The 115,343-nt window shown below is 70.1% G+C and carries 84 protein-coding genes and 1 riboswitch (1 of these 85 cut by a window edge); of the genes, 24 read left to right on the top strand and 60 right to left on the bottom strand.

The genetic code is table 11. From position 1 onward, the window contains the following. A protein-coding gene (locus IEY55_RS10910) for a type I polyketide synthase (protein WP_189056659.1) crosses the window boundary here: on the bottom strand, positions 1 to 2,919 show its 5' portion. It extends 1,608 nt beyond the left edge of the window; 2,919 of the gene's 4,527 nt are visible here — the first part of the coding sequence; its start codon is at positions 2,917 to 2,919; its stop codon lies beyond the left edge, outside the window. Positions 2,920 to 2,924: 5 nt separating this feature from the next. After that, entirely contained in the window at positions 2,925 to 9,884 is a 6,960-nt protein-coding gene (locus tag IEY55_RS10905; protein ID WP_189056657.1) for a type I polyketide synthase, read from the bottom strand. 475 nt (positions 9,885 to 10,359) lie between these two features. Here IEY55_RS10905 and IEY55_RS10900 point away from each other — a divergent pair, with 475 nt between their 5' ends. From IEY55_RS10900 to IEY55_RS31995, 3 genes are read left to right on the top strand one after another with little or no spacing between them, the layout of a single operon-like run. Next, on the top strand, positions 10,360 to 11,280 hold the full coding sequence (locus IEY55_RS10900; protein WP_189056655.1) for an ABC transporter ATP-binding protein: 921 nt from the start codon (positions 10,360 to 10,362) through the stop codon (positions 11,278 to 11,280). Continuing rightward, on the top strand, positions 11,277 to 12,593 hold the full coding sequence (locus IEY55_RS10895; protein WP_229686257.1) for an ABC transporter permease: 1,317 nt from the start codon (positions 11,277 to 11,279) through the stop codon (positions 12,591 to 12,593). The genes IEY55_RS10900 and IEY55_RS10895 overlap by 4 nt, the downstream gene beginning before the upstream one ends. Positions 12,594 to 12,653: 60 nt before the next feature. After that, on the top strand, positions 12,654 to 13,451 hold the full coding sequence (locus IEY55_RS31995; protein WP_229686256.1) for a hypothetical protein: 798 nt from the start codon (positions 12,654 to 12,656) through the stop codon (positions 13,449 to 13,451). A 43-nt stretch (positions 13,452 to 13,494) separates the two neighbouring features. Here the strand turns inward: IEY55_RS31995 and IEY55_RS10885 are convergent, their stop codons facing one another. The 11 genes from IEY55_RS10885 to IEY55_RS10835 form a co-directional block, all read right to left on the bottom strand. Beyond that, a complete protein-coding gene (locus tag IEY55_RS10885) occupies positions 13,495 to 14,883 on the bottom strand; it encodes an NADH-quinone oxidoreductase subunit N (RefSeq protein WP_189056653.1) in 1,389 nt (462 codons plus the stop codon). Further along, the gene (locus IEY55_RS10880) at positions 14,880 to 16,373 is read right to left on the bottom strand and encodes a complex I subunit 4 family protein (protein WP_189056650.1); all 1,494 of its coding nucleotides are present in this window, start codon (positions 16,371 to 16,373) and stop codon (positions 14,880 to 14,882) included. Before IEY55_RS10880 ends, IEY55_RS10885 begins: the two co-directional genes overlap by 4 nt. 12 nt (positions 16,374 to 16,385) lie before the next feature. After that, positions 16,386 to 18,194, bottom strand: coding sequence for an NADH-quinone oxidoreductase subunit 5 family protein (locus IEY55_RS10875; RefSeq protein WP_189056648.1), 1,809 nt, complete (start codon positions 18,192 to 18,194; stop codon positions 16,386 to 16,388). Then, positions 18,191 to 18,496: an NADH-quinone oxidoreductase subunit NuoK gene (nuoK, locus tag IEY55_RS10870; RefSeq protein WP_189056646.1), complete on the bottom strand. Its 306-nt coding sequence runs from the start codon at positions 18,494 to 18,496 to the stop codon at positions 18,191 to 18,193. The genes IEY55_RS10875 and nuoK overlap by 4 nt, the downstream gene beginning before the upstream one ends. After that, positions 18,493 to 19,068 carry an NADH-quinone oxidoreductase subunit J gene (locus IEY55_RS10865; RefSeq protein ID WP_189056644.1) on the bottom strand — a complete coding sequence of 192 codons (576 nt, stop codon included), beginning with the start codon at positions 19,066 to 19,068 and terminating at the stop codon, positions 18,493 to 18,495. Before IEY55_RS10865 ends, nuoK begins: the two co-directional genes overlap by 4 nt. A 10-nt stretch (positions 19,069 to 19,078) precedes the next feature. Continuing rightward, positions 19,079 to 20,008: an NADH-quinone oxidoreductase subunit H gene (locus tag IEY55_RS10860; RefSeq protein ID WP_189056643.1), complete on the bottom strand. Its 930-nt coding sequence runs from the start codon at positions 20,006 to 20,008 to the stop codon at positions 19,079 to 19,081. After that, positions 20,001 to 20,975 carry a hypothetical protein gene (locus tag IEY55_RS10855; RefSeq protein ID WP_189056641.1) on the bottom strand — a complete coding sequence of 325 codons (975 nt, stop codon included), beginning with the start codon at positions 20,973 to 20,975 and terminating at the stop codon, positions 20,001 to 20,003. Before IEY55_RS10855 ends, IEY55_RS10860 begins: the two co-directional genes overlap by 8 nt. Beyond that, the gene (locus IEY55_RS10850) at positions 20,966 to 21,295 is read right to left on the bottom strand and encodes an NADH-quinone oxidoreductase subunit A (protein ID WP_189056757.1); all 330 of its coding nucleotides are present in this window, start codon (positions 21,293 to 21,295) and stop codon (positions 20,966 to 20,968) included. The genes IEY55_RS10855 and IEY55_RS10850 overlap by 10 nt, the downstream gene beginning before the upstream one ends. Before the next feature lie 195 nt (positions 21,296 to 21,490). Next, positions 21,491 to 22,288 carry a class I SAM-dependent methyltransferase gene (locus tag IEY55_RS10845; protein ID WP_189056639.1) on the bottom strand — a complete coding sequence of 266 codons (798 nt, stop codon included), beginning with the start codon at positions 22,286 to 22,288 and terminating at the stop codon, positions 21,491 to 21,493. Beyond that, positions 22,285 to 23,955, bottom strand: coding sequence for a radical SAM protein (locus IEY55_RS10840; RefSeq protein ID WP_229686254.1), 1,671 nt, complete (start codon positions 23,953 to 23,955; stop codon positions 22,285 to 22,287). The genes IEY55_RS10845 and IEY55_RS10840 overlap by 4 nt, the downstream gene beginning before the upstream one ends. A 96-nt stretch (positions 23,956 to 24,051) precedes the next feature. Beyond that, positions 24,052 to 24,537, bottom strand: a complete 486-nt coding sequence (locus tag IEY55_RS10835) for an NUDIX hydrolase (protein WP_189056637.1) — start codon at positions 24,535 to 24,537, stop codon at positions 24,052 to 24,054. Positions 24,538 to 24,760: 223 nt separating this feature from the next. Here IEY55_RS10835 and IEY55_RS10830 point away from each other — a divergent pair, with 223 nt between their 5' ends. Further along, positions 24,761 to 25,996 (top strand): helix-turn-helix domain-containing protein, encoded by a 1,236-nt coding sequence (locus IEY55_RS10830; RefSeq protein ID WP_189056635.1) that lies wholly within the window; start codon positions 24,761 to 24,763, stop codon positions 25,994 to 25,996. A gap of 495 nt (positions 25,997 to 26,491) precedes the next feature. On the opposite strand, the gene IEY55_RS10825 is transcribed toward IEY55_RS10830, so the two are convergent. The 3 genes from IEY55_RS10825 to IEY55_RS10815 form a co-directional block, all read right to left on the bottom strand. Beyond that, positions 26,492 to 27,223 carry a YwaF family protein gene (locus IEY55_RS10825; RefSeq protein WP_229686253.1) on the bottom strand — a complete coding sequence of 244 codons (732 nt, stop codon included), beginning with the start codon at positions 27,221 to 27,223 and terminating at the stop codon, positions 26,492 to 26,494. A gap of 110 nt (positions 27,224 to 27,333) precedes the next feature. Then, positions 27,334 to 28,671, bottom strand: coding sequence for a glutamate-1-semialdehyde 2,1-aminomutase (locus IEY55_RS10820; protein WP_189056631.1), 1,338 nt, complete (start codon positions 28,669 to 28,671; stop codon positions 27,334 to 27,336). Next, positions 28,668 to 29,345 carry a GNAT family N-acetyltransferase gene (locus IEY55_RS10815; protein ID WP_189056629.1) on the bottom strand — a complete coding sequence of 226 codons (678 nt, stop codon included), beginning with the start codon at positions 29,343 to 29,345 and terminating at the stop codon, positions 28,668 to 28,670. The genes IEY55_RS10820 and IEY55_RS10815 overlap by 4 nt, the downstream gene beginning before the upstream one ends. A gap of 137 nt (positions 29,346 to 29,482) precedes the next feature. Between IEY55_RS10815 and IEY55_RS10810 the strand changes: the two genes are divergently transcribed. Next, positions 29,483 to 30,247 carry a WecB/TagA/CpsF family glycosyltransferase gene (locus IEY55_RS10810; protein WP_189056627.1) on the top strand — a complete coding sequence of 255 codons (765 nt, stop codon included), beginning with the start codon at positions 29,483 to 29,485 and terminating at the stop codon, positions 30,245 to 30,247. A gap of 18 nt (positions 30,248 to 30,265) precedes the next feature. Then, positions 30,266 to 31,378, top strand: coding sequence for a glycosyltransferase (locus tag IEY55_RS10805; RefSeq protein WP_189056625.1), 1,113 nt, complete (start codon positions 30,266 to 30,268; stop codon positions 31,376 to 31,378). Here IEY55_RS10805 and IEY55_RS10800 read toward each other — a convergent pair. From IEY55_RS10800 to IEY55_RS10730, 15 genes are all read right to left on the bottom strand, one after another. Beyond that, positions 31,357 to 32,316 (bottom strand): glycoside hydrolase family 6 protein, encoded by a 960-nt coding sequence (locus IEY55_RS10800; RefSeq protein WP_189056623.1) that lies wholly within the window; start codon positions 32,314 to 32,316, stop codon positions 31,357 to 31,359. The two genes, IEY55_RS10805 and IEY55_RS10800, sit on opposite strands and share 22 nt — an antisense overlap. Before the next feature lie 3 nt (positions 32,317 to 32,319). Then, a complete protein-coding gene (locus tag IEY55_RS10795; RefSeq protein WP_189056621.1) occupies positions 32,320 to 33,759 on the bottom strand; it encodes an oligosaccharide flippase family protein in 1,440 nt (479 codons plus the stop codon). Further along, positions 33,756 to 34,586: a glycosyltransferase family 2 protein gene (locus tag IEY55_RS10790; protein WP_189056619.1), complete on the bottom strand. Its 831-nt coding sequence runs from the start codon at positions 34,584 to 34,586 to the stop codon at positions 33,756 to 33,758. Before IEY55_RS10790 ends, IEY55_RS10795 begins: the two co-directional genes overlap by 4 nt. Further along, positions 34,583 to 35,542, bottom strand: coding sequence for a glycosyltransferase family 2 protein (locus IEY55_RS10785; RefSeq protein WP_189056617.1), 960 nt, complete (start codon positions 35,540 to 35,542; stop codon positions 34,583 to 34,585). The genes IEY55_RS10790 and IEY55_RS10785 overlap by 4 nt, the downstream gene beginning before the upstream one ends. Continuing rightward, on the bottom strand, positions 35,539 to 36,879 hold the full coding sequence (locus IEY55_RS10780) for an O-antigen ligase family protein (protein ID WP_189056615.1): 1,341 nt from the start codon (positions 36,877 to 36,879) through the stop codon (positions 35,539 to 35,541). Before IEY55_RS10780 ends, IEY55_RS10785 begins: the two co-directional genes overlap by 4 nt. Next, a complete protein-coding gene (locus IEY55_RS10775; protein ID WP_189056613.1) occupies positions 36,876 to 38,558 on the bottom strand; it encodes a hypothetical protein in 1,683 nt (560 codons plus the stop codon). The genes IEY55_RS10780 and IEY55_RS10775 overlap by 4 nt, the downstream gene beginning before the upstream one ends. Positions 38,559 to 38,567: 9 nt before the next feature. Then, the gene (locus IEY55_RS10770) at positions 38,568 to 40,607 is read right to left on the bottom strand and encodes a glycosyltransferase (RefSeq protein WP_189056611.1); all 2,040 of its coding nucleotides are present in this window, start codon (positions 40,605 to 40,607) and stop codon (positions 38,568 to 38,570) included. Further along, positions 40,604 to 41,152, bottom strand: coding sequence for a dTDP-4-dehydrorhamnose 3,5-epimerase family protein (locus tag IEY55_RS10765; RefSeq protein WP_189056609.1), 549 nt, complete (start codon positions 41,150 to 41,152; stop codon positions 40,604 to 40,606). The genes IEY55_RS10770 and IEY55_RS10765 overlap by 4 nt, the downstream gene beginning before the upstream one ends. Next, complete coding sequence (locus tag IEY55_RS10760) at positions 41,149 to 42,180, bottom strand: NAD-dependent epimerase/dehydratase family protein (protein ID WP_189056608.1); 1,032 nt, start codon at positions 42,178 to 42,180, stop codon at positions 41,149 to 41,151. The genes IEY55_RS10765 and IEY55_RS10760 overlap by 4 nt, the downstream gene beginning before the upstream one ends. A gap of 5 nt (positions 42,181 to 42,185) precedes the next feature. Continuing rightward, positions 42,186 to 42,848, bottom strand: a complete 663-nt coding sequence (locus IEY55_RS10755; RefSeq protein ID WP_373289991.1) for a PIG-L deacetylase family protein — start codon at positions 42,846 to 42,848, stop codon at positions 42,186 to 42,188. Beyond that, positions 42,845 to 43,627, bottom strand: a complete 783-nt coding sequence (locus IEY55_RS10750) for a glycosyltransferase family protein (RefSeq protein WP_189056604.1) — start codon at positions 43,625 to 43,627, stop codon at positions 42,845 to 42,847. Before IEY55_RS10750 ends, IEY55_RS10755 begins: the two co-directional genes overlap by 4 nt. Next, positions 43,624 to 44,859, bottom strand: a complete 1,236-nt coding sequence (locus tag IEY55_RS10745; RefSeq protein WP_189056602.1) for a class I SAM-dependent methyltransferase — start codon at positions 44,857 to 44,859, stop codon at positions 43,624 to 43,626. Before IEY55_RS10745 ends, IEY55_RS10750 begins: the two co-directional genes overlap by 4 nt. Beyond that, complete coding sequence (locus tag IEY55_RS10740) at positions 44,859 to 46,379, bottom strand: sugar transferase (RefSeq protein ID WP_229686252.1); 1,521 nt, start codon at positions 46,377 to 46,379, stop codon at positions 44,859 to 44,861. Before IEY55_RS10740 ends, IEY55_RS10745 begins: the two co-directional genes overlap by 1 nt. 653 nt (positions 46,380 to 47,032) lie before the next feature. Then, positions 47,033 to 48,745 (bottom strand): cholesterol oxidase substrate-binding domain-containing protein, encoded by a 1,713-nt coding sequence (locus IEY55_RS10735; RefSeq protein ID WP_189056600.1) that lies wholly within the window; start codon positions 48,743 to 48,745, stop codon positions 47,033 to 47,035. Positions 48,746 to 48,982: 237 nt separating this feature from the next. Then, the gene (locus IEY55_RS10730; RefSeq protein WP_189056598.1) at positions 48,983 to 50,692 is read right to left on the bottom strand and encodes a hypothetical protein; all 1,710 of its coding nucleotides are present in this window, start codon (positions 50,690 to 50,692) and stop codon (positions 48,983 to 48,985) included. Positions 50,693 to 51,080: 388 nt separating this feature from the next. Between IEY55_RS10730 and IEY55_RS10725 the strand changes: the two genes are divergently transcribed. Beyond that, positions 51,081 to 51,584, top strand: a complete 504-nt coding sequence (locus IEY55_RS10725; RefSeq protein ID WP_189056596.1) for an ATP-binding protein — start codon at positions 51,081 to 51,083, stop codon at positions 51,582 to 51,584. 131 nt (positions 51,585 to 51,715) lie between these two features. Here IEY55_RS10725 and mnhG read toward each other — a convergent pair whose 3' ends face one another. From mnhG to IEY55_RS10660, 13 genes are all read right to left on the bottom strand, one after another. Beyond that, entirely contained in the window at positions 51,716 to 52,069 is a 354-nt protein-coding gene (mnhG, locus tag IEY55_RS10720; protein WP_189056594.1) for a monovalent cation/H(+) antiporter subunit G, read from the bottom strand. Further along, a complete protein-coding gene (locus tag IEY55_RS10715; RefSeq protein ID WP_189056592.1) occupies positions 52,069 to 52,329 on the bottom strand; it encodes a monovalent cation/H+ antiporter complex subunit F in 261 nt (86 codons plus the stop codon). The genes mnhG and IEY55_RS10715 overlap by 1 nt, the downstream gene beginning before the upstream one ends. Next, positions 52,326 to 52,889 carry a Na+/H+ antiporter subunit E gene (locus IEY55_RS10710; protein ID WP_189056590.1) on the bottom strand — a complete coding sequence of 188 codons (564 nt, stop codon included), beginning with the start codon at positions 52,887 to 52,889 and terminating at the stop codon, positions 52,326 to 52,328. Before IEY55_RS10710 ends, IEY55_RS10715 begins: the two co-directional genes overlap by 4 nt. Next, positions 52,876 to 54,417, bottom strand: a complete 1,542-nt coding sequence (locus IEY55_RS10705) for a Na+/H+ antiporter subunit D (protein ID WP_189056588.1) — start codon at positions 54,415 to 54,417, stop codon at positions 52,876 to 52,878. The genes IEY55_RS10710 and IEY55_RS10705 overlap by 14 nt, the downstream gene beginning before the upstream one ends. Further along, complete coding sequence (locus IEY55_RS10700) at positions 54,414 to 54,803, bottom strand: Na(+)/H(+) antiporter subunit C (protein ID WP_189056586.1); 390 nt, start codon at positions 54,801 to 54,803, stop codon at positions 54,414 to 54,416. Before IEY55_RS10700 ends, IEY55_RS10705 begins: the two co-directional genes overlap by 4 nt. Further along, positions 54,800 to 55,339 carry an MnhB domain-containing protein gene (locus IEY55_RS10695; protein WP_189056584.1) on the bottom strand — a complete coding sequence of 180 codons (540 nt, stop codon included), beginning with the start codon at positions 55,337 to 55,339 and terminating at the stop codon, positions 54,800 to 54,802. The genes IEY55_RS10700 and IEY55_RS10695 overlap by 4 nt, the downstream gene beginning before the upstream one ends. Next, entirely contained in the window at positions 55,336 to 57,669 is a 2,334-nt protein-coding gene (gene mbhE, locus IEY55_RS10690) for a hydrogen gas-evolving membrane-bound hydrogenase subunit E (RefSeq protein ID WP_189056582.1), read from the bottom strand. Before mbhE ends, IEY55_RS10695 begins: the two co-directional genes overlap by 4 nt. Before the next feature lie 278 nt (positions 57,670 to 57,947). Next, entirely contained in the window at positions 57,948 to 58,166 is a 219-nt protein-coding gene (locus IEY55_RS10685; protein WP_189056581.1) for a hypothetical protein, read from the bottom strand. A 266-nt stretch (positions 58,167 to 58,432) separates the two neighbouring features. Beyond that, positions 58,433 to 59,641 (bottom strand): helix-turn-helix domain-containing protein, encoded by a 1,209-nt coding sequence (locus tag IEY55_RS10680; protein WP_189056579.1) that lies wholly within the window; start codon positions 59,639 to 59,641, stop codon positions 58,433 to 58,435. Between the two features lie 164 nt (positions 59,642 to 59,805). After that, positions 59,806 to 60,660, bottom strand: a complete 855-nt coding sequence (locus tag IEY55_RS10675; protein WP_189056577.1) for an ABC transporter ATP-binding protein — start codon at positions 60,658 to 60,660, stop codon at positions 59,806 to 59,808. Further along, positions 60,657 to 61,763, bottom strand: coding sequence for a FecCD family ABC transporter permease (locus IEY55_RS10670; protein ID WP_373289993.1), 1,107 nt, complete (start codon positions 61,761 to 61,763; stop codon positions 60,657 to 60,659). The genes IEY55_RS10675 and IEY55_RS10670 overlap by 4 nt, the downstream gene beginning before the upstream one ends. A 2-nt stretch (positions 61,764 to 61,765) precedes the next feature. Further along, entirely contained in the window at positions 61,766 to 62,842 is a 1,077-nt protein-coding gene (locus IEY55_RS10665) for a FecCD family ABC transporter permease (protein ID WP_189056752.1), read from the bottom strand. A gap of 88 nt (positions 62,843 to 62,930) precedes the next feature. Further along, complete coding sequence (locus tag IEY55_RS10660; protein ID WP_189056574.1) at positions 62,931 to 64,514, bottom strand: amidohydrolase; 1,584 nt, start codon at positions 64,512 to 64,514, stop codon at positions 62,931 to 62,933. A gap of 202 nt (positions 64,515 to 64,716) precedes the next feature. On the opposite strand from IEY55_RS10660, the gene IEY55_RS10655 reads away from it, so the two are divergent. From IEY55_RS10655 to IEY55_RS10645, 3 genes are all read left to right on the top strand, one after another. Continuing rightward, entirely contained in the window at positions 64,717 to 66,411 is a 1,695-nt protein-coding gene (locus IEY55_RS10655) for an ABC transporter ATP-binding protein (RefSeq protein ID WP_229686251.1), read from the top strand. A 26-nt stretch (positions 66,412 to 66,437) separates the two neighbouring features. Then, positions 66,438 to 68,213, top strand: coding sequence for an ABC transporter ATP-binding protein (locus tag IEY55_RS10650; protein ID WP_189056572.1), 1,776 nt, complete (start codon positions 66,438 to 66,440; stop codon positions 68,211 to 68,213). 220 nt (positions 68,214 to 68,433) lie between these two features. Beyond that, the gene (locus IEY55_RS10645; protein WP_189056570.1) at positions 68,434 to 69,582 is read left to right on the top strand and encodes an acyltransferase family protein; all 1,149 of its coding nucleotides are present in this window, start codon (positions 68,434 to 68,436) and stop codon (positions 69,580 to 69,582) included. Positions 69,583 to 69,686: 104 nt separating this feature from the next. Here IEY55_RS10645 and IEY55_RS10640 read toward each other — a convergent pair whose 3' ends face one another. The 5 genes from IEY55_RS10640 to IEY55_RS10620 form a co-directional block, all read right to left on the bottom strand. Beyond that, complete coding sequence (locus IEY55_RS10640; protein ID WP_229686250.1) at positions 69,687 to 70,511, bottom strand: S1 family peptidase; 825 nt, start codon at positions 70,509 to 70,511, stop codon at positions 69,687 to 69,689. A gap of 220 nt (positions 70,512 to 70,731) precedes the next feature. Beyond that, on the bottom strand, positions 70,732 to 70,941 hold the full coding sequence (locus IEY55_RS10635; protein ID WP_189056568.1) for an MbtH family protein: 210 nt from the start codon (positions 70,939 to 70,941) through the stop codon (positions 70,732 to 70,734). Next, positions 70,938 to 85,181, bottom strand: a complete 14,244-nt coding sequence (locus IEY55_RS10630; protein ID WP_189056566.1) for a non-ribosomal peptide synthetase — start codon at positions 85,179 to 85,181, stop codon at positions 70,938 to 70,940. Before IEY55_RS10630 ends, IEY55_RS10635 begins: the two co-directional genes overlap by 4 nt. A 42-nt stretch (positions 85,182 to 85,223) precedes the next feature. Further along, positions 85,224 to 86,243: an iron-siderophore ABC transporter substrate-binding protein gene (locus tag IEY55_RS10625; RefSeq protein WP_189056564.1), complete on the bottom strand. Its 1,020-nt coding sequence runs from the start codon at positions 86,241 to 86,243 to the stop codon at positions 85,224 to 85,226. A 90-nt stretch (positions 86,244 to 86,333) separates the two neighbouring features. Then, on the bottom strand, positions 86,334 to 87,716 hold the full coding sequence (locus tag IEY55_RS10620) for a lysine N(6)-hydroxylase/L-ornithine N(5)-oxygenase family protein (RefSeq protein WP_189056562.1): 1,383 nt from the start codon (positions 87,714 to 87,716) through the stop codon (positions 86,334 to 86,336). A gap of 297 nt (positions 87,717 to 88,013) precedes the next feature. Between IEY55_RS10620 and IEY55_RS10615 the strand changes: the two genes are divergently transcribed. Next, a complete protein-coding gene (locus tag IEY55_RS10615) occupies positions 88,014 to 88,976 on the top strand; it encodes a methionyl-tRNA formyltransferase (RefSeq protein ID WP_189056560.1) in 963 nt (320 codons plus the stop codon). Between the two features lie 429 nt (positions 88,977 to 89,405). On the opposite strand, the gene IEY55_RS10610 is transcribed toward IEY55_RS10615, so the two are convergent. Further along, complete coding sequence (locus tag IEY55_RS10610) at positions 89,406 to 90,101, bottom strand: TenA family protein (RefSeq protein ID WP_189056558.1); 696 nt, start codon at positions 90,099 to 90,101, stop codon at positions 89,406 to 89,408. A gap of 230 nt (positions 90,102 to 90,331) precedes the next feature. On the opposite strand from IEY55_RS10610, the gene IEY55_RS10605 reads away from it, so the two are divergent. Next, positions 90,332 to 91,045, top strand: coding sequence for a DUF4142 domain-containing protein (locus tag IEY55_RS10605; protein WP_189056556.1), 714 nt, complete (start codon positions 90,332 to 90,334; stop codon positions 91,043 to 91,045). A 204-nt stretch (positions 91,046 to 91,249) separates the two neighbouring features. Here IEY55_RS10605 and IEY55_RS10600 read toward each other — a convergent pair whose 3' ends face one another. Both IEY55_RS10600 and IEY55_RS10595 read right to left on the bottom strand, forming a co-directional pair. Then, a complete protein-coding gene (locus IEY55_RS10600) occupies positions 91,250 to 91,909 on the bottom strand; it encodes a response regulator (protein WP_189056554.1) in 660 nt (219 codons plus the stop codon). Between the two features lie 7 nt (positions 91,910 to 91,916). Next, a complete protein-coding gene (locus IEY55_RS10595; RefSeq protein ID WP_189056552.1) occupies positions 91,917 to 93,533 on the bottom strand; it encodes an ATP-binding protein in 1,617 nt (538 codons plus the stop codon). A 152-nt stretch (positions 93,534 to 93,685) separates the two neighbouring features. Here IEY55_RS10595 and IEY55_RS10590 point away from each other — a divergent pair, with 152 nt between their 5' ends. Genes IEY55_RS10590 through IEY55_RS10580 form a run of 3 tightly spaced genes read left to right on the top strand, consistent with a single transcriptional unit; the run spans position 93,686 to position 96,409 of the window. Beyond that, positions 93,686 to 94,495, top strand: a complete 810-nt coding sequence (locus IEY55_RS10590) for an ABC transporter ATP-binding protein (RefSeq protein WP_189056550.1) — start codon at positions 93,686 to 93,688, stop codon at positions 94,493 to 94,495. Then, a complete protein-coding gene (locus IEY55_RS10585; RefSeq protein ID WP_229686249.1) occupies positions 94,485 to 95,363 on the top strand; it encodes an ABC transporter permease in 879 nt (292 codons plus the stop codon). Before IEY55_RS10590 ends, IEY55_RS10585 begins: the two co-directional genes overlap by 11 nt. 20 nt (positions 95,364 to 95,383) lie before the next feature. Then, positions 95,384 to 96,409 carry an ABC transporter substrate-binding protein gene (locus IEY55_RS10580; protein ID WP_189056548.1) on the top strand — a complete coding sequence of 342 codons (1,026 nt, stop codon included), beginning with the start codon at positions 95,384 to 95,386 and terminating at the stop codon, positions 96,407 to 96,409. 191 nt (positions 96,410 to 96,600) lie between these two features. Here the strand turns inward: IEY55_RS10580 and IEY55_RS10575 are convergent, their stop codons facing one another. Beyond that, complete coding sequence (locus tag IEY55_RS10575; protein WP_229686248.1) at positions 96,601 to 97,086, bottom strand: Lrp/AsnC family transcriptional regulator; 486 nt, start codon at positions 97,084 to 97,086, stop codon at positions 96,601 to 96,603. Between the two features lie 122 nt (positions 97,087 to 97,208). Between IEY55_RS10575 and idi the strand changes: the two genes are divergently transcribed. The 5 genes from idi to IEY55_RS10550 all read left to right on the top strand — a co-directional run bounded on the left by idi (position 97,209) and on the right by IEY55_RS10550 (position 103,617). Next, a complete protein-coding gene (gene idi, locus IEY55_RS10570) occupies positions 97,209 to 97,754 on the top strand; it encodes an isopentenyl-diphosphate Delta-isomerase (RefSeq protein WP_189056546.1) in 546 nt (181 codons plus the stop codon). A gap of 292 nt (positions 97,755 to 98,046) precedes the next feature. Continuing rightward, positions 98,047 to 98,218, top strand: a riboswitch (cobalamin riboswitch). A 120-nt stretch (positions 98,219 to 98,338) separates the two neighbouring features. After that, entirely contained in the window at positions 98,339 to 99,943 is a 1,605-nt protein-coding gene (locus IEY55_RS10565; RefSeq protein ID WP_189056544.1) for an ABC transporter substrate-binding protein, read from the top strand. A 43-nt stretch (positions 99,944 to 99,986) separates the two neighbouring features. Further along, positions 99,987 to 100,943, top strand: coding sequence for an ABC transporter permease (locus IEY55_RS10560; protein WP_189056542.1), 957 nt, complete (start codon positions 99,987 to 99,989; stop codon positions 100,941 to 100,943). Between the two features lie 2 nt (positions 100,944 to 100,945). Next, positions 100,946 to 101,794 (top strand): ABC transporter permease, encoded by an 849-nt coding sequence (locus tag IEY55_RS10555; RefSeq protein ID WP_189056540.1) that lies wholly within the window; start codon positions 100,946 to 100,948, stop codon positions 101,792 to 101,794. After that, positions 101,791 to 103,617 (top strand): ABC transporter ATP-binding protein, encoded by a 1,827-nt coding sequence (locus IEY55_RS10550; RefSeq protein WP_189056538.1) that lies wholly within the window; start codon positions 101,791 to 101,793, stop codon positions 103,615 to 103,617. Before IEY55_RS10555 ends, IEY55_RS10550 begins: the two co-directional genes overlap by 4 nt. A gap of 47 nt (positions 103,618 to 103,664) precedes the next feature. Here IEY55_RS10550 and IEY55_RS10545 read toward each other — a convergent pair whose 3' ends face one another. Further along, on the bottom strand, positions 103,665 to 104,375 hold the full coding sequence (locus IEY55_RS10545) for a hypothetical protein (RefSeq protein WP_189056536.1): 711 nt from the start codon (positions 104,373 to 104,375) through the stop codon (positions 103,665 to 103,667). Positions 104,376 to 104,822: 447 nt separating this feature from the next. On the opposite strand from IEY55_RS10545, the gene IEY55_RS10540 reads away from it, so the two are divergent. Further along, positions 104,823 to 106,010, top strand: a complete 1,188-nt coding sequence (locus tag IEY55_RS10540) for an MAB_1171c family putative transporter (protein WP_189056534.1) — start codon at positions 104,823 to 104,825, stop codon at positions 106,008 to 106,010. Positions 106,011 to 106,043: 33 nt separating this feature from the next. Here IEY55_RS10540 and IEY55_RS10535 read toward each other — a convergent pair whose 3' ends face one another. Then, on the bottom strand, positions 106,044 to 107,162 hold the full coding sequence (locus IEY55_RS10535; protein ID WP_229686247.1) for a metal-dependent hydrolase family protein: 1,119 nt from the start codon (positions 107,160 to 107,162) through the stop codon (positions 106,044 to 106,046). Positions 107,163 to 107,642: 480 nt separating this feature from the next. On the opposite strand from IEY55_RS10535, the gene IEY55_RS10530 reads away from it, so the two are divergent. Next, a complete protein-coding gene (locus tag IEY55_RS10530) occupies positions 107,643 to 107,876 on the top strand; it encodes a hypothetical protein (protein WP_189056530.1) in 234 nt (77 codons plus the stop codon). Positions 107,877 to 107,909: 33 nt separating this feature from the next. Here IEY55_RS10530 and IEY55_RS10525 read toward each other — a convergent pair whose 3' ends face one another. Next, positions 107,910 to 109,655: an ABC-ATPase domain-containing protein gene (locus tag IEY55_RS10525; protein WP_229686246.1), complete on the bottom strand. Its 1,746-nt coding sequence runs from the start codon at positions 109,653 to 109,655 to the stop codon at positions 107,910 to 107,912. A gap of 284 nt (positions 109,656 to 109,939) precedes the next feature. Next, entirely contained in the window at positions 109,940 to 110,686 is a 747-nt protein-coding gene (locus IEY55_RS10520; RefSeq protein WP_189056526.1) for a S1 family peptidase, read from the bottom strand. A gap of 267 nt (positions 110,687 to 110,953) precedes the next feature. Here IEY55_RS10520 and IEY55_RS10515 point away from each other — a divergent pair, with 267 nt between their 5' ends. Further along, complete coding sequence (locus IEY55_RS10515; RefSeq protein WP_189056524.1) at positions 110,954 to 112,051, top strand: LacI family DNA-binding transcriptional regulator; 1,098 nt, start codon at positions 110,954 to 110,956, stop codon at positions 112,049 to 112,051. Positions 112,052 to 112,095: 44 nt separating this feature from the next. On the opposite strand, the gene IEY55_RS10510 is transcribed toward IEY55_RS10515, so the two are convergent. The 3 genes from IEY55_RS10510 to IEY55_RS10500 form a co-directional block, all read right to left on the bottom strand. Then, positions 112,096 to 112,602 (bottom strand): MFS transporter, encoded by a 507-nt coding sequence (locus IEY55_RS10510; RefSeq protein WP_229686245.1) that lies wholly within the window; start codon positions 112,600 to 112,602, stop codon positions 112,096 to 112,098. 63 nt (positions 112,603 to 112,665) lie between these two features. Continuing rightward, complete coding sequence (locus IEY55_RS10505; protein WP_189056522.1) at positions 112,666 to 113,061, bottom strand: MFS transporter; 396 nt, start codon at positions 113,059 to 113,061, stop codon at positions 112,666 to 112,668. Then, positions 113,058 to 113,294, bottom strand: coding sequence for a hypothetical protein (locus IEY55_RS10500; RefSeq protein WP_189056520.1), 237 nt, complete (start codon positions 113,292 to 113,294; stop codon positions 113,058 to 113,060). The genes IEY55_RS10505 and IEY55_RS10500 overlap by 4 nt, the downstream gene beginning before the upstream one ends. 197 nt (positions 113,295 to 113,491) lie before the next feature. Here IEY55_RS10500 and IEY55_RS10495 point away from each other — a divergent pair. After that, positions 113,492 to 115,343, top strand: a 1,852-nt coding sequence (locus tag IEY55_RS10495; protein WP_189056518.1) for a penicillin-binding transpeptidase domain-containing protein, incomplete at its 3' end; no start/stop codon positions are given.

The following is a 115,343-nucleotide window of genomic DNA, read 5'->3' as shown; positions in this document are numbered from 1 at the left end:
CGCGGCGGCGGTGTCGGCCGTCTCCTTCAGCAGTGCCTGCAGTTGTCCGGCAGCCGGAAACCGGTCGACAAAGCCGTCCAGTGTGGACAGATCGGCACCGCTTCCGCTCCCCTTGCCCGCGAACAGTGGTGCGAGTTCCTGGCGGGCCTCGTCCTCCAGCGAGATCAGCGTGCAGCCGAGGTCCAGCTTCGTCGGGCGGCGTCCGTTGTTCCGCTGCCTGGCCTGCGCCTGCTCGCCCGCGTGGCCGCGTCCGCTCACGGGTCGTTCTCCCAGCAGGCCGGTGTCCGGGGCACCGCCGTCGACCCACAGCGCGGTGGCAACCCGGCTCAGCTGGGCGAGGCCGTCGCGGTTCGCGGTGGCCGCCGAGATCGCCAGGTGTTCCTGCCCGTGCAGGACGTCGTCGACCAGCGCGCCGAGTTGCCCGAGGCCGACCTGGACGAACACCCGGAACCCGGCGTCGTACATGGCCGCGATCAACGGGCGGAAGCGGACCGGCTCCAGCAGGTGCCGGATGAACAGTCGACGCACCGCGGCATGGTCATCCGGGTACGGTGCGGCGGTCGTCCCCGACCAGATCGGCACGGTGGGCGTGTGGAACTCGAACTGTTCGGCGGACTCCCGGGCGGGCGCCAGGTACGGCTCCAGCATCGGGGTGTGGAAGCCGGACCGGAACGGCAGGGTCTGGCTGAGCACGTTGCGTGCCCGGAACCACCGCACGAACTCCTCGACCCGCTCGGCGGATCCGCAGACGACCGACTGGTTGGGCGCGTTGTCGTGGGACAGCACGATTCCGTCCCAGTCGGTGAGCGCCTCCAGTACCCGCTCGGCCGGTGCGCCGATGGCGGCAAAGACCAGGCTGGGGAAATGCAGCACGTCCGGGTCGACCGTATCCAGCAGCCCGGTCGCGGCATCCTCACCAAGCAGCCCGCTCGTCACCATCGCGATCCACTCGCCGATGCTGTGCCCGGCGACTGCGTCCGGCACGATTTTCATCTGGTGCAGGGCCGAGTCCAGCAAGCGCCCGAGGCCCAGTACGCCGAGCGCGTGCCGAGTGACGTCACCGGCCGCGATGGGATCGTCGGTGGGGCTGACGTAGGAGTGCAACCCGTCGGGCAACCCCACGAGGTCCACGATGTCGTCAGCGCGGGGCCGGAACTCCGCCTCCAGTCCGGGGAAGACGAACGCCACCTTCCCGGGGGCGTCTCCGCTCAGCAGCGGGGTGGGCGTGAACCAGATGTCGTTGCGGCCCCGCCAGGGGCGGCCCTTGCCGACGATCCGCCTGGCCAGGGAGAGCTTCCGCGCCGTGGGCTCCACGACGCCGAGCCGGGTTCGGCCCGGTTGCTCGGGGTTCCGGTCGGACCCGGCCGCGAGCACCGTGGTGTCGTCGGCGTCGAGCAGCTGCGCCAGCTGCTCCGGGCTGTCGGCGGTCAGGCGCAACACCCGCTCCGGCTCGCGGACCGAGACCCGCGGCGGCGGAACCAGAGCCGGACCGGACGGCGCCTGTTCGAGGATGACGTGCGCATTGATTCCGCCGAAGCCGAAGGCGTTGACCCCGGCACGGCGGACCCGCTGCCCGTCGGTCTCCCACGGCTCGGCCCTGGTGATGGGCCGGAACCGGGTCCGGGCCAGCGTCGGGTGCGGGTCGTCGCAGTGCAGGGTGGGCAGGAGCGTGCCGTGGTAGACGGCCAGCGCCGCCTTGACCAGCCCGGCCACCCCGGCGGCCGGCATGGCGTGCCCGATCATCGACTTCACCGAGCCGATGATCGGTCGAGCACCGTTGCGCGCACCATCACCCTGGTCCGGGCCGAAGACCGCGGCCACGGTGGACAGCTCGGCGGCGTCACCGGCGGGGGTGGCGGTTCCGTGCGCTTCCAGCAGCCCGAGCGCGTCCGGCGCGGTGGGGTCCAGGCCGGCCATCCGCCATGCCTGCCGGACCGCCCGCTCCTGTCCACCCGGGTCGGGGTTGAACAGGCTGGCGGCCCGTCCGTCGCTGGCGACGCCGGTGCCGCGGATGACGGCGTAGATCCGGTCACCGTCCCGCTCGGCGTCGGCCAACCGCTTCAGCAGCACCACCCCGGTGCCCTCACCGATCAGCACTCCGTCAGCCCTGCGGTCGAAGGGACGGATGGCCTCGGTCGGGGACAGCGCGCGCAGCTGGGAGAAGACGCTCCAGAACGAGATGTCGTGGCAGTGGTGTACCCCGCCGGCCAGCACCACGTCGCAGTGTCCGCTGGCCAGCTCGCGCACGGCGTGCTCGACCGCCACCAGTGAGGAGGCACAGGCCGCGTCCACCGTGTAGGCGGGGCCGCGCAGGTCGAGCCGGTTGGCGATCCGGGAGGCGGTCAGGTTGGGCACCAGGCCGATCGCCGACTCCGGGTGCTCGGGCCCCAGGTGGTCGGCGTAGGCGGCGCGCACCCGTTCCAGCTGTTCCGGGGTCAGTTCCGGCAGCAGCTGGCCCAGCGTGCGCACCAGCTGCGCGGCGGTGCTGACCCGTTGGGCCAGCCGGGCCTGGCCGGCGACCATGTACCCACCCCGGCCGAGGATGACGCCGATCCGGTCCCGGTCGGTGGGCAGCCGGTCCGCGCCACCGGCGTCGGTGATGGCGTCCGCGGCCACCTTCAACGCCAGGAACTGGTCGGGTTCGGTGCCGGGGATCGAGGCCGGCATGATCCCGAACTGGGTCACGTCGATCTCGGCGAACTCGTCCACGAACCCACCGCGCCGGCAGTAGATCTCGTGCGCCCGGGCCGGGCCCTGCGCCGCCTCCGGTCGGTAGAAGACCGGGTCCCACCGGTTGTCGGGCACCTGGGTGATCGCGTCGACGCCGTTGACCAGGTTGTGCCAGTAGGTCTGCAGGTCTCCGGCGCCGGGCAGGATCACCGCCATCCCGACGATCGCAACGGGCGTGTTCGGCTCCATGGGCATCACCAGCCAGGGGCTGCGTAGACGACCGAGTCGACGGTGTGCTCTCCCCAGGCCAGCTCGCGGAGCAGCGCCAGCGTCCCTTCCTCCGGGTCGATCAGCTCCACGCCGCGGCGGGCGTACTCGCGACCGAGCTCCGGGCTCACCATGCCGCCGTGCACACCGACCGGGGCCCACGGTCCCCAGTGGACGGTGAGCCCGCGGCCCCCGGTGCGGGCCGCCCACTGCGCGCCCAGGCTCTGCAACGCGTCGTTGGCCGCGGCGTAGTCGATCTGCCCGCGGTTGCCGAGCACCGCCGCGATGCTGCCGAACAACACGGCGAACCGCGGCGCGTCGGGCAGCTCCGCGACGGCGCCGAGCAGCTCGCGCGCGCCGGAGACCTTGGTGTCGAAGACCCGGCGGAAGGACTCCGGCTGCTTCTCCACGGCCAGCCTGTCCTCGATGACGCCGGCGGCGTAGACGATGCCGTCGAGGCGGCCGTGCTCGGCGTGCACCTCCTTGACGAGCTTGTGCACCGTCTCCGGGTCGCGGACGTCGACGGCCTGGTAACGGGCCTGGCTGCCCAGCTCGTGAAGTTCGGCGAGGGTCGCCGTCACCTCGCGCTGGGCGAGGATGCGGCCGACCGCCTGCTCGATCTCGGCGGGCGAGCGCAGGCCCTGGGCGACCAGCGCGGCCCGCAGCGCCGTGGCGTCGGTCGCGGCCGCGATGGCCGGGTCCGCGGGCTCCGCGGGCAGCGGGGTGCGTCCCACCAGCTCGATCCGGCACCGGCTGGCCGCGGCGAGCGTGGCCGCGAACCGGGCGGTGATCCCCCGCGCCCCACCGACCAGCAACACCACCGAGTCCCGGTCCAGGCCGAGGGCGTCGGCCTCGGCCGCACCCTCGCCGGCCGGGCCGGCCCCGTTGGTGGCCAGCGAGCCGAGGTCGGTCCGCACCAGCTCCAGCCCCACCCGGGGGCCGCCGGCCCGCGAGACGACCGGGGCCTCGTCGGGGGCCAGCAGTTCGGCGAGGACGTCGGAGGCCAGGTCCACCGCGGGTCGGGCGGGGTCGACCTCCACCAGCCGCGCGCGGATGTCCGGGTGCTCGCGGGAGATCGTGCGGAACAGGCCGGCCATGCCCACGCCCCGCTCGTGGTGACCGGACCCGGCCACCGCCCGGATACCGACCAGCCACCGCGGCTTGGCCAGCAGGGCGGCCCGGAAGGCGGGGAAGGAGTCCGGCAGCACCGGAACGTCCGACTCGGACAGTGCGGCGAGATGGAGGACGCCGTCCACGGTGCCGTCCGGCTCACCGATCTCGTGGGAGGCGTCGCAGACGACAACTTCCGCCCCGTGCTCCGCGAGCTTCTCCGCCAGGCGGGTCGCCAGGTCGGTGCCCTCCCCCAGCACAACGAATCGCTTGCCGCGCAGGTGGTCCGCCTGCTCTGCGGGAGTGGTCTCGGGCAGCGTCACCTCGCGCAACACCAACCGCTGCGGTGCCACCGCCTTGAGCGCGGGCTCCTTCGTGGGCTCTGCCACCGGCGCATCCGTTCCGGCGGGCGTTCCGGCAGCGTCCGCGGCGTCGGCGGTGGGGCTGTCGCCGCCCGCCAACAGGCGGTTCACCAGCCACTCGACGATGCTGGCGGCGGTACGGGTCTTGGCCAGCTCCTCCAGCTCGGTGTCGTCGATCTCGACCGCGCCGTCCGCGGGGCCGCCGAGCTTGGTCGCCAGCTCGCCAACGATCTCGGCCCGCTTGATCGAGTCGATGCTGAGGTCGGCCTCCAGGTCCAGGTCCGGCTCGATCATGTCCACCGGATAACCGGTGCGCTCGCTGATGATCCCGAGGACCGCGTCCAGCAGGTCCTGTTCGGACAGTTGCGCGCGTTCCGCGGGCTTGGCGGTGGGCTGCTCCGCGGTGGGCTGCTCCGCGGTGCTCGCCGCCGGTTCCGGCGCGAGGAGCTGGTCGGTCGGCGACGTGATCGCCGGCAGTTGCTGGGACACCTGCACCGGCGTGGGCAGGGTGGCCGGTGCGGGGACCCCGCCGAGGTAGCTGAGCAACACGTCCCGTTGCGCGGCCACCATCTCCCGACTGGCCTGCAGGAACTGTGCGACGAGTTCTTCTCGGTCGGTGACGCCGTGGGAGCTGCCGTTGGCCTGCACCAGGACTCCTTCCAGGGTGACCCGTCGCGGCGGGGTGTAGGCGTTGGGGAGTGGATCGCCGTTGACGGTCCGAACCAGCTGGCCGTTGACAACCCACCTGGGTTGCTCCACCGGCGCTTCCTGGTACGCGTCGACCGCGTCCCGGCCCTGGAAGAGCCAGCTGGTGTGGATGCGCACCCCGGCCGTGGCCAGTTGCGCGAGCGCCAGGAGGAAGCCGCGCAGCCCCTTGTCCCGGCCGGCCGCGCAGGTGACCGTCTTATGTGGACGGTCGACGAGGATCGCCGACACCAGCCGGGTCAGCGTGGAACCCGGGCCGGCCTCGACGAACACCCGCGCGCCGGCCTGGTACATCGCCTCGATCTCGTCGACGAACCGTACCGGGGAGCTGATCTGTGCCACCAGCTCGGCCCGTATCTGGTCCGGTTCCTCGCGATAACGGGCCGCGCTGCCGTTCGACCACACCGAAATCTCCGGGCGGTGCACCGGCTGTGCGGCCAGGGCCTCGGCGAAGCGGGGACCGGCCTGGGCGAGCTGCGGGCTGTGGAACGCGCAGGCGACCTTGATCCGCTTGGCCCCCAGGCCGGCCGCGCGCAACCGCTCCACGGCCTCTTCGATCGCCGGGGTTGGTCCGGAGATCACGGTCTGCTTCGGGGAGTTCATGTTGGCGGGAACGACCTGCTCGGCGAGCCCGGCCTCGGCCAGGGCCGCCACGACCGGCCCGGCCTCGGCGGACACCGCGGCCATCGCACCCGGATCGTCACCGGAGGCGGACAGGATCGCCTCCGCCCGGGCCTCGCTCAGGTCCAGCAGGGCGGGCGGGTCGAACGCGCCGGCCGCACACAACGCAACCAGCTCGCCGTAGCTGTGGCCGGCCATCATGTCCGGCCGCACACCGGCCTTCGCGAGTAGCTCGTAGGAGGCCAGGCCGACGATCCCCAGCGCCGGTTGGGCAACTCGCGTGTCGGTGAGCCGTTCCTGCTGTTCCCGTGCGGCGTCCGCGTCGAAGGCCGTCGGCGGGTAGATCACGTCGGCCCACCTGCTACCGAGCTGGAGATAACGTTGCAACTCGGGGAAGGCGACGAACAGGTCGGCAAGCATCCCCGGTTCCTGGCTTCCCTGGCCGGGGAACAGGAACGCCACCTTGCCGGCATCCGTGTCGTCGGTGGCCGGTTCGGCGCGGAACAGGCCCGCGGCCGGATCGTCCTCGCCGGCCAGCGCACGCTGCAGCAGGGTACGCAGTTGGTCCTCGTCGTCGGCCACGACCGCGATCTGCACCGGAAGGTCCCGGGACTCGGCACGACGTGCCGCGGCGAACGCGAGGTCGCGCAGCCGCCACCGCCCGTTCTCGCCGGCCAGCTTGACCAACCGTTCGACCTCGCGCAGCGCGGCCTCGTGGTCGGCGCCGCGGAAGGTGAACAGCTCGGCCGGCCACTCGTCGAGCCCGTGCGCCGGCGGGGGACCGTCGTCGTAGCCCTGCACGACGACGTGGAAGTTGGTGCCGCCGAAGCCGAACGCGCTGACGCCGGCGATCCGTTCCGCCACCGGGGTCGCCCACGGTCGCGCGACCGTGGAGAAGGTGAAGGGGCTGGACTCGGCGTCCCAGGCGGGGTTGGGCTTGGTGACGTGCAGGGTGGGCGGCCGGACCCCGGTGTACAGCGCCAGCACCACCTTGATCAGGCCGGCCAGTCCCGCCGCGCACTTGGTGTGTCCGATCTGCGATTTCACCGACCCCACGGCGCAGCTGGCGGGCTCGGCCCCGGATTCGCTGAACATCTCGCCGAGCACGGTCAACTCGGTGCGGTCACCGACAACCGTCCCGGTGCCGTGCGCCTCGACCATTCCCACCTGTGCGGGCGAGATGGCGGCGTTGCGGTAGGCGCGTTCCAGCGCGAGCCGCTGGCCCGCGGGCCGCGGTGCGGTGAGGCCGAGCGCCTTGCCGTCGCTGGACCGACCCACGCCCTTGATCACCGCGTAGATCTTGTCGCCGTCCCGTTCGGCGTCGGCCAACCGCTTGAGCACGACGCACGCCACGCCCTCGCCGAGCACGATGCCGTCCGCCGAGTTGTCGAACGTGCGGCACCGCCCGGTCGGCGACAACGCGTGCACCGAGGTGAAGAGCAGGTAGTCCTGGATTCCGTTGTGCAGGTCCGCACCGCCGCACAGCACCATCTCGCTGGTACCGTTCACCAGCTCCTTGCACGCCACGTCGAGGGCGGCCAGCGAGGACGCGCAGGCGGCGTCCACCGTGTAGTTGGCGCCACCAAGGTCGAGCCGGTTGGCGATCCGGCCGGAGATGACGTTGGCCAGCATCCCGGGGAAGGTGTCCTCGGTCAGCTCGGGCAGCTGCTCGCCCAGTGCGGCGGGCACCTCGCCGAGGTAGGCCGGCAGCGCGCCCCGCAACGCCAGGGCGCTGCCGAGGTCGCTACCCGACTCGGCGCCGAACACCACCGAGGTGCGTTGCCGGTTGAACTCCCGCTCGCCGTAGCCGGCGTTCACCAGCGCCCGCCACGCGGCCTCCAGCGCCAGCAGCTGGACCGGCTCGATGGCACTCAGCGTCGTCGGCGGGATGCCGTACCGCAGCGCGTCGAACGGGATGTCCGGGAGGAACCCGCCCCACTTGGACACGCTCCCGCCGGAACCGCCCTCGGGCGAGTAGTAGATCGTGGTGTCCCAACGCTCCGCTGGCACCTCACGGACCGCGTCGGCCCCGCCGACCACGTTCCGCCAGAAGCTGGCCAGATCGGGAGCGTCCGGGAACATGCAGGACATTCCCACGACGGCGATGTCCAGTGGCTCCGGCTCGGAGGGCTCGACCACGGTCACGTCGGTCAGGCCGAACTCGGCGCGCAGGCGGGCGGCGCGCGCGGTGAGGAAGTCCGCGGCCGCCGTGCTGACGGTCTCGTGCAGTGCGCCGATGGTGGTCACCCCGGACCGCAGGACCGCGACCTCGCCGGCCATGAACATGCCCTCGGCGTCCTGCCGGTCCCGGTCGGCCTGGACCAGGTCCGGACCGACCCGCTCGACCCCCTTGCTGGCCAGGCGCAGCTTGCCGAGGTTGAGGCCCTCCAGGGTCTGCCATGCCTCCCGCTCGGACACCCCGCGTTCGCGCAGCTCGTCCTTGACCGCCCGAAAGCTCTCGGTGAAGGAGCTGCGCACGCACCGGGTGGCGTGACCGGGTGCGGTCTCCAGCAACTCGGTCTCGCGCGCGGTCACCACGCGTTCCTGGAACAACGGCTGGATGGCGCCGCACTCGACGGCCTGCTCGGTGAACAGGTAGGCGGTGCCCATCAACACACCGACGGCGACGCCGCGCTCGGCCAGTGGCGCGGCGAGGGCGGCCACCATCGCCGCGGAACGCTCGTCGTGGATACCGCCGGCGAACAGCACTCGCAGTTCGTCGGCGGGTGATCTTTCCGCGCGGTCACCGACCCGGTCAAGGTACTCGGTGAGCACCTCGATCTGCGCCTCCCACAACGGGAAGCTGTTGCGCGGGCCGACGTGGCCGCCGCACTCGGCACCCTCGAACACGAACTTGCGGGCGCCGGACTCCAGGAACTGGGCGAGCAACCGGGCCGACGGCACGTGCAGGAAGGTCTCGATGCCCTCCTGCTCCAGCGCATCCGCCTGGCTGGGCCGGCCGCCCGCGATGATCGCGAACGGCGGCCGCACGTCGTGGATGACCTCGAGCTGGCCGGCGCGGATCTCCTCGGGGGCGAAGCCCAGCACGCCCACGCCCCACGGCCGGTCCCGAAGCCGTGCGCTGGTCTGTTCCAGCATCGCCCGGGTCTGATCGCGGTTGGCCAGCGCCAGCGCGAGGAACGGCAGCCCGCCGTCGGCGGCCACGGCGTCGGCGAACGGCGGCTGGTCGCTGACCCTGGTCATCGGTCCCTGCACGACCGGGAACCGGGTGCCCAGGGCGCGGCTCATCGGCGAACCGGGGCGGAGCGCCGCCGCGGCCCGGTCGTCGCGCACGGTGTCCTGGATGGCGCTGATCACCGCGCGCACCGCGGTGGCGGCGTCGCCCCACCGCCGGGCGAACCGGTCGGCAAGGAAGCCGTCCTGGCCGACGGGCACCAGCTGGGTACGGAGGTCGCGGGCGCCGAGCCGGTCGACGATCTCGCCGTCGGCCACGGGCTTCGTCGCGTCCGGCCCGCGCCGGGTCAGCACCCGGTACCCGGCCACCACGGTGGTCTCCGAGCCGTCCATGCCACGGATCACCGCGGCGACGTCCCCGGGTAGGTCGGACTCGGCCAGCAGGGCGAGCTGGGTGTCCAGCACCACACCGGCGGCGCCACCGACGACGGCCGCGGCCGCGGTACGCGGGCCGATACCACCCGCCGCCCACACGGGCACGTCCACGTCCCGTGCCGCCACGAGCTGCTGGAGCAGCACGAAGGTGCTCAGCTCACCGACGCGGCCACCGCACTCGTTGCCGCGGGCGACGAGGCCGTCCGCCCCGTCGCGCACCGCGCGGGCCGCCTCGTCGTGGCTGGTCACCTCGACGAGGACCCGGTAGTGCGGCTGGAGATCCGCCACCCGCCACGGCGTCCCGGCACCGAGCAGGACGGTGGTCACCCGGCCGTGCAGGTCGTCGGCCCGGGACAGGTCCGCCGGTTCGAGTGCACAGCCCGCGGCCACCCGGACCCCGAACGGGACCGGTGACCACCGGCCGGCACGGGCCAGCGCCTCCCTGCTCCGGCGGTCGCCGCGACCGAGGTCGAGCACGCCCAGCCCACCGGCACGGCCGACCGCGGCGACGAGTCTTGCGTTGGGCTCTCCGAACGGGCTGACGCCCAGCACGGCGTCGGCCACTGGCGAGTCGGTCATCCAGGCTCCCCGGCGATGAAATATCACTGCCCTCGACGGCAAGAATTGCGGGAAGGGGCGGCATGGGCAACCCGGTTAACGGCGCTTTCCCGTGAACGTCACAGCTAAATTACCCCATCGCGGACGAATCATCAAGTTCCCGACTACCGCAAGATGGGTAAGTTTCCTTGGTCACAGCTTTACCTTCACGTTATCCCACTTCCGCTACCAGGGCGGAACAACCGGACCGGAGCACGGATCCGGCCCAGCAAACGGGATCGACGGCCTGGAAGCGGTCGACAAAGATCATTGGAGAACCGGAAAAATCTACACACCATGAAAAGTCGGGTCAAGAGTTGACCGAGCACGGGTGGAACAATTCGCGGAGTCGCGATACGTCCGCCCGGGCGGACCCAATGAGCAGGGACGCGGCCGATCTGTGAGCCTGCCGGCGAATATCTGCCCAACCGATGGCGCGATGGGCTACCGTGCGCACATGTCTCGGCTCGGCGACGCCGGCACGGCGATCATCGTCCACGAGCTTCGGAAGCGATACGGAAACCATCAGGCTGTTGACGGGGTGTCGTTCACCGTGGCCGAGGGTGAGTTCTTCGGGATCCTGGGCCCGAACGGGGCCGGTAAGACCACGACCCTGGAAATCATCGAGGGTTTGCGGGAGCCGGACTCCGGCAGCGTCTGGCTGCTCGGGCACCGCCCGTGGCCGCGGAAGAAACACCTGCTCCGCCGGATCGGTGTGCAGCTGCAGGCATCGTCGTTCTTCGAGCGGCTGACCGTGAAGGAACAGTTGGAAACGGTTGCCTCGCTTTACGGGGTCGGTCGTGGGACCGCCGCCGACATGCTGGAGCTGGTCGGCCTGACGGAGAAGGCCGACACCCGGGAGAACAAGCTCTCCGGTGGCCAGCGGCAGCGGCTGTCGATCGCGTGCGCGCTGGCCCACGACCCGGACATCGTCTTTCTCGACGAACCCACCGCGGCGCTGGACCCGCAGGCCCGCCGCAACCTGTGGGACGTGCTACGCGCCATCCGGGAACGCGGGAAGACGATCGTGTACACGACGCACCACCTGGACGAGGCCGAGGAGCTGTGCGACCGGGTGGCGATCATGGACCACGGCCAGATCCTGGCCATGGCGCCGCCGGCCGACCTGGTCCGCGGGCTCGCCGCACCGACCAGGGTGCTGGTTCCGGCGGGTGCGGTGCCCTTGGAGCGGGTCCGTTCCGTGCCCGGGGTGGACGAGGTCGCCGAAGAGGCCGGAACACTGACGGTGTCCACCCGGACCCCGGCTCCGGTGCTCGCCACCCTGGCACAGCAAGGCGCGTTGGACGGCCTCCAGGTGCGCAGCGCCACCCTGGAGGACGTCTTCCTGCACCTGACCGGGCGGAGGTATCGCGCTTGAGCGCGCCACGACGCGACCGGCGCCGCGACGGCCCACCCGAGTACGTGTGGGTCCCGTCACCGCTGGTTCATGCCGCCAGCGATCAGCCAACCGTGCGGATGCGGCATCCGGCAGCCAGCTCCACGTCGAACGGCGTGGTGCCGGACGGGGTGCGCAGCCTCGAGCCGCCGGAAGCGCCACCCCCGTCCACCACCGACCTGTCGAGCAGGATCCAACAGCGGACACCGCCGCCCGAGGCCGAGGAGCAACCGGACAACGGTGCCTGGATCAACTCCTTCCGCAGTCTCTCGGCCGCGATGGCCAAGGGCTTCGCGCGGGACAAGGTCGGTGTCTTCTTCACGTTCCTCTTCCCGTTGATGTTCCTGGTCGTATTCGGGTTGCTCTTCCGGGACGACAGCGCGACCAAGACCCGGATCGCGGTGGTCGGCGACGGGCCCGTCGTGGCCGCTCTCCAGCGCGCCGGGGCCGTCGACCTGGAGCGGATGGGCTCGGCCACCGAGGCCGTCGCCAAGGTGCAACGGGGAGATGTCCCGGCCGCGCTGGTGGTGAACGGGAACGCGGTCCAGCTGCGCTTCGCGGCCAGCAACCAGACCGAGGCCACAACGGTGCAGGGCCTGGTGGGTGGCGTGGTCGACAAGGTGAACCTGGCAAGCTCGGGACGGCCGCCGGCGGTGAAGTTGGACAGCCGGCAGGTCGAGGATTCCTCGCTCAAGGCGATCCAGTTCATCACCCCGGGCACGCTGTCCCTGGCGGTGTCCAGCTCGGCGATCCTCGGGGCGACCCTGACCCTGGTGTCCTGGCGCCGCAAACAGGTGCTGCGCCGGCTCCGGCTCGCCCCGGTGTCGGTGGCCACGGTGCTCACCTCCCGGTTGCTGCTCAGTATCGGGATCGCGGTGGTTCAGGCGGCGTTGTTCATCGGCGTCGCCTCGGCCCCCGTCTTCGGGCTGCGGCTGTCCGGCCAGTGGTACCTCGCGCTACCGATGCTGGTTGTCGGCACCCTGGCCTTCTTCTCGATCGGGATGCTGATCGGCTCGTTCGCCAAGACCGAGGAGTCGGCCGGCGCGCTGGCCAACCTGCTCGTGTTGACCATGGGGTTTCTATCCGGAACGTTCTTTCCGATCGAGAAGGCCCCGGAGTGGCTGCAGACGGTGTCCAAGCTGCTTCCGCTGCGCTACCTGGTGGATGGTCTTCTCGGGGTGATGGTGCGGGGCCAGGGTGTGGAGGCGCTGACTGTCCCCGTCGTGGCGTTGCTCCTCTTCGCCATTGTCGTCGCGCTGATCGCCTCGCAACTGTTCGTCTGGGACGACGCCTGATCACGTTCCCCGTCCGGTCCCGCGTCTCCCCTGGACGCCGGTGTCGCTACGACATCCGTGGTGGTCGAGGACCAGATGTACTTCTCTCGCTGGTCCGTGCGGGCGATTCGTACCCCGATCCGCCTCCATGTCGGTCTCCGCTCGGTGACGATCTCCTCCTTTGTTCGCGAAGGAGGGACGTCCGACGTGCCGGATTTCTTCACCGACCCGCAGGGCAGGGTCCGACCGATCACCGGCAAATCCGGGAAGAGTGGGAAGGTGGTCGCCGCGACCGTGCTGGCCGTCTCCGTCGCGGCCGGCGGGGGCGCGCTGGGTGGTGGTGCGGCGTCGATCGGTGGTGCCACCGAATCGGCGGTAGCGCAGGGCCTACGGGCGAAGACCGCCAAGAGCCGGAAGGCTGCTCACAGGGGGAAGCACGACGAGGCGTGGCGGCACATGGGGTTGCGGCGCATCAAGAGAGTTGCACGACGTGAGCTGAGGTGTGTCCCACACTCCTTCGGAGACACGCAGAAGTTCTTCATGCAGACGCCCTGCCGTTCGCTGCAACGTTCTCTGCTCGCCGTCAGCGATGCGCACGACAACATCATTGCCGTGTCCGTGGCGTGGGTCCGGATGCGCAACGCCGGTGACGCCACGAGGTTGCGTGGGTTGGTGGACACCTACGGCACAGGCAACATCACTCCGATAGCTGGGAATGCGCTGGAACTTCAGGGGATTCGCTTCATCGGCAAGCATTACGACTCGCGTCAGGACGGTGCGCTGTTCGTCATGGCCGAGGCGACGCCCGTCGCCGGGCAACCGGATCCCGAGCTGATGGACGCGGTGGCCGCAGTCGCCATGGAGTTCCCGCCACCGTGACCCCGATCCCAGCCGTGTCGCCGGTGCAACCAATGGACGCGCATCAGGGAAGTAGGGCGAGCAGCACCCCGCCACCAACACCAACAAGAAGCGACAGGCCGGCCGCGGCGTAGGCGACATATCCTCCCCAACGGTTGCCCGCACCGGCCTGTCCGTGTTCGGTGTTCTGGAACAGCGGGCTGATCCAGCGTAGGTAGTAGAAGACGCTGGCGACGGTGTTGATGGCCGCGAGCACGACCAACCAGGCGAGCCCGGCGTCCAGGCCGGCGACGAACACGGTGAGCTTGCCGACGAAGACCGCGGTGGGTGGGGTGCCCACCAGACCCAGCAGGCACACCACCAGGCTCAGGGCGAGCGCGGGCGAACGCCGGAACAGGCCGGTGTAGTCGGTGAGCCGCTCGGCACCGGGGCGAGCGGCGACCACCGCGAAGGCACCGAGGTTGGTGACCGCGTAGCCGGCGAGGTAGTAGAGCAGCGCGGGCCGGGCCAGCGTGGCGCCGGCGGCAGCTGGGGCGAGCAGGAGGTATCCGACCTGGCTGACGGCTGAGTAAGCGAGCAGGCGACGGACATTGTCCTGCCAGAACGCCGCGAGGTTGCCCAAGGTCATGGAGGCGGCGGCCAGGATGGCAAGGATCAACGCCGCGTCGGCGTGGGTCGGTAGCGTCACGGTGACCAGCCGGAAGATTGCGGCAAGGCCCCCGATCTTGGGCACTGTGGTCAGAAATGCCGCCACCGCGATCCCGGTGCCTTCGGTGGCGTCCGGGACCCAGAAGTGCCCGGGTACCGCGCCCGCCTTGAAGATCAGTCCGGCCAGTACGGCGACCACGGCGGCCGCAACGGCGGCCGGGGGTGCGTCGGCCAGGCCGGAACGGAGCACCTCGTAGCTGGTTCCGCCGCCGAGACCGTAGAGAACGGTCGCTCCGGCAAGCATGGTGATACCGAGGAACGCTCCGAACAACACCAGTTTGAGTGCGGCCTCGGTACCCGTGGCGTCCTTGCCGAAACCGGCCAACGCGTACAGCGGAACGCTGGCCAGTAGGTAAGCGGCGATCAGCACCAGGAGGTCGCTGGAACCGGCAAGCAGGACCGCGCCGAGGGTGGTGAGGAGGAGAAGAGTGGCGAACTCCGTTTCCCGGTGATGGTTGTGGACGGAAGGGCGTGCGATCGCCAGGACGAGCAACGTCGCTGTGGGCGCGACCACCCGCACGGTGTGCAGCGTGGCATCAAGCGTGTAGGTGCCGGTGAACACCGCTCGATCCGGACCAGTGGCCGCGGCGATCGCGTACCCGATTGCCAGCAGCAGCGCGACGGCGGCTACCACGTGCACGACCCACTGTCGGTTTCGCGGTAGCCACAGGCCGAGCAACAACCCGCCGATCGCACCGGCGAGGAGCCACAGCTCCGGTAGCAGGGCGAGAACGTTGCGTATCACCGGGCCACCAGCTCCACCACGGCTCCGGCGCCACGCTCGATCGTGTCGAGCAGGAACCTCGGCAGCACACCGATCAGCAGGGCGAGCGACAGCAACGGCGCCACCGCGACGAACTCCGCCACCCGGAGGTCACCGAACGTGGGCACGTACGCCGGAAGCCGCTGCTGGCCGAGGAAGACTCGTTGCAGGGCGAGCAGGAACAGCGCGGCAGTGACAAGAATCCCCAGTACCGCCAGCGCTGTTGCGACCGGCTGCGCCCCGAGGCTCCCGGTGAAGATCTGGAACTCCGCGATGAACCCGGAGAACCCTGGCAGCCCCAGTGAGGCGAAGGCACCGACGGCGGTCAGCCCCGCGAAGCGGGGAGCCGTCCCGGCCAGGCCGCTGTAGGAGGACATGTCGTAGGTCCGCGCCCGGTCGTAGAAGACACCGGCGAGCAGGAACAGGGCGCCGGTGATGAGGCCGTGGCTCACCATCTGGGTCACCGCCCCGGTGACGGCGAGTTGCCGGGCCTGCGCGTCGTTTCCGGCGATGATGCCCGCGGTGCCGATCGCCAACGCGATGTAGCCCATGTGATTGACCGAGGTGTAGGCGATCATCCGCTTGAAGTCGGTCTGGGCGAGTGCGACCAGTGCGCCGTAGAGCACACTGACCACGCCTACCACGACGAAGACCACGGTGTACTGCCGCCAGGCCGCCGGTAGTACGGGCATGGCGATCCGCACGAACCCGTAGGTGCCCATCTTCAGCAGCACACCGGCCAGGAGCGCGGAACCGGCCGCAGGGGCTTCGGTGTGTGCCGGGGGCAGCCAGGTGTGGAACGGCACCAGCGGGGTCTTGATCGCCAGCCCCACGGTCACCGCCAGCAGGACCAGCGCACCCGCCAGCGGCGCGCCGTCGAGCGGCCGGCTCGCGGTGAGGTCGGCGATGTCGAAGGTGTGCGGGTCGGCCGCGAGGTACAGCCCGATGAAGCCGAGAAGCAGCGCGAGCGAGCCGATGAAGGTGTAGAGGAAGAACTGCAACGCCGCGCGCCGGTGGTCGCGGTGCCCCCAGCCGGCGATGACGAAGTACATCCCCACGATGGACAGGTCGAAGAACAGGAAGAACAGGATGAGGTCGAGCGCTGCGAACAGGCCGACCGCGGTGGTCTCCAGGAACAGCAACAGGGCGACGTAGGCGCGAACCCGACGGGTCTCCCGAAGGGAGTACACCGCGCAGGCCAGGAACAGCACCGCGGTCATCGCCACCAGTGGCAGCGCCAGTCCGTCCAGGCCGACGTGGTAGGAGACGCCGATGCTCGGCATCCACGGCACTCTCGCCTCGAAGCGGTAGCCCGCAGCTCCGGGAAAGTCGGCCCACAGCACCATGACCAGGACGAGCTCGACGGCGGTGACCGCCACGAGGCACCACCGCAGCACCGCGTCCGGCAACCGTGGCGTTGCGAGCAGCAGCACGCCCGCCACAACCGGGAGGAACACCACCACCGTCAGCACATTCGATCCCCTTCACACCACCAGGACGATCAACACCGCGACCAACACCAACGCCACGGCTGCCTGGGCGTAGTACTGATGTAGCTGGCCTGTCTGCGGCCGCCGTGCCGCCCTTCCCAGCTTTCGCGCGCCATACCCAACCGCGTCGACCAGGCCGCGCACGGCACGCTCCGCTCCGCCGTCGAACGCCGAAGCGGCCTGCCGCCCGCCGCGGCCCAGGGCCGATACGGCTCCGGCGACGACACGGTCGTCGAACACGGCCAGTGCTCGGGCCAGGGCGTGGGTCGGCCTGGCCACGAACCGCTCGGCGAGGGCCCGCAGCCCGAGCCACCGTTCACCCCAGGTGGCCGCCGCGGTGGGCAACGGCGCGCCCTGTCGCGTCCACGCCCAGGCAGCGAGCAACGCGGCCGGGGCCACCACCACCGAGGCGAGGATTTCGAAGCCCTGGACATCGGCAGGCAGGTCCGGCACCACGAGCGCGGCCACACCGAGCCCGGCGGACGGCACGGCCAACACCACCAGCACCGCCACGGCCAACCGGGTGGGATGGCCTACTGTTGTGCGGTTTTCGTTCCATGCCTGGCCAACCACACCGAACAGTGCTCGCCCGGCATACACGGCGCTGAGTGCTGCGGCGGCGAGTGCGACGGTCCACAGTCCCGGGTCCGCGTTGGCGAGGGCGAGATCCTTGCTGACCCACATCGCCAGCGGCGGTATGCCCGCCAGGGACAACGCCCCCACGGCGAAGGCGGCACCGACCAGTGGCCAGCGGCGGGCCGCGCCGGCGAGCCGAGCCAGGTCCTGGGAGCCGAGCGACACCAGCCAAACCCCTGCTGTCAGGAAGAGCAGGCTCTTGACCGCGGCATGCGTGGCCAGGTGCAGCGCTCCCCCGCTGACCGCGCCGGTTCCCGCCGCGAGCACCATGAGACCCACCTGGGCCGAGGTCGAGGCGGCCAGCAGCTGCTTGAGATCCCGTTGCACACACGCCACAGCGCCCAGGACGAGGGCGGTGAGCGCGCCGAGCCATGCGGTCGTGCCAGCTCCCCAACCGGAGGAGTGCAGCAGGGGTGAGAGCCGAAGCAGAAGATAGGCGCCGGCCGCGACCATGGTGGCCGAGTGCAACAACGCGCTCACCGGGCTCGGGCCGGCCATCGCACCGGACAACCAGAACGAGAACGGCAGTTGCGCCGATTTTCCCGCGGCCGCCAGCAGCACGCCGCCGGCCACGACATGGAGCCACGGCGCGGGCACCGTTGCCAGTGCACCGAGGTCGAGCGAGCCGACGGCGGCAAAGGCGGCACCAGCCGCTACGTAGAGCCCCAGATCGGCGGCCCGGGTGGTGAGAAAGGCTGTCGTGGCCGTCCGGACACGCCAGGTGTCCCGCCACCAGAACGCGATCAGGGCGTATGAGGTCGCGCCCATCACTTCCCACGCCATCAGCAGCGGCAGCAGGCTGGTGGCGCTGACCGTCAGCAGCATCGCCCCGGCGAAGAGGAGCACGAGCCCGAAGAACCGTGCGCTCGCCTCATCGGCGGCGAATTCGGCGACCGAGTACAGCAGGACCAGCAGGGTTACCGCGGCCACCGTCACGATCATCAGCGCGGACAGGTCATCCACAGCCAGCCTGAGCGGAAGACCGACCATGAAGGGGACGCGGGCCGAAGGCCGCACGACAGCCGCCCACGCCGCCAGCCCGAGGGTCGCGGCCAGGACAGCGACGGCCACCGGTGCCGCTGCTCGGTTTCCGCGGCGGCCGACGACGCACAACACTCCGCCGGCCAGCAGCGGCAGGCCCGGAAGCAGCCACAGGACGGCGCTCATCCCTTGAGGTCCGCGGCCAGGTCGGTCATGTCCACGTCCCTGGCGCGAAAAATGGCGATCGTGGCGGCGAAGCCCATGGCCATCTCGATCGCCATCACCACCATCGCCAGCAGCACCAGGAACTGGCCGTCGGCCTGCTGCGGCCAGGCGTAGTACCAGAAAGCCACCGCACCGACGAGTACGGCGTTGATCATCAGCTCCAGGCCCATCATGATCATGACAATGGACTGCTGGGACAGTGCACCGTAGAGGCCGGCCGCGAAGAGCGCGGCCGCGAGCACCAGGAACACCTGCAGGTTCATCGGTCTCCCCCGGCGTGATGGTGGTGTGCGTGGGCGTGGGGCGACGGTTCGGGCCGGGAGGGTGCGGCGTGCTCGCCGTAGCGGCCGCGGGCCGTGGCGAGCAGGGTCGCGGCGACCATCGTGGCGAACAGGCCGACACCGACCACCATCATCACCAGCATCTTGTCGCGCATGATCGCCTCGCCGAGCTGGTGCGTGGCGTCCGACGGGTGCGGCGCGGCCCGTTCGGGCCAGGGCACCACCAGGGCGGCCGCGGTGAGGGCGACGAACACGGCCACGGAGATGACCAGTGCCCCGCGCTTGTTGTGCACCATCTCCATGGGTTCGAGGCCGGCGGGGTTCATCATGAACATGATCATGAAGACGGCCATGATGGCCATCTCCGCCGTCATCATCAGCACGGTGAGCGCGCCCAGGTAGTGCAGTTCGAGCACCAGCATCTCGCCGGCCACGAAAAGGAAGGACGCCAGCAGCAGGAAGGTCGCCCGGGCCATCGAGTCGACCCGGAACACGGCAATCCCGCTGGCCACCGCCAGCACCGCGAGCACCCAGAACGCGATGACCTCCCACATGGTTCTCCCCCTACCCGCGCAGCAACACCACGACACCGACCACGAGCACCTGCAGCAGGACGACCGGCAGCAACACCAGCCAGCCCCACGACATCAGGCGCTCGGCCCGGACCAGGGAGAACCGGCGCAGCCACACCAGCACCGCGAGGACGGCAGCCATCTTCAACAGCGACCACAGCCACGCCGGAAGCAACGGCCCCTGTCCGCCACCGAGGAACAGCGGCACCGCGAACGCGGCGCCGGCGGCCAGCATCAGGTAGCGACCGGCCAGGAACACCAGCCGGTCCGCACCGGACAGCTCCGCCGTCACGCCCCCGGCCACATCGGCCGCGGCAGGTGGGGACAGCGGACCCCAGAAGGCCACTCCGACGATGCCGATGAGGTAGACGAGGAAGGCGAGCGGCATCCACAGCGCGAACCAGACATCCTGCTGGGCTTGGACGATCGCACCTACCCGCAACGAGTCGGCGGCCAGTGGGGGTGCGGTGAGCGCGAACATCAGCGGAAGCTCGTAGGCCAGTGCCTGCGCGAGGAACCGGTATCCACCCACCAGCGAGAAGGCCGAGTTACCGCCCCAGCCGGTCAGCCACACCAGCGCCCACAGCAGGATCTCCATCGCGTTGAACCAGACGACCCCGACCGGGAGATCGGCGACCGCCACGCCTCCCAACGGGGTGGGCACGGACGCGAGTAGGGCGGCAACAACGATTCCGGCGATGCCGACGCGACGTAACACGACGTCCGCGCGGAACGTGGTTCGCCGCTGTCGCACCAGAAGGCGAGCGCTCGCGCGAAGCGGCTCGGCCCACTCTGCGAGCGTGGCTCTGCGGCCGGACGCGACGGCAGTCAGCACGCCGTTGAGGGACGCCGCAAACAACGCCAGGCCACCCAGGACGATCGGCAGCACCAGAACAGTCCACATTGGAGCTGGTTCAGCCATGGGAAATCCCACCGTGGCTCGGTTCTGTGATCTCGGCGATGTCGAGGTCGAGGCTCGCCACGATGAGCCGAACCACGCTCAGCTCCGCACCGAATACCACATCGGGCAGGACGTTGAGGAGTTCCGCAACGGGCGGTCCAGCTTCGTCAGCCGTCGAGGCACGCGCTACCTCGGCCAGCCAGTTGCTCAGGCGCTCGTGGGCATCACCGAGGCCAGGAAGGGGAGCAAGCCCGCGGAGCATGGCACCGAGTAGCGGGCTGCGCCGCACCCGTCTTGCCAGTCTGTCGACTTCCGTGGCTACGAACGTGCCCGTTCCACCGGCGAGCAACCGGTCGCGCAGGATCTGGCACCGAGTGCTCATCGCCGTCCAACCCGCCACACCCAGTAAGCGGGCGGCCGCATCCAAACGACGCGCGGCGGAGCGCGTTTCACCGGTCCAGTACGGGCGTGTCCGACCCGTGACGCCCAGCAGCTCCACTTCAGCGAACTGTACGACGTCGCCCTGCATGTCCACGACGAGCCGCAGTCCTGCGGGCCAGTACGGCAACACGGGTCCGAGTGGGACTCGCAGCACGTCGAGCCGCAGACCATCCCGGTCCGGGGCCCGGTCCGCCATGGGTGGCTCTGGCCACTCCTCCGACGGCTCGTCCGTCGGCCGCCACGACCGGAGCCGCTCGGGGAGCCTCGCCAGGGCCTCCCCGACGCCGACCTCGTCCCCCAACGACAGGCGCACCGCTGGCCGAGGAAGCTGCCGCCACAGCACCTCGGCTACTGCGGTCAACGGCTCGTCGAGTTCGCCGATCTCGACGAGAGCATCGGCGTCCGCCGCCGTGTCCGCCAGCGACCAGCCGTGTTCTCGGGTGAACCGTTCCATCGCCAGCCGTGGGCCCGTGGCGCCGGGCGCCACCACGAGAAGCAGATTCGGGCGGGTGAACGCGGCACGGCGTAGGGCACTGATCAGGTCCACCGGAGCCCACCCTCGCGCCACACGTAGACGACGCCGGCGAGGAGCACGGCGAGGAACGTGAACATCTCCACCACGGCCTCGACGCCGACCTCGGCGACCACCACCGCCCACGGGTACATGAAGACCATCTCCATGTCGAAGGCCAGGAACAGCAGCGTTACCACGTACCAGCGCACGTGGAACCGGGACACCGCGTGCTCTCGGGGCAAGCCGCCGGCGAGGAATGGCGGCGTGACCAGGGGGCGGCGCTGCACCGTCACCAAGAGGCCGATTGCGTAGGTGGCGCCGACCAGGGCCAGGCCGAGCGCGGCCAAGGCCATGACCGGCACGTACCACCCCACAGGCACCTCCCGCAGCTCGCCAGCCCGGGTACCCGGACGGCGGCCGCCGTACGCCGTCCTGATCGGCTCGCCGATGATGTTGGCGCGAGGTGCGGGCGCGGATCGGCAGTTCGACCCGCGCGCCGTGGTCTCACTAAACCATCGAATGACGGCGTGGGTGTGCTGCCGGCGGGATCAAACTTTCTCCGCGATGAGGAGGGAGTAGCCGATGAGCCCGTCCGCCACGGCCTGGCGAGCGAGCCCGGTGTGTTTCAGGACCGCGTCGACATCGACTCCGGCCTCGGTGAGGCGATTGGCGGACGTCATGCGCAGGACCCGGAGCCTCGCGTCAATCTGGTCGATCATCCGCGCGATCGCGTCGTTGTGCGTCTCGGTGCGCAATGTCTGCAACCCGGCGTCGGCCAGGATCCGAAGGTAGTCCTGAAGGGGGCGGGCGTCCGCGATGCAGGCCACCCACCCGGCAAGCGTGCTGAGTTCTTCGGGCAACTCCTGCTCGGCGATGGTCACATCGGTGATGCCGGCTCGGCCGCCGGGGCGCAGGACCCGGGCGAACTCGGCGGCCGCCGCCTCCTTGTTGGGAAAGGTGCAGAACGCGCACTCGCAGACCAGTGCGTCAGCGACGTTGTCAGGAAGGGGAAGGCATTCAGCGTCACCGTGGTGAAACCGGACCTGGTCACCCAGGCCGGCTTTCTCGGTCGTGGAACGGGCGTTGGCCACCGTGGACTCACCGAGATCGACCCCGTCCACGGTGACGTGGTGCTCGGTGGCGAGCAGCCGGGCGGTCGCGCCCGGGCCCGAGGCCACGTCCACCACCCGCTGGTTCGGACGCAGTCGCAGGGCCTCGGCCACGCGCCGGGTGAGGACCAAGCCGCCGGGGTGGTAGGACTCGCCGAGGACGAGCGCCACAGCATCGTTGCCGTACGCGGCCGCGCAACAGGACTTGATACGCTCCGTGTCCTCGGGGACCGTCACCGTTCCACCGCCTTGCGCCCGACGTTGGTCGTGTCCGGGGCGATCGCCGGCCGATGCCCGTTGCCATCGCTGCTCGTGGAACGGGCGACCTTCGAACCGTAGGGCGAATCTGCCAACACGGGTTGGAGTTCGACGGCATTGGGGACGACATCGGCTACCCGCACTCCGGACATCTGCTCACGGACCTGTTCCCGGTAACCGACGGAGTTGTAGGCGCAGAAAGGAATGATGCGACCGTCCGGGGTGATCTCCTCCACGCAGCACTTCATCAGTTGCTTGACGTTGAGGGTGTAGGGGTCCTGGAAGTCCTGCACCACGATCATGAACGCCCGCTCGTCGAGCTCCTTCACCGCCTGCGGTAGATCAATCCCGCATGCGACGCAGTCCAGTTCCCCGGCAGTGGTCTCCAGGCTGCGGGCGGTGGTCTCCGCACCCATGAACGCCGAGGCGCTCCACAGTTTCTCCAGTGCCGCCCGCACGGCGGCGTCGGGCATCACTCGGTTGGTCACGTAGTCCAGATATTCGTCGATGTTGATCAACCGAGGGATCGGCACGACATCGGTGCGGTTCGCTCGGCGGTCCACCAGCAAATAGGTCACGGACCGGCAGGTCGGAAAGCAGCACGGCACCGGGAAGAAGTCGTCCTTGCCGAACCAGTCCGGGCACTGGGCCGCGAGCAGCTCGATGACGTCGGAGTTGGTCAGCCGGGTCAGGGGGTCGAACTCGACGTGCCGCCCGGAGTGGGTCACCGGTTGGAAGACCACCGAGCGCACCGCCGGATGCTCGATGCCGAACCGGACGATGTCGCCGATCTCGTGCTCGTTGAGCCCACGCTCGATCGCCGCCGCCAGGCTGACAGTCAGGCCGGCATCGGCGCAGTTGTCCAACGCGCCTCGCTTGCGCTCGCGCAGGTCCTTGCCTCGGATCTCGCGGTGGGTGCGCTCGTCGAACCCGTCGAACTGCAGGTAGATGTTCACCGGACGATCGGGCCGGTTGCGTTCGGCCAGCGCGGCGACGAACCGCTTGTCCGTGGCCAGGCGGATGCCGTTGGTGTTGAGGTTGACGACCTTGATCGGCCGGGCCCGCGCCAGGTCGATGAAGTCGAGGATGTGCTTGTGGATGGTGGGTTCCCCGCCGGAGAACATCACCACCTCGGGCTCGCCCTCGGCCGCGACGAAGGTGTCCAGCATCCGCTCGCACTGCTCGAGGGAGATCGAGTAGCCGTCGGGCTGGTGCCCGGAGTCGGCGAAGCAGATCGGGCAGTCCAGGTTGCAGTTGGTGTTGACCTCGATGATGCCCAGGCAGGCGTGTTGCTTGTGTTCCGGGCACAGCCCGCAGTCCGACGGGCAGCCGTCCTTGACGTCCGTCTGGAACGTCAGGGGGATCGTCCCCGGCTTGTTGAACCGCGTCGAGGCCAGGTACGCCTGGGCGTCACCGTAGACCAGCGCCTCGAACCAGCCGTGCTCCCGGCAGCGTTTCCGCAGGTAGACCTTGTTGTCGCGGATGTTGACCTGCGCGTCCACCACGACCTTGCACACCGGGCAGATGCTTTTCGTGTACTCGACGAAGACCTCGTCCCGGTCCCGCTTGGCTCCTGCCACGTGCAGCACGCCTCCATTCGGTCCCTGATCGCCGACCACCTCACCATTGATCGTGGTGGACCGCACCGGGGAGTGTCACCCGCCAGACAATCGCCCGTCCGGCTGCTGGCCACCCAGCACCGGCACCGGGGTTCATCACGGGGGTGCTGTCGGGGCTGATCTTTACTCGCTCGGTTCGCCACGGGCATCGAGCTGGTCGGCCAGCCGGTCGAGGAAGGGCCGCTGGCCGGCCACCACCTTGTCGCGGGCCGCCGCGAGGCCGAACCAGTCGACCAGGTCGACCTCGGGAAACTCGCGGAGCTGACCGGAGCCCTTGGGCCATTCCATGCGGAAGGTGCCGGGAACCACCTTCGCCGGGTCGAGGTCGCCCTGCACCGCCCACACCGTCACGACCTTGCCACCGGGTTGCCGCACGCTGCCCAGGTCCACCCACGTCCCGTCGGGCACCGGAAGGCCGAGTTCCTCCACGAACTCCCGGCCCGCCGCGGCTTGGGGTTCCTCGTCCGGCTCGTACTCGCCCTTGGGAATCGACCACGCGCCGGCGTCCCGCCGCGCCCAGAACGGTCCGCCCATGTGCCCGAGCAGCACCTCGATCTCGTTCCCGGCCCGCCGGAACACCAGGATTCCCGCGCTGCGTTTTCTCGCCACAATCTCCAGTCTGGCCGTACCCACGTCATTCGACCACGGGGCGCGACCACAGGCGGCGCACCGGCCACGGCCCGTGATGGGCACCCGCACTCTTTCAGGTCAGTCACCGCGTCGGTACGGTCGGTGACGCCTCTCTGCCGAGAGGAACGCCCCGGGACGGTCGTCCGGACAACCGCCGTCCCGGGGCCCGGGCGGAGAGGGCTCGGCAGATGAGGAGCACCGCATGCCCAAGACCAGCAGGCCGAAGTTGCCGCCCGCCGACATCGGTGAGCGGGCACGCATGATCCGACGACGCCGTGGCATGAGCCTGGCAGTCACCGCGGGTCTCGCCGGCATCTCCAAGTCCTACCTGTCCATGCTCGAAAGCGGAGAACGACGCTTCGAGCGCCGCAGCCTGATCAACAACCTCGCGGCCGCGCTCGGCTGTTCGGTTGTCGATCTCACGGGCGAGCCTTATGGCCCGGCGGATCGGCGAGGGGCAGAGGCGTTACAGGCGGTTCCCGAGATCCAGCTCGCGCTACATGACTGCACGTTGGACGACGTCCCAGACCTGCCGGCACGGCCAGCGACGATGCTCGCGGACGCCGTGCATGACCGGATGACCGCCTACCTGGACCAATGTCGCTATGATCTGGCGGGGCGGGGTCTTGGCGCGCTGCTCACCGAACTGCAGATCATCGTCGCGACGCGCGGAGGCGAGGAACGGCAGACCGCCTTGGCACTGTTGGTCGAGGCGTGTCTGGTGGCCTTCGGGGTGACCAAGAACCTGGGGCATCCGGACCTCGCGCTGGAGGCGGCACGCCGTGGCTACGAAGCCGCACGGTTGTCCGATGATCCCGCACTGCTCGGATGGGCGAGCCAACGGCGAGCACAGGCGCTCCAGCGGGTCGGTGCAGACCGGCGAGCTGCCGCGGTGCTGGAGAAGGCGATCGATGCCCTCGAACCCATCGCTGACCCCTCCTCGGAACACACCGACGCCGCGGAGGCTTACGGCCTGCTCCACCTAACCGCCGCGATGAACGCGGCGCGGCTCGACGACGCAGACCAAGCGGACAGCCACCTCGACGAAGCGACCAGGCTTGCCGCGCGATCGGGCGAGCGCAACGGCATGGGCCAGCATTTCGGGCCCGCCAACGTCGCGGTGTGGAAGATCTCGGTCGGTGTCGAGTTGGGGCGTGGCGCCGCAGTGGAGCAGAACGCCGTCGATGTTGATTTCGGGATACTCGGCAGCGCGGACCGGCTCGGCATGCTGCATGTCGACCTGGCTCGAGCTCTCGCTCAGGAAGGCGGAATCCGGGACTGGGAGGCCGTCCAGCATCTGGATCGAGCCGACCGCCTTGCACCGCTCCGCATCCGGCAGGACCCGGTCGCACGAGAGGTACTGGTTGAGCTGGAGAACCGGGCACGTATCCGCACCTGGGAACTGGGCTCGCTGCGTAACCGGTTTGGCCTGAACTGAGGGTTCACAGTTTGTGAACCCGCGGCCACCGGCCTACCCATAGCGTCGCCTGCCTCGACAGACGAGGGAGGTAGACGCGGTGATCGTGCGCGGGTGGCGTCGGTTGACGCCGGACGAAGTCCAGGAATCCCACGAGTGGGACCGGAAGATGGCCCCATTGCGTGCCCGCCGGGTTCGGGTCCGGCTCAACACCGTGGTGCCCGGCCGTGACCTTCTCTGCATCCGGAGGCGGCCCTGACCACACTCGAGTTCTGGCTGGTGCACGTACCCGGCAGTCAATCCCGCACCCACGTACATGCCTTTCCCGAACCGGACCACGACCCACCTGTCACCCTGTGCGGTCGCCAGGTCGACCGAACCCTGGTGGAGAAGACGAACGAGGGCGCCATCTGCGAGAGGTGCCTGCTCAAGTACGCGAACGGGCTCGCCGCGGCCGGGACACTGCCGGCGCCTCCACACGACCCCGCGCTGCCCGGATTCGAGGACTACATCCACTCACTCCCGCCCGCGTCGGGGAGCCTCCCGCCTGGACCGCCTCGTCCACGGCAGGGTCATGACCACCGCCCATACCCCGAGGACGAGCGTGGACTCGACCAGCACGTACCACGGCCAGTCGCCCATCAGCTCCAGTACGGACCACGTGTCCGGCTTGGCGTTGAGATAGCCGTAGTTGGTGCCGGCGACGGCGTTGAACACCAGGACGGTCACCGCCCAGGTCACCGTCACCACGGCCGCGATCCAGTAGCTGCGCCAGCTGGGTCGCATACGCCGCCCCCAGGTGAGGTAGATCGCGGCCCACACGACGAACAGGTGCCACGCCCAGAACAACACGAACTCCCAGTACGGGAAGTCCGGCCCCCGGTACACGGGGGTGATCAGGGCCTGCGTACTCAGCGTCAACCCCCAGTAATAGGTGAGGGAGAAGGCCCAGTACCGGTGGGACCACAGGGCGTAGGCGGTGACGAGCCCAGCGAGGTCGGAGAGCTGCAGCGGTAGCGACTCCTGGAGACTCCACTGTCCCGGCAACATGTAGTAGACGAACGATCCCAGCTGCAGCGCCAGCGCGAAGACCGCAAGCCCGCGGGCACAACGCCGCACCGCGTCCGCGGTCGCCGGCCTTCGCGCCAGCACGACGAGCACGACCGCGCCCACCGCGAAGAGCGCGAGCGTCGCCCAGTGCGAGGGGCCGTACAGGGCGAACTGCCGCTCCACCGCCTGCGGGTGCACAACTCGCAAGGCTACTTCCGGGCAACATTCTCCGCAGCCCGAATGGCATCTTCGTCAGCGCCCGGAAACCGCTGCTCAAGAAGGGGAGCCGCGGCAGAAACGGCTCGGAGTCAGGGCAGGCGGCGGGGTGCGGCGTGACCACGAAGGGCGGGGGCCACCGGACGGCCGTGCAGGAAGCCGGAAACGCTCCCCGCTTCCAGCGCCTTGCGGTAAACCAGGAGTGCCTCCCGGCACGCGTCGATCGTCTGTGCCACATCCCGCTCGGTGTGGGCGGCGGAGATCACGAACGACTGGCCCAGCACCCCGCGACGCAACAGCTCCTGCAGGAACAGCGTGCGGTACTCCTGGGACGGCCGGCCCTCGGCGTCGCGGGTGACGAAGACTTCGCAGGAGGGACGGCCCACGACCGCGACGGCGTCGGCCACCCCCAGCTCGCGGGCACACTCGTTGACCCCGTCAGCCAGGAGCCGCCCGCGTTGTTCCATGGTCGCCACCGGGTCCTCCTCCCGGTAGACCTGAGCGACGGCGCGGAACGCGGCCAGCGAGACGGTCTCCGGCCCATGCGTGGTGGACAGCAGGAACACCCGGGGCCGGTCGGTGCGCAGCCCGCCGAGTTCCATCAGATCCCGCCGACCGGCCAGTGCCGCGACCGGGAAGCCGTTGCCCATTGCCTTGCCCCAGCAGGAAAGGTCGGGTCGGACCCCGTAGACCTGCTGCGCACCACCGGCCGCCCAGCGGAAGCCGGTGATCATCTCGTCGAAGATCAGGACGGTTCCAGTCCGGTCGCACAACTCCCGGACGCCTTCCAGGAAACCGGGTTCCGGCTCGGCAAGGGCAGTTGCCGCCTCGAGAACGACACAGGAGATCCGGTCGGTGTGACGGTCGAAGAGCTCCCGCAGTGACTCCAGATCGTTGTAGCGGAAGGATACCGTGAGTTCGCGAGTGGCCTCGGGGATACCGGCGTTCATCCCCACCGTACCGATGAACCAGTCATCAACCGAGAAGAACGGATGGTCGGCACAGATCGCCACCAGGTCGCGTCCGGTGGCGGCACGGGCCAGCCGCACCGCGGCGGTCGTCACGTCGGAGCCGTTCTTGGCGAACTTGACCATCTCTGCCCCGGGTACGGTGGCAAGAAAATCCTCCGCGGCGGCCACCTCGTGCACCGTCGGGCGGGTGAAGCTCACGCCGTCCGCCAACACCGCCTGCACCGCCTGGGTCACCGCCGGGTGGTTGTGGCCGAGCGTCACCGCCCGCAGCCCCATCCCGTACTCGACGAAGCAGTTTCCGTCGACATCCCAGACCCGCGCGCCCTGCCCACGAACCAGCACCGGCGCCATGTCCTCCGGGTACTGGTCGCTCCCGCGCGCGTAGGTGTGCGCCCCGCCGGGCACGAGGTGGTGCAGGCGCCCCTGCAACTCGTTGCTACGTCCGAAATCTGCTGTCACGACGTGAAGTCCTCCCGCAGGATCGCCCAGAGCACGTGATCCCGACGCTGACCGCCGACGTCGAGGTAACCACGCATCACCCCTTCCCGCCGGAACCCGACGCGGGCCGCGGCCGCCGCGGCCGGTCGGTTGTCCACATCGATCGGTGCGACGACCCGGTACAGGCCGAGCGCACCAAAGGCGTGTTGCAGCAACAGCCGCATCGCCGTGACCACCACGACGCCGTCCCGGTAGTCGCGTGCCACCCACACGCCGACCTCGGCGGCTCCGTGTGCCCGGTCGATCCGGTCCAACGTGAACTGGCCGGCGAACCGGCCGTCCACGACGAGCGCGAACGGGAGGGCGTACCCCCGGCGGGCGGCCCGCAGCAGCCCCTCGCACTGCGCCCGCCACTCCCGGGTGGTGATCCGCTCGTGCCACGGTCGCGGATCAGTGCGCCACCAGCGTTCCAGGCTCGCCCGATCCTCCCGCACGGCCGCGACCCATGCGGCGGCGTCATCCATCTGCGCCGGTCTGAGTGCGATCCGACGCTGCCGTACCTGGACCGGGCCCAGAACGGCCGGCCAGCCCGGATGGTCGGGGTACATCCGGCTCCGAATCGCGTGGCTGACGCGCCGCACGCGCGCCAGCCGACCGCCGATACCGAGCGCGACTCGCTCACGGATCCCGTTCACGCCAGGTGTCCTTCTCGTGCTCGTGGTGATTCCGGCCATACGGCGAACCGCTTTCCTTCCACGTATGGTCGTCGACGTCCAACTCGCCCCACACGGCATACGACCAATGCCGGTCGGTGACGGGATACGGTGAACCCGTGCGGAAAAACGTCCCAACCTTGACCTTGCTCGGGGTACCCGTGGCGAGGACGAACCGCGACGACGCGTTGCGGGAGATCGAGTTCCTGCTCGACCGCGACGAACCGGACACGGTCGCGTTCGTCAACGCACACTCGCTCAACCTCGCCGTCCGTGACCACGCCTACCGGTCCGCGTTGCACGACTGTTCCCTGGTGCTCAACGACGGCGTGGGCCTGGCGATCGCGGCGCGCCTGTGGGGATCGTCCTTTCCGGACAATCTGAATGGGACCGACCTGAGCCCCGCGGTGCTGCGCATGGTCGTCGACCGCGGTCTGACCGTGTTCCTGCTCGGGGGCCGGCCGGGCGTGGCCGAACGGGACGCCGAGCGGCTGCCCCGCTCGTTCCCGGGACTGCGGATCGTGGGCACGCACCACGGGTACTTCGGGCCGGGTGAGACGGAGCAGGTGGTCCGCCGGATCCGCGACAGCGGCGCCCAGGTTCTCTTCGCCGCCCTGGGCAACCCGCGCCAGGAGCTGTTCCTGCACCGCCATCTTCCGGACACCGGAGCGCGGCTGGGTGTGAGCGTCGGTGCGTTCTTCGACATCTTCTTCGGCCGCTTTCCGCGTGCGCCACAATGGATGCGGCGCCTGCGCCTGGAGTGGCTGCACCGGCTCCGGCTGGAGCCACGCCGGCTGTTCGGCCGCTACGTGATCGGCAACCCGCTGTTCCTGGCCCGCGTGGTGGGCGAGCGGGTGCGTACGCTTTCCGCCTGGAAAGGCTGAGTGATGAAGGTCTGCTTCGTGACCACCTACCCGCTGGACCGCCGCGAACTCGGCGGCAGTAGCTGGGTGGACCGGCGGTTGCTCACCGCGCTGGGTGAGCGGCACGACGTCGCGGTGGTCTCCGTGACGGGGCCGGAAGGCGCCCGGACGGAGTGTGGCTTCACGGTGCGCTCGGCCGGCTCGGTGCCGCTGGAGATCCGCTCCGACCCGGCACGGCTCGCCCGCGTCGCCGGCTCGATGCTGTTCTCCGCACAGCCCTACCAGGCACGGAAGTTCAGCGCGTTTCCGGGGTGGCGGGGGGCCGCCGCGCTGCTCCGCCAGAGCGCGGCCGGCCGCGTGGTGATCGCCAGCGGCTGGCCGGGCCTGCTGCTGGCCTCGGCTGCCGGCGTCCCGGTGCGGGCCTACGTGGCGCACAACGTCGAGAGCACGATCGCCACCGCGCACGCACCGTGGCCGCTGCGACTGCTCGGCGAGACCTGGCGCATGCCGCGGGCGGAACGCGCGTTGCTGCGGTACCCGCGCCGCGTGTTCACCCTGTCCCGCACCGACGCCACCGTCCTGCAGGGCTGGGGTGTGCCGGCCGAGCAGCTGCCCGTCCCGCTGGTACCGCGGGCGCAGCACCCGACCGGCGACGCGGTCGGCTTCATCGGCAAGGCGAGCTGGCCGCCGAACGAGCAGGCCCTGGCAGTGCTGCTGGGCCCGGTCCACGAGCAGCTGGAGCGCTGGGGCGTGCCGGTGCGTCTCGTGCTGGCGGGAACGGGCACCGAGGCCCACGCCGGGCACCCGCGGGTCACCGCCCTGGGCCGGGTGGCCGACGAGGCCGACTTCTACCGCCGGGTGGGTCTGGTGGTGGTACCGCGGTTCGGGGCGAGCACCGGCATCAGCGTGAAGATGCTGGAGGCGGCCGAGTTCGGCCTGCCCTCGGTGGTGCCACCGGAGCTGGCCGCCGCGGTCGACCCGGACGGGCCGTGGCTGGCCGCCGCCGATCCCGACCGGACCGCCGCCGTGGTGCGGCGCTGGGTCGCCGGTGAGCTGGCCGTCCCGGTGTCGGACTGGGTGCGGCGGCAGGAGGCGGCCAGCGCGGCGGAGCTGCTGGTTTCCGATCCGCATCAGCCCACCGCCATCCGGTAGGCGAGATCCGGCGCGAACGTGCCGGCGGTCGTTCCGGGTGCGGTGCCGCAGTCCCCGTCGGACTCCCCCGGTGGCTTCACCCAGAGCCGCGCGTCCAGGCCGTCCTGGCCGCCCACCACGGGCGGGTCGCCCAGCCGCCGGTCGGGCGGGTTGCACCAGTCCTTGCCGTCGTAGTCGGGGTTGCCGTTGCGGCCGGTGTCGAGGACGAAGTGGGTGTTGATGCCGTACCGGTCCGACAGCAGCTCGCGCAGCTCCTTCGCGACGCCGATCAGGTCCAGTGTGGGGTTGTAGTTCGCGACGTTGAGCGCGAAGCCACGCGCACCGGCGATCCCGGCCGCCGCCAGCAGGGGCGCCATCGTCTCGGGCGAGTTCCAGCGGCCGTCCCCGGCGTCGAGGTAGACCAGTGCCCGGGGGGCGCGCTCGCGCAACGTGTCGACCAGCGTCGTGAGCAGCCGGGCGCGCTCCCGGCGGCCCTGCTCGGACAGGCAGTCCAGGTGGATGAGGGCGTCCGGCTCGGCGATCACGATGGCCGGCCGGCGCCCGATGCCCGCCGCGAGATCGGCCGCCCACTGCCGGTAGTCCCCACCGCTGCGGGCACCGCCCGCCGCCTCCTGGTTGCAGTCGCGGACGGGGATGTTGTAGGCGACCAGCACCGGTGTCTGGCGCTTCCGCGCCGCGGCCAGCGTGTAGCCCTCGACGTTCTCCCGCACGTTGTCCGGCCCGATCCAGCGGGCCACCGCGTGGCTGGCCAGCCGGTCGCGGATCACGGCCGCCCTGGGGTCGTCGGGGTTCGCCTCGACCCACCGCGCCGCGCTGGACCGGGGATCGACGTACAGGGCGCCGGGCACATCGGGCGCGGAGTCGTCCGACTCGCGCGCCGAACATCCGGCCGCGAGGAGCACTCCCAGCACGAGCACGACCGCTGCGCGTCGGTGCATCACTCACCCCCGTTCCAGGGTCCCGTCCAGCGTGGTGGCCACCTGGCGGCGCAGGGACAGCCAGCCCCCGACGGCGATGGCCGCGGTGATGCCGCCACCGGTCACCAGCTCGGTCACCGGGTCGTCCAGCAGGCGTACGGCCAGCAGCAGGGTGACCGAGACCGCGGTGACCAGCAGCGGCCGGCCCAGACCGAGCAGCAGCGGGGTCACCCGCAGCCCGGCGCGGCGCATTCCCCACAGGTGCACCGGGAACCCGACCAGCAGGGCCACCGCACCCTGCGCCCAGCCGACCCCGGGCAGCCCCCACAGCCAGGCCGCCACCACGGTGCCGGGTACCAGCGCCGCCAGCCACACAACCTGGACGACCACCGACGACAGCGGGGCACCGGCCGCGACGAGGACGTGCACGACGAGCGAGACCAGCACCAGCACGGTCGAGCCGACGGCGAGCCCGGACAGCGCGTCCGCCGACGGCAGCCAGTCCGAGCCGTAGAGCACCCGCACCAGGGGTTCGGCGAGCAGGGCGAGCGCCGCGCCACCGGGGAGCACGGCGACCCCGACCAGGCCGGTCACCCCGGCGACCGCCCTGTCCAGGTCCACGTCGGCGTCCCGGGCGCGGGAGAACGTGGCCAGTGCGATGCGCTCGACCGCCGAGGACACCGTGGACACCGGCCAGTTGGCGACGTTGTTCGCCAGGTAGAAGTAGCCGGCGGCGGTGCCACCCAGCACGGTGCCGGTCACCGCCTGCGGTGCCAGGGATCCCAGCGCCAGCACGAGCGAGGTGGCGACGACGGCCGCGCCGTAGCGGCCCACCTCGCGCAGGCACGTGCGGTCGATGCCGAACCGGGGCAGCTCCTTGGTCACCGCCATGAGCAACACCACGACCAGCGCGGTGCCGGTCACGTGGCCGATCCCCAGGGACCATGGTCCGGCGCCGGCCAGCGCGAGCACGACGGTCAGGGTCACCGTCGTCACCGTGCCGGCCAGGTCGACGACGAGTCGCCGGACCTGTTGGAGTTCCCGGGTCAGTAGCGCCCCGGGTACGGCCGCGAAGCCGTCCAGGAGCACGTTGCTGGACAGCAGCTGGATCACGCCGGTTCCTTCGGGACTGCCCATCAGCCGCGCCAGCGTCGGCGCCGCGAGCAGGCTGGCGAGGAACGCGAGCGCCCCGCCCACCACCGCCACCGTCCACGCGGTGGGCAGTATGGAGCGGACCTCGCCCTCGCGGCGCACCACCGCCGAGGCCACCCCGAAGTCGTTGAAGGTGAGCAGCACCGTCTGCACGACCAGTGCCGTGGCGTAGACACCGAAGTCCTGCGGGACCAGCAGCCGGGCGAGCAGGACACCCATCGCGAACGTGCCCACGCGCGACAGCAGCGTGTTGAGCAGGCTCAGCCACAGGCCGCGCTGGAACCGTCCGGAGAGCGTCGCGGCGGTACTCATCCACGGCCCTTCCGGCCGGGGTCGGTCGGGGGGCGCGACCAGTCACTGAAGAAGCTGCCGTCGTGTGCCAGGTAGTCGACGGTGACATCCGGGACGTGCGTCACCCGCAGCCGGGCGGACAACCGGTAGACCAGTTCCCAGTCCTCCTTGGGATGCACCCATCTCGGCCGGGGCCAGGGGGAGAACCGCACCCCCGAGCCACGCCGTACCACCACCGAGTTGGCGTCCACGAAGTTGTCGTCGGCCAGCGCCCGGCGGTCGAACGGCTGGCTGAGCACGTCCAGTTCCGTCCCGTCGCCACGCACGCGCCGCACGCCGGTGTAGACGAGGCCGGCACCGTCGGCCAGAGCGGCAAGTGCGCGCTCCAGATGGTCCGGACGCCAGGTGTTGTCGTCGTCGAGGAAGGCGGCGTACGGCGAGCGGGACACCCGCAGGCCCACGTTCCGGGACAGGCCGGGACTGCGGCGGGTCCTCGACAGCCGCACGACGGTCAGCCGCGGATCCGCGGGCAGTGTGCCCACCTCTCCCCCGTTGTCGTCGACGACGACAACCGCGACGTCGGAGATGGTTTGCGCGAGGGCGCTCTCAACGGCGGCCCGCAGTGGGCCCGGGCGGCGGTAGGTCGGGATCACGACGGCCACGTGTGCCGTGGGCAGTTCGGTCAGTTTTCCCGTCGCCAGTGCGACCTCGACCCCTTCGGCGCGCTCCGCGGCCCTGAACTCGGCGGCGTACCGAAGTCGCCACCACTTCTCGGCCACCACGTGCCGGCCGACCGTCCGGCGCAGGAAGTCCTTGGCCGGACGCGGAAGCAGTTGGTAGTCCCTCACCTACGACCTCCCCCCACGGTCGAGACCCCGACGGCGGCGCGGAAGGACGCCGGTGCCGCCGGGTTCGTCGGTTCCCCGGCGAGCAGCCGGCGGCGACCCCGCCACAGCGCGGCCAGGGCCGCGCGGTGGGTCCCCCGGCGCAGCGGCAGGCGCAGCAGTTGCGCGACCACGAAGGCGGCCCACGTACCCCATGCCGCCCGCGTGCCGTCCCAGCGCGCGGCGTGCACGACCCGGTTGGTCACCATCTGGGCCCACAGCGCGGGGTTGCGGGTGACGGCACCGCCGCGGTGCACCACCGATGCGCCGGGAACCTGCCGGATCTGCCAGCCGGCGTCCTGAACCCGCCGGCAGTAGTCGACCTCCTCGGAGTACAGGAACAAGTCCTCCCGCCAGGGTCCGATGACGCGCCGCACCGTCGGGGCGATGAGCAGCACGGCGCCGTTGGCCCAGTCCACGTCGCGCTGCCCCGCGTCGACTGGCATCCGCTCGCTCAGCGCCGGGAAGCGTTGCGCGCGGGAGCCCAGCAACGCCTCTCCCCAGGCACGGGCCACCGACGGGCGACGACGCAACGTCGGTTCGGGCGTACCGTCGGGTCTGGTGACCTCCGGGACGGCGACCCCGACCGCCTCGTCGTCGAGCGCCGACAGCAACGTCCGCACCGAGCCGGGCGCGAGCCGCACGTCCGGGTTGAGCACGAGGACCGTCTCGTCCGGCTCGGCCGTGGCCATGGCCGCGTTGATGCCCGCCGCGTAGCCGAGATTCCCCCCGGTTGCCACGACCGTCGCCTCGGGCAGGGCCCTGGCGGCCCACTCCGGCCCGCCGTCGGTGGAGGCGTTGTCCGCGATCACCACCCGCCACCGGTCGATCCCGCGCAGCGCCTCCGGCAGGCCGGAGAACAGGCCGGGGAGCTCGGCCATGGACTGGTGGGTCACCACGGCGACGAGCACCGGGGTCACGAGGGCACCTCCTCGTCGGGCGACGACCGGGGCCGGGCCAGCGCCGCCAAGGCGCCGGCGACCCCGACCAGGAGCAGGAAGAACGTCCGCATCTGCGGGAAGGCCAGCGCGTCGAAGGTGGCGAAGCTGACCGCACACACCAGCAGGGCGGTGCCGATCGCCCAGCCGGCGTCACGGGCCGCGAGCCGCTCGCGCCGCGGCACCGCGGTGGTCCCGGCCCGCCAGACCCGGAACGCCACCGAGATCGGGACCAGCAGCAACATCGCCAGGACCAGCGCGCCTACCAGGCCGGACTCCACGGTGGTCAGCAGGTACTGGTTGTCGAGGAAGGGCTGCTCGGGTGGCGAGTAGGTGCCGTACCCCTGGCCGGCGATGGGGTGTTCGCCGATCCGTTCCGCCACGTAGTCCCAGACCGCCACGCGGTGCAGCACCGCGTTGTCCTTGCTCGCGCCGGTCACGGTTTCGCTCAGGACTTCGGTGAGCTGCCCGGCGTTACCGAGGCTGAGCAGGCCCAGGATGCCGGCCGCGGTCATGCCGATGGCCCACCGGGTCAGCCCCTGTCGCAGCGCCAGGGAGAGCGCGATCACCGCCAGCGCGACGATGCCGGTACGGGAGATGCTCACCAGCACGCCGCCGGCCAGGATTCCCGCGCAGGACAGCCACCACAGCCGCCAGCGACCGAACTGCGCCAGGTGCAGCGCGAGCGGGATGACCGCGGCGGAGACCGCGGCCAGCTCGATGGGGTGGTTGGCAAAACCCAGCGAACGCACCAGGCCACCGCGGTCGAGGTCGATGGGCCCCACGCTCTGCAGGGTCAGGCCGGGTAAGACCAGCGCCTTGCGGATGTCGACCGAGGCGGCGAACTGCAGGATCGCGGCAAGTGCCGAGAGGGTGCCGCCAACGACCAACGCCCCGAGCACGACGCGCAGCGCGGCCAGGTCGGCCAACCCGTCCGCAGCCAGCAACGTCGCCCCGCAGCACAGCAGGAACAGCATCGCGGCGGTGTCGGAAGGGGCCAGCCGGACGTCGGGGACACCGGAAATCAGGGCGAGAGCGTGTGCCACGCCGAGCCCCAGCAGGACGAGCAGCACCGTGCCACGCACCGGGTTCGGGCCGGCCCGCAGGCCCAGGCCACCGCCGGTGCGGGCGGCCAGCCACAGCAGCAGGCACACGCCGGTCATCAGCCGGGCGGGAGTGACCGAGGCGCCGATCCCGGCGACCACCAGGGTCTGCGGCAGCATCAGCGACACGGCCAGGACCGCGAGCACGGCCTGCGGCGGCACCCGGAGCCGGAGCCGGGCGACCGGTTCCGGGCGGTCGAGGGCGGTCACCGTCATGCGGTGCCGCTCCCGTTGTTCGAGCCCGGCCGCGGTGTGGCGGGAACCTTGTTCTCCCGCACCGGTTCGGCGGCCGGCTCGGGCTCGACGTCGGGCTTGGCCTGCGACCGTGGCTCCGCCGGCTTCTTCCCGTTGTCCACGGCGGCTGCGGGCTCCGGCTCCTGCCGACCGTTCGGCTCAGCGCCGTGCTTCGCCGCGGGCTGGGCATCGGGCGCGGCCTTCGGGCCGGGCTTGGCGGCCGGCGCACCGTTCGGTGCCGGGTTCGGGCCCTGGTTCGGGCCCGGCTTGGCCGGCTGCACCGGCTGCGGACCCGTCTTCGGACCCGGCCGACCCGCCGGCGGCGGACCGCCGACCGGCTTCATCGCCGGAACCGTCGGTGGCTCCACGGCCGGACGCCGCGGCCCCTGCTTCCCCGCCTTCTCCCGGGCCGCCTCCGGCGGGGCCGGCCGCTCGGCGTCCTGGTTCGGCTTGGCCATCGGCTCCGCGGGGGGCTTGCCGGGGTGTGCGGCCCCCGGGCCCGTCCGCGCCGCCTGGTCGCCGGCCGACTCCGGCGCCGGTGCGCCGTTGGGCGTGTGGTTCGGGCCGGGCTTGGCGGCCGGCGCACCGTTCGGTGCCGGGTTCGGGCCCTGGTTCGGGCCCGGCTTGGCCGGCTGCACCGGCTGCGGACCCGTCTTCGGACCCGGCCGACCCGCCGGCGGCGGACCCGGGACGGGCTTCATCGCCGGCAGTGTCGGTGCCTCCGCGAAGGGGCGCTGCGGGACCGGCTTGTCGACCGGATCGCGCGACGGCTCGGAGGGGCGGTCCTGGGCGGGGTTCGGCTTGGCCATCGGCTCCCGACGCGGATCCGCCGAGGGCCGCCCGGGTGGCTGGCCGGCCGGGTCGGCCGGGGGCTTTGACACTGGCGGCAGCACCGGGACCGGGTAGGCCATCGGCCCGCCGGACGGGCCGGACCCCGGTGCCGGATCAGGCACCGGGGTAGTCCGTAGGACCGGTTCGGCGGGCAGCACCACAGCGGACTCGGACCCCGCGACGTCGGGCCCGGACCGATCCCCGTCACCGCTGTCGGATTTCGCCTGTGCGCGGCGTTGTACCTGCCGGTCCAGGAACAATACGGTCAGCACCAGGAGCACCAGCCCGACCGCGGCCACGATTCCCGCGGCGCGGAACTGCGCGGCCCGGGTGCTGGTGGTGGTCTTCGGGGCGAGCACCTCGTCCAGGATGATGCGCTGGTTCTCCGGAACCTTGGCCGCGTCCTGGCGCCGCTTGAGCTCGTCCTTGGCCCGCTTCAGGTACAGCTCGGCGGTGCGCAGCACCTGGTCCGCCTGCGACCCGGTCACGTCGATGGTGACGAACGGGCTCGCCGGGTCGACCGTGCTGCCCTCGTTGGACACCTTCACCGTGCCCACGGCGCCGGCCGCCTTGAGCTCGTCCTGCGTCTGCGGCGAGTTCAGCGTGGTCGTGATGAGCGTGGCCGCCTGGGCCAACGCCTTGTCCGAGACCAGCAGCGGGTTCTCCTGCTTGGCCGACGGCGTGGTGCTCACCTGCTCCACGGCGGTGGTGTGGTGTTGCGGTGGCACGACGACCAGCACGGCGGCCACCAGCACGGCCAGCACCGCCGCCAGCTTGAGGGTCAGCTGCCAGCGATGTCGAAGGATCCGCAGGATGTCCAGTGCGTCCACGTGTCGTTCCTATCCGCGTCGGGTCTGGCCGAGTCCGGCCCGCTCGATCACCAGCCGCGCGACGTTGCGCGCCATGGGCCTGGCCCTGCGCCGGAACCACGGCCGCAGCGCGAGCATCGCCCGCGCCCGGTCCCGGGCCGGCAACGGCGAGCGCACGACGGCCCGCAGGTACCAGAGGGCCTCCTCGACGTCGGGCAGCACGACCCGCGGTGGCGGGCCGGAACGCTGCTCGAGGTACCACTGGCGGGCCGTGGTGCGCTGGGTGAGCCGGCGGTCGTGCAACCGGTGCCACAACAGGTCCTCGTCGACCTCGGCGAACCGGCCGTGCAGCGCCAGCTCGGCAACGAGGATACGGTCGTTGTTCTTCACCGGGGGTAGCAACGAGGTCCGCAGGAGCGCCTCCCGGCGCACCAGCCCGTAGCAGTGGTAGTTCTCATGTTCCAACGCGATCAGGTCCGTTATGCGGACGATTGGGTCGGGATGGTCGGTTCGGCACGGGTTCCGCCACTCGCCGATGGCTTGGCCCTCCGCGTCGATCTGTCGTGCCGCGGTGAAACTGAGCACGGCGGACGGATCGGCCCGAAGGGCTTCCAGCAGGCGGGTGAGCCGGTCGGGATGGTAGGCATCGTCTGATGCGGCCCACGTGAAGTATGGGCTGCGGGCGTCACGCACGAGCCGGTTGTGGTTGTCCGTCACGCCGACGTTACGTTCCCGACGGTGATATCGGACACGTTCGTCCTTTTCCGCGTAGGCGCGGCAGATCTCCTCGGTCGCGTCGTCCGAGCAGTTGTCCGCGATGTGCAGCTCGAAGTCGGCATCCTGCTGTGCCAGCAGGGTGTCCAACGCTTCGTACAGGTAGGGCTCGCCGTTGCGGACCGGCAGCCCGACGGTGATCGGCGGTGCGGCCCGCCCGACCAGCGCCGGTGCCGCCTGTTCCGGCCGGGGAACCTCCACCACCCGCGGCTCGGCCACCGCCCACCGCACGTCCGGACGATCCAGTTCGGACAAGCTCGCCCGGATCTCCGGGAGCAGATCGGCGAGCAGCACCAGGACGACGTCGGGCTGGGCACTCACCAGATCTTCCGGCGAGATCACCGGAATGCTGGTTCCCGGCAACCGGCAGCCCTGCTTGCCGGGTGCGGCGTCGGCGATCGCCGGTAACAGGTCCACGTCGACACCGGCGCAGTTGAGCAGCGCCACGACCCGGGACGCGGCACCATAGCCGATGACCTTCCGGCCCGCCGCCCGGTTCTGCTCCAACCACCCCCGGAGCTGCTCGACCGTGTCATCCGCGAAATGCTGGAGTCGGGACACCGACGCCGGGTTGGTGATCCGATGGGTGCGTTCCTGTTGCAGCAAGCCGGAAACACTCATGTGCGGCTCGCCGTGCCGTCCTGCGGTCAGCAGCACGGTGCCGCCGTAGAGATCGAAATGCCAAGCCTGCAGCGGAACCAGGCCGACCTCCCGCAGCAAGGCGACCAGGGCGTGTGCCGAGTAGTAGGCGAAGTGGCCATGACGCAACACGTTCCACTGCCGACCGCGCACGATGGACTGCAGGGAGTGGAACTGGAGGGCCAGCACGCCGTCGTCGGTCAGGCTTTCCGCGCGCTGAGCGACGGCGGCGGCCTGGTCGGGCTCGTGCATCATCCCGAACGAGTCGACCACCAGCTCGGCACGCTGCCCGGGCCACACCGGCCGCATCCCGTGGCGTACCAGGTGTTCCGTCCATGCTCCCCCATGCGGGCTGCGGTACTCGGCGACCGTCGTGTCCGGTCGCACAAGGCCCGCGGCCAGGAGTTGGTCGACCGCCTGCGCGGCCTGGTCGCGGAGTGCGGCCGGTTCGATGCCGGCCGCGCTCTCCGGCAGTCCCGGGTCGGCGACGAGCTGCGCCAGCCCGCAGCTCCCGCACAACCACATCCGCAGCTCGTGCGTGCGGTCCGGGCCGGTGTCGGCCACCGCCGGGAACTCGGTGCAGACCGGCTGCTCCCCGAGGTCCAGCACCACGCTTCCGGACGGGCTCGAACAGCCGCGGCAGGCCACCCGGCTCACCGCCCCACCTCCAGACACAGCTCGAACCAGGAAGCCGCCCCGCGGTCCCGCTCACTCATCATGGTCACCGGCAATGGCCACCGGATCCCCAGGCTGGGGTCGTCGTGGCGCACGGCGATGTCCTCGGACGGGTCGTGCGGCCGGTCGATCCGGTAGCAGACGTCCGCCCACACCGTCAGGACCTGGAAGCCGTGCAACATCCCGGGTGGGATGTACAGGTGCCGGAACTCCCTGTCGTCCAACACGAAGACCTCGTGCCGGCCGAACATCGGGGACTCGGGACGGGCATCCACGACGACGTCGTGCACGGCGCCGCTGGAGCACCGCACGAGCTTGCCCTCCCCACGGCCCCGCCGGCCGTGCAACCCACGCACCACGCCCTGGTTGGACCGGGACTGCGAGTCCTGGATGAACGCGGCCGGGTCGAGCCCGTGTTCCGCCGCGGCCACGGCATCGAACGTCCTGGTGAAGAAACCACGATCGTCCCGGACTGGATCCGGGACGAACATCAGGACGCCGGGCAGGGAGGTCGTCTGCACCCTCATCTCCGGGCTCGCACCACCCTCATGTCCGCGGCGACCTCGCCGGCCGCCGTGCGTTCGGACAACACCGCGAGCCGGACGAAACGCCGGGTGAACGCCTCCTCGGTCAGGCCGTGTTGCGCGTAGTGGTCCACCAGCTCGACGACGCCGTCCGGGACCGTCCACCGCGGCTGGTAGTCCGGCAGCAGGCGATGGATCCTGTCGAACGCGACCCGGTAGGACCGCTTGTCCGGACCGGTCTCCCCGGTGATCCGCAGCGTCGCCCCGGGCACCGCGTCGACCACGTACTTGGCGATGTCGGCAATGGTCAGGTTGTTGACCTCCCAGCCCACGTTGAAGGCTTGCCCGTGGATGACCTCCCGCGGCGCCGAGAGCGCCGCCACGAACGCCTGGGCGATGTCGGCGGCATGGACCAGCGGCCGCCACGGGGTGCCGTCGGAGAGGACCCGGACCTCGCCGGTCAGCAGGGCCACACCGACGAGGTTGTTGACCACGATGTCGGCACGCGGCCGGGGTGAGGCACCGAACGCGGTGGCATTGCGCAGGAACACCGGCGAGAAGTTCTCGTCCGCCAGGCCGAGGAGATCCTCCTCGGCCTGGATCTTGCTCTCCGCATAGGGAGTGACCGGTCGCAGCGGCGCGTCCTCGGCCACCAGTTCGTCCCCGGCGGCACCGTAGACCGAGCACGTCGAGGCGTACAGGAACCGGGGCACGCCGGCGTGCTTCGCCAGTCGTGCCAGGTGGGTCGTGGCGGTGTGGTTGATCGCGTGGGTAACCTCCGGCGCGATCGAACCCAGCGGGTCGTTGGACAGTGCGGCAAGGTGGATCACCGCGTCGATCCCGGACATCACGTCGCCGGTCGCGTCCCGGATGTCGACCGCGAAGCCGGGCGGGTCGGTGGGAGCCGGACCCAGCACGCAGTGGGCGAACAGCCCGGAGTCCAGTCCGACCACCTCGTGCCCGGCCGCGACGAGCGCGGGAGCCATGACACTGCCCAGGTAACCCTGGTGCCCGGTGAGCAGAACGCGCAAAGACCTCACCCTTCCTCGGCCCGGTCGTCGGGCCGCAGCACGAGCTTGTCGGCGAAGAACGCCTCGGCGTAGCGGGAGCGGCACTGCATGCCCCGCAGCCGGGCGAGGCCCAGGAAGGTTTCGTCGTCGAACCAGTCCCGGCCGTGTTGTGACGGGTAGTGCTTGTGCAGCAACGTGCACTTGTCGTGGGCGGCCTCGTCGGACAGTGGGACGAAGACACCCGGTTGCCGCATGTCACCGTCCCACTTGGGAATCTCGAACCCGAGAATGAGGTGGTTGCGGAACTCGGTCGGGACGAGCCGGGCGATGGTGCGGTGGTCCTGGTGCGCGTCGTGCGTCGGAGAGGCGAGCACCAGATCGGGATCGAATGCGGCGCGCACCTCGCGCAGCGTGCGCTTGACCTCGCCCCACCGCTCGGGGAGAAGCCCGTCGGGCAGCCCGAGAACGGTCACGTCGACCTGCGCGTCCGGGCAGAAGGCGCGCAGGGCGGACTGTTCCTCCTCGGCCCGCTCGGTCCCGGCACCGGTGAACACCACGGCGCGCACCCGCATCCCCGGATTGGCCGCGGCAAGGGTCAGCAGCGTGCCGCCGGCTCCGATGGCGATGTCGTCGCAGTGGGCGCCCAGCAGCAGCAGTCGCTCGACCGAGGTCATGCGCAACGAGGTCACCGGGCGCCTCCGTGGACCCATGGCATCCAGGGGCGGTCCCCGCTGCGGTACCGGGCCTCCAGGGCGGAGCGTTCCTTGAGGGTGTCCACCGCGTGCCAGAAACCCCGGTACGGGTAGGCCATCAGCTGGCCCCGCTTGGCCAGCTCGGCGCAACCGTCCTCGACCAGGCACCCGTCCTCCGGGATGTGCTCGAAGACCTCCGGGCGCAGCACGAAGAAGCCGCCGTTCTCCCAGATCGGCATGGTGCTGACCGGGGTGATGCTGGCGGCCATACCGTCCTCGGCCAGCTCGACGCAGTGGAACGACTCCTGCGGCGGCACGGCCATCATCGCGGCGACGGCGTCGCTCGCCGCGAACCTGTCGATCATCTTGTCCAGGGGAGCGTCGGTCAGCACGTCCGCGTAGTTGGCCAGGAACATCTCCTCGCCCTCCACGAGGTGGCGCACGCGGCGGAGCCGTTCCCCGATGCTGGACTCCACACCGGTGTGGGCGAAGGTGATCGTCCAGTCGCTGATGTCGGAGGACAACAGCTCGACTTTTCCGCCACGCAAAACGAAGTCGTTGGACTCCGTCTCGTTGTAGTTGAGGAAGAAGTCGGTGATGTGCTTCGCTCCATGTCCAAGGCACAACACGAAGTCGCGGTGTCCGAAGTGGGCGTAGTAGCGCATCACGTGCCACAGCAGCGGACGGGGGCCAAGTCGCTGCATCGGCTTGGGCAGATCGTCCGGGCCACCGCGCATGCGCATGCCGTAGCCGCCGCAGAAGAGCACGACCTTCACAGTTTCGCCTCCACTACATCGACGCAGGGAATCGGGAACACCAGCCGACCGCCCCAGTCGGCGACGTAGGAGAGCTGCGCGGTCAGCTCGACCCGTAGGTTCCAGGGCAGCACCAGGACGTAGTCCGGCTTGTCCTCGGCGATCCGTTCCACCGGGTGGATTGGGATCCGCGTGCCGGGCGTGAAACGCCCGTGCTTGTACGGGTTGCGGTCCACCGTGTACGGAAGCAGGTCCGTACGGATACCCGCGTGGTTCAGCAGGGTGTTGGCCTTGCCGGGGGCTCCGTAGCCGACGACGGTGTGCCCTTCCTCCTTGACACGCAGCAGGAAGTCGAGGAGGGCGAGCCGGACCGTGCCGACCCGATCGGCGAAACCGGCGTAGCCCTCGGGTTCGTGCAGGCCCGCGATCCGCTCCTCCTCGAGGATCTGTGCCACTCGTGGCGTCGGGGTTGGTGCGTGGACGTCGGGCCTCGCCCACAGTCGGATCGAGCCGCCGTGTGTCGGCAGTGTCTCCACGTCGACGACGGTCAGCCCGGCGGTGGCGAGCGCGCGTTGCGCGGTTCCCACCGTGTAGTACTGGAAGTGCTCGTGATAGATGGTGTCGTACTGGCAGAGCCGCATCAGCGGCAGCAGGTGCTGGACCTCGATCGCGACCCAGCCGTCGTCGGCGACCAACCCGCGCAGCCCCTCGGTGAAACCGAGGACGTCGGGCACGTGGGCGTAGACGTTGTTGGCCACCACCAGGTCGGCGGGACCGTGCTCGGCTCGCACCTCGGCCGCGGTGTGCGGGTCGAGGAACGCCGTCCTGGTGGGTACACCGCGTCCACGCGCCGCCTCGCCCACGTTGACCGCGGGCTCGATCCCCAGGCACGGAATCCGTTGCTGGGCCACGTGTTGGAGTAGGTAGCCGTCGTTGCTGGCGACCTCGACGACGAACGAGTCCTCGTTGAGTCCCAGGGAACGCACCGCGTCGTCGACGAAGCGGCGAGCGTGCTCGACCCAGGACGTCGAGTAGGAGGAGAAGTAGGCGTAGTCGGTGAAGGTGTCCTCGGGCGTGATGAGCGGGGGCAGCTGGGCGAGCAGGCAGTCCTGGCACACCCGCAGGTGCAGCGGGTAGGTGGGTTCCGGCTCGTCGAGCTGGTGCACGGTGAGGAAACGTTCGCACGGCGGGGTCGCGCCGAGGTCGACGACGCTGGTGAGTGCGGAGCCCCCGCACAGCCGGCACTGGAGCATCAGTAGGCCCCCCGTGCCCGCACCACGGCGAAGACGGTCTTCCACAGGATGACCAGGTCCAGCGACAACGACCAGTTCTCCACGTATCGCAGGTCCAACCGGACCGACTCCTCCCAGCTCAAGTCACTGCGGCCGCTGATCTGCCAGAGCCCGGTGATCCCCGGCTTCACCAGCAGGCGGCGGAAGGTCGCACCCTCGTACTGTCGGACCTCCTCCGGCAGCGGCGGTCGTGGCCCCACCAGGGACATCGACCCGGTGAGGACGTTGAGCAGCTGCGGCAGCTCGTCGATGGAAAACCGCCGCAACACCGCGCCGACCCGGGTGACGCGGGGATCGCAGCGCACCTTGAAGAGCGGTCCGGCGCCCTCGTTCGCCGCGGCCAGCTCGTGCCGGCGGGCATCGGCGTCCACGCTCATCGACCGGAACTTCAGGATCTCGAACTGGCGTCCGTCCCGGCCGAGCCGTTGTTGCCGGTAGAGCACGGGCCCGGAGTCGTCGAGCCGGATCGCGGCCGCCACGAGCAACATCAGCGGAGACAGCAACACCAGCAGGGCGAGGGCGCCGACGCGGTCGACGATCTCCTTGAGCACCCGCTGCGGTCCGGTGAAGACGGGCTTGCTGGCATGCAGCATGGGCAACCCGAACGCCGGGGTCATGCGCAGCCGCGGGCCGGTCACCTCCATCAGCACCGGTGCCACCACGAGATCGACCGGCGCGCCCTCGAGCTCCCAGACCAGCAGCTGCATCCGGCTCGGCGTCCAGTACGGATCCGGCACCAGGGCGACCACCTCGTAGCCGCCGGAGCGGGCCACCGCGGCGACCTCGTCGAGGCCGCCGACGACCGGGGCCCCGACGTCGGCACCGGAATCACCGGTGCAGACCGCGGAAACCCGCCAGCCGTGGTAGGACCCCCGGCGCACCATGGCAACGAAGTCGGCCAGCGCATGGCCCGATCCGGCCACCAGGATGTTGCGCAGGCACTCGCCACGACGCCGGCGCGCGTGCAGCACGCGACGCAGGAGGTAGCGGCCGGTGGACGCGAGCGGGGCGAAGGCCGCGACGCCGAGCAGGGTGGCCGAGTTGACCTGCGGCAGCTCCAGCGTCACGTTGGCGATGGCCAGGACCGCGATGGCGAGCACGGTGGCGCGGCCGAGCCGGCGATACTCCTCGAACCCCTGCCCCAGTGCCCTGCCCTCCCAGGCCCGGCTGATGAGCAGGGCGGCGGCCAGGACCGGAGAGATGATCGCGAAGGTCGACCACGGCTTCGGGGCACCGGACAGTACGGCGCTGGCCCACAGACCGACGAACCCGCTGACGAGTAAGAGAAGCAGGTCGCTGGCGAGAACGGCGAGCTGGTAGCGGCGTTCCCATGCCGGCGCCGAGCGCCGGGGCGGCTCCGACCTCCCCACCAGGGTCAGGTGCCGACCGCCGGGCCTCCCTCCCGGCTGTCCCGCGGCGGTGCCCGCGCCGAGATGATCCCCGGGTACTCGCGTGCCGGTGGCTTGCCCCCCTCCGGTCACCGCGTCACCTCCTCCTACGAACCGATCATCACCGTGTCCACCCGTGCGATAGATGGATTGCGGCGGCGGCTATGACGCGAAGGGAGAAAAAAGACGCCACATCACCCAGCGAAGTCATCGATTACCGAACGAAGTCGAATCGGTCCAGCACAACACGCTCTCCACTGGCTGCCCCAGTGACGAAGGAGCACGGTTCGGACGCCCCTACCGGGTCCGGGCTGGCGGCGACTTCGGCTGAGGAACGGGGTGACGCCGCAGTTCCGCAGGCGACAGCCAACACGGGAAGGGTGGACACCCGTCAACACGGGTTTGCCCCCTACCGGAAAACAGACGAACGTGCGCATCGTCACGGTAACGCGCGCTACTTGACCAACGATAAAGCTCCGCTACCCGATTCGAACAGCTTGACCACCCGGACCGAGCCCGTTTCTCACCGAGCGACAATTCGGACAAACCGCCCGTCTCCATTTGTCAAAACCCGAACCAACCGTTTCACCGGGCCTGAACACACTGACCGGCGCGCGTCGACTTCGACACGCGCCGGCGCAAGCTGGTCACAGCGCACGAGGACGCGGTGTCAGTACCGTCCACGCCGCGCCGGGATCCCCGGTGGCCGGGTTGGCAACCGGGTGACGGTTCTTCGCTGTCGCCTGCTACGCCCGGCGGAAGAGCTTCTGATGCATACCCCCCGCGAACACACCATGAGGGTCGAGCTTGCCGTAGTGCCCGGCAGCGCGGTCCCAGTGGGCACGTCCGTCGGTGCCACCACCGAACGCCGTGGGAATCTTCTTGCTGATGAACTCGTGGTCCGTCCAGGCGCCATCGGTACCGTAGGCCCACCCCTTCGACCACTCCGGGCGCACCAGGGCGTAGTCGCCCGAGTAGTGGTCCAGCACCCAGCCCTCGATCTCGCGGAAGAACTCGTTGCTCGCCGCGGTTCCGGGAATGGTGAGGACGTCGAACCAGACCGCCACATCGAAGTCGGGATGCTTCGCGGACGGCTTGATGGCCGAGAGCAACGGAGTCACCGCACTCGGCACGCCCGACTTGCTCGGGTCGTCGAGCTCGGTCACCCGCACCTCGAGCGGGCCGTTCATCGGGTACGCGCCACGACCCCGATAACGCTCCAGCTTGTCCTGCAGCATCCGGTAGAAGTCGCTGACCACGCGCTGGATGTCCCGGCGCCTGGTGAGTACCGCATACCCGTTGGCCGTCACCCGCAGGGTCGTGGGACGGACATAGAGCAGGACATCCTTCGACCATCCCCAGATGTCCTGCGTGCCGGTGACGAAAAGACCGGTCGACACCAGCGACATCATCGCGTTCATCAGTGTCGGGGTGAGGAACCAGGCCCCGGCGGTGATCCGGCCGATGATGCTGGTGATCGGTTCCGGAAGGTTGTCGGAGAAACCGTAGTTGTAGGGCGAGCGGACCTGCCGGGAACCGGCCGGCTTGCGTTCCTGGGCCGACCAGACCTTGAGCCACGGGTTGACCGTGTACGGGAACCAGATGACCTCGGCCATGCCGTCGGAGTCCAGGATCCGGGCCAGCGAGTTCTTCCCCGCCCGCTCCGGCCGGGCGAAGATCTCCTCGGCCGAGATGTTGGCGAAGCTCTGGCACCGCAGCCGGCGGTTCTGCCCGACCCGTAGCGTGGCCTCGGTGATGACGACCCGGCCGAGGTGGACCAGCAGGGGGGCGATCGCCGGGTCCTGCCGGTGGAACTGCCTTTCCTCGTAGGAGTTCCGCTCGGCGTTCCACACGATCGCCTTCAGCGAGACGATGAGGTTGCTCAGGGATCCGTACCGCTCGTTGCCGGATTTGCCTGCGGCTTCGGTGGAGATCCCGGTGCCGTGCGCGCCGATGGCGAGGGCACCGCCGACGGTGACGTCTCCCGGCGCGGGACCGGCGTCCACCCCCAGGCCGGAGTCCTGAAGGTGGGTGAGCAAATCGTCGAGCAGCATCCCGGCCTGCACGGTCACGCTCGCCGGCGGTCCGGGATCGATGCGGTGTCCGGTGAAGTGCTTGCGCAGATCCACCAGGACCACCTTTTCGCGCTGGTCGTGCTCGAACGCCAGTGGCGACCAGCCATGCGCCTGGCCACGTGGGCGAATCGTCCATCCGGACCCGCGCGCCCAGTTCGCGATGCGCACCAGGTCCTCGGAGTTCCTGGGCGAACACGTCCATACGTCGTCGGCCTTGAACTCGCCCGACCAGTTCTCGAACGCCTGCCGGTAGAGTTCCACGGCGTCCGGAAAGCCCGGAGGACGCGGGTGTCCGGGGGCGGCCTCGGCGATCCGTGCCACCGGCCGCCACTGCGGCAATGTCCCGGCCGCCGAGACCACCGCGGTAGCCGCGGCGATCCGCATGACGGATCGACGGGACAGGACCGTCCGATCCCCTTCGTCTGCTCCGAACTGCCCGCTACGCACGCTTCCACTCCCGGTCCAGGCTCGGGCTGCGCCTGGTGGGGGAGGCGTGGCACCTCCCCCACCGGGGCAGCATGAATCGACCCGTGCGTCGAATCCGTTGCTCAACCACGGGAATCAACCATGAGGGGTGACGCTGGAGCGTCGTCTGGAAGACGTGCTCCTCTTACGTACGTTTCAGTTGTGCCCGTGCTCGCTCTCCGGAGCAGGTTTCCCCGAGTCGCCGCAGTAACCCTTGAACGAGTGGACGTACGCGCTGCGCACGAACTTGGTGTACTGCTCGGCGTCGGGGCCCAGCGTCGTCAGGTACGAAGTGTAGATCGGGTCCAGCAGGTTCACGATGGTCGCGTGGACCGGGTGCAGGGTCCCGATCGCCGCGGTGAACGGGCCGGCGGTGCCTCGGGCGGCCTCCTCCAGCGGCTGCAGGATGTTGCCGGCGGCCTTCGTGCCCTCCGGCCCCAGCGCGGCGACCATCGCCGGCTTGGCGTTGTTCATCACGGTGGAGACGAACGGCTGGGTGATCGGCCGGACCATGGAGTCGTAGACCGGGATCAGCGGGGCGGCCAGGTGACCGGCCGGGCTGAGCAGTCCGGCCAGCAGCTCGCCGGCGGGCTTGGTCACGTTGCCGGCGGCGTCGCTGAGGATCTTCGCCAGCGGGGTGAGGGCGCCGTTGAGCGCGCTGGTGGCCGGGTTGGTGGCCTTGGCAACCGCCTCGGTGAACGGCTGCAGCTGCTGCGCGAGCTGGGCGCCGGGGCCGGACAGCTCGCCCGACGTGGTCGCGGCGAAGGTGCCGGTGAGGTCGCCGAGTGCCACGGCCAGCGGGCGGCCCGGGGCCAGCAGTTCGTTCACCAGGTCGGCGGTGGTCATACCGGCCCGCGCGGCCTCCTTGTTGGGGCCGTCGAGGACCTGCTTGAGCGTGGCGTACAGCGGGCCCATCAGCGGGTCGAGCACGCTGTTGCAGACCGGGCTGGAACCGCCACCCATGACGAACTCGCCCGGGTCCGGCGGGGTGTCCCCACCGCCGCAGCCCTCGGTGCCGGTCATGTCGCCGGAACGCGCGGTCAGGGCGACGCAGTCCCAGTCGACCGTGCCGCCCGAGTCGCGGCGCCCCTCCTTGGCGATCTGCGTCACCGCACGGAGCTGGTAGGTCTCACCGATCTTCAGCGCCGAAGCGGGCACCGAGAACCTGGTCGCCTTCCAGTCCTTGCCCGGGATCAGCTCCCGGCCGGAGTTCTCCGCGACGACGTTGCCGGCGGCGTCGACCACCTGCACCTTGAAGTTGCCGTTGGCCAACTCGGACTCGGCGAACCGGTCGGTGGCCGCCCGGAACCGGTACTGGACAACGTTCTCCTCCGGCGCCTTGCCGTCGTTGCCCCGGTAGGTGAACTTCGGCGAGGACCAGGTGTGGGTGAGCGTGCCGCCGGCCTCCTTGGAGCCGCTGACCTGCGTGCGCAGCATGCCGTTGGTGCCCTGGAAGAACCAGAAACCGTCGGAGGTCGCGCACGAGACCACCAGTGCGCAGACCTTGTTGCCGCGCTGCTGGGTCCACTCGCCGTCGTAGCGGTCGAAGGTGCGGCCGTCCACCGGGTCCGGGTACACCTTGCCGCTGCCCGTGCCCAGGAGCTTGCCCTTGGCGGACTTGTCGCCGTCGTTGGCGGCCTTCGGCGCGGCGCCCATGTCGTGCCCGCTCTGCGCCGCGGCCACTTTCTGCTTCGCGTGCTCCTGCGTGGCCCGGGCGGTGCTGGTGTTCTCGACGGTCTCGGCCGACTTGGCGGCAGCCGGGTCCACCTCCACCTGCCCCATGGGTGCCTTGATCACCAGCGTCGCGCCCAGCGCGATCGTGACGAACACGCCGCCCGCCACGGCTAGCAGCTTCTTTCTCGCCATCTGATCATCCCGATCTGTGCTCGGTCTTGCCCGTTGTTCCGCGCTTGCGGGCCCGCCGCGGCCCCGCCGGATCGACGGCCACGCAGGTTCTAGATGGACGGCGGCGACCGAGAATTACGACAAAAGGCGGTTCAATTTCGTGACGAACAACACTGCCCCGCATGGGGTAACCACCGCGGCAGGGTGACCACCTGCGATCGGGAGGCCGGTTGTTCCAGCATGCGGTAGCCGGCTTCGAGCCGGCTCGGACGGTTTTCCCTGGTGGCAGCGGAGATCAACGGCCGATGCCCCGGGCCGGACGTGTCGATCTTGCCCGAATGGTGGCGTAGATACTGCTTCCGGGTGATACTCCCTGCCTAGCCCACGTGGGTGAAGGAAGGATCCCCAGGTGAACGCGCATACCGTGCAGGTCGACGACCTTCGGCTCGCTACACTACCCACCGCGGTGAACTGTGCGGACCTGTTCGTGCAATTCACGCTCGCGGAGTGGTCGCTGCGTCCGCTGTTGGACGAGGCTATGACCGCGGCCCGCCAGTTGGTGTCCGACGCGGTGGACAGAGCCGACCCGGCGGTGCCCGACTTCCTCACGGTGCGCCTTCGGCTGCGTGGCGACTGCCTGACCGTTGAGGTCGAACAGGCCGGCGGAGCGCGGTCGGGTGCCCCTGCGGCAGCCGTGGAGGGCCGGCGCGGTGGTGCGAGGCCACTGGCGGGTGGGGGCACGCTCGTGTGGTGCGAGCTACCGCTGCCGGGCGGCGTCAACGCCTCATCGGTGCCGCTGCCCCGGCGGGAGCCGAAGCGGTCGGCGAGCAACGAGCCGGTGACCGACGATGCCGACGTGACCCCGGAGGTCATCCAACGCATCCTGGACGCGCTCGGCAGGCACGCGAAGTAGGTCCTCGCCGCTCGGGTCGCGGGCGCCGCTGACAACGGAGGAGACGGCAACCCCGTCGTTCCACACGAGCGCGTGCTCGTTGTGAACGAGCACTGTCGGGAACGTGTGCTCTGCCGGCCAACGGAAAACCGTTACCTGGTGCTTGGCGGAGCCGGGGGTTGGTCCCGCGTGCCGAGTTCGTCCAGGACGACGTTCGGGCGCTTCATCGCCTTGATCCGGTGCGCGGCGCGCCCGACGATCTGGGCGGTGACCGGTGTGGTTGTCAACTGCAGCAGTGCGACGAGCAGCAGCGCCATGACGGTGTCGGCTGGTACCCGGATCGCGGTGCCCAGCAGGATCAGCAGCAAGCCGAGGGTTTGCGGCTTGGCTGCCGCGTGGAGTCGGGCGGCGGTGTCCGGGAACCGCACCACACCGATCGCGCCCAGCAGGCAGAACGTCGCGCCGGCGAGCAACGTCACGGCGGAGACGATGTCCGGGGCGGTCATCACAGCTCCTGGATGGTGGCCAATCGCGCGGCCGACGCCGAACCCACGAATCCGAGCAGGGCCACCGCGACCAACAGCGGAACGTAGGCGCCGTGCCCTTCCATCGCGGTGGCCACCGCGACACCGGCGACGAGCAGGACGACAAGCAGGTCCACCGCGATGATCCGGTCCAGCGCACCGGGCCCGCGGAGCAACCGGACCATCACCACGAACGCGGAGATAGCCAGCAGCCCGTATACGGCTACAAAGACGACATTCATGTTCTCTCCCGTCTCCGTCGTGCCTCCAGCACCACGCGTACCTGCTCGTCAGTGCCGACAGCCCGGGTGATCCGCTCCTCCACCGCCCACACCTCGCGGCGTTGGCGCTCGGCGTCGGATCGCCCGTGCAGGGGAAGGGTGTGCACGTAGCAGACGCGGTGCCGGCGGTCGATCTCGAGTACGTAGCTCCCGGGTGTCAGTGACGTGACGTTGGCGGTGAGCGCGATGAGCAGGTCGGAGTCGACGTGCAGCGGTACCGCCACGATCCCGGTCCTTGTCCGGCTGCCGTACCGGACGGCCTGCCATCCCACCGTCACGGCCGAGACGACGAGGTCGACCAGCAACCGGGCGAACAGCACGAGAATCCACAATGGACGAAGGTGGAACCGGTGCTCGAGTGCGGGTAGCGGGAACACCCCGATCACCAGGATCGCCACCAGCACCCCGCCCAGCAGGACGATCGGGGACAACGACCCCCACAGCAGGACCCAGACGACCACGAGCCCGACAGCGCCGAGGCGTCGGCACCTCACCTGGCGCAGTACCTCACGGACCGCCATCGCGTTCCCCTCCGAGTACGGCCGACCGGTACTGCTGTGGGTTGGCCAGGTCTGCCGCGGCACGCTGGCTCAGCCCGGTCAGCGGTCCGGCAAGCACCGCCACCAGCACGCCGGACGCCACCAGGACCGCGGTGGCACCGGGCAGTAGCGGCGACGACATCCAGGTGCGCGCCTTCAGCTTGTCGGGTGCTTCCCGACCGGCAGATGCCCCGCGCGGTTCTCCCCAGAAGATTCGGGACCAGGCGCGCCCCAGCGCGTAGAGCGTGAGCAGGCTGGTGAGCACGGCGGCGACCGCGAGCGTGTAGGTCAGCACCGCGGCGGCGTCGACGCTCGCCCGCAGCAGGGCGAACTTGGCCACGAACCCGGACAGCGGCGGAAGCCCGGCCAGGCTCATCGCAGGTAGCGAGAACAACGCGGCCAGGCCCGGGTCGGTCCGCACCAGCCCGCCCATCTCGCGCATCGCCGAAGTGCCGGCCCGCCACACGATGAGTGCGCTGACCAGGAACATGGCGGCCAGCGCCGTGATGTGGTGGATCATGTACAGGATCGCGCCGGTCAACCCGGCCACGTTGAACAACGCGAGCCCGAGCAGCAGGAAACCGATGTGGCTGACCAGAATGAACGACAGCATCCGGTTGATGTCGTCCTGCGCGATGGCGCCCATGATGCCGACGGCCATGGTGGCCAGTGCGAGAACCAGTAACAGCGGCCAGAAATCGGGTCTGGGGAAGAGCAACGTCTGCGTGCGCAGCATGGCATAGACGCCGACCTTGGTGAGCAGCGCGGCGAGTACGGCGGTGATCGGGGCAGGTGCGGTCGGATAACTGTCGGGCAGCCAGAAGTGCAGCGGCACCATCGCGGCCTTGATGCCGAACACCACGAGCAACAGCAGTGCGAGCGCCGCGCGGAGGCCGACGGGAAGTGCTGCCAGCTTCGCGCTGAGGTCCGCCAGGTTGACGGTCCCGGTCGCCGCGTAGACCAGGCCGATCGCGGTGAGGAACAACAGCGAGGACGTGAGGCTGCTGACCGTGTAGGTCATGCCCGCGATCACCCGAACCGTCGTGGGGTCGAGCGTGATCAGCACGTAGGAGGCGGCGAGCATCATCTCGATGGCGACGAACAGGTTGAACAGGTCGCCGGCGAGGAAGGCGAGGTTGATCCCGGCAACCAGCAGCAGGTAGGAGGGGTGGAAGACCGGGACGAAGACGCGGTACCTGGTTTCGGTGACCCGCTGGCCGAGTGCGAACAGCAGCACCGCCAGTGTCACGACCGTCGAGACCACGAGCAGCAGCGCCGACAGCCGGTCGGCGACCAGGGTGATGCCGATCGGGACGGGCCAGTCACCGACCTGAACCACGAGGGGACCGTGTTGGTCGGCCAGTACCAGCAACGCGATGGCGGTGCCCAACACCGCGAGCAGGATCACCGGGCCGAGCAACAGGCTGGTCAGCCGGAAGCGGGCCAGCACCATGGCGCTGCCGGCCGCGAGGACCGGTAGCAGCACGGGGACCGCCAGCAGGACGTTCACGCCAGCTCCCGTTCACGTTGCCGGCGGTGCTCGGCCGACTCGAGCCGGCGGTCCTCGATGTCGTCGCGAACCTCGTCGTGACCGGTGAAGGTCCAGGACCGGTAGGCCAGTGCCAGCAGGAAGGTGGTCAGGCCGAAGGTGATCACGATGGCGGTCAGTGCCATCGCCTGCGGCAGCGGGTCGGCCATGGCCGCCGGCTCGGCCAGGCCGAGGATCGGCACGGCGCCCGGCGGCCCACCGGCGACCAGCAACAGCAGGTTCGTGCCGTGCCCCAGCACGATGAAGCCGAGCACGACGCGCATCAGGGAACGTTCCAGCAGGAGCAGGAAGCCGACGGCGTAGAGCCCGGCCACGGCGACGGCCATCGTCAGGTCGAGGTAGCTCATGTGCCCGCCCTCCCGTCCTGCACCGCCTCGTACTCGATGGTCACGCCCAGGCTGCGCAACAACTCCAGCACCATCCCGACGACCAGGAGGTAGACGCCGATCTCGAACAGCAGGCTGGTGGCCAGCTCGACCTCGCCCAGCACCGGCACCTCGGCGTGCAGCACCGCGCTGGTGAGCAGCGGCTCGCCGAACACGAGCGGGACCGCGCCGACCGTGGCGGCCAGCATCAGTCCCAGGCCGAACAGCAGCCAGGGCGGGACCGGTGTGGCCGCGCGCAGGTCCGCGCGTCCGCCGGCGAAGTACCGCAGTACGAATGCCTGACCGGCGACCAGACCGCCGGCGAACCCGCTGCCGGTGCCGCTGTGTCCGGCGAACAGCAGGTACAACGACAGCACCAGCACCGGGGGGAACAGCAGCCTGGCCACGACCTCCAACAACACGGATCGCCGCTCGGGTGGCAGTTGGTCCGCCCCGGGCAGCCAGCGCTCCGCGGGTTGGCTCCACCCGGGAGGGCGTCGACGTCGTGGCCGGGTCATCGTCGGTCCTCCTCGGTCCGCCGGTTGTGCGCCGCGTGCTGGCGCACTCGCCGGGGCTTGATGGCGGACAGCCGGGTCACCAGCACGAGGCTGGCCACTCCGACGGCCGTCACCGCCAGCACGGAGATCTCCCCGAGGGTGTCCAGGGCACGGAAGTCGACCAGGATCGCGTTGACCACGTTTCGTGCCCCGGCTTCCTCGCTGCGGTCCGCGTACTCCCGAGACACCGCGGGTACGGTCCGTGCCGCGGTTGCGGTGACGGCGAACGTGCCGACGAACAGTCCGACGCCGAGCGCGGCGATCCATCGCGGCCACCGCAGGCGCCAACTCCGTTCCAGCGGGGTGAAGCGGACCGGCATGCGGCGCAACACCAGCACCACGACGACGAGGGTCAGTGTCTCCACCAGGAACTGGGTCAACGCGAGGTCCGGCGCACCGTGTACGACGAACAGGCCGGCCACCCCGTAACCGACGACGCCCACCATAAGCACCGCGCTGAGCCGGTTCCGTGCCCGCAGCACACCCAGCGCCGCCCCGAGCACCAGCACGGCGAGCGGGAGCTGCACCGCGACCAAATCCGGCGGTGCCGGGCTGGCCAATGTGGTGCCGAACAGGAGCATCGTTCCAGGACCGACCAGCACCACCAGGAGGATCGTGGTCAGGTAGAGCGGCAGTGAGCCGGCCTGCGTGTAGCGGGTCGCCCCGACGGCGATCTGGTTGACTCCCCGCACTGTCCGTTCGAATGCCCGTTCGGCGTCGGGCAGTGCCGGTAGTCGCTGACGAACGGCCGTGATCCGGTCGAGGCCGGCGTAAACCACGAGGCCCAACACGATCACGAGCGCGGAGAGCACGAGCGTGGGGGTCAGCCCTTGCCACAACGCAAGGTGGTAGCGCTCGACTGGCGACGGGTAGTGGTCGGCGTAGGGGGTGGCGAGCACGTTGGATGCGTGTGGCCACAGTCCGAACAGCAGACCGGCCACCCCGAGTACCCCCGCCGGTAACACGAATCCGGTGGCGGGGAGGGTGACTTTGGTGGCTGCCACGCCTGGTTTGTGTGCGAAGGCGCCCCACAGGAACCGTGCGCTGTAGGCGACGGTGAGCACGAACCCGACAGCCAGGGCGACGAGCACGAGGTGGTCGGGTGTGTCGCCGTGCCAGAAAGCTTCGTAGGTGGCCTCCTTTCCCAGGTAGCCGAGGAAGGGCGGTAGTCCGGCCATCGACGCCGCCGCGAGAACGGCCACCGCCGACAGCGCGGGAAGCCGCTGCCCGACGCCGGACAGCTCCCGCAGGTCGCGGCTCCCGGCCTGATGGTCGACGATGCCGGTGACCAGGAACAAGGTGGCCTTGAACAGGCCGTGCGCGAGCAGCATGACCGCACCGGCCAGCGCCGCGGTGTGGGTGGCCGCGCCGAACAGGGCGGTGAGGAGGCCCAGCTCGCTGACCGTGCCGTAGGCGAGCAGCTTCTTCAGGTCGGTCTCCCGCAGGGCGCGCCACGCCGCCACGATGAGGGTGAGGAGGCCGACGGTCAGCGCGACCGGCCGCCAGAACGGGACGTCGGCGAGCCCGGGGGTGAGCCGGGCGATGAGGTAGACCCCGGCCTTGACCATCGCGGCGGCGTGCAGGTAGGCGCTGACCGGGGTGGGAGCCACCATGGCCGCGGGAAGCCATGGGTGGAACGGCAGTTGGGCGGACTTGGTGAACGCACCGAGCAGGATCAGCGCCGCCGCGGCCGGGACCGTTCCGCCATGCGGTGGCGCGGCCAGGATCTCGGAAAGGCGGTAGGTGCCGGCTGCCTCCCCGAGTAGCACGAAGCCGAGCAGCATGAGCAGACCGCCCAGCATGGTCACCAGCGCGGCCTGTATTGCCGCTCTTCGGCTTTGCTCCTTGATGCCCTGCTCGCCGATGAGTAGGAAGGAGCAGACCGTGGTCAGCTCCCAGAACACGTAAAGCGTCACCAGGTGGTCGGCGGTGACCAGGCCGGCCATCGCCCCGGCGAAGACGAGCAGGAGGGCGCCCACCCGACCGGCATCGCCGCCGAGGTAGTAGGCGCTGTAGGCGAGGACCGCGGCGCCGACACCGCTGACCAGCAGGAGCATCAGCAGGGCCAACGCGTCCAGCCGGAAGTCGAACCGCAGGTCGAGCCCGGCGGACCAGGTCAACGTTTCCTGGTGGATCGCGCCCCGCTCCAGCCCGGGAACCTGGGTGAGCGCCCAGCCGAAGGTGATCGCGGGGACCAGCGCGACGCCGAGGAGACCGCGCGGACCGAGCCGACGCACGAGGAGCGGGACCACCGCGGCCAGCGCCAGGTGCACGGCGATCAGGAACAGCACGATCACACCTGCCCCGGTGGCCGGACCGGCGCAACGCCGCGGGACATGGATCCTCCAGCGAAACGGGGACTGCTCTGTCCGTACCCGGCTTCCGACGACAGTAACGGCCTCACTGCCCGGCCCCGCGGTAGCTGAGGAGCGCGACACGCCGGATCACCCGATGGCGAACGGAAAAGCGGGGGAGCCGACGAATGGGTGACCCGGTACCAACCCGATGACAACGTGAGAAGTGATCGCATTTATTGGGGGAGCACGCTTCGCCCCCCGGCGTGCTCCCCTCACCCCGGTAGGGAGCCGGCCGTGGCGAGGCCGTCGGCGACCTTCAGCAGGCAGGGAACACACGGCATGCCCTCGCTCGTCCTCTCGATGTCGGCCCGGTTGATTTCGAGCCCGCAGATGGTGATGGGCGGGTCCTGGTCCGGCTCCGGGAAGGCGTGCACCTGGGTACGGGAGAGCGAACCGGGGACGCGCACCAACCAGAACTCGAGCGTCGTCACGACACACCGGGCCTGCTCGCTGGCCGGTGCGGCGTCCCCGGAACGGAGGTCGCCAGCCGGACGCGCACACGGCGGGCGCGCAGCGGTTCCATCCGACGGTCCCATTCTTCGGCTTCCTCCGGCGTCAATGGCTGCATGCACCGCAAGGCCGGCATCTGGACGGGCCGCCCCATAGAAAAGTCGCCTCCACTCTCGCTGAGTGGAGGCGACGCTAGGAATGATCAGTTATGGCTGGGTAGGACAGAATGTCCCACTACACAGAGAGGCTAAACGGTCACACCCAAACGGCGTGCGAGAGTGCGCAGGGGTGTTGTGACACGTCGCTCGCGCTCGACCAGTTCGGCGACCACCTGCCGCGGCAGGGCCTGATGCTTGATCCAATCGGGCGCCATGCTCTCGGCTGTCAACACTGCCTGCAGGGCCTTCTCATCATGTCCGAGCCGGGCGTGTGCGAATGCGCGGTCGGCGAGGTGCCGGGCGCGCGAGGCCAGCGGCAACCCGTTGTCACGGGGCATGTCCTTGGCTTCCTTCAGCGCCTCGGGGTAGTGCTCCGTGACGACGTGCACGTCCACCGTCTGCATCGTGACTTGCGACGGGCCGAACGCCGTTTCGTAGTCGTTGCGGTCGGTACCGATCCGCCGAGCGACCGCGTCAGCCTCGCCGAGCAGCTCGCGGGCCTGCCCGACGCGTTGGTTCCGCCCCGCCGCGGTGGCCGCGGTGATCACCAGGCTGCCGTAACACGACAGGTGGGGAGGCGAGACATCGCCGTGTGGTTCGAGCGTCGACGCCGCGCGGAGTGCGATTCGAGCCGACTCGTCAAAGCGGCCCTGGACAAGGAGTTGCCACGCCACTGAGCCGCGCAGCGTGGCCGCCAGGAAGGGGTCACCTCCCAACTCCGCGGCGGTCAGCGCATGCCGGATGGAGAGGAATGCCGAGTCCTGTTGACCGAGGTGTACGAGCGTGCATCCGGTGACCCAGTAGCCGCGGGCCAAGAGTTCGTGAGCCTCGACGCATTGGTCACTCTCCACCGCGTGCGTGGTCGCGCGGAGCTGCTCCAGCGCCGCCGGCAGAAGTGAGCCCAAGGCCTCATAGTGGCCAGACCAGTAGGTGCCCCAGCAGTATTCGACGGTTCGCCGTGCTTCGTCGATGCCGAGTGGCTCGCCGGTGGCCAGATCTTCGCCGAGGAGGTCATCGACCGGTGTGAGGGCGCGCCGGATGGCTGTCACGCCCTCGTCGGGACTACTCGGGGGAAGGGAGCCGCGCTTGCCCACGAGCACAGCGATGTCGACGTCGAGCGCGCGGGCGATGCGTTGCAGGCTACCGATCGAGGCCGTGTGGCGGCGCCCCTGTTCCAACTTGCGGATCAGAGCGACACTGACCTGCGCCATGTCAGCAAGCTGCTGCTGAGTCAGCAGCTTGCCACGGAGAGTCCGGATGCGTTCGCCGATCGTCTTGTCGGCAAGGTCACTACGCACGACCTTCTCCTGTCTCGCCGTAGGTGGCCCCTCGCCGGCCCCGGGATGAGCCCTCGATGAGAAGTCGCCACCGAGAGTAGTGGCGCAGCCACTGCCCGACCAGGACAGAGGTAGCTTGTCTGTCTCAGATCCGACGCTGTTTCATGGTAGGTGCGAGAGGGGCGTTATCCCGCCTGGGAATCAGCCGTCGCCGCGGCGGGGGTTGGGGTGCGGCGGCCGCGGGCGACGGGGACGACCATGGGCGTGCCGGTCTCGGGATCCTCGATAACCCGGCTGGGCAGGCCGAAGACGTCCGCGACCAGCCCGGCGGTCATGATCTCCGCCGGGTCACCCTCCGCCGCGATCTCACCGCCGGGCCGCATCACCACGAGGTGGGTGGCGTAGCGGCATGCCTGGTTGAGATCGTGTAGCACCGCGACGATGGTGTGCCCCTTGTGCTCGTGCAGATCCGCACACAGGTCCAACACCTCGACCTGATGCGCGATGTCGAGGAACGTGGTCGGCTCGTCCAGCAACAACAGCGGCGTCTGCTGGGCCAGCACCATGGCCAGCCACACGCGCTGCCGCTGGCCACCGGACAGGTCGTCGACGGGACGCTCAGCCAGATCGAGCACGCCGGTCAGCCGCATCGCGTCGAGCACGGCGTCCTCGTCCTCCACCGACCACTGCCGCAACATCCGCTGGTGCGGGTACCGGCCGCGGACCACGAGGTCCCGCACGCTGATCCCGTTGGGCGCGATGGAGGTCTGCGGCAGGAGTCCAAGCCTGCGGGCAACCTCGCGGGAACGGTAGGCCGAGATGAGCCGGCCATCCAGGTGAACAGTTCCGGTGCGCGGCTTGATGATGCGGGCCAGCGCCTTGAGCAGTGTCGACTTCCCCGATGCGTTCGGCCCGACGATGACGGTGAAGGAGCGGTCGGGAATCGCGACACTGAGGTCTGTAGCCACGGTGCGCTGGTCGTAGGCGAGCGTGAGGTGCTCCGCCCGCAGCCGCGGCGTCCGATCGCCCGTTCCGTTCACAGCCTGCTCCGTCGTGCTTCGGTGGCCAGCAGCCACACCAGGTACAGCCCGCCGATGATGCCGGTCGCGGTGCCCACCGGCAGGTGGGCGGACGGCAGGATCCGCTGCACCGCGAGGTCGCTGGCGGCTAGGAGCACGGCCCCCAGGAACGCGGCCGGCAGCAGCCCGGGCCCGGACGAGCGGGTCAGCCGCCGCGCCAGTTGTGGGGCCGCGAGCGCGATGAACCAGATCGGCCCGGTGGCCGCGGTGGCGATCGCGGCGAGCGTGACGCTGACGAGCAACAGCACGAACCGGGTGCGTTCCACGTTCACCCCCAGCGCCTTCGCGGCGTCGTCGCCCATCTCCAGCAGCGACAGCCGGCGCGCGAAGCGCAGGCCGAGCGGGAGCAGGATGGCCAGCCCGATGCCGACCGCCGCCGCCTGGTTCGGGCCACGATCGTGCAGGCTGCCGATCAGCCACGACTGCGCGGCCAGCGCCTCCTGCAACCTGGCCCGGGTGATCAGGTAGGAGTTGGCGGCGAGCAGCATCGCGCTCACGCCGATGCCGACGACGACGAGCCGGAATCCCTGCACACCGCGGGTGTAGGCGAGCAGGTAGACCGCGACCGCGGTGACCAGCCCGCCGGCCAGCGCGCCGAGCGCGATCTGGGTCATGCTGCCCTGGAGCACGATGATCACGAGCAACGCGCCCGTGGCCGAGCCGTTGGTGAACCCGATGATGTCCGGGCTGCCCAGCGGATTCCTCGTCAGGGTCTGCAGGATCGCGCCGCTGGCCGCCAGGGCCGCGCCGACGAACACCGCGGTGAGCAGCCGGGGCAGCCGCAGCGTGTAGATGATGAAGTCCGCGCCCGGCGATCCCTCGCCGACCAGGGATCGCAGCACGTCCCCGAGGGGGAGCGGGAAGTCGCCGCTGGTCAGGGTGATCCCCATGACCACAGCCAGCGCGACCAGCAGCACCACCGAGACCGCGAGCGCGCGGCCGTCGAGGCGCAACGAGAGGCGCCCACCATGGGTGCGCAGGACCAGCCCGTCCAGCACCCGACCGGCCTCCGGTGTCTTCGGGGGCCTCTCGGCGCTCCGCGCCGGATCTGCTTCGCGCACCACGCTCACAGGGCGACCAACTTCCGGCGGCGGCACAACGCGATGAACACCGGTGCCCCGAGGAACGCGGTGACGATGCCGACCTGCACCTCGCCCGGGGCGCCGAGCACCCGGCCGAGGATGTCGGCGCCCAGCAACAGGATCGGCGCGAGCACCATCGAGTACGGCAGCACCCAGCGCTGGTCCGGGCCGACGACGAACCGGGCCACGTGCGGCACCGCGAGGCCGATGAAGCCGATCGGGCCGCACGCGGCGGTGGCGGCACCACACAGCATCATCACCGCGACGGCGCCCAGCGCCCTGGTCCGGCCCACCCGCGCGCCCAGCGCGCGGCCCACCTGGTCCCCCATCGCCAGCACGTTCAGCGGCCGCGCCAGCGCCACCGCGATCACCGCGCCCACCAGGACGAAGGGCAGGATCGCGAGCACGACGTTCAGGTAGCGGCCGGCGAGCGCGCCCACGGTCCAGAACCGGAACTCGTTGAACGCCCCGGGGTTGACCAGCAGGACCGCCGTGTTGAAGGCGTACAGCACGGCGGTGAGCGCGGCGCCGGCGAGCACGAGCCGTTCCGGGGTCGCCATCCCCCGCCCGGACGAGCCGAGCAGGTAGACGACCAGTGATGCGACCGCCGCGCCGGCGAAGGCGAACCAGACGTAGCCGAGGATCGTCCCCACGCCGAGGAAAGCGATGGCCACGACGACCCCGGTCGAGGCCCCCAGGTTCACCCCGAGCAGCCCGGGGTCGGCCAGCGGGTTGCGGGTGAGCGCCTGCATGAGCGCCCCGGACAGCCCCAGGGAGACGCCCACCAGCAGGCCGAGCAGGGTCCGCGGGATGCGGTAGTCGTGGATGATGACCGCGTCGTGCGAGCCGTCGGGGTGCCACAGCACGGTCCAGGTCCCGAGGAAGGAGATGTCCCGCGTGCCCAGCCAGATGCTGGCGAGGGCGACCACCGCGAGCACGCCGAGCCCGACGAGCAGGCCGAGCCCGCGCAGCGTCGCGGTCCGGGCGTGGTGCGCGGGTGGCGCGGGTGCGGCCGGCGACGAGGTACCGCCGCCGGTCCCGGCCGGCGCCTGGACAGCCACCGACAACGCGAAGACCTCCCCGGACGAGCGACACTACACGGGTGACGCGTGAGCTTTAGGTGAGGCTAACCAACGGGGTCGTGGTGGATCAACGCGCCAGGATGTCCTCCCCGTGGGCCACCTCACCCCCCACCAGGGTGGCTACCAGGTCGATCCGGCTGATCCGGTCGGTCGGCACCCGCCTCGGGTCGGCGCCGAGCACCACCAGGTCCGCCAACTTGCCCGGGGCGATCGAACCCTGCTCGTGCTCCCGGTGGCAGGCGTGCGCGGCGTTGACCGTGTAGGCGCGCAGGGCGTCGTCGACCCCGATGGCCTCGTCCGGGCCGATCTTGCGGCCGCCCTCGGACACCCGCTCGACCAGGAACTGGATCGCGCGCAGCGGTGCCCCGGCCGTGACCGGGCGGTCCGAGCTGCCCACCAGCGGGACGCCGTGGTGGAGGAAGCCCTTGCCCCGGTAGAGCCAGGGGGCCCGCTCCTCCCCCATGATCTCGGCGTAGTCGTCGCCGAGGTACCACAGGAAGCTCGGTTGTACGACCGCCGCCGCGCCGAGCTCGGCGAACCGGGGAAGCTGGTCGGGGCGGACCAGCCCGGCGTGCTCGATGCGGTGCCGTGCCGCGGCCCGGGGGTGCGCCCGCTGGGCCGCCTCCAGGGAGTCCAGCGCCAGGTCCACCGCGCGGTCGCCGATGGCGTGGATCGCCAGCTGCCATCCTGCTCGGTGCCCGTCGACGATGACCGACCGCAGCTCCGCGGGGTCGCCAAAGAGCTGCCCGCCATGGTCGAGCCCGACGTACGGGCTGGTCAGGGCGGCGGTGCGGGGCATCATGCCGCCGTCGAGGAACACCTTCAGCGCGCCGATCGAGAGACGCTCCCCACCCAGGCCGGTGCGCAGCCCGAGGTCGATCGCCCGCGGGATGCCGTCGGTCGGGTGTGCCGCAGCCTGGCGCAGCGCGGTCGCGGCGACCATGAGCTGGACGCGGATCGGCAGCCGGCCGGCGTCCAGGGCGCGCTGGTAGGCGGCGAGCTCGACCGGGCTGTGGCTGATCAGCCCGCCGCCGATGCCGGCCTCGGCGCAGGCGGTGACGCCCTCGGCCAGGCAGGTACGGGCGGCGTGCTCGATCGCGTCGACCAGCTCGTCGAGCGAGTACGGCTGGCGCAGCTCCCGGACGGCGGCCATACCGCTCTCGGCCAGCACCCCGTTGTCGTGGTGCACGCCGGCCGGCAGCATGCCGAGCACGGCGCTGTTGACCACGCAGGCGTGCCCGGAGTCGTGTACGACGAACACCTTGCGGTCGCCGGCGACCTCGTCCAGCTCCGCCGCGGTGAGGTGTCGTCCCAGCGGACGCTGGTCGTAGCCGACCACGTCGACCCACTCGCCGGGTTGTTTCTGGGCGGCGGCCCGCCGGATGACCTCCAGCACGTCGGCGACCCGGCGGCTCGGCGCGACGCTGGCGCTGCGCGCTCGCAGGCCCGCCCAGGCGAGGTGGACGTGGGCGTCGACGAAGCCGGGCAACACCGTGGCGCCCTCGAGATCCACCTCCGCGCGTGCGGGCAGGCTGGCCACGGCGTCGTCGACGCCGACGATGCGGCCGCGCCAGATGCCGACCTCCCGGGCAACGGGACGGCCCGGATCCATGGTGAGGATGTTGGCGTTCACCAGCCGCACGTCGAGCATTGCCGCTCCCGCCTGTCGGAGACCTTTTTCCAAGATCTATCGCGGATCCCGATGGCTGTCGCGAGACCTGTCTCAAGCCTCGCCGGGACCTGGCCGTAAACCCCTTGGGTTGGGTCGGTTCGGGTCGGTTTGGGGGTCCGGCCGAGGCCCTAGTTAGAGTAGCCTTACCTATCAAGTTGCGGCGTCTGTGGAGGTAGGTCGAGTGGTCGCGGGAGGACCGACGGGGCGGGACGTCCTCCGGGCGGCGATCGGAGGCCAACGGCGCCACCTCGTCGCGGCATCGGTGCTGGGCATCGCGCACCAGGGGTGCGAGGCGCTGGTCCCCGTCGTCATCGGCGTGGTGATCGACCAGGCGGTGGCCACCGGTTCGCTCGACGTGTTACTGCGCTGGCTGCTCGTGCTCTGCGTGCTCTTCTTCGTGCTCTCCACCTGCTACCGGACCGGTGCCCGGGCCGCGGAGCGCGCCGGCGAGCAGGCCGCGCACCGGCTTCGGCTGGATCTCGGCGCGCGGGTGCTCGACCCTCGGGGCGGTGCGGAGGCGGGCCGGCTGCCGGGCGCGCTGGTCAACATCGCCACCGGCGACGCCAAGCGGGTGGGCGCCGTCGCCACCGTGCTGGCCTACGGGATGTCGGCGGTCGCCGGCCTGGCGATCAGCGCGGTGGCGTTGCTGCGGATCTCGGTGCCGCTCGGCCTGCTCGTGCTGCTGGGCATCCCGCCGCTGCTGTGGCTGGGGCACCGGATCAGCCAGCCCCTGGAACGGCGGAGCGGGGTCGAGCAGGAGCGGGCCGCGCAGGCCTCCGGCGTTGCCGCGGATCTGGTCGCGGGGCTCCGGGTACTCAAGGGCATCGGTGCCGAGGCGGCGGCGGTGTCCCGGTACCGGCGGACCAGCCAGGACTCGCTCGCGGCCGCGCTGCGTGCGGCCCGCAGCCGGGCCGGGCACGACGGCGCCGTGCTGGCGCTGACCGGAATCTTCATCGTGATCATCGCGCTGGTCGGCGCGCATCTGGCGATGCGGGACGTGATCAGCGTCGGCGAGTTGGTGGCGGCGGTGGGCCTCGCCCAGTTCCTGCTCGGGCCGTTCCAGCTCCTCACCTTCGTCAACGCCGAGTTCGCCCAGGGACGTGCCTCGGCCGACCGGATCGCTTCGGTTCTCGCGGCACCGCCCGCGGTGCCGGTGGGTTCGGCGGCGCTGCCCGAGCCGGTCGGCGGTGCGGTGCGGTTGCGTGGTGTTTCTTACGGCGCGTTGCGCGGCGTCGACCTGGATATTGCCGCCGGGAGCCTGGTCGGGGTCGTGGCCAGGGATCCGGCGGCCGCGACCGATCTGCTGGCGTGCCTGGGTCGGGAGGCCGACCCCACGGGCGGAACGATCGAGCTGGACGGTGCGGGACTGGCCGGGCTGGACCCCGCCGAGGTGCGCCGCGCCATCCTGGTGGCCCAGCACGATGCCGACCTGTTCGAGGGCACCCTGCTGGAGAACGTCCTGGCCGGAACCGCCCCGGGCACCGACGCCGGCCGGGCGATGGCGGCCGCGGCGGCGGACGAGGTCGCCGGGACCCTGCCGCACGGTGTGGACACCGTGCTCGCCGAGCGTGGGCGGTCGCTGTCCGGCGGGCAGCGGCAACGCGTGGCGCTCGCCCGCGCCCTCGCGGCGGATCCTCCGGTGCTCGTGGTGCACGACCCCACCACCGCGGTCGACACGGTGACCGAGGTGCGAATCGCCGCCGGAATCCGACAGGTGCGGCGAGATCGCACCACGATTCTGGTGACCACCAGCCCTGCGCTGCTTGCGGTGACCGATCGCGTGGTGGTAGTCGACGGAGGCACCGTGACCGCGGACGGCCCGCACCCCGACCTGGTCGCAGCGCGCGAGGACTACCGCTCGGTGGTGCTGACATGACGCCCGCGACGAACGAAGGACACGCGATGAGCGGGACTGGCAGATGCGAGCGGGAACTCCTGCCGACCGCCACCGGTGCGCAGACCGCCGCCGCCGTAGGTGCGTTGCTGCGCGGCCACCGGATGTTGGCGGTGGCGGCGGTGACCGTGATGGTTGTCGGGACGGGCATCGGCCTGCTCACCGCTCCCCTGCTCGGTCACATCGTCGACCTCGTGGTGGAACGCCGGGGCGCGGCCGCCCTGACCGTGCCGATGGTTCTGCTCGTGGTGGTCGCCGTGGGCCGGGGGGTGGCCACAGCCTACGGCAGCTCGCTGATCGCCAGGCTCGGCGAGACGATGCTGGCAGGTCTGCGGGAACGGTTCGTGGAACGCGCGTTGCGGCTTCCACTGGAACGGGTCGAGCAGGCGGGGTCGGGGGATCTGACCTCCAGGGTCACCAGCGACGTCACGTTGATCGCCAAGTCGGTGCGGCAGGCGTTGCCGGAGTTCAGCCGGTCCGCGCTCACCATCGTGCTGACGCTGGTGGGGCTTGCCGTGCTGGACTGGCGTTTCCTGCTCGCCGCGCTGGTCGCCGCCCCGATCCAGGTGTTGACCGTGCGCTGGTACGTGCGGCGCGCGATCCCGGTGTATGCCGCGCATCGGGTTGCCACGGGCGCGTTGCAGCACCAGCTCCTCGACAGTGTTGACGGGGCGCGGACCGTTCGTGCTTTCCGGTTGTCCGGCAAGCATGTGGACCTGGTCGCGGGACGCTCGGAGTCGACCGTTGACCTTGCGCTGCGCGGAATCCGGCTGATGACCGGGTTCTTCTCCCGACTCAACCTCGCCGAGCTCGTCGGCCTGGGGTCCGTTCTGGTCGCCGGTTTCGTGTTGGTGCGCAACGGTTCGGCCACCATCGGCACCGCGACCGCGGCGGCGTTGTACTTCCACAGCCTGTTCAACCCGATCAACGCGGCGCTCGTGCTGATCGACGACGCACAGTCCGCCGCCGCCAGCCTGGCCCGGCTGGTGGGGGTGTCCACCCTCCCGACGGAGCAGGAGCCGTCGCGGCCGGCACGCCCCATGGACGGCTCGGTTAAGGTCGCCGGGCTCAGCCACGCCTACGTTGCCGGCCATTCCGTGTTGCGGGACGTGGACCTGGAGGTCCGTTCCGGGGAGCGGGTCGCGTTGGTGGGGGCCAGCGGCGCCGGGAAGACGACGCTGGCGAAGCTGATCGCGGGCATCCACCAGCCGTCCGCGGGGTCGGTGGCCCTGGGCGGGGTGGACATCGCCGACCTCGGCCCGGCGGGTACCCGGCGCACGGTGACGTTGATCAGCCAGGAGGTGCACGTGTTCGCCGGGACGCTGGCCGACGACCTGCGGCTGGCGCGCCCGGAGGCCGGCGACGCCGAGCTGCGCGAGGCGCTGGCGCGAGTCGGTGCGTTGTCCTGGGTGGAGGCGTTGCCGGAGGGGCTGGCCACCGTGGTCGGCGAGGGTGGGCACCGGCTCACCGTGGCCCAGTCGCAGCAGTTGGCGTTGGCGCGGCTCGTGCTGGCCGACCCGCCGATCGCGATCCTCGACGAGGCGACGGCGGATGCGGGCAGTGCGGGCGCCCGCATCCTGGAGGAGGCGGCCGGGCGGGCCCTTCAGGGGCGAACCGGCCTGGTGGTGGCGCATCGACTCACGCAGGCGGCCACCGCGGATCGGGTCGTGGTCCTGGACCACGGCCGGGTCGTGGAGGCCGGGACGCATGAGGAACTCATCGCCGCCGGCGGCCGCTACGCCACGCTCTGGGCGGCGTGGTCGGACAGTCGGAACTCGGTGTAGGCCACCTACCGGGGTCCAGCCGAATCCCGAACCGGGTGCCGACGAGTGATTCGGACAGCCGGGTTCATCCCGGCCGGCGATGAATTTGTCCATGGATCGGCCGATGTCTACAACTGCCGCGAACAGTGCACTGCTGTGACACAGGTCTCTACGGACTGCCGTCACTGGTAGCGCTCATCCCACTCAATGCATACGAGATCTATCCATTGGGGAGGTCCGTGTGCGGCTGATTCCGGAGCTTCGGTTCGGCGCTGCCGAGGGCGAGCTGGTGCCCTCCGTTTCGCGCAGCCGGTTGCCGTCGCTCACGGGCTTGCGGTTCGTCGCCGCTTTTGTCGTGTTTCTGACCCATCTCGACATCTCGTGGATGCTCATGCCCGTGGCCATGGCCGCGGTGTCGTTCTTCTTCGTGCTCAGCGGCTTCGTGCTCACCTGGTCAGCCCGGGAATCCGAGCCGTATCAGGCGTTCTGGCGCCACCGATTCTGGAAAATCTTCCCCAATCACGCCGTGACCTGGGTGACCATGATGGGGTTGCTCGCGGCCACGGGGATCTCCGCGGAACCGGGCCGTGTGCCGCCCGGGCCGACACCGGCTGGGCCGGCGTTGGCCAACCTGTTCCTTGTCCATACCTGGCTTCCCGCACCTACCCTGATGTTCAGCGTGAACCCGGTGAGCTGGACCCTCGCCGCCGAAGCAGCGTTCTACCTGCTGTTCCCGCTGATCCTGCCATTGGTGATGCGGGTGCGGCCAGAGCGTCTCCTGGTCGCCGCCGGCATCGCCGTCGCGGCGATCTGGCTTGTCCCAACACTTTCCTTCGTCCTGCATGGTCCCGCGGTGCTGCCGGGCGAGTTCGACCTTCCGCTCGTCCGGCTGTGGTTCGCCGACTATCTGCCGCTCAGCCGGCTCCCCGAGTTCGTGTTGGGGATGCTGCTGGCGCGGATGGTACGGCGCGGTGTCATGCCTCGGATCGGTGTGGTGCTACCGGGAATCGCGCTGCTGACCGCGGTCGCCGTAGCCGGGAAGTTCCTCCCGATCCCGTTCTGGTTCGCGGCGGCGACCATCGGTCCGGTCGCGCTGATGATTGTCGGTGCGGCGTCGATGGACCTCCGTGGCGCGCGGTCACTGTGGGCGACGCGGTCCCCGGTGTTCCTGGGGCAGCTCTCGTTCGCCTTCTACCTGATCCACTACCAGGTGATCACGTTGTTCGAGCACGTGTTCGGCGACTGGCCGCGCGGCACCCTCGGGACGCTCGGCGTGGGGGTCCTCCTCTGCGGGGTGTCGGTGTTCCTGGCCTGGCTGCTGTACCGGTTCGTGGAGCAGCCGTTGATGCAACGATTCAGCCATCGCTCCCCTGCCGGGCCCCGGGCCTGATCGCCACGACGGCTTCCCAGCGGCGGGCCGTACCGGGCGTACCAACGGACCCGGCCCGGGATCTGGGGATCCCGGGCCGGGTGTTCAGCAGGCGTCAGTTGGTGTCAGTGGATCGTCTGGGCGATCCAGGAAGAGAGGTGGTCGATGCGGGCGACCGTCTCCAGCTGGTCGTGCGGGCAATCCGGACCGTCGCTCTCCACCCCGACGAGCCGGTAGCCCTCCCAGTCGGGCACGAAGTAGGGGGCACCGGAGTCGTACGGGCAGGCGCTGGTCGTACTCTGCGGTGCGACGGCCTTGGCGAGTAGGGTGCGCTCCTGAACCTGCTGCACCTCCCAGAGGCCGGTCTGCAGCCGGTTGAGGCGGTCGTGCGGACCACTGACCCACGCCTTCGCCGCACCGAAACCGGTCATCCGCACCTTGGTGCCCACCCCCGCGGGGGTGCTGCTGACGCTCAGCGGTCGGACGTCCTTCACCGGGCGCGCCAGCTTGGCGATCGCCACGTCGTTGGCCTGGTCCGGTGCCTGCTCGACCCAGACGACCTCGATGTCATGACCGCCGGTTCCATCCAGTGTGGCCCGGCCCACGGTCGCGATGGTGGAGTCGTACCGGGGCTTGCCACTGACGCGGACCCGGTTGCCGTCGTGGAAGCAGTGGCCGGCGGTGGCGATCCACTGTGGCGCGATGAGCGCACCGGAACACGCGCTGTTGTACTTGGTTCCGTCCGGACGCGTGATGCCCTTCATGGTCAGCGCCACGGAGAACTGGTACTGCCCGTCCGGCACGTCCGCACCGTTGGCGACCGCGCCGGCAGTGCCCGGCAACAGCAGCGACGCCACAGCGGCGACGAACGTGAGGGCGCCCGATCTCTTGAGTGCCCTCCAGCGGCCTGGTCTGTTCGTCATCGCCCGGCCGAAGAACGACGTGCGCATGCCACTCCTCGAGAAGCTCGGTGCACGCGACGGACCGCCCGCCGCGGCTTCCGGGGCAGCCTAGGGCAAATACCGCATCGAGGGCTCTCGGCCTGACAGACCAACAAGGAAGAGGTATGGATCACTCCGCATCAGATTCGGCAATCTTCCGGACAGGTTTGCCGCGGCCCGGGATCCCCCCGAGATCCCGGGCCGGGTGTGACGGCGTGATGACGCCTCGTCAGGACTGCTGCTCGACGAGGCTCTTCGGGCGCAGGTCCGTCCAGTTGGCCTCGACGTAGGCGAGGCAGGCGTCCCTGGTGTCCTCACCGAAGACGACCCGCCAGCCCGCGGGCACCGCCACGAAGGACGGCCACAGCGAATGCTGGTTCTCCTCGTTGACCAGGACCAGGAATCGGCCCTCGGGATCCTCGAACGGGTTGGTCGTCATGCGTCGCTCCTCTTCGGAATAGGCGTGAACAGTTCGGAAAGCGGTCGCTCCGGGTCGGCCACGGCGAAGCACAGTATGGCCTGCAACTGGTCGGCAAGCCGCCGCACGGTATCCCTATCGAACAGCTCGGTCGCGTAGACCAGTGCGCAGTGCACCGGCCCGTGACCGCGGGGCTCGTAGAAGCTGAGCGTCAGCTCCGCCCGTGCCGATCCGGTCGGCACCGCGTCCAGGGCACCCACGCCGCCCTCGAGCTCCTCGAGGCGTGCCTGCTCGTGATGCACCACCATGACCTGCGGTCCTGCCGGTTCGAGCCCGGTCGAGCGGGCCACCTCGGCAAACGGGACGTCCTGCCGGTCCAAAGCGCTGAGCGTGGTTTCCCGCACCCGCGTCAACAGCTCGGCGAACGTCGGATCGCCCGCGGTGTCGGTACGCAACACCACGGTGTTGAAGAAACAGCCGACCAGATCGGCCAGCCGTTCCTCGGTACGGCCGGCGACGAGCGTGCCGATCGGCAGGTCCGTCCCCACCGCGTGCGCGGTGAGCAGCGTGGCCAACGCCGAGTGCAGCACCATGAACATGCTCGTCCGGGTCTGTCGTGCCAGCTCGTCCACCAGCGCGTGCACCTGCTCGTCCAGGACGAACTCGACGAGGTCCCCGCGGTGACCGGGAGCTTCGGGGTGAGGCCGATCCGTCGGCAACGCCAACTCGCCGGGAACACCACGCAGGGTCTGCTGCCAGTACGCCAGCTGCCGCCCACCCAGGCTGTCCGGGGCGCTGAACTCGCCGAGCAGTTCGTGCGCCCATCGGGTGTAGTCCGCGTAGCCCACCGGCAGCGGCGCCCACCCCGGTTCCTCGCACCGCAGCCGGGCCGCGTATGCCGTCGTGAGGTCGCGGAACAGCGGTACCACCGACCATTCGTCGACGGCAAGGTAGTGCATGGTCAGCAACAACGCCTGCGCACCGTCCGGTCCGGTCAGCAGGGACACCCGCAATGGCGCCTCCTGCGACAGGTCGGGAGCCGCACCGGCCAGCTCGGTGAGCCGGGCCTCCACGTCGGCGCAGTGCTCCAGGCGAAGCGTCGGTGGCTCGGCGTTCCGCTGGTACACCACGCCGTCCCGCTCGACGAAGGCGGTGCGCAGCGGCTCGTGCCGCTGGACCACGTCGCGCAGCGCGGCCGCGAGCGCGGTGGTGTCCAGGCCACCCGACGACCGCAACACCAGCGCGTGGTCGAACCTCGCATTCCGGCGGTACGAGGACCACTGCCACTGCTGCGAGGGCGCGATCGGCAGCTCGGTCTCCTCCGCAGTACGCTCGACCCGGCGCAGCACCGGCCGTTGTGCCGAAGCTCCCTCCAGCTTGGCCGCGATCGCGGCCACCGTGGGCGCGTCGAAGATGTCACGGATGGTCAGATCCACACCGAACACGGAACGGATCCGGCCCAGCAGGCGCATCGAGGACATCGAATGCCCGCCCAACGCGAAGAAGTTGTCGTGGATGCCGACTTCCGCCAGTTCCAGCACCGAACCGAACAGCTCGGCCAGGTGCCGCTGGGTCGCGGTCACCGGGCGCGCGCGGCCGGTCAGCTCGGACCAGTCCGGCACGGGCAGCGCACGCCGGTCGAGCTTTCCGTTGGGCGTCAACGGAAGTGGCGCGTCCAGCGGCATCACGATCGCGGGCACCATGTACTCCGGCAGCAGGGCGGCGACATGCGTGCGCAGCGCCTGCGGGTCGATCTCCCCGGCCGCGGGGACGACATATCCCACCAGCCGCACGATGTCGCCCTTGCGGTCGGGCACGACAGCAGCCTGGGTAACGGCCGGGTGCGTGGTCAACGCCGCCTCGATCTCACCCAGCTCGATCCGGAATCCCCGGATCTTCACCTGGTCGTCGACCCGGCCCAGGAAGTCGAGGTTGCCGTCACGCCGCCAGCGCGCCCGGTCGCCGGTGCGGTACATCCGCGTCCCCCGCGGGCCGAAGGGGTCGGCCACGAACCGCTCCGAGGTCAGCCCCGGACGACCGAGGTAACCGCGAGCCAGGCCACGCCCGGAGACGTACAGCTCGCCCACCACACCCGGCGGTACGGGACGCAAGCCGGCGTCCAGCACGTAGCAGACCGTGTTCGGGTCGGGCCGGCCGATGGGCACCCGCCCGACACGCCGGCCAGCGGCCCGCTGTGCGGGCCACAGCGTGGAGTTGACCGTGGCCTCGGTCAGCCCGTACGCGGCGATGATGTTCACCGTGCCCGACCAGCGGTCGATCAGGTCCGGCGGCACGGTCTCGGTGCCGACCAGGATCGTCGACCCGGCGGGCAGCTCGCATTCCGTGGGCAACGCCGAGACCAGTGAGGGCGGCAGGATCATGTGCGTGATCCCCTGCTCCGCCAGGAAGTCGGTGAGCGCGGCGCCCGCCACCCGGGCCTCCTCCGGGATCAGTACGAGCCGGCCACCGTGGCAGAGCGCCATCGACAGCTCGAACACCGCGACGTCGAACCCGATCGACGCGAACTGCAGCACCCTGCTGTCGGGCCGCAGGCCCATCCGGTCCACCGCGGTGGCCACCAGGCTGGAGATGCCCTCGTGCGGCACGACCACACCCTTGGGCCGCCCGGTGGATCCGGAGGTGTAGATGACGTAGGCCGCCTGGTCCAGCAGAATCGCCGATCCGTCCACATCGGACACCGGAAGGAAGTCCAGCTCGGCGGCGATGTCCGGCGCGTCGAGCAACACGGTCGACGCACCCGCCACCTCCGGGATCTTCCCGGACACCGTTTCGGTTCCCACAATGAGCGTGGCGCCGGAGTCGGCGATCATGTAGGCGAGCCGGTCGGCGGGATGGGCCAGGTCCAACGGCAGGAACGCGGCACCGAGCCTGAGCACGCCGAGCACCGTGGCCACCATGTCGATGGACCGCGGAACGGCCACGCCAACAACGCTCTCCGCACCCACGCCACGGGATGCCAGCAGCCACGCGATCCGGTTGGCGCGGGTGTTGAGCTCGGCGTAGCTCGCCGTTCTCGACCGCTCCACAACGGCGATCGCGTGTGGCTGCTCGGCGACCCGCTTGGCGAACAACCCGGGCAGCGCGCACTCGTCGACCTCGCGGGTGGTGGCGTTGAACTCCTCCAGCACGAGCCGCCGCTCGTCCTCGGCGAGGACATCCACCCGGGAGATGTGCCGCTCCGGTTCGGCGACCACCGCGGCGACCAGCCGCCGCAACCGGTCCCCGAGCCGATTGACCGTCTCGTGGTCGAACAGCTCGGTGGCGTACTCGAGCCGGCAGCTGATCGAGCCCTCGTCGGCCGTCGCACCGGTGTGCTCGGTGAAGCTGAAGACCAGGTCGAACTTGGCCGTTCGGGTCTCCAACGGCACGAACTCCACCTGCAACCCGGGCAGCTCCGGCCCCGTGCCGACGCGGTTGTGGTAGCCGACCATCACCTGGAACAGCGGGTTACGGGCGATGGAGCGGGTCGGGTTGAGCTTCTCGACCACGGCCTCGAACGGCACGTCCGCGTGGGAGAAGGCGGCGAGATCCGTTCCGCGCACCCTGCTGAGCAGCTCGGTGAAGCTGGGGTCCCCGGACAGGTCGGTCCGCAACACCAAGGTGTTGACGAAGAAGCCGACCAGGTCGTCGAGGGCCTGGTCGGTCCGCCCGGCGATCGGTGCGCCGAGCGGGATGTCCGTACCGGCGCCCATGCGGTGCAGCAGCGCCGCAACGGCGGCGTGCACCACCATGAACATGCTCGCCCCGGTGTCCCGGGCCAGCCGCCGCAGCCCCTGGTAGGTCGCGGTGTCGAAATCGACCTCGAGGTCGGCCCCGGCGAAGCTCGGCCGCGCCGGTCGAGCCCGGTCGGTGGGCAGCTCGATCTCCTCCGGCGCCGAGTCCAGGGTCGTGTGCCAGTACTCCAACTGGCGCGCGGCGAGGCTGTCGGGGTGGGTGGGGTCGCCGAGCAGTCGCTGTTGCCACAACGCGTAGTCGGCGTACTGGACCGGCAACGGCTCCCAGTCCGGGGCGGTGCCGGCCAGGCGCGCGGCGTAGGCCGTGGCGAGATCGTGCAGGAAGGGTCGGTCGGACCACTCGTCGGTCGTGATGTGGTGCAGCAGCAGCACGACCACGTGGTCATCCGGCTCGATCTCGACAACCGTGGCCCGCAACGGGAGCTCGGCGGCGAGGTCGAACGGTCGACCGACCGCCTCGGCGACCAGACCTGCCACCTCGGACTCGCCAGCGCGCACGCTCTCCACCGCCGGGTGTGCGTCCTCCACGGGCACAACCCGCTGGTACGGAACGCCTTCCCGCTCTCCGAAGACGGTGCGCAGCGCCTCGTGCCGGGCCACCACGTCGGCCAGGGCCGCGCACCAGGCAGCCACGTCCAGCCCACCGCGCAGCCGCATGACGAGCGGGAAGTTGTAGGCGGCGGAGGTTCCCTCCATCTGCTGGATGACCCACAGCCGTTGCTGGGCGTGGGACAGTGGCAGCTCCTCCGGTCGCGGCGCGGCCACCAGCACCGGGCGCTCGGTGCCGGTCGTGCCGCTCACCCGGTGCGCCAGCTCGGCCACGGTGGGGGCCTCGAACAGGTCCCGGATCGCCAGCTCGGTCGACAGGGCGGTGCGCGCCCGGCTGACCAGCCGGGTGGCCAGCAACGAGTGGCCACCGAGGTCGAAGAAGTTGTCGTCGATCCCGACGCTTCCTTCCGGCAGCCCCAGGGCGGCGGCGAACAACGCGCACAGTGTCTCTTCCTGCGGCGACCGCGGCGCACGCTTGGTTCCCGTCCCGGCGAAGTCCGGTGCGGGCAGTGCCCGGACGTCGAGCTTGCCGTTGACGGTGAGCGGCAGCGTCTCGACCGGGACCAGCGCGGCCGGGACCATGTACTCGGGCAGCCTGGACTTCAGCTGCTCCCGCAGCCGCTGGAGCAGCTCTTCGCCAGCCCGGGCACCCGCCTCCGGAACCACGTAGCCGACCAGGCGCTTCGTCCCGCCGGTGTCGTTGACGACAACCGCACCGTGCGCGACGTCGGAATGTTCGGTCAGGGCCGAGGAGATCTCACCCAGCTCGACGCGGTACCCGCGGATCTTGACCTGGTCGTCGGTGCGGCCCAGGAAGTCGAGCAGACCGTCCTCGCGTTTCCGGACCAGGTCACCGGTGCGGTACATCCGCTCTCCCGGAGCACCGAACGGGTCGGCCACGAAGCGTTCCGCGGTCAGGCCGGTCCGGTGGTGGTATCCGCGGGCGAGACCGATTCCGGCGATGTACAGCTCGCCGGGGCAGCCCGGCGGAACCGGACGCAGCATCGCGTCGAGGATGTAGGCCCTGGTGTTCCAGATCGGCTTACCGACGGTCGGCGTCGCACTCTCCACTGTGGACCCGCCGAGCGTGTTGATCGTGTACTCGGTCGGTCCGTACAGGTTGTAGCCGTAGGTGCCGTCGGTGTCCCGCAGTCGCGACCACACCACGTCGGACACCGCCTCACCGCCGAGCAGCACGAGCGCCGGGCGGTGCCGCCCCGCTGCCTCGGCCCGGTCGAGGAGGCCCTCCTCGATCAGGAGCTGGGCGTAGGTGGGCGTCACGTTGACCACGTCGATCCGGTGCCGGTCGCAGTAGGCGACCAGTGCCTCGGCGTCGCGGCGCAGTTCCTCGTCGCAGACGTGCACCTCGTGTCCTTCGACGAGCCACAGCAGCTCTTCCCAGGACATGTCGAAGGAGAACGACACGGTGTGGGCGATCCGCAGCCTGCGTCCTCCGTCCGAGGACCCGCCTGCAGGGTCGAGCATCGATACCGAGGCGATCGCCGGGTCGAAGATCGCCTCCTGGTGGTTGAGCTGCATATTGGTCAGCCCGCGATACGGAGTGACCACGCCCTTCGGCTTTCCGGTCGAGCCGGAGGTGTAGATGACGTAGGCCGGGTGCTCCAGCCTGTTCGGTAGGCCGTGCGCGAACGCCGGTCGCTCGGCGTCGGTGATCTCACCGGCCGGAAGGCCGCCCAGTTCGGTGGCCACGGCCTCCTCGTCCAGCAGGACCTCGGGCGCGAGCGGGCCCGACTCGCCACGCAGCGTGGGAGCGACCGCCGTGGTGGACAGCAGGCACATCGGCCCGGTGTCGGACAGCATGAGCCGGAGCCGCTCGGCGGGGTGGTCGAGGTCCAGCGGCAGATAGGCGGCGCCGGTACGCAGCACCGCGAACAGTGCCACGACCATCTCGATCGAGCGTGGCAGGGCCAGCGCGACCACGCGTTCCGGGGCGGCACCACGGGCCAGCAGCACCCGGGCCAGCCGGTTGATCTCCGCGTCGAGTTCCGCGTAGCTGAGCACCCGCTCGCCGAAGACGAGTGCCGTGGCTTCCGGGGTGCGAGCGGCCTGGGTCGCGAGCATGTCGGCGACGGTCTCGTCCGGCAGGTGGTTGCGGGTGGCTTCCCAGTCCGCGGCGAGCGCGGCGCGCTCCCCCGACAGCAGCAGGTCGATGCTGCCGACGCGAGCGGCGAGGTTGTCGACGAGGCGTTCCAGCACCGTGGTGAACCTGGTGAGAACCGTCTTCGCGGTAGCGGCGTCGAACAGGTCGGGCCTGGCGGCCAGCGTGACCCGCAGTCGGGTTTGCGGGGTGACAACGAGGGTGAGTGGGAAGTGTGTTCCGTCCACATTGGACACTTCGAGGATGCCGTGCCGTTGCTCGAGCGCGGCGAGCCGCTCCTCACCGTCGGCCGAACGCAGCACGAACAGCGTGTCGAAGAGCCGGCGGTGGCCGGTCTCCTGCTGCATCTCCCCCAGTCCCACGTACTCGTAGGGCATGACGGTCGCCCGCTCGGACTGGATCCGTTGCAGCAGGTCGAGCACGGACTCGCTGGGATCGAAGGCGATCCGGGTCGGGACCGTGTTGAGGAACATGCCGATGATGTCAGCGACGTTCGGCACCTCCGCGGGCCGGCCGGCCACCGCGGCGCCGAACGCAACGTCGTCGCGGCCCACCATCGACGACAGGACCAAGCCCCAGGTGGCGTTCAACAGCGTGTTCAGCGTGAGCCCGTGTCTGCGCGCCGCCGCGCGCACCCGGTCACTTGTCCGTTCCGACAGCACGGTCTCGAAGTCGACCGGGATCACCGGCTCTCCGGTCCGGTCGACCGGTGCGACCAGGGTCGGCTCGTCGAACCCGGCAAGTGCTCTCCGCCATGCGGCGATCGCGGCGTCGTGGTCCTGCAGGTCCAGCCACGACAGGTAGTCGCGGTAGGAGCCGACGGCAGGGAGCGCGCTGTCGTCACCATTCCGCTCGTACAGCGCGAAGAGCTGCTCGAGGAACAGCCACGCGGACCACCCGTCCCACAGGATGAGGTGGTGGGTCACGACGAGCCGGTCCCTGCCGTCCGCCAGGCGGATCAGCAGCAGCCGGCACAGCGGCGGCGCCGACAGGTCGAACCGCTTCCGGCGGTCCGCCGCCAGTAGGGCGTCGACGCGCGCGGCCTCCTCGTCCGCGGGCAGATGGGTGAGGTCGACGACCTCCAGCGGAACGTCCAGGGCGTCCACGATGAACTGCACCGGCTGGGGCAGGCCGTCGCTGGTGCAACCGGCACGCAGGCTGGGATTGCGGCCCAGCAGGGCCCGGCACGCCGCACGCAGCCGGTCGACGTCCACCCGGTGGTCGATGTCCAGGGTCTCCTGCGAGAGATAGACATCCAGCCCTTCGGAGTCGTAGCTGGAGTGGAAGTAGATGCCCTCCTGCAGGGGAGACAGCGGCCAGATGTCGGCGACCGGCAGCCCGGCCACCCGTTCGACGCGCGCAATCTCCTCGTCGGACAGCATGAGCATGCTCGGCGCCGGAAGCTCCTGTGCCCGGTCCGGTTCTCCGGTCAGTCCCGCCCACCGGGTCAGCACCGCCCGCACGTCGTCTTGGGCCAGAGTCTCGGTCCGCCGATCGACCACCGCACGCAGGATCTCCACGACCCGCCGCGCCTCCGTCACCGGAACCGCGACGGTCGGCTCGCCCATGCCGGAACGCTGTTCCGTCGGAGTGGCACCGTTGTGCGGAGCGTTCGTGGTCTCCGTCGCGGCTGCCAGCGCGGCAGGCGTCCGGCGGTCGAACACGTCCCGCGGGCTGATCGTGAGCCCACGCTCACGGGCCTGGGTGGCGACCGCGATCGACGTGATGCTGTCCCCGCCCAGGACGAAGAAGTCGTCGTCGACACCGACGGCCGAGCGGCCCAGGATGGTCGCGAAGACCTCGCAGAGTGCCCGTTCCCGGTCGTCGCGTGGCGCCCGCCCGCCACCTGCGGTGCCGGCGGCGACCGGTGCGGGCAGTGCGTTCTGGTCGAGCTTTCCGCTGGGGGTCAGCGGCAGCTCGTCGAGCACCACAACGGCGGACGGCACCATCGTTGCGGGCAGCACATCCACGAGTGCCGACCGCAGGGCCTCCGAATCCGGTGTCCCGCCCGCGGGCACGACATATCCGACAAGGGCTCCGTCCCGGACGGTGACGACCGCCCGAGCGACACCGGGCTGCCCGGACAGCGCCGCCTCGATCTCCCCCAGCTCGATGCGGTTGCCGCGGATCTTGACCTGCCGGTCGGTCCGGCCCAGGTACTCGACAGCCCCGTCCGCCCGTCGCCGGACGAGGTCGCCGGTGCGGTACATCCGCTCGCCCGGCGCGCCGAACGGGTCGGCCACGAACCGGTCGGCGGTCAGGCCGGGTCGGCCGTGGTAGCCACGGGCGAGCTGGACCCCCGCGAGGTACAGCTCCCCCGGCACGCCGTCAGGCACCGGGCGCAGGAAGGAATCCAGCACGGACAGCCGCGTGTTCCACACCGGCCACCCGATCGGCACCGCGAGGTCGTTGCCGCCCGTGTACGGGAACCACGTGACGTCGACGGCGGCCTCGGTCGGGCCGTAGAGATTGTGCAACGGCACCGGGCCCTTCCCGGAGCGAGATGTCAGCTCTCGCCAGCCCCGGGCGACATCCCCGGTGAGCGCTTCCCCGCTGGAGAACACGCGACGCAGACTCGCCGCCCAACTCGCGTCATCGGCACGAAGGGCCTGCAGGAACGCGGCAAGCATCGACGGCACGAAGTGCATCGTCGTGACGCCTTCGGCGCGAATCAGCCCGGCCAGATAGAGCGGGTCCCGGTGCCCGTCGGGCCGGGCCAGGACGACGGTCGCGCCCTGGACCAGCGGCCAGAAGAACTCCCAGACCGACACGTCGAAGCTCGACGGCGTCTTCTGCAGCACCCGGTCGTCGGCACCGAGCCCGTACTGTCCCTGCATCCACGCGAGACGGTTGTTGATCGCGCGGTGGGTGATTACGACGCCCTTGGGGCGCCCGGTGGAACCGGAGGTGTAGATGAGATAGGCGGGGTGGTCCGGAGCGGCCGGCTCGCCAGGAACCTCCGCGACATCCTCGGTCTCGCCCAGGTCGAGCCGCTCCAGACCGGGAACCTCGGGCAACCGTCCGGCGGTCGCGGCGGTGGTGACGACGATGCGTGCGCCCGAGTCGGCGAGCATGAACGCGACCCGGTCCGCGGGATAGTCCAGGTCGACGGGCAGGTACGCCGCACCCGACTTGAGAACTCCGAGCAACGCGACCATCAGCTCGGCCGAACGCGGCACGGCAACCGCGACGAACCGTTCGGGTCCCGCGCCGCGCGCCCGCAGGCGCCGGGCCAGTGCCTCGGCCCGCTGGTCGAGTTCGGCATAGGTCAGGTGGACATCCTCGAACACCACCGCCGTGGCCTCTGGTGTCCGCGCCACCTGGTCGGCGAAGGCCGCGGCGAGCGTACGGACAGACACCGTCCGCGCGGTCGCGTTCAGTTCGGCCATCCGCTCGCTTTCCCGGGCGGACAGCAGGTTCACCTGCGACACGTGCTGGGCGGAGTCACGCACCACGGCGTGTAGCAGGTGCACGAACCGGTCGGCCAGCGCGCGAACCTCGGTGTCGCCGAGCCGCGTGGCGTCGTGCTTGAACCGGAGTTCGAGACACTCGCCCGGCTGGACGATCAGTGCGAGCGGGTAGTGCACGGCGTCGAACACCTCGACGCCGGTGATGCGCAGTGCCACGCTCTGGGCAGTGTCACCGGTACGTGGTTCCGCAAGCACGTCCTGGGTCGGGTGGTTCTCGAACACGACCAGGGTGTCGAACAGCTCACCCAGGCCGGTTTCCCGCTGGATGTCGGCGAGACCGAGGTGTTGGTGCTCGAGCAGTTCGGCGTGTTCGTCCTGAACGCGCCTGAGCATGTCGGTGAGCGACTCCTCCGGGCGCACGTTGACGCGCGCCGGAACCGTGTTGATGAACAAGCCGACAGCGGACGAGATGTTGTCGATCTCCGCGCTACGCCCGGAAACCGTACTGCCGAACAGGACATCGGACCGAGCGGTGAGCCCGCTCAGCAGGAGTCCCCATGCGCCATGCACGATCGTGCTCAGTGTGAGGTCGTGCTTCTTCGCATAGGAAACCAGCTCGGCGGTGAGCTTTTCGGGCAGCCGGACGTCAATGTGCTCGGGCTGTGCCGGACGCTGATCCTCGTTGGCAGTCGTGCTGTCCGGAGTGACCAGCTGGGTCGGCCCATCCACACCGGACAGTGCCGCCCGCCATGCCTCCCGTGCCGTGTCTCGGTCGCGGCTGGCGAGCCAGGACAGGTAGGTGTTCGGCGTGAAGGCGGGCAAAAGCGCGTCCCCGCGACAGGCCGCGAGCAGCTCACGCAGCAGGACCGATACCGACCAGCCGTCGGCGATGATGTGGTGCAAGGTCAGCAGGAGCCGATCGCGTTGCCCGTCGCGGATCAGCATGGCGCGCATCAACGGGGGCTGTGCGAGGTCGAAGCGTTCGGCACGGTCCCGCCCGAGCAGGTGGGCCAGCTCGGTGTCACGGGCGTGGGTCTCCCGCCAGGGCAACGTCACGTTCTCGGCCAGGCGCTGGACGACTCGTCCATCGGGAAGCTGCCGGAAGCCGGCCCGGAGCAGCGGATGCCGGTCGAGCAGCCCCTGCAGTGTCTGGCGCAGCCGAACGGCGTCGACATCGCCTTCGAGGTCGAAGAGCTCCTGCACGACGTACAGGTCGGCCGATCCCTCGTCGAACTGGGAGTGGAAGAAGAAGCCTTCCTGCAACGGGGACACCGGCAGCGCGGTCTCGTCCAGCTCGACAGCGCCGGTCACCTCGGCGACGGCGCCCGCACACTCGGCCAGGGCCGCGACCGTGCGGCGACGGAACACGTCGCGGGGAGTGATGGCCAACCCTGCCGCGCGGGCGCGGTTCACGAGCTGGATCGCGACGATGCTGTCCCCACCCAACTCGAAGAAGCTGTCGTGGATGCCCACCGTGGGCAGACCGAGAACCTCGGCGAACAGCTCGGCGAGGGTGGACTCGACCGGCGTGGTCGGTGCGTCACCGCCCACCGCGGTCCACTGCGGTTCGGGGAGCGCCTTCGTGTCGAGCTTGCCGTTGGGGGTCAACGGAAGCGGGCCGTCCAACACGACGACCGCGGACGGCACCATGTAGTCCGGCAGCGCTTCTGCCACCCGCACTCGTGCCGCTGCGACATCCACGGATTCCTCGCCCTCGCCCACCAGGTAGGCGACAAGGCGCTTGGCACCGCGGTGGTCCTCGCGCGCCACGACCGCGGCCTGCGCCACACCCGGGCACGCCATGAACGCGCTCTCGATCTCCCCCGGTTCGATCCGGTGGCCCCGGACCTTGAGTTGCTTGTCCGCACGGCCGAGGAACTCGAGATTCCCCTCGGCACCCCAGCGAACCCGGTCCCCGGTGCGGTACATCCGGGCACCCGGGGGACCGAAGGGATCGGCGACGAACCGCGCCGCGGTCAGGCCCGGACGGCCCAGGTAACCGCGCGCCAGCCCGCGGCCGGACACATACAGCTCCCCCTCGACGCCCACGCCGACCGGGCAGAGCGCCGAATCGAGCACGTAGCACCGGGTGTTGGGGTCTGGCCGGCCGATCGGCACCGGCCCCTGCCACCCCGGTTCGGCCAGCCACAACGTCGAGTTGACCGACGCCTCCGTCAGGCCGTAGGCGACGACCACACGCAGCCGCTCGGACCAGCGGGCGACCAGCTCGGTGGGCACCGCCTCGGTGCCCACCACCAGAACCGCGCCCTCGGGCAGTTCGCAGTCGGCGGGCAATGCCGCCACCAGCGACGGCGGCAGGATCATGTGGGTGGCGCGGTGCTCCGCGATGTAGTCGGTCAGGGCCGCACCGGCGACCCGGCGCTCGGCGGGCACCACGATGATGCGCCCGCCAACGCACAGCGACATGATCAGGTCCCAGACCGCCACGTCGAAGCCCACCGAGGCGAACTGCACGACGCGACTGTCCGCGGTCACGCCGAGCCGGTCGGTCGCCGTCGCAATCAGGCTGCCGACACCGTCGTGCGTGACCACAACGCCCTTCGGGCGTCCGGTGGAACCCGAGGTGTAGATGACGTAGGCGGCGCGGTTCAGCGAGATCGCAACGTCGGTGTTGGTGGCAGCCGCGCCGGCGATTTCCGAGACCACCGCCGCATCGTCGAGCACGACATGCCGCACACCGGGCATGTCCGGCAGTTGACCCGCAAGCTCGCGAATAGTGACGATCGTGCGCGCACCCGCGTCGGAGAGCATGTAGGCGAGCCGGTCTTCGGGGTGGTCCGCGTCCAACGGCAGGTAGGCCGCTCCCGCCTTCATCACCGCGAGCAGGGACACGACCAGTTCGACCGAGCGTGGCAGCGCCACGGCGACGACGTCCTCGCCACGGACGCCCTTCGCGATCAGCTGGTGGGCCAACCGGTTGGCCGCGGCGTTGAGATCCGCATAGGAGAGTTGCCGGTCCGCGCACACCACGGCGACGGCGTTTGGAGATCGCGTCACCTGCTGTTCGAACGCGGCCGGCCAGGACCGCTCGGCAACCTCCCGGGGCGCGCTGCCGAACCCGTCGAGGAGCAGGGCCCGCTCCGCCAGGGAGATCAGCTCAACCTGGCCGATGGCGCGATCCATCCGCTCGGTCATCGCGTCGAGCATCGTGTGGAGACGGCGCTCGTGATCGGCGAGCTGCTGCGGGTCGCAGACCGACGCGTCGCCGTCGAGGTCGAGGTGCACGGTCTCGTCCTCGACGGACTCGCAGACCGTAATGGTGAGGTCGGTAATGGGACCAAGCCAGTGGGGACGGTAGGCGACCCGATGGTCACCGAACCGCACGTCCCGCGGAACGGGCAGGATGTTGACGGTGGGGCCCACCAGCTCCTGGAGGCCGTCAACGAGTCCCAGTTCCCGGGCGAGGTCCTCGCCGCGGTAGCGACCATGCCGAACGATGTCGGCAACCTCCCGGTCCACCGCCCGGGCCAGCTCGGCGCCGGTCATGGACGGCCGCACACGCAGCCGGAGCGGGAGAACGTTGGACACCATCCCGACAAGATCACGGGACTCGGCGTCCCGGGCGGTCACCGGAAGGCCGAGAACGATGTCCTGGGCACCGGTCGTGCGATGCAGGTAGGCGGCCACGGCCGCAATCATCAGGCGCGACCGGCGAACACCGGCGGTGTCCGCGGCGGAGCGCACGCGCCGGGCACGCTCCGGTGACAGCACACTCGTTCGCCGGACACGCCGCCTCGTCAGCGTCTCGGTGCGCTCCAGGAGCCGGACAGGCTCCGGCCGGTCGGCCAGCTTCTCCTGCCAGTACACGCGATCCGCCGGGTACTGCTCGGATTCACGGTAGGCCCGATCGCTGGCCGCCAGTCGGGAAAGCGCCCGGTCATGCTGACTCGCTGAGCCGGTGCCGGTGTAGATCTCGCCAGCGCGACGGGAGATCAGGGCGACACCAACACCGTCGGTGACGATGTGGTGATACCGCTGGTACCAAACGACGCGATCGTCGTCGAGCCGGAGCAACACCTGGGCGAACAGCGGGCCCCGTCCGAGGTCCACGGGCCGCGCTCGCTCGGTGTCCATCCAGTCCGCGGCCGCGGCGTCCGGGACCGGTTCGCCGCGCAGGTCGACGACAGGGACGTCGACGGGCTGCCGCGCCGGGACCTGGCGCGGCTCGGAGTTCTCGGTGCTGGTCCGCACGTGCAGGCAGGCGGCCTCCTCGACCGCCTGGCGCACCGAGGTAGCCAGGCGGTCGAGGTCCACGGGCCCCCCGGGCCCGCCCCGCAGTTCCAGGAAGAACGCGATGTTGTAGGCCGGGTTGTCCGGCTCGATTTGCTGGGCCAGCCAGATGCCGGTCTGCGCACCGGTGAGGGGGGTACCGGTGGCGGCTGTTGCGTCAGGCGCGGCATCGAACATGGTCGGGTCGCCTCTCCCTGGTCCCGTGCGAGCGGTTCGCCGTTACTTGGCCGTCAACAGCGGCAGGATCTGGTCGATCGCGTACGGGATCGACAGCACCGTGTTGAACGAGAAGGCCGCGCCGATGTCCGGGTTCTCGTAGGGCACGAACAGGTCCCGCTTCTCCTGGGCGACCCTCAGCTTCTGGTACAGCGGCTCGGCCTTGATGCGATCGTTGGCCTCGGTGCTGGAGGTGACCCACACCAGCCGGTCGACGTCGAGCACGTCCAGCTTCTCGGCGCTGAGCTCGGCCACGTTCCAGCCGGGCTTGGCGAGCTTGTCGATCTCCGGGTCGAGCGTGAACCCGAGCTCGGAGAAGAAGATCGCCTTCGGGTCGGTCTTGGTGAACGCCGAGTACTTGCCGGGTTCGAAGCTGTCCGCGACGGCCAGCGTCTGGCGCGCGAACTCCGGGTGGGAGTCGCGGACCTCCTTGAAGCGCGCGTCGATGTCGGAGATCAGCTTCTCGGCCTCGGACTCCCGGCCGAGGGCCTGACCGATCTGCTTGGTCATCACCTGCCACGGCGCGGCGTAGTCGTCATGATCCTTGGGCTGCGCGACGACCGGGGCGATCTTGGAGAGCGTGTCGTACTGCTCCTTCTTCATCCCCGAGTACTGGGCGATGATCAGGTCCGGCCTGAGGCCGGCGATCTTCTCCATGTTGTACTCGTCGCGCTCGCCGACGATCTCCGGCTGTGTCGAGCCCCACTTGTCCTTGGCCCACGGCCACTTCCCGTAGGGCCGCTCCTTGAACCAGTCGACGACGCCGACCGGCTTGATGCCCAGCGCCAGCACGGCGTCCTGGTCGGACAGGCCCAGGGTCACGACCTTCTTCGGCTCGGCCTTGATCTCGGTGGTGCCGTACTTGTGCTCCACCGTGACGGGGAAGGCACCCTGCGCCTGACCCTGCGCAGCGTCACCGGCCGGCTTGTCGGCGGAGCCGCAACCGGCAAGCACCAGCAGCGCGAGTGCCGGAACCACGGCACCCAGCCGGCGGAGGGCTCTGCGGATCGGTTCGGGGGACATGGGCGTTCACCTTTCGGTTTTCACTTGCGGCGGCATACAACAGCTACGTGCCAGGACCCCGCCGCGGGCAGGTCCCCGGCACGCCCCCGTCTATGCGGAATGCGCGGCGCTGAGCGAGTACCGCCCCGCACCGGCGGCCTCGACCGGTGCCTGCACGCGCCTTCCCAGGATCGACTGCAGGATCTCGCCGGCACGCACGGCGTTGTTGGACAACAACGACGACGTGATGCCGTGCGTGTGCTCGGTGGAGCCACCCTGGAGGTAGATGCCGGGGCGTACCTCCGGCGTCGTCCGTACCCGGTAGTCCCGTTCGACCCGCAGCCTGCCGAGCTCGTCGCGACGGCAGCGCGCGGCGAGCTCGCCGAGCATCGGTAGCGAGTCGTCGGACCGGTAACCGGTGGAGTAGACGACGACGTCGGACTCCAGCACGCTGCGTTCGCCGGTGGCCAGCGACTCGATCGTGACCCGCACCCCGGTGTCGGTCTCGTCCACGCCCACCGCCCGGCAGACGTTGAGCAGCCGCAACCGCTGCTGCCCGAGCACCTTCTCCTGGTAGACCCGGCGGTACAGGTCGTCGATCAGGTCGATGTCGACCACCGAGTAGTTCGTGTTGGCGTGGTAGGCCATCAGCCGCTGCTTGGTTTCCTCGGGCGCGCCGTAGAACTCGTCGACGGCGCCCGGGTCGAAGATCCGGTTGGCGAACGAGCTGTCGTCGGCGGGGCTGTACCCGAACCGGGAGAACACCGAGCACACCTCGGCCTCGGGGAACCGCCCGTGCAGGAAGGCGGTCACCTCGGCGGCGCTCTGCCCGGCGCCGACCACCACGAACCGGGAGGCTGCGGTGGGGTCCACCGTGTCGATCCGGTGCAGCAGGTCGCTGTTGTGCCAGACCCGTTCGGACCTGTGGACGCCCGGGGGCAGCTTCGGGATCAGCCCGGTGGCGACCACCAGGTTGCGGGCGCGCAACACCACGGGCGCACCGCCGGGGACCGTCGGCCGGGCCACGACGTCCAGCAGGGTCACCTCGTCTGAGCCCGGTTCGGTCACCGGGTGCACCTCGACCACCTCGTAGCCGTAGGAGACCTGGTCGTCGACCTGCGCGGCGCACCACTCGAAGTAGTCGTGGAACTCGACCCGCAGCGGGAAGAGGTTCTTGTGATTGACGAAGTCAATCAGCCTGCCCTTGCTGTGCAGGTAGGCCAGGAAGCTGAACCGGCTGCTCGGGTTGCGCAGCGTGACCAGGTCCTTGAGGAAGGACACCTGCATCGTCGCGTCGTCGATCAGCATCCCCCGGTGCCAGCCGAACCGGGGCTGGCGTTCCAGGAAGTGCGCGGTGACGGTGTCCGGGCCGGCCTCGCCGACGGTGCCGTTGTGTTCGGCGAGTGCGACCGCGAGCGCGAGGTTCGACGGTCCGAACCCCACCCCGACCAGGTCGTGAACCGGTGTCTCGGCTGTGCGTAGTCCCTGTGACATACCCGTCCCATCAGCGGCAGGGCCGCAGTCGGCGTCCCCGTCATCCCCGTCGTCTCCTCGGCGGCGCGTGCGCCCTGGCTCCCGCGCGCCGGCGCCGACTCCCGGCCCGCCCACCCCGCCTCGGGCGGGACCGATCCGCCGTCGGTCGCAAAGGGTAACCTAACCTAAGTGAGGCATACCTTGGCTAGTCCGTTCGGCAGGTGATTCGGCCTACTGGCGGACCCGTTGCCAAATTAGGTTAGGCTTGCTTTACTGATCGGGTTAGGCACCGCCCCGCGCGACAGGAGGAACAGGCCCATGCGCGTCGTCATGTTCGGCTACCAGACCTGGGGGCACCGCACCCTGCAGGCACTGCTGGACTCCGAGCACGAGGTCGCGCTGGTCGTCACGCACCCGAAGTCCGACCACGCCTACGAGCGGATCTGGTCGGACTCGGTGGCCGATCTGGCCACCGAGCACGGCGTCGAGGTGGCGATGCGCAACCGGCCGGACGACGAGGAGCTGATCACCCGCATCAAGGCGGCCGAGCCGGACCTCATCGTCGCGAACAACTGGCGGACCTGGATCCCACCGCAGATCTTCGAGCTGCCCCGCTACGGCACGCTCAACGTGCACGACTCCCTGCTGCCCGCCTACGCCGGCTTCTCGCCGCTGGTCTGGGCGTTGATCAATGGTGAGGAGGAGGTCGGCGTCACCGCCCACATGATGGACGGCGAGCTGGACGCCGGGCCCGTCGTGCTGCAGCGCGCGGTCAGGGTCGGTCCGCGGGACACCGCGACCGACCTGTTCCACAAGACGGTCGACCTGATCGCGCCCGTGGTGACCGAGGCCCTGGCGCTGATCGCCTCCGGGCGCACCGACTGGACGCCGCAGGACCGCTCCAAGGCGAGCTTCTTCCACAAGCGGGCGATCGAGGACAGCCGGATCGACTGGACCTGGCCGGCCGAGGACATCGACCGGCTGGTGCGCGCCCAGTCCGACCCGTACCCCAACGCCTTCACCTTCCACAAAGGCGAGCGGCTCCGCATCGTGCGTGCCTCGGTGTCCACCGGCCGTTACGGCGGCACCCCGGGGCGCATCTTCATCCGGGAGGGCAACGGCGTCGTCATCGTCGCCGGCGCGGACGCGCGGCGCGGACGCAACCACGGTCTGGTCATCGAGCGGGTCCGTACCGAGGACGGCACGGAGTACGCGGCGACCGACTACTTCCGCACCATGGGCGGCTACCTGACCGGCCACCCGCGGCCCAGCTCCCGCTGATCCGGGCTGCTGTTCGCGGTACCGATCGCGGCGCGGACACGCCACGTCGACGCGGCCCAGTTCCTGCCTCCTCCACGTCACTCTGCTCGATCGGCTGTGCGTGGGGTCCCGACCGCGGCCACACCTCCTCGCTGAACAACACCGCTGCTTTCGCGCCGGGCCGGCGTGCTGCCTTCCGCGGTGCGGCAGGTCGTCAACCGCGAGCTCGCTGGCTCTCGCCGACACGGGGCGGGGCATTGTGCCCCGCCCCGTCCGCCTTCTACCTCGGGCCAGAGCGCCCATGCTTGTTACTGACCGTGATGTTGTCACGTGGGCCGGGAACAGATGCACGACGTCAACCTGACCAGACGGCCTAGCATGACTCTGCCGTTCGTTGGGTCAACACGTGAGGTGGTCGAGCACCTGCTCCTGCCAGCCGTGCCGGTGGTGTCAGCGCAATCCCTTGGTCGGCCAGGACTCCATACGGTAGGCGCTGTCCCAGAAGAGCCACTCGTACTCGGTCGCTCGGGTGAACGCGGCAAGCATGCGTGCTCGCTCATCCGGACCTGCCGCTGCGGCCGTTCGGTCCACCGCGTCCCGGCACGACGCCACTGCCGCGCCGAATTCCTCGTCCGCATAGGTATCGATCCAGGCGCGGTAGGGATTCTCGGGGGCGCCGCTGGCTCGTGTGGCCTGGCGGGCGAGGATGGCGCTGCCCACGTGGTGGTAAACCCAGAAACACGGGAGCAGCCCGGCGGCGAGCTCGCCGACCGAACCGGTCGTGGCCAGTGCCAGCAGGTAGGAGGTGTAGGCCAGGCAGGTCGGGGACGTCTCGGTCTGCTCGACGTCGCGCTGGCTCAGCCCGAACCGCTCGAAGTAGCCGGCGTGCAGTTCCCGCTCGACCACAATCGCCTCGCGGGCGGCCCCGGCGAAGAACGCGACATCGTCGACCTCCGGTGCACGCGTCGCCAGGGCGGCGAGCGCCCGCCCGAAACCGACCAGGTAGCGCGCGTCCTGAACGAGATAGAACTGGAAGCGCTCGCGGGAGAGCACACCGTCGGACAGCTCGGTGTTGAACCGTAGGTCGAGCATGGCTTGCTGCAGTCGCGCGGTGTGCTGCCACGCCTGGGCACAGAATCCCGTCATGACCCCAACCCTGCCACCGGATGTCTCCGCCCGTCGGCTCACATGATCTTCACAATGATGACATGCATCGATCAAGCGAGCCCGGCCTGAACACGACCGGTATCCGGGCGAACCCGGTCCGCACTCGGTGAACGCCGGGGCACTTTTGTCCGTATCCCCCAGTGCGTGCCATGCCAGAGCTCTTCCCGACCCCGTGAAGGGAGCAGCACGCGGTGTTAGAAGGAGGAAGAATGCGACCGAGGCGGCGTGCGGCAAGGTCGACGAGTCGAGTTCGCGTGGTGGTGACGGCGGCGGTTGTCGCCGTCGCGCTGGGGATGGTTCCCGTGCTGGTGTGGACCCAGGCTCGCAACAGCGAGGCGAACGCGGATCCGGCGGCCGCCACGTCGCAGCAGACCGCGCACGGCAAGTCCATGGACCCCAAGCCGCCCGAGAAGGACTCCGGCCGTGCGGCTCCCGGCGCCGGGCCGGTGACCGAGGTGGACAAGGACTTCCTGGTCGCGGTGCGCCGTGCCGGGTTGTGGGAGATCCCCGCGGGTCGACTGGCGCAGACCAACGGCTCCAGTGAAGCGGTCAAGCGCGCAGGAACGCACCTGATCGACGGGCACTCCATGCTCGACCAGCTCGTCCGCGAGGACGCCAAGATTCTCGGGGTCCAGATCCCCAACGAGGCCACCGAGGAGCAGCAGGGCTGGGTCAAGCAGCTGGAGAACGCCAGGGGTTCGGAGTTCGACCGGCTCTTCGCCAACCTGCTGCGCGCCTCGCACGGCAAGATCTTCGCCACGATCGGTGAGGTTCGGGCCGCGACGCAGAACGACCTCATCCGTCGGCACGCGCGCGAGGCGAACCAGACCGTGCTGGATCACATGGAGGTGCTCGAGGACACCGGGCTGGTGGACCAGACGACCTTCGAGGACATCGAGGCCACCGTCCGCCCCAAGAAGTGACGCTTACCGACGAACCGTCCGCGGGGTGACGTCGGGGGTTCGCGGACGTGTGTTCCGGGCGGACCGGGACCGGTGCGCACCGGAACTCGGAGCTGTCAGGGGCGGGGCGCACCCCACCGCGGGAAGTGGGGCGCGCCCCGCCCCCGGACGCTCCGCCGTTCCCGCAGCGGTGAACACACCGTCTGCCTGTCCACCAGAGGGCGTTCAGCCGTACCACTCGTACTGGTGCTCCGGGCGTCCCGTGGTGCCGTAGCGAAGACTCATCCGTGCGGCACCGTCCTGGGCCAGGCCAGCGAGGTAGCGCTGGGCCGTGGCACGGGCAATCCCCAGTGCCGTCGCCACTTCGGTGGCCGAGCGGGGGCCGCCAGCGCTTCGCAACGTGTCGGCAACCAGCCGCGCGGTCACCGGCGACTGCCCCTTGGGAGTGGCCGGCTGGTCGCCGTCGTGCAGCAGGCGAACCCCACGGTCAATCTGCTCCTGGGTCAGTCCGCGCCCCATGTCGGCGAAATGCCTGCGATAGCGGGCATAGGCCACGAGCCGTGCGGCGAGCTGTTCCTGTGTGAACGGCTTGACGAGGTAGTTCACCACCCCGCGTGCGAACGCGGTGCGCACCGATGCCACGTCGCAGGCGGCGGTGAGCATCATGGTGTCGACGTCGATCTCGCCCAACAGTTCGAGCCCGGACCGGTCGGGAAGGTAGCTGTCCAACAGGACCAGATCCGGACGCAGGTCGGCCATGCAGCGGAGCGCCGCGGCCGCGTTTCGCGCCGTGCCCACCACCTCGAACCCGTCGACCCGCTCGGTGAACGCGGCATGCACCTGCGCTACACGGAAGTCGTCCTCGACCACCAGTACTCGGATCATCGCCCGGCTACCTTCCTGCCTTCTCCGCGACCAACGCTCCGGGTGCCAACGCATCCGGAAGTCGGGCGACGAACACTGCCCCGTGCTCCGCACCGCCCGGATCGGTGAGCCGTACCTCGCCACCGAGGCCAGCCGCCGCGCGCCGCGCCAAGGCCAATCCCAGACCACGCTCACGCAAGTCCTTTGTGGATACTCCTTCGTCGAAAATCCTCTCTCGAAGCGTTTCTGGTACTCCTTCCCCACTGTCCACTACGGACATGTGTAACGTCGTGCCATCGGCCAGCAGGTCGATCTCCACCGCTGCGGTACGCCGAGTACCCTCCCTTGCGGCGTCGAGCGCGTTGTCGACGAGATTGCCCACCACCGTGATCACCTCGACCGGTGCGACGACCCGGGTCGGGACCCAGCTGGTCTCCCCCACCTCCAACACCACGCCGCGTTCCTCGGCGAGCGCGGTCTTGGCCGCCAGGAACGCCTGCAGGAACGGGTCGGCCACCCCCGCACCGCCGGGTCCCAGGCGGGCGAGGGGTCCGGCCGACAACGCCTGTAAGTACTCCACAGCCTCGTGCCGCCGACCGGTCTGCAAGAGGCCGGACAGGGTGTGCAGCCGGTTGGCGAACTCGTGTCGTTGGGCGCGGAGCGCCTCGGAGAGCCTCCGCACCGAGTCCAACTCGGTGGTCAACGCCTCCAGCTCCGTCCGGTCCCGGAGGGTGAGCACGCACCCGAGGTCGCGCCCGTCGCGCCGTACCGGCCGCAGCTTGGCCACGAGGAGCCGGTCGCCCGCCACAATGAGCAGGTTGTTGACGGGATGGCGGTGCTCCAGCGCGGTGTGCAGCCGGGCGGGCAGCCGTAGTTCGGACACCGGGACGCCGGGTGCGGGTGCGATGCCGAGCAGCCGGGCCGCCTCGCGGTTGCACATCGACATCCGGCCGACCGCGTCGAGGGCGAGCATGCCCTCCCCGATGCCGTGCAACACCGCCTCCCGTTCCCGGACCAGGTCGGCCAACTCGTGCGGTTCCAGTCCGAGTGTCCGCCGCTTGAGCAGACGCGACAGCAACCCCGCCCCGGCGACACCGAGTGCTGTCGCACCCAAGGCGAACACGGCTGCGGCGCCGAGCAGCCCGGCCAGTTCGCGGTCGATCTCGTTGGCGTTGAAGCCCACGCTCACCTCCCCGACGATCTCGCCGTCGCTCGAGTGCAGCGGAACCTTGCCGCGAGCTGACAGGCCGAGTGTCCCGCGTTGCACATTGGCGACCTCGCGGCCGGCCAACGGTGCCGAGGGATCGGTACTCACCGGAAGGCCGAGCCGACTCAGGTCCGGATGGGCGATCCTGACACCCCGATCGTCGGTAACGACAACGAACAACGCGTCGGTGGCCAGGCGTGCTGACTCAGCCCGCGCCTGCACGAGTTGGTCGGGATCGTCGCGGAGCACCGCATCCCCGAGGTCCGGATTGGAAGCCACCGCCCGCGCCGTGGTCAGGGCACGCTCGGTGTACTGGTCGGTCAGATCGGTGCGCAGCCACCACGCGAACAATGCGAAGCCGAGTCCTACCACCACGGTGACGAGCCCGGTCTGTAACAGCAGGAGTTGCCGGGCGAACCGTATTCGACGTCGAGCCATTCCGCGGAGGCTACGACGCTGCTCGTGCGAGCAGAACGCGCGAAACGTGCGCAACGCAGCTTGGGCGAACAACGTCCACAAGCCTCCCCATGGTGATCCGGGCCATCTACGGTCTGCCGCCGCAGGAAAAACCGACCGAACCGGAGGTTGAGATGACACCGGATCCTGTGATCGAGCTGCGGAACGCGACCAAGCGCTTCCGTGCCAGTTCGGGTGGCGTCCACACCGCGGTGCGCGACCTGACGATGACCGTGCGGGGCGGCGCGTTCGTCGCCGTGGTTGGTCCGACCGGCTGCGGCAAGTCCACCACGTTGTCGTTGGTTTCCGGGCTGGAGCCCCCGTCGGAAGGGGTCGTGCTGGTCCGGGGCGAGGAGGTCTTTTGCATCCCGCCGGGCGTGGGCTACATGTTCCAGAACGACGCCGTCCTGCCGTGGCGCTCGGTGCTCGACAACGTCGCCAGCGGTCCCCGGTACCGCGGTTCGAGCCGTGCCGAGGCCCGTGACCGCGCCCGCGTGTGGGTGGAACGGGTTGGCCTGGCCGGGTTCGAGGGCTACTACCCCCACCAGCTCTCCGGCGGCATGCGCAAGCGGGTGGCGCTGGCCCAGACATTGGTCAACGAGCCGGAGATCCTGCTGATGGACGAGCCGTTCAGCGCACTCGACGTGCAGACACGCAGCCTGATGCAGGATGAGCTGCTCCGGTTGTGGGCCGGCAGCGATGCCGCGGTCGTCTTCGTGACGCACGACCTGGAGGAAGCCATCGCCCTGGCCGACCGGGTGGTGGTCATGACCGCGAGCCCGGCCACGGTGAAGGCCAGCTTCGACGTGGCGTTGCCCCGACCGCGCAACGTCGAGGAGATCCGGATGACCGACGAGTTCCTGTTCGTTTACCGGGAAATCTGGGACTCGCTACGGGAAGAGGTCAACCGCGCACGCGAGGAGGCGAGCCACCGTGCCGCATGACACCACCATCACCACGCCCCGGAGCGGAAGGACCACAGTGGACTCCTCTGTTGTTGCGAAGGCGACCAGCGCGCACCGGAAGAGACGCGCCACGGTGTGGGCGATCCGTCTCGCGCTCGTGGCCGGCTGGCTGGTGAGCTGGGAACTGACGGCCACCTACTGGATCGACCCGTTCTTCTACTCCAAGCCGTCTGCGGTGTGGCAACGCCTGGTCGAATGGTTCACCGTGGGGACGAGCCAGGGCTCGATCTGGGAGCAGATCGAGGTCACGCTGCAGGAAGCTGTCCTGGGCTTCGCCCTCGGCGCGCTGGCCGGCGTCGTGCTGGGCATCCTGCTCGGTCGAAGCCGGCTTCTCGCGGAGATCTGTGCCCCGTTTATCAAGGCCGCCAACGCGGTTCCCCGCATCGTGCTGGCCGCGTTGTTCGTCCTCTGGTTCGGACTCGGCATGACGTCGAAGGTCGCCACGGCGTTCGTCCTCGTCTTCTTCGCCGTCTTCTTCAACGCGTTCCAGGGCGCGCGCGAGGTCGACCGGAACCTGGTGAACAACGCCCGGGTGCTCGGCGCGAGCCGGCTGCGGGTACTGACCTCGATCGTGGTGCCCTCCGCGACGTCCTGGATCCTTGCCTCGCTGCACATCGCGTTCGGCTTCGCACTCATCGGCGCGGTGGTCGGCGAGTTCACCGGCGCCAGCAAGGGACTGGGACTGCTGATCAATCGCTCGCAGAACATGTATGACGCGCCCGGCATCTACGCCGGGATGATCGTCATCACAGTGATCGCGCTGCTGGCCGAATGGTTGCTCTCGGTGCTGGAGAAGCGACTCCTGCGGTGGCGGCCGCAGGCCGGCGGCACCGAAGTACGGGTTTGACGGTGGGAAGGGGAACGCTCATGCGGAGTAGGATCACGGCATTCCTGGCGTTGGTCGCCACCGTCGCGCTCGTGCTCGCCGGCTGCCGGGACTCGCGCGTCGCGGGTGATGGCCCGATCAAGATCATGGTGGGCGGCCTGGAGAAGGTGATCTACCTGCCGGCCAGGCTCGCCGAGCAGCTCGGCCACTTCCGGGCCGAGGGCCTCGACGTCCAGTTGCTCACCGAGCCGGCCGGCGCCTCCGCCGGCAACGCCCTCATCGCCGGCGAGGTGCAGGGGGCGATCGGCTTCTACGACCACACCATCGACGTGCAGACCAAGGGGAAGTGCATCCAGAGCGTCGTGCAGCTCGCGGACGTCCCCGGTGAGGTCGAGGTGGTGGCCCGCCGACATGCCGGCACCGTCACCGGCCCCGCCGACTTCCGGGGCCGCAAGCTGGGTGTGACGAGCTCGGGTTCGTCGACCGACTTCCTCACCCAGTACCTCGCGGCACGGGCGGGGGTGTCCAGCTCCGACTACACCACGGTCAAGGCGGGTGCGGGGCCGACGTTCATCGCCGCGATCGACAACGGCGGCATCGACGCCGGGATGACGACGGATCCGACCGTCGCCCAGCTCATCAGCTCGGGCAAGGCCGAGATCATGCTCGACATGCGCACCGAGGAAGGCACCAGGGCAGCCCTCGGCGGTCTCTACCCCGCCAGTTCGCTCTACATGGACTGCGCGTTCGTCGCCCGGAACAAGGAGATCGTGCAGAAGTTGGCCAATGCCTTCGTGAAAACGTTGCGGTTCATCGAGTCCAGCTCCGCGGAGGAGATCGCGAACCGGATGCCGGCCGACTATGCCAACGCGGGCAGGAATCTTTACGTCAAGTCCATCAACGACACGAAAGGGATGTTCAACGGCGACGGTCGGATGAAGGAGGAAGGCGCGCGCAACGTGCTCGACGTGCTCGCGCTGGCCTCGCCGAGCGTGAAGGGCAGGAAGGATCAGGTGGACCTGGCCCGGACCTACACCAACGAGTTCGTCGACAAGGTCCGTCCCTGACCGCGGCGAGATCGCCTGTCCCGTGGTGCGGGCCCGGGACAGGTGGCCTCACGCGCTGGCGTATCTCCTCACCGGCTCTGTGGAGTGGTGCGACAGTCATCGCCCTTGTCGGTACCGGAACGTGATCCTCGCCTCGTCAGGTCCGACCTCGGTCGTCACCCGATGTGCCCGGGACGATCGACGCGGGTAAGTCAGCGCGTTCCCCACTGGTAGGTCTGCTTGCACAGCTTGAGGTAGACGAAGGTCTCGGTGTGGCGCACCGCGGGGATGGCCCGGATCCGCTTGGACAACACCTCGAGCAGGTGACCGTCATCCTCGCAGACCACCTCGCAGAGCAGGTCGAACGAGCCGGCGCAGACGATCACGTAGGTGATCTCGTCCATCGCGGTGAGCTGCTCGGCGACCGCCTCCACGTCGCCCTCGACCTCGATGCCGATCATCGCCTGCCGGAACAGCCCGACCTGCATCGGGTCGGTGACGGCGACGATCTGCATGACGCCAGTGTCCACCAGGCGCTGCACGCGTTGCCGCACGGCGGCCTCGGACAGCCCGACCGCCTTGCCGATCGCGGCGTACGAGCGGCGCCCGTCGGACTGGAGCTGCTCGATGATGCGCTTGGACACCTCGTCGAGGGCGCGGCCGTGGCCACGCCCCGCGGACGCGCTGCTCCGAGTCACCCCCGCATCATCCCGCCCGGTCCGCAACGGCGGCAAACCACCGGTCCGGCGTGCGGGTCGGGCGACGGCGCCGGCCACGACGTAGGCTGGGCCGACCGGACACGAGTACGGAGGGGAAGGCAATGGCCGAGGTCGCCGGGGTGCGGACCGAGTTGGTGGTCCTGCTCGACGAGCGGCGGCAACCCGTTGGCGCGGCGGAGAAACATCGCGTGCACGGGCCGGACACGCCGCTGCACCTCGGGTTCTCCTGCTACGTGTTCGACGACGCGGCGAACCTGCTCGTCACCCGACGCGCACTGGGCAAGCAGACCTGGCCGGGGGTGTGGACGAACTCCTTCTGCGGGCATCCGGCCCCGAGCGAGCCGCTCCCGAACGCGGTGCGCCGGCGGGCCCAGCAGGAGTTGGGCCTTGCGTTGCGCACGGTGGAGCTGGTGCTGCCCGACTTCTCCTACCGCGCGACCGCCGCCGACGGCACCGTGGAGAACGAGGTGTGTCCGGTGTTCCTGGCCACCAGCGACGAGCAGCCGCGGCCCAACCCGGACGAGGTCGTCGAGTGGCGGTGGACACCGTGGGCCGAGTTCGCCGACCTGGCCAAGCGTGCACCGTGGGTGCTCAGCCCCTGGGCGGTCGAGCAGGTCCCCCTGCTCGCTGAGGCCCTGCCCGACTAGCGCCGCATCGAAAGGCAGGCGTGAGGTCGTCGCCGGGAGGTGAACCGCACACAGGTGTGCCAGAACCTCGTCCACCGGCCGTTGAGACCGTTCGAACGGAAGAGGTACCGCACTTCTTCCACCCTTGGCCACGCCGACAAATTTGTATAGACATTCACATTTTCCCCGCCCTGTGAAACCGGGCAACGCCTCATTCGATTCAAATGGTGAGCAGATCACCAATAGGAACAATACGTTCCCGATCGTGATCTGATCGTGACCAAGACCCCTGATGTCGTCACCCGCTGCTGGGTTATGGTCACGCCGCTGCGGTGTACGGGAAACCGGTGCGAATCCGGTGCGGTCCCGCCACTGTAACCAGGGAGTGTCCCTCCACGGACGCCACTGCGCCGGTTCCGGTGTGGGAAGGCGGAGGGGCACGGCGATCTGGGAGCCAGGAGACCGGCCGCGGCGGCATACCCGTTTGGTTCCACGAGGATGGAGAAGGGTGAGATGCTCGGCCGTAGCCCCGCGCGCCCCGCGCCGTTCCGTCGTTGTTGTTCTCCGGTTCGCCCCGCCACTCGTCACGGGTGTGTGAGGCGGCCATGAATCGTTCTGACCTGCTGTCCGGACGTGCCGGACACTCGTTGAGTCGTCGGGGTTTCCTCGGGGTACTGGGCGCGTCCTCCGCGTTGGTCCTCGGTGGTTCCCTGGTCGGGTGTTCCTCCGGTGGTGGCCTCCCGGCCGCGCAGGGGGAACCACGCCGTGGTGGGCACCTGCGCGCGGTGGTGTCCGGGAACAGCTCCAGCGATGACACCCTGCACCCCTTCGTCGCGGCGTCGTGGGGCGGCGGCATGGTGATGAAGAACCTCTTCGACAAGCTGTGCGCCTACGACGACGATCTCACCGTGCGCAACCGGCTCGCGGAGGTGATCGAGCCGAACGCCGATGGTTCGGAGTGGACGATCCGGCTGCGTGACGGCGTTCGCTGGCACGACGGGAAGCGGTTGTCCGCCGACGACCTGCTCCACTCCATCCGGCACCTGCTGGACCCGGCGAACAAGTTCCCCGGCGCGCTCGACCTGGCGATGGTGGACGCCGCGGGCCTACGCAAGCTGGACGCCCGCACGGTGCGGTTGCCGATGCGCGAGCCCATCGCGGATCTCCCGTCGGTGCTGGCCGGCTGGTACGTCTATGTCATCCAGGACGGTGCCACCGAGTTCTCCAACGACGAGCCCCCGGTCGGCACCGGACCGTTCCGGTTCTCCCGTTGGGAACCCGGGGATCGGGTGGCGTTGTCCCGCAACGACGACTACTGGGAGAACGACCTCCCCTACCTCGACGAGCTTGAGATCATCTTTGTCTCGCAGGCGGACACCCGGCTGAACGCGTTGCTCGGCGGCGAGGCCGAGATCGCGCACGAGGTGCCGTGGACGCAGGCCCGGGCGCAGGAGAAGACCGGACAGGTGGCGATCGTGTCCTCGCCGCTGGGCCGGTTCCACGCCTTCAACATGTTGATCGACCGGGAGCCGTTCACCGATCCCGCGGTGCGCGAGGCGATCAAGCTTTCGGTTGACCGGCAAGAGATCGTCGACACGGTGTTCGCCGGATACGGGGAGGTTGGCAACGACCTCTACGGCAAGGGCGCACCGTTGTACAACGATGACCTTCCGCAGCGGGCCTACGACCCGGACAAGGCTCGTGCGCTGTTGCGGAAGGCGGGCAAGGAAGATCTACGGGTCACGCTGCACACCTCGGACGTGACACCGGGTTTCGTCGAGGCGGCAACACTTTTCGTCGAGCACGCGAAGCGGGCCGGCATCACCGTCGAGCTGGCGAAGTCGCCCGCCGACTCCTACTGGACCGAGGTGTGGACCAAGCAGCCGTTCACCCAGACTGGCTGGGGGAACTACTCGCTGGACTGGTTCTTCGGCCAGGCACTGGTGTCGGAGTCCGGCCAGAACGAGACGGCGTGGCGGCGACCCGACTGGGACCGGCGCTTCTTCCAGGCTCGCGCCACCATGGATCCGGCGTTGCGCAAGGAGCGCTACGCGGAGCTGCAGCGGGAGCTGTGGGACGAGGGCGGGTACGTCGTGCACTCGTTCGCGAAGTGGATCGACGGGGCGAGCCCGCGGGTCGGTGGTCTTCGCGGTGCGACGGTCTCGTCGGACCGGTGGGGCAGCTATCGGGAGGTCTGGCTTGCCTCGTGACCCGTTACTGACGGCGGGTCCGGGCAGACACCATCCCTTCCTGATGCTGTGCATTCGGCGATCCCTTGCCGGTATCGCCGCCACCTGCGCCGTGTCGTTACTGGTGTTCGTGGGGACGGATCTGCTCCCGGGCGACGCCGCGGACGTGATTCTGACCCGTTCCGCTTCCTCGGGTGGCGGCACCCCGGAACAGCTGGCCGCGCTGCGTGCCGAGCTGGGGCTGGATGTTCCGTGGCCGCAGCGCTATCTGGGGTGGATCGGTGGCCTGCTGCAGGGGGACCTCGGCAGCTCGCTGGTGAGCGGCCGGTCGGTGACCGACGTCATCGGTTCCCGCCTGGGAAACACGCTCGTGCTCGCGGGGACCGCGACCGTGCTGCTGGTGCCGGTCGCCGTCGGGTTGGGCCTGTGGTCCGGGATCCGGCAGGGTCGGCCGGGCGACCGGGTGGTGTCCGGTGTCGCGGTTGCCGCGCAGGCGTTGCCCGAGTTCGTGGCCGCCACCCTGCTCATCGCCGTGTTCGCGCTCATCGCGGGTCTGCTGCCGGCGGTGTCGTTGGTACCACCGGGAACGAGCCCGCTCGCCCGACCCGAGATTCTCGTGCTGCCGGTGCTGAGCCTGCTGTCGGTGATGGCGGGCCAGTCGATCCGGATGGTTCGGGCACGGACGTCGGAGGTCGTGCGCGCCGACTTCGTCCGGGTCGCAAGGCTCCACGGAATCCCGGAGCGGCGGGTGGTGTGGCGGTACGTGGTGCCCAACGCGCTCGGGCCGGCGCTGCAGCTCCTCGCCGGCAGCATCTCGTGGCTGGTCGGCGGAATCGTCGTGGTCGAGCAGGTGTTTGCTTATCCCGGCATCAGCCATGAGCTGGTGCAGGCGATCATCAGCCGCGACGTGCCTGTGGTGCAGGCATTGGCGTTCGCCATGGCAGTGTGCACGCTCGCCATCTACACCCTTGCCGACCTCCTGGTGGTCGCGCTCGTGCCGAAACTGCGGACGGGTGGGTAGCGATGCGCCGGTTGTCGCGGGCGCTGGGGCCGGCAGGTGGTGCCGGTGCCCTCGCCGTGGTCGTGATCCTTGCGCTCGCTCTTGTGGGCCCGTTCGTCGCGCCCCATGGGGCGGCCGAGCGGGTCGGTGCCGCGTTCGTCGCACCAACATCGGAGGCATGGCTGGGCACCGATCAGCTGGGCCGGGACGTGCTCAGCCGGCTGCTGCACGGTGGGCGGAGCATGCTCCTGTTGTCGTGTGCCGCGCTGGGACTGGCATATCTGGTCGGCGGCGCGATCGGGCTGGTTGCGGCGCTCGCGCCTGGTCCCGTTGAGACCGCGTTGATGCGGCCGTTGGACGTCCTGCTCGCGCTACCACCGTTCCTTGTCCTCGCCGTGCTGGCGACGGGGAGCGGTCGGGGCGCCGTCGTGATCGTCGCGGCTGTGGGGCTGGCCAACATTCCCGGCATCGCGCGCGTGGTACGCACCGCGGCGCTGGAGGTGTCCGTGCGTGGTTGGGTGGAGGCCGCCACTGCCCGTGGGGAGCGAATCGCAGCGATCGCCTGTCGCGAAATACTGCCCAACATCACCAAACCGCTGCTCGCCGATGCCGGGGTGCGGATCACGACGGCGATCTCGTTGGTGGGCACCGCGAACTTCCTCGGTCTCGGGCTGCAGCCGCCATTGGCGGATTGGGGCCTGATGATCGCGGAGAACCGTTCGGGGCTGCTGTTGCAGCCGTGGGCGGTGCTCGCTCCGGCGTTGTGCATCGCGGTGCTCGCGGTCGGGGTCAACGTCACCGCCGACGCCCTCACCCAACCGGGCCGTCGTTACGGGGGCACGCCGGCGGCAATCGAAGGAGGGCGACAATGACCGGGGCGATCGCCGAGGTCGTGGGTGTGCGGGTCGAGGCGCCCGGCGGGGCCCTGCTCGACCATGTCGATCTCACCGTGTTACCCGGCGAGGTGCTCGGGGTCGTGGGCGAGTCCGGCTCCGGCAAGACGACCCTCGCGCTGGCGCTGCTGGGCGAGACCCCGCCGGGAACCCGGGCCACCGCTGGCCGGGTGACCGTCGCGGGAACGCCGATGTTGCACGTCACCCCGGCCGAGCGAAGACAACACCTCGGCCGGATCGTCGCCTACGTTCCCCAGGATCCCGTGCTCGCGCTCAATCCGGCCATGCGGGTGGGCCGACAGGTCGCCGAGGTGGCACGGGCGCATCACGACCGGCGGGACGAGACCATCGACACCCGGGCCATGCGTGCGCTCCGGCGGGCGGAGTTACCCGGGGACCCGTCGTTTCTGCGTCGGTGGCCGCATCAGATCTCCGGTGGACAGCAACAACGGGTCACCCTCGCCCAGGCGGTGGTCAACGAGCCACGGTTGCTCGTTCTCGACGAACCCACGACCGGGCTCGACGTGATCACGCAGGCGGACCTGCTCGCCCAGTTGCGCCGGCTCCGGGATGAAGCGGGCTGCGGCATCCTGTACGTGACCCACGACATCGCCGCTGTCGCCGGCATCGCCGACCGGCTCGCCGTGCTCTACGCCGGCCGGGTCGTTGAGGAGGGGCCGACCAGCACGTTGCTGTCGCAACCTCGGCATCCCTACACGGCGGCGTTGATTGATGCGGTTCCCGATCCACGGCGTGCCCGCGGTTCGGCGGGGCTCCCCGGCGTTGTGCCGCCGGTGGGGGCGCGGCCATCGGGCTGCTCGTTCGCGCCACGGTGCGGGCTTGTCGAACGTCTCTGTCTGGACGCCCCGCCACCTCCGGCACACGTCGGAACCCAGCACCGGGTGGCGTGCCTGAACTCGGAGCGGACCGGGTCGGTGGTTGTGTCCGCGCCCACGGTGCGGCGTGTCTCGACACCGTCGCCGCGGACCTCGCCGAGCCCGGCGAACACTTTGCTGGTGGTGGAAGACCTCCACGCCGTGCACCGGACGCGGCGACGGCAGGTGGTGGCGGCCGCCGGCATCTCCTTCTCCCTCGATCGGGACGAGTGCGTCGCGCTGCTCGGTGCCTCCGGGAGCGGGAAGAGCACGATCGCGCGGTGCATCGTCGGCCTTCACCGACCTACCGCGGGCACGGTTCGGCTCGGGGGAACCATTCTCGGGCGGTCGGTGCGCCACCGCCGCCGTGACCAACGACGACGGATCCAGCTTGTTCCACAGAATCCGGCCGATACGCTCGACCCGTCGCGAACGGTCGGGGAGCAGGTTGCCCGACCCGCGCGGATCTTGCGTCGCCGCAGCGCGCGGCAGGCCGTGGCCGAGGCGGTGGAGCTGCTCGACCAGGTTCGGCTGCCGACGGCCGTGGCGGCTCGCCGGCCCGGTGAGCTCTCGGGCGGTGAGCGCCAGCGGGTCGCCCTCGCCCGTGCGCTCGCCGCACGGCCCGAGGTGCTCGTCTGTGACGAGATCACCTCCGCCCTCGACGTTTCGGTGCAGGCGGTCGTGCTCGACCTCCTCGCCGATCTCCGTACCGAACTCGGGCTGGCGATGGTGTTCATCAGCCACGATCTCGGCGTCGTGGCGTCCGTCGCCGACCGGGTCGCGGTGCTGGCGGACGGCCGAGTGTGCGAGACCGGGCCGACCCGGGAGGTGCTCGAGTCACCACGGACGCCGGTCGCCCGGCAGCTCGTGCACGCCGCGCCAAGACTTCCGTACCGGGACGTTGCGGACGCGACGTCGGTGTCGTGACCGGGTCCGGGCCCCGGGCACAGCGCTGGCCGATTCGTGGGCGGTCGTCAGGGCTGGGTCAGCTCGTCGAGGGCGGCTCGCCAGAGGAACTCCGACAGCTCGGCCTCGATCATCTCGACCGTGTCGGCGACGTCGCGGAGACAGGCGCAGGAAGTGAGGTCGTTGTCCGAGGTGCACAGCAGGATTCCCAGTGCCTGTAACGCCCGGGCGGTCGCTGCCACGCCTTCGCGCCCGGGTACGCCGATGCGCTCGCCGATGCGTGCTGCCGCGAACCGTTCGATCGTGGAGTTCCGGCGTAGCCGTAACACCTGGTGCACCAGGGTGCCTGCCGCGGCGCGGCTTCTGGTGCGCAGGGCCAGGAGACCGCGGGCGATCACGGCCAGCCGCCGGCAGCGCAACGCCGCCCGCCCGGTGCACAACGTCTCCCAGATCGGAGTGCCGACGACCCGCGTATAGCGCTGCGTCGCAGCACGCCGCCACACGATGCTCGCCGCTCGCTCCGCTACGGCCGCGCACTGGGAGCGCTCCTCGAGGCGCCGGGGCGTGGGCAGGACGAGGCCGGTCCTCGGCGGGGGCAGAGTGGCCCGGCACGTCTCGCCCACCAGCCGTTGCGCGGGCACCGTCCAGGTGGGCCGCGCCCCATCCGTGGGCAGCTGGTTGGCCTGCAGATCACGGTGCAGATGGCACGGTCCGGTCGCCGGCCGCACGCGCCGGCGGCAGGGCCACCCTTTCCGGGTCGGCGCCTCGCAGAGGTGCACGCGAAACATGGTCGCACTACGTGGTTTCGCCGTCACTCCCCGCAGCCATGGTCCGATCCGGCGAATCTGAAAGATTTGCCGCCCTTTCGGGCCACAACGAAAGGACCTGCCGCCACCCGGACGCTCCACCACCGATCAACCGTGCGACCGGCCCGCCGCCGCCCGTCGCCGTCAACAGCCCCACACGCGTCGAGCGCTGACCTGACGACGCGCCCACATGCCGGCCGACCATACGAGGCCAGGCCCCGGCCCGCCCACCCGTTGCCGGCAGCCCGGTTGCCACCAACGGCCTTCCACCAGGTCCGCCGACTGGTGCACCTGACGAGTCGGAGCGGGATTTGCTCCGCACCTCGAGCACGTGGTCGTCCTCACAGTCTCGTGACAGGTGATCATGGCAGGATTCTTGCGGCTGGTGACTGACCCGGGTGTGGAACGAGGGGTTCGACTGTGCACGCGGAAGTGATCCGTTTCATTCTCCTCGTTCTCTGCTGGACCGTGGTGCTCGTGCGCATTCCCGCCGTCCGGGTGCGGGAGCAACGCCCCCTTTGGTTCACGCTGTTGATGCTGGGCTCGGGGCTACTCATGCTCCAGAAACCGGTGGCGCGCGTGGCCAGGGAGCTCACGGGCATCCCCCAGATCACGAGCCTGATCTCCAGCCTGATGGCGGTCGGGGTCGCCACGCTCCTCCTCGACTTCGCCATCCGCAGGCCCCCGACGCACGACTTCAGAACCGCACCGTGGCGTCGCTTCCGGATCTTTTCCAGCCTGTTCACCGTCGTGACGATGGCGGTCACCTTCTCGATCACCATCGCCCAGGGCGTTCCGACCCGGCAACGATTCCTGCCCGTTCCCGGCGTTTTCAGCGCGCACATCGTTTACTGGGTCGTCTACCTGGTGTACATGCTGCTGGTCACGGCATGGGCATCGGTGTTGTTCTGGCGCCATATCGCCCGGACGGACTCGAGGGTCCTGCGCCTGGCGATCGCGTTGCTGGGCATCGCCACCAGCACGTTCCTCATCTTCCTCGGGAGCCGGTTCGCAGCGCTGTTCTCGGCATCGCCCACGCTGCTCCCGTTCGGCCTCTACATCTCGTCGATCCACTCGATCGGCATCGCCGTGGGATGCTCGCTCGCCGCCGTCCTCCCCCTCATCCAGGCGGTGGCGGCATGGTGGCACTGCTACAAGCTCTACCCGTTGTGGAAAACCTTGTGTGAGGCACTGCCGAACATCGCGCTACAGCCGCCGCGTCGACGGCTTCTCGACGTGCTGACACTCCGGGACAACCGTCTGCGCCTGCACCGAAGGCTCATCGAGATCCGGGATGGCCTGCTGAGTATGCGGGAATGGGTCACCCCCGAAGCCCTCGACCGGATACGGACATCGATGGCCGAGACACGCCTGCGCCCCGACCAAGCCGAGGCAGCCACGACAGCGTGCTGGTTGAAGGTGGCCCTGCGCGCCCAGGAACAGGGGCTCGAGCGCGTGGGGAAACCGCTGGATCTCGTCAGCCAAGGTGGCGCCGACGCGTACAGCGAGCTGCGATGGCTTCGCGCGGTCGCTGCTTTCTGGCACGACCCCCGGGTCGACCGCTGTGCCGCGGCGATTGCTGCCGAGCCCCACAGGCCAGGCTCATAGAGCAGGTTCGACTTCAGCCGGGTGGCGACGGACTCACAGCATCACCCGCTGTCCCTCGCAAAACACTGCGGCGACGTTGCACAGATCCTCGAGTTGCCGCACGGGATTGCCGGTCACAGCAAGGATGTCAGCGTCGTAGCCGGAGGCGATCCTGCCCTTTCTCCCACCGAGGTCGCAGGACTCGGCCGCCAGGCTGGTGACGGCCGCAAGAGCCTGGGTGGTGGGCAGTTCGACGAAGCCCGCGAATTCGGGGAGCCCGTGGGGCAGGCAGTCGTGGGGCTTCTCGGCGGTCACACCGGCGTCCGAGGAGCACACCAGCCGCACGCCTTCCCGCTGCATGCGGGGAAGGCATCGCCGGGCCAACGCGACGTGGGCTGGCAAGGGCCCCCGGGGAACCCGGCCAGCCGTCACCCCCACGTAAATGCCGGTCTTTGCCAGTATTCGCACGGTGTCCCAGTCAGGCGCGGCACCATCGGCGGTAAGAAACGTGCAGTGCTCGATGCCGTCGACGCCAGCACGAACCGCGTCAGCGATACCCTGCACGCCGTGCGCGTGCGCGGTGACGGGCTTACCCGCACCGTGGGCGGCCTCCACGACCGCGCGCAACTCATCAGCATCGAACTGCGATTCGTCAGCGGCACTGCCGGGGGTGATTCCCCCACCCGTGGCCATCACCTTGATCACGTCCACACCACGCGTGATCCGCTCGGCTACGGCGGCGCGCAGCGCATCAACACCTGCCGCCTCTCCCCCAAGGAACCAGCAGTGCCCTCCCGGGGAGGTGATCGGCGGTCCTGAAACCAGGAGTTTCGGTCCCGGCGAGCCGTCAGAAGCGAACTCGTCACGCAGCACGAGAGACAGGTAGTTGCGGTCGCCCAGGTCGCGGATGGTCGTAATGCCGGCAGACAGCGCCTGCCGGGCATGCTCGCGCATGCGGTTCAGCAGTGTCGCGTCGTCCTCACCACGCATCTGCTCGACCACGTTGCCCGTCGGATCGAAAGCCAGATGAGAATGCGCGTCCACCAAACCGGGCAACAAAGTCACATCGCCAAGATCGGTCACCGGCAGGTCGACCGCGGGGCGTGAACCGGAAAGGTCCACGTCAACGATGTGGCAGTCCTGGATCAGGACCAGTGGCGCACCCTCGTGCATTACCTCCCCGTCGAACAAACGCGCCGCACGCAAACCCCACAACCGGCCACCGGCCCGCATATCGGTTGCCATCCTGCCTCCGTCTCGACGGTCCCCGTGATGCTAGCTCTCACCGTCGCGCCGCGTTGATGGCGAGCGAAGCGGCACGAGAGCAGAGAGACCTTTCACCATCTCAAGCTGTGGCGGGACAAACGCGACCCCGTCGGCGAATACCCGGCGGGAGCCGGAAGCAACAGCCCCGCGAGGGCGATGCGCCGACTTCCCGCCGTGGCCACCGCGTCACCTGCCCCCGAGCGAGGGGCACGCACCGGGAACGGTCGCTCCCGCCGGCCGGGGAGGCATCGGGCCACGCCCGACCGACCCTGTGTAACTGATCGACAGCGTGGAGTGATAAATAGACGCCCGTCGCGAAGCAGGTGCACCCGGCCCCGCGGCGCTCATCAGGTCCACGGAGGGGAATGAGGGAAGGAGCGGAAGACGATGTCCGGCCAGCAGCACACGCAGCGGACCGACGCCCGCTGGTACGCGTTCACCCCCACCGGGGGCGGGCAGCGCCCGGGTTGGGCGCCGGTCGCCCCGCCCGGCACCCCCGATCCCACCGCCGCCTGGGTCAGCCGCGCCGCCGCGGCCCCGGCACCCGCCCCCCGTTCGACCAACGCGTGGCAGGCCACCGTCCACTTCGGAGGGAGTAGGTCGATCCTCTTCCTGAGCTGACGAGCGAGACGGGCTTGGGAGACACGGCGGAACTCAAACCAGCTGCAGTACCCGCAGTGCGCGCAACCGGTTGAGTGCGGCGGCCACCTCGTGCCGGCGGGGCACGACGAAGTCGTCCAGCGAGCGCTCGCCCAGCACGGCGACCGCATCCCCGGCCAGGTCGGCCGCCAGCCGGTCCAGCAGCTCGTGCACGGTGACCGCCCCGTCCAGGTGGCCGGCACGCACGCAGTGCGCCAGTGCCAGCCCGATCCCGACGACCTGGCTGGGGTCCACGACCTGCTCGACCGCCCGCAGGTCCACATCGGAGTCGCCGAACACCAGCGCGTCGGCGCCCCGGTGCCGGATTTTGGTGCGGCCGTTGGCTTCCGGGCGCACCGACCGGGGGTCCACGACACGGTCCCGGGCGAGGGGGAACGTCGTGGCTTCGGCGTGCCTGCCGGTCGGGCGCTCGGCCAGCGCCCGGGCCCGCTCGGTTACCTCCACCGGGCGGTAGGCGTCCATCATCACCACGCGGTCCGCCACGTCGAAGTAGTCGCCGGAACCGCCGACCACGAGCACCGTCGACACCCCGTGCTGCCGGTGCAGCGGCCGTACCAGGTCCACGAACGGCGTCAGCGGCTCCTTGTCCTTGGCCACCAGCGCCTGCATCCGGGCGTCCCGGATCATCAGGTTGGTGGCCGCGGTGTCCTCGTCGACGAGCAGGGTCCCGGCACCGGCCTCCAGCGCCTCCACGATCGAGGCGGCCTGCGAGGTGGAGCCCGAGGCGTTGTCGGTGGAGAAGTCGGTGGTGTCCGCGCCGGTGGGCAGGTGGGCGACGAACGCGCTCACGTCGACCCGCTCGACGCGGCGCCCGTCCTCGGCGCGGATCTTCACCGTGTCCGCCCGGGCGACCGCCAGCTCCCGCCCGTCGCCGGGCACGTGGTCGTAGACGCCGCGCTCCAGCGCGCGCAGCAGCGTCGACTTGCCGTGGAACCCACCGCCGACGATCAGGGTCACGCCCTCCGGGATGCCCATCCCGGTCACCCGGCCGCGGTGCGGCAACTCGACCTCGACCCGCAGCGACTCCGGGGAGCGGAACGGCACCCCACCGCCGGGTAGGGGCCGGTCGTCCACGCCACTGCGCCGCGGCAACACCGATCCGTCGGCGACGAAGGCCACCAACCTGAGTTCGGACAGCGTCCGCCGGAGCGCGTCGGTGTCCTCGACCGAGTCGACGAAGGCCCGCACCTCGTCGTGGTCCACCGCCGACCACCGCAGGGTGGCCGCCACGGCCGCCGGCAGCCGGTCACAGAGCAGGCGCTCGGCGGCCCGGCCGTCGATCGTCCGGCCCCGGCCCGGCAGCTCCATGGCCAGCCGGAGCACCACGCCGGAGGCGTCGATCCGGCACGCGCTGCGCTCCAGCACCTGCTGGCCGCCGGCGTCCACCCGGAACGCCCGGTCGCGCAGCTCGCCCGCGGCCCGACGAACGAGGTAGCCGGCCAGTGCCCGGGCCCGTACCGGGGTCGACCACAGCCCGGCGGGGAAGTCGGCGACCTCGTGCGGGACGTGCACGACGAGGCGGCTCGGCGGGGCGAACGGGTCGGCCTGGACCCGGGCGACCCGCAGCGTGAACCCGTCGAACCGCCACGTCCCGGCCAGCGACCGGTACTGCCCGTAGCGGCCGCCGTCGAGCCGGCGCAGCTCGGCAGCCAGGGCGGCGCCGGCGCGCTCCCGCTCGGTGGGCCTGCCCGGCCCGCGCCCGCCACCACGTCGTCGCGACTCCCACACCCGATTCGTCACGACACCAGTCCTACTCAACGCGTCCTGTGCCCGTGTAAGCAGGTCCCGGTGCGGGGGCGAGCGTCACGCGGTCGGGCGGCGGACCCCCGACATGCGTCCCCGCCGCCCGACCGACCGTTCCGGGTCGCCGGATGCTCCTGGTTTCCCCGGTCAGCGGCATCCGACAGCCGCGTTGATGACCACGTTACGGGTGGGTTCGCGACCCTACGAAAGTGGAGGCGGCCGGTTATGTCGAACGGCGGGGGTGGGCGCAGGCCCTCCCCCGCCGTTCGGCGGTCGACCGGTCAGACGCCGGAGACCGACTTGATCCACTGTCGCTTGGCGGTGATGTTGGCGTAGGTCGAGAACGACTGCCGGTCACTGGTCGAGGCCACGCCCACCTGGTAGACCTTTCCGTCCACCGGGCTCTTGCTGAACATCGGGCCGCCCGAGTCACCACCGGCGGCGATGCCGTCGACGCGCCGGACGCACACGTTGGGGCCACCGAGCTGGTTCCGGCAGGTGGTGCTGGTGACCCGCACGTTGGCGACCTTCAGGATGCGCGACTGCCAGTTGATCTCGTCGCTGGTCCGCCGGGTGGCACCCCAGCCGTAGATCTGCACGGTCTGGCCGGCCTGGACGTCCCGTGGGTTACCCAGCGGCGCGTACTCGGTCTGTACCGGACGGTCGATGTTCACCAAAGCGATGTCACTGTCCCGGAGCTTGTGGATCCCGCCGGGCTTGGCCTCGGCGTAGACACCGGCGAACTGGTCGACGTTGCCGATCCGGAAGGCGAACGTGCCGCGACCTTCCACGCAGTGCCGCGCGCTGAGGATCCACTGCGGGGCGATGATGGAGGCCGAGCAGCGTTGCCGGCCGTTGAGGAACATCCGGGCGGCCCATGGTGCACTATCCACCTCTTGGCCACCGATGATGAACGGGGTTGCGTCGTCGTGGGTCTGGGCGGTGGCCATCGGCGTGGTGACGCCCAGGGAGGACACCGCAAGTGCCGCGGCGCCGGCGAATGCGGACAGCATGCGAACGAAGCGCATTGGCTCCTCCTCAATAACCGGTGGATCGCACCGGTCAGCAGGGGGTTGAGGACGAACGTGCTCCGGAAGCATCCGACAGCGATGTGATCGGTAACACCGGACGAAAGTCGGTTCCCGGACGGGACTTCGGCCAGCGATGACGCTGTGCCGCCGTTCGGTCACGGCGGGGCACCGATCGCCACCAGCCCCGAACGTCGGTGGAATTTCTGGGCCCGCGCGACGGCGCTGGGGCTACCCACCACCGCCGATCGCGGGCAAGCTCGGCCCATGCCCGTCGATGACGACCGGCCGCGTCGCCCGACGCTGGACACGATCGCGCACGCCGTGGGCGTCTCGCGCGCGACGGTGTCCAATGCCTACAACCGTCCGGACCAGCTTTCCGCCGAGCTCCGGGACCGAATCCTGGGCGCGGCACGCAGCCTGGGCTATCCGGGCCCGAACCCGGTGGCGCGCGGCCTGGCCACTCGCCGCGCCGGCGCGATCGCCTTCGTCGTGGGGACGCCGCTGGCCGGGGCGTTCTCCGATCCCGCGCTCTCGGTCACGCTCGACGGGCTGATCTCCACTGTGGACGGACATGAGCACAGCCTGGTGCTGATGCGGGGCGAGCGGGGCGGTCCCCGGCGGGAGGCGGTGGCCCGGTTGCGGGCGGACGTGGTGGTCGCCTACTCGCTCGCCGACGACGTGCCCGCGCTGGCGGCGGTGCGCCGGCGCGGGCTGCCGCTGGTGGTGGTCGACCAGCCGGCCGTGCCATGGGCGCCCCGGGTGGAGATCGACGACGAACGTGGCGGCCGGTTGGCGGCCGAGCACCTGGTGGCGTTGGGGCACCGCTGGTTCGGGGTGCTGGCGTTCCCGTTCCATCCCGACGGCGGCGAGGGGCCGGCCGACCACGGGCGACGCGCCACCGCCCGCTACCGGATCAGCCGGGACCGGCTGACCGGCTACCTGTCGGTGCTGGCCGCCGCGGGGATCGAGCCGGGCGCGATGCCGGTGTGGGAGGCGCCGGCGAGTTCCCGCGAGGCGGGCCGGCGCGGGGCGCGGTGGCTGCTCACCCGGTCCCCGCGGCCGACCGCCCTGCTGTGCATGTCCGACGAGCTGGCGTTGGGTGCCGTACAGGGCGCGCGTCACCTGGGCCTGCGGGTGCCCGAGGAGGTGTCCGTCGTGGGGTTCGACGACACCCCGGCCGCCAGCGGCGGCGACCCGCCGCTGACGACCATACGGCAACCGTTGGCGGAGAAAGGACGGCGCGCGGGCGAGCTGGCGCTGGCGGCGCTCGCCGGCGACCACGAGCACCGCCCGTTCATCCTGCCGGTTTGGCTCGTCCCCCGCGCGACGAGTGGCCCACCGCGGTTTCCATTGCACCACTGACCTGAGCCGGCCTGGGAGTGGCGCCGCACCATACGTCTTCCGGTTCAGACGGCGGAAACGGCAGCCTTCGGTGCGTTCCGGCGCGCCCGCGCCACCGTCCACGCCATCGGGACGACCAAAGCAACCACGGCCGCGACCGCACCGAGTGCCACCGCGAGTGAGGTTCGTTGCGCGATCACGCCGACCATGGGTGGGCCGATGAGGAAGCCGGCATAGGAGATCATGGTGACGAAGCCGATCTCGCGCTCGCCACCGCGACCGGTCTCCGCACCGACCGCGCCGGCCAGCCCGAGCACGACCGGAAACGCCGCTGCCACGCCCAGACCAGCGAGAACGAGCCCAAGGTACCCGGCCACGGGCAGCGGGATGATCACCGTGACCGCAAGCCCGACAGCGCACCCTCCTCCCCCGCCCGCGAGCAGCCGGTACGGGCCGAAGCGACGCTCGAGCCGTTCCCCGAGCAACCGGGCCACCACCATCGCCACCGAGAAACAGGCATATCCGCCGGCAGCCGCCGACTCGTTGAGCTGGCGGTCTTGCGCCAAGAACAACGCGGACCAGTCCGTGCAACCACCTTCCGCGATCGCCGCACAGAAAGTCGTGAACGCGAGCAGTCACAACACGGGCTGCCGCGCCGGAGACGGCCTGGTGAGGGCATCATCCGCGGTCGCGACACGCGCGGGTCCGTCGAGGCTGGCCGGTAAGAAGCGCACGGTGAGGCAGAGCACGACCACACCGGCGAGCGTGGCGGTCACGAACTGCCTGCCAGGCGCCCAGTTCAGCGCTGCCGCCAGGGCCGCCCCTCCCCCTCCCCACAGCGCGCCCGCGCTGAACCCGGCGTGGAAGAAGGACATCAGTGGCCGCTCCGCGACGCGGGTGACGGCCACGGCGGCGATGTTCATGGACACATCCATGAATCCGACCGCGATCCCGAACAGGAACAGGGCAAACCCGAGCCCGAGGGGCGTGGTGGCGACGGCGAGCCCGGGCAACAACAGGCAGGCGGTCACTGCCGATGCGGTGACGATCGGCCGCACCCCGGCCCGTGCACAGGCGCCTCGGCGAACGGCGCTCCGGTGAGCAGGCCGACCGTGATGCCCAGCAGTGCCAGGCTGAGCGCACCCGGTTCGGCCTGGACCTGCTGTGCCAGCGCGGGCACCCGCCCGGCCCAGGAGCCGGCCAGGAACCCGCCGAGCCCGAAGACCGAGAACACCGCCGCCGCCCCGGAGCGGACGGACCGCATTCCGCACCCCCAGCCTCCACGGTTCCTGAAGCGCTTCAGCAGCCCGAGCTTGCCATTGGCCGAGGATATGACGGCAGTCCCCGACCGATGGACGGACGTGGTCCGAACCACCTTCGCGGTCCGCGGCAACCGTGCGCCGGGGCGCTTTCGTACGATCCAGCAGAGCGCGACGAGGTTCGTCGCGGGAGGGGGTTTCGATGTCCACGACCTCGTGGAGACGTTGGGTACTGACCGGGGGCGGCTTGGTGGCTGTGGGGGTCATCGTCGCCGGTGTCGTGGTGTTGTCGAAACCGGGGGCGGGTACCGCCACCGGCGAGAGCTCCACGCCACCAGCGATGATCGACGCACCGGACCGGGTGGTGGCACAGTTCTTCACCGCCGCTGGGAAGGGGGACACCGAGGCCGCGGCGAAGCTCACCGACGATCCCGCGGCCGCCGCGGCGTTCCTAAACGAGCTACGGGTCGAGCTTCGGTCGTCCGCCGTGACGCTCAAGACGGGAAACGTCGACCGCTCCGCAGCGGGTAACCAGGCCACGGTCAGCTACCGAGCGGACTGGAACCTGGGCAGCGGCCGCACATGGTCCTACGACGGCACGATCCAGCTCAACAAGGGTGCGCGGTGGCGGGTGAAGTGGTCGCCGGCCGCCGTGCATCCCAGGCTCGGGGCGGGCCAGAAGCTGGAGTTGCGGCAGGACGATCGTGCGGCCGCGGTGACCGACAGCACCGGAAGACCCTTGCTGACCTGGAAGACCGGGGTGACCGTCCGGCTCGACCGGGCACAGGCCCGGGACCTGTCCCGCGTGGCGCAGCAACTTGCGACCGCGCTCGCGCCGCTCGATCCGGACGTGACGCGGCAGGCCATCGTCGACGGTGCGGGCAAGGTGCCCGCCGGCCAGCCCTACGAGGTCGTCACCTTGGACGAGTCGGACTACGACAAGGTGCGGTCCCAGATCTACGACCTTCCCGGGGTCTCGTTCCGCAAGCAGCAGAAGATCCGGGGCGTCGACCCGGAACTGCGGTCCTTCGTCATGGGTGGCCTGGCCAGGGAGATCGAGCAGCAGAGGGCGAACGACGCGCCGTGGCGCATCGTCGTGGCCGACGCGTCCGGTAACGAGGTCGAGGTGCTGCACGCGGAGAGTGGCGCGCGCAGCCGGCCGGTCCAGGCGACGTTGGACGCGAGGACGCAGAAGGCGGCGCAGCACGCGTTGCAGGCACTTCCGAACGAGGCCGCCCTCGTCGCGATCCAGCCCTCCACCGGCGAAATCCGCGCCGTGGCACAGAACAGGGCCGCGAAGTCGGACATCGCGCTTCAGGGCATCCTGCCGCCGGGTTCGACCTTCAAGATGGTGACGGCTTCCGCGGTTTTGCAGGCCGGCCTGGCACAGGCGGACACGCCATTGCCGTGTCCGGCCGAGGTTCAGGTGGGTAGCCGGCGGATTCCCAACGACCACAAGTTCGACCTGGGCACTGTCTCGCTGCGCACCGCGTTCGCGCACTCGTGCAACACGACCTTCGCCGAGTTGGCCACGAAGCTACCCGCCGACGCGCTCTCCAAGGCGGCGCAGCAATTGGGTCTCGGCGCGGACTACGTCATCCCCGGTATCACGACCGTCACCGGGAAGGTGCCGCCCGACCCGGTCGCGGAGAACCGGATGGACGACAGCATCGGGCAGGGCGAGGTGACGGCGAGCCCCTTCGGCATGGCCCTGGCGACCGCGACCATGGCCAGCGGCAAGCGGGTCACGCCCGTGTTGTTGCGCGGAACCCGAACCGAGGCGACCGGTACCGCGGCGCCTCCCCCACCGGCGGTGGCCCATGCGGTCCGGAACATGATGCGTGAGGTCGTCACCGACGGAACCGCCAGGAAGCTGAACGGTTTCCCGGGGTTGCACGGCAAGACCGGTACGGCCGAGTTCGACAACGCCGGCAACTCGCACGGCTGGTTCGTCGGGTTCCAGGGTGACCTGGCCTTCGCCGTCGTCGTCCTGGAGGCCAACGCTTCCGCTCCGGCTGTTGACGTCGCCGGATCCTTCCTCAGCGCGATCTCCT

The organism is Longimycelium tulufanense, assembly GCF_014645795.1.
GTDB lineage: Bacteria > Actinomycetota > Actinomycetes > Mycobacteriales > Pseudonocardiaceae > Longimycelium > Longimycelium tulufanense.
Note: the sequence above shows the minus strand (reverse complement) of the source record. Positions and strands in the feature narration are given on the sequence as shown.

Excerpts from the sequence above, each read along its gene's own strand:
- IEY55_RS10625 (WP_189056564.1), bottom strand. The coding sequence starts at position 86,243 with ATGTCCCCCGAACCGATCCGCAGAGCCCTCCGCCGGCTGGGTGCCGTG.
- IEY55_RS10530 (WP_189056530.1), top strand. The coding sequence starts at position 107,643 with ATGTCCGGCCAGCAGCACACGCAGCGGACCGACGCCCGCTGGTACGCG.
- IEY55_RS10780 (WP_189056615.1), bottom strand. The coding sequence starts at position 36,879 with ATGACGGTGACCGCCCTCGACCGCCCGGAACCGGTCGCCCGGCTCCGG.
- IEY55_RS10500 (WP_189056520.1), bottom strand. The coding sequence starts at position 113,294 with ATGCGGTCCGTCCGCTCCGGGGCGGCGGCGGTGTTCTCGGTCTTCGGG.
- IEY55_RS10610 (WP_189056558.1), bottom strand. The coding sequence starts at position 90,101 with ATGACGGGATTCTGTGCCCAGGCGTGGCAGCACACCGCGCGACTGCAG.
- IEY55_RS10860 (WP_189056643.1), bottom strand. The coding sequence starts at position 20,008 with ATGGCTGAACCAGCTCCAATGTGGACTGTTCTGGTGCTGCCGATCGTC.
- IEY55_RS10830 (WP_189056635.1), top strand. The coding sequence starts at position 24,761 with ATGCCCAAGACCAGCAGGCCGAAGTTGCCGCCCGCCGACATCGGTGAG.
- IEY55_RS10560 (WP_189056542.1), top strand. The coding sequence starts at position 99,987 with ATGCTGTGCATTCGGCGATCCCTTGCCGGTATCGCCGCCACCTGCGCC.
- IEY55_RS10765 (WP_189056609.1), bottom strand. The coding sequence starts at position 41,152 with ATGAGGGTGCAGACGACCTCCCTGCCCGGCGTCCTGATGTTCGTCCCG.
- IEY55_RS10620 (WP_189056562.1), bottom strand. The coding sequence starts at position 87,716 with ATGTCACAGGGACTACGCACAGCCGAGACACCGGTTCACGACCTGGTC.
- IEY55_RS10850 (WP_189056757.1), bottom strand. The coding sequence starts at position 21,295 with ATGGCCTTGGCCGCGCTCGGCCTGGCCCTGGTCGGCGCCACCTACGCA.
- IEY55_RS10555 (WP_189056540.1), top strand. The coding sequence starts at position 100,946 with ATGCGCCGGTTGTCGCGGGCGCTGGGGCCGGCAGGTGGTGCCGGTGCC.
- IEY55_RS10550 (WP_189056538.1), top strand. The coding sequence starts at position 101,791 with ATGACCGGGGCGATCGCCGAGGTCGTGGGTGTGCGGGTCGAGGCGCCC.
- IEY55_RS10900 (WP_189056655.1), top strand. The coding sequence starts at position 10,360 with ATGTCTCGGCTCGGCGACGCCGGCACGGCGATCATCGTCCACGAGCTT.
- IEY55_RS10730 (WP_189056598.1), bottom strand. The coding sequence starts at position 50,692 with ATGGCGAGAAAGAAGCTGCTAGCCGTGGCGGGCGGCGTGTTCGTCACG.
- mnhG (WP_189056594.1), bottom strand. The coding sequence starts at position 52,069 with ATGACCGCCCCGGACATCGTCTCCGCCGTGACGTTGCTCGCCGGCGCG.
- IEY55_RS10520 (WP_189056526.1), bottom strand. The coding sequence starts at position 110,686 with ATGCGCTTCGTTCGCATGCTGTCCGCATTCGCCGGCGCCGCGGCACTT.
- IEY55_RS10800 (WP_189056623.1), bottom strand. The coding sequence starts at position 32,316 with ATGCACCGACGCGCAGCGGTCGTGCTCGTGCTGGGAGTGCTCCTCGCG.
- IEY55_RS10590 (WP_189056550.1), top strand. The coding sequence starts at position 93,686 with ATGACACCGGATCCTGTGATCGAGCTGCGGAACGCGACCAAGCGCTTC.
- IEY55_RS10795 (WP_189056621.1), bottom strand. The coding sequence starts at position 33,759 with ATGAGTACCGCCGCGACGCTCTCCGGACGGTTCCAGCGCGGCCTGTGG.
- IEY55_RS10735 (WP_189056600.1), bottom strand. The coding sequence starts at position 48,745 with ATGCGGATCGCCGCGGCTACCGCGGTGGTCTCGGCGGCCGGGACATTG.
- IEY55_RS10615 (WP_189056560.1), top strand. The coding sequence starts at position 88,014 with ATGCGCGTCGTCATGTTCGGCTACCAGACCTGGGGGCACCGCACCCTG.
- IEY55_RS10580 (WP_189056548.1), top strand. The coding sequence starts at position 95,384 with ATGCGGAGTAGGATCACGGCATTCCTGGCGTTGGTCGCCACCGTCGCG.
- IEY55_RS10905 (WP_189056657.1), bottom strand. The coding sequence starts at position 9,884 with ATGACCGACTCGCCAGTGGCCGACGCCGTGCTGGGCGTCAGCCCGTTC.
- idi (WP_189056546.1), top strand. The coding sequence starts at position 97,209 with ATGGCCGAGGTCGCCGGGGTGCGGACCGAGTTGGTGGTCCTGCTCGAC.
- IEY55_RS10595 (WP_189056552.1), bottom strand. The coding sequence starts at position 93,533 with ATGGCTCGACGTCGAATACGGTTCGCCCGGCAACTCCTGCTGTTACAG.
- nuoK (WP_189056646.1), bottom strand. The coding sequence starts at position 18,496 with ATGAACCTGCAGGTGTTCCTGGTGCTCGCGGCCGCGCTCTTCGCGGCC.
- IEY55_RS10875 (WP_189056648.1), bottom strand. The coding sequence starts at position 18,194 with ATGAGCGCCGTCCTGTGGCTGCTTCCGGGCCTGCCGCTGCTGGCCGGC.
- IEY55_RS10630 (WP_189056566.1), bottom strand. The coding sequence starts at position 85,181 with ATGTTCGATGCCGCGCCTGACGCAACAGCCGCCACCGGTACCCCCCTC.
- IEY55_RS10700 (WP_189056586.1), bottom strand. The coding sequence starts at position 54,803 with ATGAGCTACCTCGACCTGACGATGGCCGTCGCCGTGGCCGGGCTCTAC.
- IEY55_RS10745 (WP_189056602.1), bottom strand. The coding sequence starts at position 44,859 with ATGCTCCAGTGCCGGCTGTGCGGGGGCTCCGCACTCACCAGCGTCGTC.
- IEY55_RS10565 (WP_189056544.1), top strand. The coding sequence starts at position 98,339 with ATGAATCGTTCTGACCTGCTGTCCGGACGTGCCGGACACTCGTTGAGT.
- IEY55_RS10695 (WP_189056584.1), bottom strand. The coding sequence starts at position 55,339 with ATGACCCGGCCACGACGTCGACGCCCTCCCGGGTGGAGCCAACCCGCG.
- IEY55_RS10605 (WP_189056556.1), top strand. The coding sequence starts at position 90,332 with ATGCGACCGAGGCGGCGTGCGGCAAGGTCGACGAGTCGAGTTCGCGTG.
- IEY55_RS10515 (WP_189056524.1), top strand. The coding sequence starts at position 110,954 with ATGCCCGTCGATGACGACCGGCCGCGTCGCCCGACGCTGGACACGATC.
- IEY55_RS10650 (WP_189056572.1), top strand. The coding sequence starts at position 66,438 with ATGAGCGGGACTGGCAGATGCGAGCGGGAACTCCTGCCGACCGCCACC.
- IEY55_RS10865 (WP_189056644.1), bottom strand. The coding sequence starts at position 19,068 with ATGTGGGAGGTCATCGCGTTCTGGGTGCTCGCGGTGCTGGCGGTGGCC.
- IEY55_RS10640 (WP_229686250.1), bottom strand. The coding sequence starts at position 70,511 with ATGCGCACGTCGTTCTTCGGCCGGGCGATGACGAACAGACCAGGCCGC.
- IEY55_RS10600 (WP_189056554.1), bottom strand. The coding sequence starts at position 91,909 with ATGATCCGAGTACTGGTGGTCGAGGACGACTTCCGTGTAGCGCAGGTG.
- IEY55_RS10535 (WP_229686247.1), bottom strand. The coding sequence starts at position 107,162 with ATGCACGAGGGTGCGCCACTGGTCCTGATCCAGGACTGCCACATCGTT.
- IEY55_RS10715 (WP_189056592.1), bottom strand. The coding sequence starts at position 52,329 with ATGAATGTCGTCTTTGTAGCCGTATACGGGCTGCTGGCTATCTCCGCG.
- IEY55_RS10710 (WP_189056590.1), bottom strand. The coding sequence starts at position 52,889 with ATGGCGGTCCGTGAGGTACTGCGCCAGGTGAGGTGCCGACGCCTCGGC.
- IEY55_RS10660 (WP_189056574.1), bottom strand. The coding sequence starts at position 64,514 with ATGCTCGACGTGCGGCTGGTGAACGCCAACATCCTCACCATGGATCCG.
- IEY55_RS10635 (WP_189056568.1), bottom strand. The coding sequence starts at position 70,941 with ATGACGACCAACCCGTTCGAGGATCCCGAGGGCCGATTCCTGGTCCTG.